The 113,718-nt window shown below is 62.4% G+C and carries 106 protein-coding genes, 1 tRNA gene and 3 riboswitches (2 of these 110 only partly in view); of the genes, 45 read left to right on the plus strand and 62 right to left on the minus strand.

The genetic code is table 11. The features are described from left to right. The 5 genes from pxpB to P9250_RS17750 all read left to right on the plus strand — a co-directional run. Positions 1 to 575: the 3' portion of a 5-oxoprolinase subunit PxpB gene (gene pxpB / locus P9250_RS17730; protein WP_250466008.1), read on the plus strand. The gene continues 79 nt to the left of window position 1, outside the view; only the last 575 of its 654 coding nucleotides appear in the window; the start codon falls outside the window, past its left edge; its stop codon occupies positions 573 to 575. Then, entirely contained in the window at positions 572 to 1,618 is a 1,047-nt protein-coding gene (locus P9250_RS17735) for a biotin-dependent carboxyltransferase family protein (protein ID WP_244826511.1), read from the plus strand. The genes pxpB and P9250_RS17735 overlap by 4 nt, the downstream gene beginning before the upstream one ends. Positions 1,619 to 1,640: 22 nt before the next feature. Then, complete coding sequence (gene pxpA / locus P9250_RS17740) at positions 1,641 to 2,387, plus strand: 5-oxoprolinase subunit PxpA (RefSeq protein ID WP_250509625.1); 747 nt, start codon at positions 1,641 to 1,643, stop codon at positions 2,385 to 2,387. Between the two features lie 106 nt (positions 2,388 to 2,493). Beyond that, the gene (locus P9250_RS17745; protein ID WP_250509626.1) at positions 2,494 to 3,213 is read left to right on the plus strand and encodes a DUF969 domain-containing protein; all 720 of its coding nucleotides are present in this window, start codon (positions 2,494 to 2,496) and stop codon (positions 3,211 to 3,213) included. After that, entirely contained in the window at positions 3,210 to 4,166 is a 957-nt protein-coding gene (locus P9250_RS17750) for a DUF979 domain-containing protein (protein WP_250466013.1), read from the plus strand. Before P9250_RS17745 ends, P9250_RS17750 begins: the two co-directional genes overlap by 4 nt. Before the next feature lie 13 nt (positions 4,167 to 4,179). Here the strand turns inward: P9250_RS17750 and P9250_RS17755 are convergent, their stop codons facing one another. The 12 genes from P9250_RS17755 to P9250_RS17810 form a co-directional block, all read right to left on the minus strand. Next, positions 4,180 to 5,286, minus strand: coding sequence for a TraB/GumN family protein (locus P9250_RS17755; RefSeq protein WP_244826514.1), 1,107 nt, complete (start codon positions 5,284 to 5,286; stop codon positions 4,180 to 4,182). Positions 5,287 to 5,410: 124 nt separating this feature from the next. Continuing rightward, a complete protein-coding gene (locus P9250_RS17760; protein ID WP_244826515.1) occupies positions 5,411 to 6,415 on the minus strand; it encodes a peptide ABC transporter ATP-binding protein in 1,005 nt (334 codons plus the stop codon). Continuing rightward, a complete protein-coding gene (locus P9250_RS17765; protein ID WP_310394380.1) occupies positions 6,412 to 7,404 on the minus strand; it encodes an ABC transporter ATP-binding protein in 993 nt (330 codons plus the stop codon). The genes P9250_RS17760 and P9250_RS17765 overlap by 4 nt, the downstream gene beginning before the upstream one ends. A gap of 1 nt (position 7,405) precedes the next feature. Next, positions 7,406 to 8,326, minus strand: coding sequence for an ABC transporter permease subunit (locus P9250_RS17770; RefSeq protein WP_244826517.1), 921 nt, complete (start codon positions 8,324 to 8,326; stop codon positions 7,406 to 7,408). A gap of 173 nt (positions 8,327 to 8,499) precedes the next feature. Then, the gene (locus P9250_RS17775) at positions 8,500 to 9,510 is read right to left on the minus strand and encodes an ABC transporter permease subunit (RefSeq protein WP_244826518.1); all 1,011 of its coding nucleotides are present in this window, start codon (positions 9,508 to 9,510) and stop codon (positions 8,500 to 8,502) included. Positions 9,511 to 9,659: 149 nt separating this feature from the next. Continuing rightward, positions 9,660 to 11,291, minus strand: a complete 1,632-nt coding sequence (locus P9250_RS17780) for an ABC transporter substrate-binding protein (protein ID WP_244826519.1) — start codon at positions 11,289 to 11,291, stop codon at positions 9,660 to 9,662. A gap of 366 nt (positions 11,292 to 11,657) precedes the next feature. Continuing rightward, positions 11,658 to 12,497, minus strand: a complete 840-nt coding sequence (gene metF / locus P9250_RS17785) for a methylenetetrahydrofolate reductase [NAD(P)H] (protein WP_244826520.1) — start codon at positions 12,495 to 12,497, stop codon at positions 11,658 to 11,660. Between the two features lie 41 nt (positions 12,498 to 12,538). Further along, a complete protein-coding gene (locus P9250_RS17790; RefSeq protein WP_244826521.1) occupies positions 12,539 to 12,892 on the minus strand; it encodes a phage holin family protein in 354 nt (117 codons plus the stop codon). Positions 12,893 to 12,988: 96 nt separating this feature from the next. Further along, positions 12,989 to 14,410 (minus strand): adenosylhomocysteinase, encoded by a 1,422-nt coding sequence (gene ahcY / locus P9250_RS17795; RefSeq protein WP_250466021.1) that lies wholly within the window; start codon positions 14,408 to 14,410, stop codon positions 12,989 to 12,991. A 32-nt stretch (positions 14,411 to 14,442) separates the two neighbouring features. Next, positions 14,443 to 14,559: riboswitch (S-adenosyl-L-homocysteine riboswitch) on the minus strand. 111 nt (positions 14,560 to 14,670) lie between these two features. Further along, positions 14,671 to 15,429, minus strand: coding sequence for a glycosyltransferase family A protein (locus P9250_RS17800; protein ID WP_310394384.1), 759 nt, complete (start codon positions 15,427 to 15,429; stop codon positions 14,671 to 14,673). A gap of 97 nt (positions 15,430 to 15,526) precedes the next feature. Next, positions 15,527 to 16,249 carry an LrgB family protein gene (locus P9250_RS17805; RefSeq protein WP_250466023.1) on the minus strand — a complete coding sequence of 241 codons (723 nt, stop codon included), beginning with the start codon at positions 16,247 to 16,249 and terminating at the stop codon, positions 15,527 to 15,529. Positions 16,250 to 16,252: 3 nt separating this feature from the next. Continuing rightward, positions 16,253 to 16,711: a CidA/LrgA family protein gene (locus tag P9250_RS17810; RefSeq protein WP_250509630.1), complete on the minus strand. Its 459-nt coding sequence runs from the start codon at positions 16,709 to 16,711 to the stop codon at positions 16,253 to 16,255. A 112-nt stretch (positions 16,712 to 16,823) separates the two neighbouring features. On the opposite strand from P9250_RS17810, the gene P9250_RS17815 reads away from it, so the two are divergent. Next, positions 16,824 to 17,765 carry a LysR substrate-binding domain-containing protein gene (locus P9250_RS17815; RefSeq protein WP_310394388.1) on the plus strand — a complete coding sequence of 314 codons (942 nt, stop codon included), beginning with the start codon at positions 16,824 to 16,826 and terminating at the stop codon, positions 17,763 to 17,765. Positions 17,766 to 17,883: 118 nt separating this feature from the next. Here P9250_RS17815 and P9250_RS17820 read toward each other — a convergent pair whose 3' ends face one another. Beyond that, positions 17,884 to 19,599 (minus strand): OmpA family protein, encoded by a 1,716-nt coding sequence (locus P9250_RS17820; protein WP_310394390.1) that lies wholly within the window; start codon positions 19,597 to 19,599, stop codon positions 17,884 to 17,886. A gap of 314 nt (positions 19,600 to 19,913) precedes the next feature. On the opposite strand from P9250_RS17820, the gene P9250_RS17825 reads away from it, so the two are divergent. Continuing rightward, entirely contained in the window at positions 19,914 to 21,602 is a 1,689-nt protein-coding gene (locus P9250_RS17825) for an isovaleryl-CoA dehydrogenase (RefSeq protein WP_310394392.1), read from the plus strand. Here P9250_RS17825 and P9250_RS17830 read toward each other — a convergent pair. The 5 genes from P9250_RS17830 to fliE all read right to left on the minus strand — a co-directional run bounded on the left by P9250_RS17830 (position 21,599) and on the right by fliE (position 24,678). Beyond that, complete coding sequence (locus P9250_RS17830) at positions 21,599 to 21,898, minus strand: EscU/YscU/HrcU family type III secretion system export apparatus switch protein (RefSeq protein WP_244826529.1); 300 nt, start codon at positions 21,896 to 21,898, stop codon at positions 21,599 to 21,601. The genes P9250_RS17825 and P9250_RS17830 overlap by 4 nt on opposite strands. Then, positions 21,895 to 23,217, minus strand: a complete 1,323-nt coding sequence (locus tag P9250_RS17835; RefSeq protein ID WP_310394394.1) for a flagellar hook-length control protein FliK — start codon at positions 23,215 to 23,217, stop codon at positions 21,895 to 21,897. The genes P9250_RS17830 and P9250_RS17835 overlap by 4 nt, the downstream gene beginning before the upstream one ends. Positions 23,218 to 23,292: 75 nt before the next feature. Next, the gene (locus P9250_RS17840; RefSeq protein ID WP_244826531.1) at positions 23,293 to 23,622 is read right to left on the minus strand and encodes a flagellar protein FliT; all 330 of its coding nucleotides are present in this window, start codon (positions 23,620 to 23,622) and stop codon (positions 23,293 to 23,295) included. Positions 23,623 to 23,651: 29 nt separating this feature from the next. After that, positions 23,652 to 24,071 (minus strand): flagellar export chaperone FliS, encoded by a 420-nt coding sequence (fliS, locus tag P9250_RS17845; RefSeq protein ID WP_244826532.1) that lies wholly within the window; start codon positions 24,069 to 24,071, stop codon positions 23,652 to 23,654. Between the two features lie 241 nt (positions 24,072 to 24,312). After that, positions 24,313 to 24,678 carry a flagellar hook-basal body complex protein FliE gene (gene fliE, locus P9250_RS17850; protein WP_244826533.1) on the minus strand — a complete coding sequence of 122 codons (366 nt, stop codon included), beginning with the start codon at positions 24,676 to 24,678 and terminating at the stop codon, positions 24,313 to 24,315. Between the two features lie 297 nt (positions 24,679 to 24,975). Between fliE and fliF the strand changes: the two genes are divergently transcribed. The 13 genes from fliF (at position 24,976) to fliR (ending at position 36,585) form a co-directional block, all read left to right on the plus strand. After that, positions 24,976 to 26,769 carry a flagellar basal-body MS-ring/collar protein FliF gene (gene fliF, locus P9250_RS17855; RefSeq protein WP_244826534.1) on the plus strand — a complete coding sequence of 598 codons (1,794 nt, stop codon included), beginning with the start codon at positions 24,976 to 24,978 and terminating at the stop codon, positions 26,767 to 26,769. After that, positions 26,759 to 27,754 (plus strand): flagellar motor switch protein FliG, encoded by a 996-nt coding sequence (gene fliG, locus P9250_RS17860; RefSeq protein ID WP_244826535.1) that lies wholly within the window; start codon positions 26,759 to 26,761, stop codon positions 27,752 to 27,754. Before fliF ends, fliG begins: the two co-directional genes overlap by 11 nt. Beyond that, positions 27,747 to 28,418, plus strand: coding sequence for a flagellar assembly protein FliH (gene fliH / locus P9250_RS17865; protein WP_250466034.1), 672 nt, complete (start codon positions 27,747 to 27,749; stop codon positions 28,416 to 28,418). The genes fliG and fliH overlap by 8 nt, the downstream gene beginning before the upstream one ends. Positions 28,419 to 28,426: 8 nt before the next feature. After that, positions 28,427 to 29,941 carry a flagellar protein export ATPase FliI gene (gene fliI / locus P9250_RS17870; RefSeq protein WP_250466294.1) on the plus strand — a complete coding sequence of 505 codons (1,515 nt, stop codon included), beginning with the start codon at positions 28,427 to 28,429 and terminating at the stop codon, positions 29,939 to 29,941. Positions 29,942 to 30,012: 71 nt separating this feature from the next. Continuing rightward, the gene (fliJ, locus tag P9250_RS17875; RefSeq protein WP_244826537.1) at positions 30,013 to 30,462 is read left to right on the plus strand and encodes a flagellar export protein FliJ; all 450 of its coding nucleotides are present in this window, start codon (positions 30,013 to 30,015) and stop codon (positions 30,460 to 30,462) included. A gap of 31 nt (positions 30,463 to 30,493) precedes the next feature. Continuing rightward, positions 30,494 to 31,936 carry a flagellar hook-length control protein FliK gene (locus tag P9250_RS17880; protein WP_310394398.1) on the plus strand — a complete coding sequence of 481 codons (1,443 nt, stop codon included), beginning with the start codon at positions 30,494 to 30,496 and terminating at the stop codon, positions 31,934 to 31,936. Between the two features lie 297 nt (positions 31,937 to 32,233). Further along, entirely contained in the window at positions 32,234 to 32,725 is a 492-nt protein-coding gene (gene fliL / locus P9250_RS17885; protein WP_244826542.1) for a flagellar basal body-associated protein FliL, read from the plus strand. Positions 32,726 to 32,761: 36 nt separating this feature from the next. Then, positions 32,762 to 33,760, plus strand: coding sequence for a flagellar motor switch protein FliM (fliM, locus tag P9250_RS17890; protein ID WP_244826543.1), 999 nt, complete (start codon positions 32,762 to 32,764; stop codon positions 33,758 to 33,760). A 46-nt stretch (positions 33,761 to 33,806) separates the two neighbouring features. After that, complete coding sequence (gene fliN, locus P9250_RS17895; RefSeq protein ID WP_244828135.1) at positions 33,807 to 34,199, plus strand: flagellar motor switch protein FliN; 393 nt, start codon at positions 33,807 to 33,809, stop codon at positions 34,197 to 34,199. Further along, positions 34,196 to 34,711, plus strand: a complete 516-nt coding sequence (fliO, locus tag P9250_RS17900; protein WP_244826544.1) for a flagellar biosynthetic protein FliO — start codon at positions 34,196 to 34,198, stop codon at positions 34,709 to 34,711. Before fliN ends, fliO begins: the two co-directional genes overlap by 4 nt. Then, on the plus strand, positions 34,711 to 35,481 hold the full coding sequence (gene fliP / locus P9250_RS17905) for a flagellar type III secretion system pore protein FliP (RefSeq protein ID WP_244826545.1): 771 nt from the start codon (positions 34,711 to 34,713) through the stop codon (positions 35,479 to 35,481). The genes fliO and fliP overlap by 1 nt, the downstream gene beginning before the upstream one ends. A gap of 28 nt (positions 35,482 to 35,509) precedes the next feature. Next, positions 35,510 to 35,779, plus strand: coding sequence for a flagellar biosynthesis protein FliQ (gene fliQ, locus P9250_RS17910; RefSeq protein ID WP_310394400.1), 270 nt, complete (start codon positions 35,510 to 35,512; stop codon positions 35,777 to 35,779). Positions 35,780 to 35,787: 8 nt separating this feature from the next. After that, positions 35,788 to 36,585 (plus strand): flagellar biosynthetic protein FliR, encoded by a 798-nt coding sequence (gene fliR / locus P9250_RS17915; RefSeq protein ID WP_250526378.1) that lies wholly within the window; start codon positions 35,788 to 35,790, stop codon positions 36,583 to 36,585. 23 nt (positions 36,586 to 36,608) lie between these two features. Here fliR and P9250_RS17920 read toward each other — a convergent pair whose 3' ends face one another. From P9250_RS17920 to flgB, 13 genes are all read right to left on the minus strand, one after another. After that, positions 36,609 to 37,031, minus strand: coding sequence for a hypothetical protein (locus tag P9250_RS17920; RefSeq protein WP_250466040.1), 423 nt, complete (start codon positions 37,029 to 37,031; stop codon positions 36,609 to 36,611). A 247-nt stretch (positions 37,032 to 37,278) separates the two neighbouring features. After that, the gene (flgL, locus tag P9250_RS17925; protein ID WP_244826549.1) at positions 37,279 to 38,514 is read right to left on the minus strand and encodes a flagellar hook-associated protein FlgL; all 1,236 of its coding nucleotides are present in this window, start codon (positions 38,512 to 38,514) and stop codon (positions 37,279 to 37,281) included. Between the two features lie 11 nt (positions 38,515 to 38,525). Next, positions 38,526 to 40,451: a flagellar hook-associated protein FlgK gene (flgK, locus tag P9250_RS17930; protein ID WP_244826550.1), complete on the minus strand. Its 1,926-nt coding sequence runs from the start codon at positions 40,449 to 40,451 to the stop codon at positions 38,526 to 38,528. 352 nt (positions 40,452 to 40,803) lie between these two features. Next, positions 40,804 to 41,592: a flagellar brake protein gene (locus P9250_RS17935; protein WP_370652046.1), complete on the minus strand. Its 789-nt coding sequence runs from the start codon at positions 41,590 to 41,592 to the stop codon at positions 40,804 to 40,806. A gap of 272 nt (positions 41,593 to 41,864) precedes the next feature. After that, complete coding sequence (gene flgJ, locus P9250_RS17940; RefSeq protein WP_244826552.1) at positions 41,865 to 42,905, minus strand: flagellar assembly peptidoglycan hydrolase FlgJ; 1,041 nt, start codon at positions 42,903 to 42,905, stop codon at positions 41,865 to 41,867. 13 nt (positions 42,906 to 42,918) lie between these two features. After that, positions 42,919 to 44,046, minus strand: coding sequence for a flagellar basal body P-ring protein FlgI (locus tag P9250_RS17945; protein WP_244826553.1), 1,128 nt, complete (start codon positions 44,044 to 44,046; stop codon positions 42,919 to 42,921). A 6-nt stretch (positions 44,047 to 44,052) separates the two neighbouring features. Further along, the gene (locus P9250_RS17950) at positions 44,053 to 44,748 is read right to left on the minus strand and encodes a flagellar basal body L-ring protein FlgH (protein WP_244826554.1); all 696 of its coding nucleotides are present in this window, start codon (positions 44,746 to 44,748) and stop codon (positions 44,053 to 44,055) included. A 27-nt stretch (positions 44,749 to 44,775) separates the two neighbouring features. Then, positions 44,776 to 45,564: a flagellar basal-body rod protein FlgG gene (gene flgG / locus P9250_RS17955; protein ID WP_244826555.1), complete on the minus strand. Its 789-nt coding sequence runs from the start codon at positions 45,562 to 45,564 to the stop codon at positions 44,776 to 44,778. Positions 45,565 to 45,597: 33 nt separating this feature from the next. Then, a complete protein-coding gene (gene flgF, locus P9250_RS17960) occupies positions 45,598 to 46,350 on the minus strand; it encodes a flagellar basal-body rod protein FlgF (RefSeq protein WP_244826556.1) in 753 nt (250 codons plus the stop codon). A gap of 34 nt (positions 46,351 to 46,384) precedes the next feature. Continuing rightward, a complete protein-coding gene (gene flgE / locus P9250_RS17965; protein ID WP_244826557.1) occupies positions 46,385 to 47,602 on the minus strand; it encodes a flagellar hook protein FlgE in 1,218 nt (405 codons plus the stop codon). Between the two features lie 27 nt (positions 47,603 to 47,629). After that, the gene (locus P9250_RS17970) at positions 47,630 to 48,361 is read right to left on the minus strand and encodes a flagellar hook assembly protein FlgD (RefSeq protein WP_250466045.1); all 732 of its coding nucleotides are present in this window, start codon (positions 48,359 to 48,361) and stop codon (positions 47,630 to 47,632) included. Positions 48,362 to 48,372: 11 nt separating this feature from the next. Continuing rightward, a complete protein-coding gene (gene flgC, locus P9250_RS17975) occupies positions 48,373 to 48,798 on the minus strand; it encodes a flagellar basal body rod protein FlgC (RefSeq protein ID WP_244826559.1) in 426 nt (141 codons plus the stop codon). Between the two features lie 14 nt (positions 48,799 to 48,812). Next, positions 48,813 to 49,316 (minus strand): flagellar basal body rod protein FlgB, encoded by a 504-nt coding sequence (flgB, locus tag P9250_RS17980; RefSeq protein ID WP_244826560.1) that lies wholly within the window; start codon positions 49,314 to 49,316, stop codon positions 48,813 to 48,815. Positions 49,317 to 49,777: 461 nt separating this feature from the next. Between flgB and flgA the strand changes: the two genes are divergently transcribed. The 5 genes from flgA to flhA all read left to right on the plus strand — a co-directional run bounded on the left by flgA (position 49,778) and on the right by flhA (position 56,418). Beyond that, positions 49,778 to 51,265: a flagellar basal body P-ring formation chaperone FlgA gene (gene flgA, locus P9250_RS17985; RefSeq protein WP_310394409.1), complete on the plus strand. Its 1,488-nt coding sequence runs from the start codon at positions 49,778 to 49,780 to the stop codon at positions 51,263 to 51,265. Between the two features lie 303 nt (positions 51,266 to 51,568). Next, positions 51,569 to 51,892 (plus strand): flagellar biosynthesis anti-sigma factor FlgM, encoded by a 324-nt coding sequence (flgM, locus tag P9250_RS17990; protein WP_244826562.1) that lies wholly within the window; start codon positions 51,569 to 51,571, stop codon positions 51,890 to 51,892. A 109-nt stretch (positions 51,893 to 52,001) separates the two neighbouring features. Continuing rightward, positions 52,002 to 52,436: a flagella synthesis protein FlgN gene (locus tag P9250_RS17995; RefSeq protein WP_250466048.1), complete on the plus strand. Its 435-nt coding sequence runs from the start codon at positions 52,002 to 52,004 to the stop codon at positions 52,434 to 52,436. A 680-nt stretch (positions 52,437 to 53,116) separates the two neighbouring features. Continuing rightward, positions 53,117 to 54,325: a flagellar biosynthesis protein FlhB gene (flhB, locus tag P9250_RS18000; RefSeq protein WP_244826564.1), complete on the plus strand. Its 1,209-nt coding sequence runs from the start codon at positions 53,117 to 53,119 to the stop codon at positions 54,323 to 54,325. After that, a complete protein-coding gene (gene flhA, locus P9250_RS18005) occupies positions 54,322 to 56,418 on the plus strand; it encodes a flagellar biosynthesis protein FlhA (protein WP_244826565.1) in 2,097 nt (698 codons plus the stop codon). The genes flhB and flhA overlap by 4 nt, the downstream gene beginning before the upstream one ends. Before the next feature lie 22 nt (positions 56,419 to 56,440). Here flhA and P9250_RS18010 read toward each other — a convergent pair whose 3' ends face one another. Then, positions 56,441 to 56,698, minus strand: a complete 258-nt coding sequence (locus P9250_RS18010; RefSeq protein WP_250526384.1) for a hypothetical protein — start codon at positions 56,696 to 56,698, stop codon at positions 56,441 to 56,443. On the opposite strand from P9250_RS18010, the gene P9250_RS18015 reads away from it, so the two are divergent. Next, positions 56,684 to 57,157, plus strand: a complete 474-nt coding sequence (locus tag P9250_RS18015) for a hypothetical protein (protein ID WP_310394411.1) — start codon at positions 56,684 to 56,686, stop codon at positions 57,155 to 57,157. The two genes, P9250_RS18010 and P9250_RS18015, sit on opposite strands and share 15 nt — an antisense overlap. Positions 57,158 to 57,411: 254 nt before the next feature. After that, complete coding sequence (locus P9250_RS18020; protein ID WP_310394413.1) at positions 57,412 to 57,705, plus strand: hypothetical protein; 294 nt, start codon at positions 57,412 to 57,414, stop codon at positions 57,703 to 57,705. Between the two features lie 131 nt (positions 57,706 to 57,836). On the opposite strand, the gene P9250_RS18025 is transcribed toward P9250_RS18020, so the two are convergent. The 7 genes from P9250_RS18025 to P9250_RS18055 all read right to left on the minus strand — a co-directional run bounded on the left by P9250_RS18025 (position 57,837) and on the right by P9250_RS18055 (position 66,421). Beyond that, entirely contained in the window at positions 57,837 to 59,225 is a 1,389-nt protein-coding gene (locus P9250_RS18025; protein WP_310394415.1) for an L-serine ammonia-lyase, read from the minus strand. Positions 59,226 to 59,258: 33 nt separating this feature from the next. Then, the gene (locus P9250_RS18030) at positions 59,259 to 60,305 is read right to left on the minus strand and encodes an alginate lyase family protein (RefSeq protein ID WP_310396783.1); all 1,047 of its coding nucleotides are present in this window, start codon (positions 60,303 to 60,305) and stop codon (positions 59,259 to 59,261) included. A 172-nt stretch (positions 60,306 to 60,477) separates the two neighbouring features. Then, entirely contained in the window at positions 60,478 to 63,408 is a 2,931-nt protein-coding gene (gcvP, locus tag P9250_RS18035) for an aminomethyl-transferring glycine dehydrogenase (protein WP_310394416.1), read from the minus strand. Positions 63,409 to 63,465: 57 nt separating this feature from the next. Beyond that, complete coding sequence (gcvH, locus tag P9250_RS18040; RefSeq protein ID WP_244826571.1) at positions 63,466 to 63,846, minus strand: glycine cleavage system protein GcvH; 381 nt, start codon at positions 63,844 to 63,846, stop codon at positions 63,466 to 63,468. Between the two features lie 75 nt (positions 63,847 to 63,921). Then, positions 63,922 to 65,043 (minus strand): glycine cleavage system aminomethyltransferase GcvT, encoded by a 1,122-nt coding sequence (gene gcvT, locus P9250_RS18045; protein WP_309844854.1) that lies wholly within the window; start codon positions 65,041 to 65,043, stop codon positions 63,922 to 63,924. A 125-nt stretch (positions 65,044 to 65,168) separates the two neighbouring features. Continuing rightward, a riboswitch (glycine riboswitch) is annotated at positions 65,169 to 65,287 on the minus strand. A gap of 22 nt (positions 65,288 to 65,309) precedes the next feature. Further along, a riboswitch (glycine riboswitch) is annotated at positions 65,310 to 65,423 on the minus strand. A 105-nt stretch (positions 65,424 to 65,528) separates the two neighbouring features. Continuing rightward, positions 65,529 to 65,921 (minus strand): hypothetical protein, encoded by a 393-nt coding sequence (locus P9250_RS18050; RefSeq protein ID WP_310394419.1) that lies wholly within the window; start codon positions 65,919 to 65,921, stop codon positions 65,529 to 65,531. Further along, positions 65,918 to 66,421: a hypothetical protein gene (locus tag P9250_RS18055; protein ID WP_310394421.1), complete on the minus strand. Its 504-nt coding sequence runs from the start codon at positions 66,419 to 66,421 to the stop codon at positions 65,918 to 65,920. The genes P9250_RS18050 and P9250_RS18055 overlap by 4 nt, the downstream gene beginning before the upstream one ends. 56 nt (positions 66,422 to 66,477) lie before the next feature. On the opposite strand from P9250_RS18055, the gene P9250_RS18060 reads away from it, so the two are divergent. Next, positions 66,478 to 66,684, plus strand: a complete 207-nt coding sequence (locus P9250_RS18060; protein ID WP_310394423.1) for a hypothetical protein — start codon at positions 66,478 to 66,480, stop codon at positions 66,682 to 66,684. 187 nt (positions 66,685 to 66,871) lie between these two features. Here P9250_RS18060 and P9250_RS18065 read toward each other — a convergent pair whose 3' ends face one another. Then, positions 66,872 to 67,915: an oxidoreductase gene (locus P9250_RS18065; RefSeq protein ID WP_310394424.1), complete on the minus strand. Its 1,044-nt coding sequence runs from the start codon at positions 67,913 to 67,915 to the stop codon at positions 66,872 to 66,874. Positions 67,916 to 68,226: 311 nt separating this feature from the next. On the opposite strand from P9250_RS18065, the gene P9250_RS18070 reads away from it, so the two are divergent. Next, entirely contained in the window at positions 68,227 to 70,314 is a 2,088-nt protein-coding gene (locus P9250_RS18070) for a UvrD-helicase domain-containing protein (RefSeq protein WP_244826576.1), read from the plus strand. 196 nt (positions 70,315 to 70,510) lie between these two features. Here the strand turns inward: P9250_RS18070 and P9250_RS18075 are convergent, their stop codons facing one another. Beyond that, a complete protein-coding gene (locus P9250_RS18075; protein ID WP_244826577.1) occupies positions 70,511 to 71,410 on the minus strand; it encodes a cytochrome c5 family protein in 900 nt (299 codons plus the stop codon). Positions 71,411 to 71,714: 304 nt separating this feature from the next. Here P9250_RS18075 and P9250_RS18080 point away from each other — a divergent pair. Then, positions 71,715 to 71,790, plus strand: a tRNA-Arg gene (locus tag P9250_RS18080). A gap of 21 nt (positions 71,791 to 71,811) precedes the next feature. Here P9250_RS18080 and P9250_RS18085 read toward each other — a convergent pair. Then, positions 71,812 to 74,049 carry a glycosyltransferase gene (locus tag P9250_RS18085; protein ID WP_310394426.1) on the minus strand — a complete coding sequence of 746 codons (2,238 nt, stop codon included), beginning with the start codon at positions 74,047 to 74,049 and terminating at the stop codon, positions 71,812 to 71,814. 293 nt (positions 74,050 to 74,342) lie between these two features. Between P9250_RS18085 and P9250_RS18090 the strand changes: the two genes are divergently transcribed. The 9 genes from P9250_RS18090 to P9250_RS18130 all read left to right on the plus strand — a co-directional run bounded on the left by P9250_RS18090 (position 74,343) and on the right by P9250_RS18130 (position 81,873). After that, the gene (locus P9250_RS18090; RefSeq protein ID WP_244826579.1) at positions 74,343 to 75,515 is read left to right on the plus strand and encodes a DegT/DnrJ/EryC1/StrS aminotransferase family protein; all 1,173 of its coding nucleotides are present in this window, start codon (positions 74,343 to 74,345) and stop codon (positions 75,513 to 75,515) included. Positions 75,516 to 75,683: 168 nt separating this feature from the next. Further along, positions 75,684 to 77,234 carry an amino acid adenylation domain-containing protein gene (locus P9250_RS18095; RefSeq protein WP_310394428.1) on the plus strand — a complete coding sequence of 517 codons (1,551 nt, stop codon included), beginning with the start codon at positions 75,684 to 75,686 and terminating at the stop codon, positions 77,232 to 77,234. A gap of 65 nt (positions 77,235 to 77,299) precedes the next feature. Further along, the gene (locus tag P9250_RS18100) at positions 77,300 to 77,536 is read left to right on the plus strand and encodes an acyl carrier protein (RefSeq protein WP_244826581.1); all 237 of its coding nucleotides are present in this window, start codon (positions 77,300 to 77,302) and stop codon (positions 77,534 to 77,536) included. After that, entirely contained in the window at positions 77,533 to 78,600 is a 1,068-nt protein-coding gene (locus P9250_RS18105) for a ketoacyl-ACP synthase III (protein WP_310394431.1), read from the plus strand. The genes P9250_RS18100 and P9250_RS18105 overlap by 4 nt, the downstream gene beginning before the upstream one ends. Positions 78,601 to 78,613: 13 nt before the next feature. Further along, on the plus strand, positions 78,614 to 78,835 hold the full coding sequence (locus P9250_RS18110; protein WP_250466152.1) for an acyl carrier protein: 222 nt from the start codon (positions 78,614 to 78,616) through the stop codon (positions 78,833 to 78,835). Between the two features lie 6 nt (positions 78,836 to 78,841). After that, a complete protein-coding gene (locus tag P9250_RS18115; RefSeq protein WP_244826584.1) occupies positions 78,842 to 79,594 on the plus strand; it encodes an SDR family NAD(P)-dependent oxidoreductase in 753 nt (250 codons plus the stop codon). 11 nt (positions 79,595 to 79,605) lie between these two features. Further along, positions 79,606 to 80,355, plus strand: coding sequence for an SDR family oxidoreductase (locus P9250_RS18120; protein ID WP_310394433.1), 750 nt, complete (start codon positions 79,606 to 79,608; stop codon positions 80,353 to 80,355). Then, entirely contained in the window at positions 80,352 to 81,032 is a 681-nt protein-coding gene (locus P9250_RS18125; protein WP_310394435.1) for an acetyltransferase, read from the plus strand. The genes P9250_RS18120 and P9250_RS18125 overlap by 4 nt, the downstream gene beginning before the upstream one ends. Position 81,033: 1 nt before the next feature. Then, positions 81,034 to 81,873: an arylamine N-acetyltransferase gene (locus P9250_RS18130; RefSeq protein ID WP_310394436.1), complete on the plus strand. Its 840-nt coding sequence runs from the start codon at positions 81,034 to 81,036 to the stop codon at positions 81,871 to 81,873. Between the two features lie 24 nt (positions 81,874 to 81,897). On the opposite strand, the gene P9250_RS18135 is transcribed toward P9250_RS18130, so the two are convergent. Continuing rightward, complete coding sequence (locus P9250_RS18135) at positions 81,898 to 82,881, minus strand: aromatic ring-hydroxylating dioxygenase subunit alpha (RefSeq protein WP_250492827.1); 984 nt, start codon at positions 82,879 to 82,881, stop codon at positions 81,898 to 81,900. A 203-nt stretch (positions 82,882 to 83,084) separates the two neighbouring features. Between P9250_RS18135 and P9250_RS18140 the strand changes: the two genes are divergently transcribed. Next, the gene (locus P9250_RS18140) at positions 83,085 to 84,179 is read left to right on the plus strand and encodes a diguanylate cyclase (protein WP_250466160.1); all 1,095 of its coding nucleotides are present in this window, start codon (positions 83,085 to 83,087) and stop codon (positions 84,177 to 84,179) included. A gap of 94 nt (positions 84,180 to 84,273) precedes the next feature. On the opposite strand, the gene P9250_RS18145 is transcribed toward P9250_RS18140, so the two are convergent. Genes P9250_RS18145 through flhF form a run of 3 tightly spaced genes read right to left on the minus strand, consistent with a single transcriptional unit; the run spans position 84,274 to position 87,721 of the window. Next, on the minus strand, positions 84,274 to 85,005 hold the full coding sequence (locus tag P9250_RS18145; protein ID WP_244826590.1) for an RNA polymerase sigma factor FliA: 732 nt from the start codon (positions 85,003 to 85,005) through the stop codon (positions 84,274 to 84,276). Positions 85,006 to 85,023: 18 nt separating this feature from the next. After that, positions 85,024 to 85,944 carry a MinD/ParA family protein gene (locus P9250_RS18150; protein ID WP_244828138.1) on the minus strand — a complete coding sequence of 307 codons (921 nt, stop codon included), beginning with the start codon at positions 85,942 to 85,944 and terminating at the stop codon, positions 85,024 to 85,026. Further along, positions 85,937 to 87,721 carry a flagellar biosynthesis protein FlhF gene (gene flhF / locus P9250_RS18155; protein WP_310394439.1) on the minus strand — a complete coding sequence of 595 codons (1,785 nt, stop codon included), beginning with the start codon at positions 87,719 to 87,721 and terminating at the stop codon, positions 85,937 to 85,939. Before flhF ends, P9250_RS18150 begins: the two co-directional genes overlap by 8 nt. A 404-nt stretch (positions 87,722 to 88,125) precedes the next feature. Here flhF and P9250_RS18160 point away from each other — a divergent pair, with 404 nt between their 5' ends. The 4 genes from P9250_RS18160 (at position 88,126) to P9250_RS18175 (ending at position 91,819) form a co-directional block, all read left to right on the plus strand. Beyond that, positions 88,126 to 89,808 carry a thiamine pyrophosphate-binding protein gene (locus tag P9250_RS18160; protein WP_310394441.1) on the plus strand — a complete coding sequence of 561 codons (1,683 nt, stop codon included), beginning with the start codon at positions 88,126 to 88,128 and terminating at the stop codon, positions 89,806 to 89,808. 78 nt (positions 89,809 to 89,886) lie between these two features. Beyond that, on the plus strand, positions 89,887 to 90,150 hold the full coding sequence (locus P9250_RS18165; RefSeq protein ID WP_250466166.1) for a PepSY domain-containing protein: 264 nt from the start codon (positions 89,887 to 89,889) through the stop codon (positions 90,148 to 90,150). 12 nt (positions 90,151 to 90,162) lie between these two features. Then, positions 90,163 to 90,723, plus strand: a complete 561-nt coding sequence (locus tag P9250_RS18170; protein ID WP_250466168.1) for a cytochrome b/b6 domain-containing protein — start codon at positions 90,163 to 90,165, stop codon at positions 90,721 to 90,723. Between the two features lie 196 nt (positions 90,724 to 90,919). Further along, on the plus strand, positions 90,920 to 91,819 hold the full coding sequence (locus P9250_RS18175) for an NYN domain-containing protein (protein ID WP_250466170.1): 900 nt from the start codon (positions 90,920 to 90,922) through the stop codon (positions 91,817 to 91,819). A 71-nt stretch (positions 91,820 to 91,890) separates the two neighbouring features. Here P9250_RS18175 and P9250_RS18180 read toward each other — a convergent pair whose 3' ends face one another. The 4 genes from P9250_RS18180 to hemE all read right to left on the minus strand — a co-directional run bounded on the left by P9250_RS18180 (position 91,891) and on the right by hemE (position 101,310). After that, on the minus strand, positions 91,891 to 93,039 hold the full coding sequence (locus P9250_RS18180; protein WP_244826596.1) for a branched-chain amino acid ABC transporter substrate-binding protein: 1,149 nt from the start codon (positions 93,037 to 93,039) through the stop codon (positions 91,891 to 91,893). Positions 93,040 to 93,131: 92 nt separating this feature from the next. Beyond that, positions 93,132 to 97,061 (minus strand): trifunctional transcriptional regulator/proline dehydrogenase/L-glutamate gamma-semialdehyde dehydrogenase, encoded by a 3,930-nt coding sequence (gene putA / locus P9250_RS18185; RefSeq protein ID WP_244826597.1) that lies wholly within the window; start codon positions 97,059 to 97,061, stop codon positions 93,132 to 93,134. A 465-nt stretch (positions 97,062 to 97,526) separates the two neighbouring features. After that, positions 97,527 to 99,764, minus strand: coding sequence for a primosomal protein N' (locus P9250_RS18190; RefSeq protein WP_310394445.1), 2,238 nt, complete (start codon positions 99,762 to 99,764; stop codon positions 97,527 to 97,529). 448 nt (positions 99,765 to 100,212) lie between these two features. Then, positions 100,213 to 101,310, minus strand: coding sequence for a uroporphyrinogen decarboxylase (gene hemE, locus P9250_RS18195; RefSeq protein WP_310394448.1), 1,098 nt, complete (start codon positions 101,308 to 101,310; stop codon positions 100,213 to 100,215). Positions 101,311 to 101,451: 141 nt separating this feature from the next. Between hemE and P9250_RS18200 the strand changes: the two genes are divergently transcribed. Continuing rightward, complete coding sequence (locus P9250_RS18200; RefSeq protein ID WP_244826600.1) at positions 101,452 to 102,291, plus strand: transporter substrate-binding domain-containing protein; 840 nt, start codon at positions 101,452 to 101,454, stop codon at positions 102,289 to 102,291. Between the two features lie 4 nt (positions 102,292 to 102,295). Here P9250_RS18200 and P9250_RS18205 read toward each other — a convergent pair whose 3' ends face one another. The 12 genes from P9250_RS18205 to P9250_RS18260 all read right to left on the minus strand — a co-directional run. Further along, positions 102,296 to 103,243, minus strand: coding sequence for an alpha/beta hydrolase (locus tag P9250_RS18205; protein ID WP_310394451.1), 948 nt, complete (start codon positions 103,241 to 103,243; stop codon positions 102,296 to 102,298). A 601-nt stretch (positions 103,244 to 103,844) separates the two neighbouring features. Continuing rightward, the gene (locus P9250_RS18210) at positions 103,845 to 105,575 is read right to left on the minus strand and encodes an AMP-binding protein (protein ID WP_310394453.1); all 1,731 of its coding nucleotides are present in this window, start codon (positions 105,573 to 105,575) and stop codon (positions 103,845 to 103,847) included. Between the two features lie 218 nt (positions 105,576 to 105,793). Next, on the minus strand, positions 105,794 to 106,219 hold the full coding sequence (locus tag P9250_RS18215) for a F0F1 ATP synthase subunit epsilon (RefSeq protein WP_244826603.1): 426 nt from the start codon (positions 106,217 to 106,219) through the stop codon (positions 105,794 to 105,796). A 70-nt stretch (positions 106,220 to 106,289) separates the two neighbouring features. After that, on the minus strand, positions 106,290 to 107,684 hold the full coding sequence (gene atpD / locus P9250_RS18220; protein WP_244826604.1) for a F0F1 ATP synthase subunit beta: 1,395 nt from the start codon (positions 107,682 to 107,684) through the stop codon (positions 106,290 to 106,292). A 44-nt stretch (positions 107,685 to 107,728) separates the two neighbouring features. Beyond that, complete coding sequence (gene atpG / locus P9250_RS18225; protein WP_244826605.1) at positions 107,729 to 108,625, minus strand: F0F1 ATP synthase subunit gamma; 897 nt, start codon at positions 108,623 to 108,625, stop codon at positions 107,729 to 107,731. A 70-nt stretch (positions 108,626 to 108,695) separates the two neighbouring features. Then, a complete protein-coding gene (gene atpA / locus P9250_RS18230; protein ID WP_244826606.1) occupies positions 108,696 to 110,237 on the minus strand; it encodes a F0F1 ATP synthase subunit alpha in 1,542 nt (513 codons plus the stop codon). A 57-nt stretch (positions 110,238 to 110,294) separates the two neighbouring features. After that, on the minus strand, positions 110,295 to 110,837 hold the full coding sequence (locus P9250_RS18235) for a F0F1 ATP synthase subunit delta (RefSeq protein ID WP_310394456.1): 543 nt from the start codon (positions 110,835 to 110,837) through the stop codon (positions 110,295 to 110,297). Positions 110,838 to 110,839: 2 nt separating this feature from the next. Further along, entirely contained in the window at positions 110,840 to 111,310 is a 471-nt protein-coding gene (locus P9250_RS18240; protein WP_244826608.1) for a F0F1 ATP synthase subunit B, read from the minus strand. A gap of 136 nt (positions 111,311 to 111,446) precedes the next feature. Then, on the minus strand, positions 111,447 to 111,716 hold the full coding sequence (atpE, locus tag P9250_RS18245) for a F0F1 ATP synthase subunit C (RefSeq protein ID WP_244826609.1): 270 nt from the start codon (positions 111,714 to 111,716) through the stop codon (positions 111,447 to 111,449). A 90-nt stretch (positions 111,717 to 111,806) separates the two neighbouring features. Continuing rightward, positions 111,807 to 112,658, minus strand: coding sequence for a F0F1 ATP synthase subunit A (atpB, locus tag P9250_RS18250; protein WP_244826610.1), 852 nt, complete (start codon positions 112,656 to 112,658; stop codon positions 111,807 to 111,809). Between the two features lie 167 nt (positions 112,659 to 112,825). Further along, positions 112,826 to 113,305, minus strand: coding sequence for an ATP synthase subunit I (locus P9250_RS18255; RefSeq protein WP_250509722.1), 480 nt, complete (start codon positions 113,303 to 113,305; stop codon positions 112,826 to 112,828). Between the two features lie 303 nt (positions 113,306 to 113,608). Continuing rightward, positions 113,609 to 113,718, minus strand: the final stretch of a protein-coding gene (locus P9250_RS18260; RefSeq protein ID WP_244826611.1) for an SLC13 family permease. It continues 1,027 nt past the right edge of the window; the window shows 110 of its 1,137 coding nt (coding positions 1,028–1,137); its start codon lies beyond the right edge, outside the window; its stop codon occupies positions 113,609 to 113,611.

Consider the following 113,718-nt stretch of genomic DNA (forward strand, 5'->3'; position numbering starts at 1 on the left):
AGCGCCGCATCTGGGCGCTCGCCGACATCGCGCGGCTCATGCCGCACGTCGTCGAAGTCGTGCCGGGCATGAACAACCTGACCATCGTCTTCGACCCGCTCGAAGCCGATTACGAAGCCCTCGCGGCGCAACTCGAAGAAGGTTGGGAAGCGGCCACGCCATCGGATACGGGCGGCGCGGAGATCGAGATTCCGGTGCGCTACGGCGGCGCGGACGGCCCCGATCTGAGTTCGCTCGCCAAGCACGTCGGCCTTTCCGTCGATGAAGTCGTGAAGCGTCACACCGAAGCCGAATACGTCGTCTTCTTTCTCGGTTTTCAGCCGGGCTTCGCCTACATGGGCGGCCTCGATCCCGCGCTGCACACGCCGCGCCGCGCGGAACCGCGCCTCGAAGTGCCGGCGGGTTCGGTCGGCATCGGCGGGGCGCAGACGGGTATCTATCCCGCTGTATCGCCCGGTGGATGGAATCTGCTCGGCCGCACCGACCTCAAGCTTTTCGATCCGGCCCGCAACCCGCCGACGCTCATGCAGCCCGGCGACCGCGTGCGCTTCACGGCGCTGGAGGTGCGCGCATGATCGAAGTAAAACGCGCGGGCGTGCTCTCGTCCGTGCAGGATCTCGGGCGCCACGGTTATCGGCATCTCGGCGTGAGTTCGGGCGGCGCGCTCGATGCGCTGTCGCTGGAAATCGGCAATCGTATCGTCGGCAACAAAGCGGATGCGGCGGGCATCGAAGTCACGTTCGGGCCGACCGTGCTGCGCTTCTCGCGCGCGACGCGCGTCGCGATTACCGGCACGGACTTCGGCGCGACGCTCGACGACGAGCCGGTTTATTCGTGGTGGAGTCTGCCCGTGCGCGCGGGCCAGGAGCTGACGCTGCGCGCGGCCAAGCGCGGCATGCGCGGCTACGTGTGCATTGCGGGCGGTATCGACGTCTTGCCGATGCTCGGCTCGCGCAGCACCGACCTCGGCGCATGCTTCGGCGGCCTGGGCGGACGCGCGCTTGCCGACGGCGACCGTTTGCCTGTCGGCGTGCCGCAACCGCACAAGGGCATCGCGTTTTCGCCGGAAGAACCGGCCTTCGGCGTGAAGGCGCCCGCGTGGTGCAAGTTCGTGCTCGTCGATGAACCCGTGCGGCGCGGCCGACATGCGCCGGGCGTCGACTGGGCCGTGCCGATTCGCGTGCTGCGCGGTCCGGAATACGCGAGCTTCACGGAGAAGGCGCAGCGCGACTTCTGGAACGAGGAATGGACCATCACGCCAAACAGCAACCGCATGGGCTTTCGCCTCGCGGGCACGGAGCTCGAACGCGGCGAGAAAATCGAACTGCTGTCGCACGCGGTCCTGCCCGGCACGATTCAAGTGCCGCCGAACGGCCAGCCCATCGTCCTGATGGGCGACGCGCAATCCACGGGCGGCTATCCGAAGATCGGCGCGGTCATCAAGGCGGATTTGTGGAAGCTCGCGCAAGTGCGGTTGAACGGCGGCGTGCGCTTCATCGAAACGTCGCTGGAAGAAGCACGCCATGCGCTCGCCGAAGAGCGGCGCTATGTCAGTCAGGTGGGCACGGCCATCGCGATGCACGAGGAACGCTGCGCGCGTCTGGCTAAATCAACGTAACGACTTTGAACGATACGACATCATGGAAATCGATCTGAACGCCGATCTCGGCGAAGGCTGCGGCACCGACGAAGCGCTGCTCGAACTCGTCAGCTCCGCGAACATCGCGTGCGGCTGGCATGCGGGCGGCGCAACCGCGATGCGCGAGTGCGTGCGCTGGGCGGTGCAAAAAGGCGTGGCGATCGGCGCGCATCCGAGCTTCAACGATCCCGAGAACTTCGGCCGCAAGGAAATGGACTTGCCGCCCGAGGAAATCTACGCGGGCGTGCTGTATCAACTGGGCGCGCTGTCGGCCATTGCGCGGGCGGAAGGCGGACGTATCGCGCATGTGAAGCCGCACGGCGCGCTCTACAACCAGGCCGCGAAAAGCCCCGGGATAGCGGATGCCATCTGCTCCGCCGTGCATGACTTCGATCCGTCGCTGCTGATCTTCGGTCTCGCCAACAGCGGTCTCGTCGATGCGGCGCGGCGCGCGGGCTTGGTCGCCATCGAGGAAGTCTTCGCGGATCGCGGCTATCGCGCGGATGGCTCGCTCGTGCCGCGCAAGGAACCGGGCGCGCTGCTCGAGGATGAAACCGAAGTGCTCGACCGCACGCTCGCGATGGTGCGCGAGCAACGCGTGCAGGCCGTGTCCGGCGAATGGGTGCCGCTCAAGGCGCAGACCATCTGCCTGCATGGCGATGGCGCGCACGCACTCGAATTCGCGCGACGCATTCGCGGCGCGCTCGCCGATGCGGGCGTCGATGTCCGCGCCGCCCGCGCCGAATAAGCGATTTTCCGATGCATCGAACGCCCCGCCTGCCGGGGCGTTTTAACAAGCGCTATCTACGCGTCCGCTTCGAGGCGCGATGTCTAACCCCTGGTCTGGAGATCTCATGGCAACCGCAGTCAACTTATGGCCGCTCATCGGCGTGGCCGTCATCATCGTGGGCTTCGTGCTGCGCTTCAATCCGATGCTGATCGTCGCCGCAGCGGCGATCGTCACCGGCTTCGCGGCGCACTTTCCCGTGGAGCGCATTCTAACCACCATCGGCACCGGCTTTCTGAAGACGCGCAATATTCCGCTCATCATCTTGCTGCCGCTCGCGGTGATCGGCCTGCTCGAACGGCATGGCTTGCGCGAACGCGCGCAGACGTGGATATCGAGCATTCGCGCGGCGACGGTCGGGCGACTGTTGATCGTCTATCTGCTCGTGCGCGAACTGACGGCGGCGGTCGGCCTCACGGGTCTCGGCGGCCATCCGCAAATGGTGCGACCGCTCCTCGCGCCGATGGCCGAAGGCGCCGCCGAAACGCGTTACGGCAAGCTCTCCGACGCGGTGCGCCACAAGCTGCGCGCATATTCGGCGGCAACCGACAACGTCGGCCTCTTCTTCGGCGAGGACATCTTCGTGGCGTTCGGCGCCATCGTGCTGATGGTCACGTTCCTCAAGGAAGCGGGCATCGTCGTGGAACCCATGCATGTTGCCGTGTGGGGCATTCCGACCGCGATCTGCGCGTTCCTCATCCACGGCTTTCGGCTGTGGCTGCTCGACCGGCGCCTGACGCGCGAACTCGGCGCGCTCACGCGCAATCTCGCGGGAGAGAAAGCATGACGCTCACCATCAACTATCTCTTCTATCTCGTCGGCATCGTGCTGGTGGTGGTCGCCGGCATGATCCTCACCGACAAGTCGCATCCGCGCCGCCTGACGACGGGCGTGTTCTGGCTCGTGTATGCGCTCGTGTTCCTGATCGGCGACTGGCTGCCGCCCGCGGTCGTCGGCGTGCTCGTGATAGCGATGGCGCTCATCGCCGGACTCGGCGGCGTGACCGGCGCGAAGCCGAAAATGCTGTCGGAGCAAACGCGCCGGCAGAGCGCCGCGCGGCTCGGCAACAAGCTCTTCGTGCCCGCGCTGACCATTCCGGTCGTCACCGTGATCCTGACGCTCGGCGCGAGCCATCTCGTCTTCGGCGGGCAACCGTTGATCGAGTTGAAGAACGTGACGCTGATCGGCTTCGGCATAGGCTGCGTGATCGCGCTGGCGGTGGCGTGCGTCATGACGCGCGATACCGTCGGCCAGTCGATGCGCGAGGCGCGCCGTCTCATCGACGCGCTTTCGTGGGCCGCCGTGCTGCCGCAAATGCTCGGCATGCTCGGACTCGTGTTCTCGGACGCAGGCGTCGGCAAGGCGGTCGCGCATGTGACGACGGCCTACATCAACCTCGACTATCGGCTCGTCGCGGTGACGGTCTATGTCGTCGGCATGGCGCTTTTCACGATGGTGATGGGCAACGGCTTCGCCGCGTTTCCAGTGATGACGGGCGGTGTCGGTGTACCGATTCTCGTCGGCGTGTTCCACGGCAATCCGGCGACGATGGCCGCCATCGGCATGTTCTCGGGCTACTGCGGAACGCTGATGACGCCGATGGCCGCGAACTTCAACATGGTTCCGGCGGCGTTGCTGGAGTTGCCCGACAAGAACGCGGTGATCAAGGTGCAGGTGCCGACAGCGTTGTCGCTTCTGATCGTGAACATCTTCTTGCTGAACTGGCTGATGTTCATCTGAATCGGCAAAGCGTTCAGCCAGCCACCACGACGAAGCCGCGCTTTCTCAGCAGTTCGAGCACGCCGCGCGACCCGCCGAGATGCAGCGCCCCGATAGCCACGAACACCGGCTTGTCGGGCGCTGCCAGTTGCACCATCCGCGCGACGAAGCGGCGATTGCGCTCATATACCACGCGGTTATCCACCTGATCCGCGAGCGGCTTCGAGCGCGCAAGCTTGTTGCCCTTGGCGTCGTCCCAAGCTTTGAGCGCGTCCGCGTCGCCGATTCGCCAGAGCCGGTGCAGCTCTTTCACGTCGGCGATGTTTTCGGTTGGCGTCTGCACGAGATCCTGTGCGAGCATCTCGCGCTGTTGCGCGGAAGTCAGACGCGTGAACGTCGATATCTGTTCGTTCAAGGTTTCGAGCCCGACGATTTTTCCTCGCACATGCAGATAGACATTCTGCAACTGCGCCTCGGTGCCGTACTCGCTCTGAAAACCGGCCTTGAGCGTGTCGTATGTTTCGATCAGCATCGACGCGAGCCACGGACGCGTGTGCCGCAATTCCTTCAGCGCATCGGGATTGTTGCGCATGCGCGCTTGCACCGCCTGCCACATCGAATCCGGCAAATAATCGATCAAACATTCGCTGCGGCACATGCCGAAGCGATTCACGTCCTCTTGCGAAACGAGCAGTTCGTCGGGAGAGATTTCGAGCGCGAGTGTGGGCGATGCATAAAGCGCAGCCAGTATCGACTGGCGAAACGGCTGTTCGGCCGGATAGTCGGTCGCGAAACCGACATGCAGCGTACCGAGCAAATAGATGGTGGTCGTGCCTTTGGTCGCAACGTAGAACGGCATGCGCGCCGGCGCCGCGCGCACGGGGCCGCTTGCCGTCGTGCCATCGGATCGATCCACGGCCGGCGCGGGTGCCGATGCGCCCGGTGCCGCCGCTACGTCCGCGCCGCCTGCGGGCTGAGGGGTGCCACCTGCCGGCGTACGCGATCCGACGACCGCAAAACCGGATGGCGTAACGACCGCGCCTGCCATGAACAGTACGAACGACAGCACAATGGCTGTCGCTCTGGCGGACGCCACGCGCGCGGCGCGCGGCTGGTCATATGAATACGGCACGAGCGACATCTTAAAACATTCACGCGACCCGCTGGACACGCGCTGTCGCTTCGAGACGATCGACTTGGAGCTTGACCGCGCGCCGCCTTCTTTGAACGAAGCTGGCGCGCGTCAAACCGCGCGTCGATGCGATTCAAACCTCCACGTCACCTACCTCCTCGGCGCGATGACACGAGACTTGCCGCCCGTCGACGACGCGCAGCGCCGGTTCCTCGGTTCTGCAACGATCGATCGCGTACGGGCAGCGCTGATGAAACGTGCAGCCCGATGGCGGATTGAGCGGCGAAGGCATTTCGCCCTGCAGCTTGATCTTGATGCGGCGATCTTCCTCGAACAACGCGGGCGTTGCCGACATCAAGGCGCGCGTGTACGGATGACGCGGTCGCGCGAAGATGGTTTTCTTGTCGCCGAGTTCGGCCACGCCGCCGAAGTACATCACCATCACGTCATCGGCAATATGCTCGACCACCGACAGGTTGTGCGAGATGAACACGTAGCTCGTGCCGAACTGCGCTTGCAGGTCCATGAACAGATTGAGAATCTGCGCCTGGATCGAGACATCGAGCGCGGAAACGGGTTCATCGGCGACGACGATTTGCGGGTCGAGAATCATCGCGCGCGCAATCGCCACGCGTTGCCGTTGACCGCCCGAAAACATGTGCGGGTAGCGCGTCGCGTGTTCCGGTCTCAGGCCGACGGTGCGCATCATCTGCGCAATGCGTTGAGCGCGTTCGGTTGCGTTGAGCTTCGTGTTGATGGCGAGCGGCTCGCCGAGCGTCTGCTCGACGGTCTTACGCGGATTGAGCGAGGCAAACGGGTTCTGGAACACCATCTGCACGCGCTGCCGCAACGCGGCGATCTTGTCCTTGCTCGCGCCCGCCACGTCCTCGCCATCGATCAGAAGACGGCCCGATGTCGGCGTCTCGATCATCGTCAACTGACGCGCGAGCGTGGACTTGCCGCAGCCCGATTCGCCGACGACAGCAAGCGTGCGCCCGCGCTGCAACTCGAACGACACGCCGTTCAGCGCCTTCACCGTGCCCTGTTCGAACATGCTGCGCTTGACGCTGTAATGCCGCGTGAGCTGATCGGCGGCGAGCACGATGTCCTTGTTGATTTCCTTCGGTACGGCGTTCATCGCGCGCCTCCTTCCACCACCATTTCGACATTCAACGGCTTGATGCAACGCGCGCGCACGGCCGCGTCGTTGGGGTCGAGCTGGAACAGATTCGGCCGCCCCTTCCAGCAGTCCTCGACGGCATATTTGCAGCGCGGCGCAAAGAGGCATCCACTGGGTCTGTCGTCTCGGCCCGGCACCATGCCCGGCAACGCCGCCAGACGATCCGCGCCGCGGCTATGTTCCGGAATCGCGGCGAGCAACGCTTCCGTGTACGGATGATGCGGCTCGCTGAAAATGGCAGGGACGTGATTCGTTTCGATGATCTCGCCCGCATACATCACCGCGACGCGCTGCGCCACTTCCGACACCACCGCGAGATCGTGCGAAATCAGCACGAGCGCCATGCCGCGTTCCTTTTGCAAGCGCACGAGCAGTTCCATGATCTGCGCCTGAATGGTCACGTCGAGCGCGGTCGTGGGCTCGTCGGCGATCAGGAGTTTGGGATTGCAGGCGACCGCCATTGCGATCATCACGCGCTGATTCATGCCGCCCGACATCTGATGCGGAAACGCGTCGATGCGGCTTTTCGCATCTGGAATGCCGACCTGATCCAGCAGTTCGAGCGCGCGTTTGTTGAGTGCGTCGCCGCGCAAGCCTTCGTGCAGTTTCAGCGATTCCTTGATCTGATAGCCGACCGTGTAGCTCGGGTTCAGGCTCGTCAGCGCGTCCTGAAACACCATCGCGATGTCCTTGCCGATGATCTTGCGACGCTCGCGCGCCGAGGCCTTCAGCAAATCGCGCCCATCGAAGGTGACCTGATCGGCCGAGACCTTGCCGGGTGCATCGATCAGGCCCATGAGCGCCATCATCGTGACGCTTTTGCCCGAGCCGGATTCGCCGACCACGCCGACCACTTCGCCCGGCTTGACCGACAGGTCGATGCGATCGACCGCCTGTGTGCCGCCGAACGTCACTTGCAGATTACGGATAGTGAGTAGATCGTTCATGTCATCCCATCCGTTTCAGTTTCGGGTCGAGGGCGTCGCGCAGACCGTCGCCGAGCAGATTGATGACGAGCACCGAGATCAGGATGGAGAGACCGGGCATCGTGACGATCCACCATGCGCTTTCGATGTAATCGCGCGCCGAAGCCAGCATGGCGCCCCACTCGGCCGCGGGCGGTTGCACGCCCAAGCCGAGGAAGCCGAGCGCGGCGGCGTCCAGAATGGCCGATGAAAATCCGAGCGTCGCCTGCACGATGAGCGGCGCGGCGCAGTTTGGCAGCACTTGCGAGAACATCAGCCGCACAACGCCCGCACCCGCGACGCGCGATGCCGTCACGTATTCCTTTTGCAATTCGCCAAGCGCCGATGCGCGCGTCAGACGCACATAACCCGGCAGCGCGACGATGGCGATGGCAAGCATGGTGTTGACGAGCCCCGGCCCGATGATCGCGACCACGGCGACCGCGAGCAAGAGCGAAGGCAGCGCGAGGAGCACATCCATGATGCGCATGATCGGCGTATCGAGCCAGCCGAAGAACGCGGCCATGAGCCCCAGCACGACGCCCGGAATGAGCGCGAGCACGACCGATACGAAGCCGATCCAGAACGACAGCCGCGCGCCGTACATGAGACGCGAGAGAATGTCGCGGCCGGCTTCATCGGTGCCGAGCAGGAACATGCGGTTGCCGCCTTCGAGCCACGCGGGCGGAATCTTCACGTATTCGCGATATTGCTCGATGGGGCTGTGCGGCGCGATCACGGGCGCGGTGAGCGCCACCAGAATCAGCACGAGCACGATGAAGCCCGCGACCACTGCGCCGCGATTGCGCGAGAAGTTCGCCCAGAACTCGCGGCCCGCGACCATGCGGCCGCTGGGTGGCGGTGTTACTGCCTGGGGGGGTAGGTTGTTTTGAATGTCGGCCATATCATGCCTCTCGCCGAGCCGCCTCAAGAGAGGCATGCGCCCCCGTGGGGGGCAGCGAACGAATGTGAGCGTGGGGGTGGAACATGTCTATGCCTCTCGCCGAGCCGCCTCAAGAGAGGCATGCGCCCCCTCGGGGGGCAGCGAACGAATGTGAGCGTGGGGGTGGTACATGTTCACCTTGTATGGCGAATGCGCGGATTCAACACGCCGTACAGCAGATCGACGATCAGATTCACGAAGATCACGAGCGACGCGATCATCAGAATGCCGCCCTGCACGACGGGATAATCGCGACGCGAAATGGCATCGATCAGCCACTTGCCGACGCCCGGCCACGAGAACAACGTCTCCGTCAACACCGCACCCGCGAGCAACGTGCCAACCTGCAAGCCGATCACGGTCACCACGGGAATCAGCGCATTGCGCAACGCATGCACGATCACCACGCGCAACGGCGAAAGCCCCTTCGCGCGCGCCGTGCGAATGTAGTCTTCGCGCAGCACTTCGAGCATCGACGAACGCGTCATGCGCGCAATCACCGCGAGCGGAATCGTGCCGAGCACGATGGTCGGCAATATCAGATGGCTCACCGCGGACTTGAACGCGCCTTCATCGGTGGAGAAGATCGAGTCGATCAGCATGAAGCCCGTGACGTGCGGAATGTCGTATTCCACCGCGATCCGCCCCGACACGGGCGTCCAGCCGAGCCTTGCCGAGAAGAACATGATGAGGATCAAGCCCCACCAGAAGATCGGCATCGAATAGCCCGTGAGCGCGGTGCCCATCACGCCATGATCGACCACCGTGCCGCGCTTGAGCGCCGCCGCCACGCCCGCCGGCAGACCGACGATGAGCGCGAAGATCATCGCGCAGATGGACAGTTCGACGGTCGCCGGAAAGCGCGCCATGAATTCGCTCATCACACTCGTATTGGTGATGATCGACATGCCGAGATCGCCCTTGAGCGCATGGCCGACATAGTGGAGATACTGAAGCGGTAAAGGCTCGTCGAGACCTAAGCGCTTCATGGCTTCGGCGTGCATCGCCGGGTCCACGCCGCGTTCGCCCATCATTACTTCGATGGGGTCGCCCGGGATCAGGTGGATGAGCGCGAACGCGAGAATCGTAATGCCGATGAACGTCGGTATCACCATTCCTATGCGTCGCAAAACGAATCGGAACATGATCGCCCTTTGGTTCGTACTTGGGGATTTGGAAGAGTGACCGGCGGCGCGGATCGTTTTCGACCCGCGCCGCCGGTCCTGTTCGACTAATTATGGTTTAGTGCAAAAAGCGTTCCGCTTGCAAGCTGCGTTTTGCGGATGCTCTCGCTTTACTGCATGCCCACGCCGTCGAAACGCACATAGCCGAGCGGTTCGATCTTCAGGCCCGTCACCTTCTTGCTGGCCGGCTGATACACCGTCGAATGCGCGATCGGCGAGAACGGCAGCTGTTGCGCGAAGATCTGCTGCGCGTCCATGTAAGCCTTCGTGCGCGCCGCCACGTCGCTCGTCGAACGGCCCTTCACGACCAGATCGTCGAACGGCTTATAGCACCACTTCGAGAAGTTGCTGCCCTTCACCGCGTCGCAACCGAGCAGCGTGCCGAGCCAGTTGTCGGGGTCGCCGTTGTCGCCGGTCCAGCCGATCAAGAGCGCCTGATGCTCGCCCGCGTGCGCGCGCTTGAGATACTCGCCCCATTCGTACGACACGATCTTTGCCTTCACGCCGATCTTCGCCCAGTCGGCCTGGATCATCTCGGCCATCAGACGTGCGTTCGGGTTGTACGCGCGTTGCACAGGCATGGCCCAAAGGTCGATATCCATGCCGTTCGGAAAGCCGGCCTTCGCGAGCAGATCCTTGGCCTTGGCCGTATCGTACGGACTCGTCTTGAGGTTCTTGTCGTAGGACCATTGAGTCGGCGCCATCGGAGCGGTGGCCGCCTGGCCCGCGCCCTGATACACGGAATCGATGATCGCCTTCTTGTTGATCGCCATGTCGAGCGCGCGGCGCACGTCGGTGTTGTCCAGCCCCTTCTTGGTCACGTTATAGGCCACGTAACCTTCGTTGAAACCGGCCTGCGACGGCGTATCCAGATTCGATGCGGACTTGAGCGACTCGATGTCGCCCGGACGCGGATAGCTCATCACCTGGCATTCGTTGCTTTTCAGCTTCTGCACGCGCACAGCGGCATCGGGCGTGATCGAAAAGATCAGCTTCGACACCTGCACCGCGTTCGGCTTCCAGTAATCCGGATTGCCGTCGAAGCGAATGGTCGCATCCTTTGTATAGCTACGGAAGATGAACGGTCCCGTGCCAACCGGATACTGATTGATGTCGGCGGCCTTGCCGTCCTTCACCAGCTTGTCCGTGTATTCGGCCGAGAGAATGGACGCGTATTCCATCGCCATGTTCTGGATGAACGGCGCGTTCACTTCCTTGAGCGTGAACTTCACGGTGTAGGGATCGACCTTCTCCACCTTCGCGATGAGCTTGTCGAGGCCCATGTCCGTGAAGTACGGGAACGCAACCGGGTACGCCTTGCGGAACGGCTGGTTCGGGTCGAGCATGCGGTTGAACGTGACGAGGACGTCATCCGCGTTGAATTCGCGCGTCGGCTTGAAGTACGACGTCGTCTGGAACTTCACGCCGTGACGCAAATGGAAGGTGTAGGTCAAACCGTCCGCCGACACGTCCCACTTTTCGGCGAGACCCGGCTCGACCTTCGTGCCGCCGCGCTCGAATTCGACGAGGCGGTTATAGACCGTGAACGTGTTCGCGGTGAAGTCGGTGCCAGTGGTGTATTGCGCGGGATCGAAACCGGCGGGACTGCCTTCCGAGCAGTACACCAGCGTCTTGTTGGGGATGGCGGCATTCGCGACGTTCGCCGCGAATAGCGTTGCCGTGGCGACGGCGCCCATGAGCGCCGACACGCGGGCGACTCGCAACAGGCCATTCTTCTTCATGTTTCCTCCAGGTCGATGCCAGCTTTCAACTGACGTAGCGCGATATTACTTGATCGCATCGGCGGTGCTGCCAGCCGTGCGAATCTGCCGGATGAAACGGCGCAAGCAAATTCGGGCGCTACCCTAGCATGAACAAATATTACGTGTGTGGTCGTTTTCCCCACTGGATTTACAGCTGCCGGTTGGTTCGATGCGGTTAGGTTATCGCCTATGTCTAAGCGTGATAGCTCGGATGGCGAAATATCCGCGCAAGGTGCCGGCAGCGTGCGCAAAGTGCGCCGTCGGGTACTAAAACGCCCGAAAAAAGTGCTAAACGAGGAGGAAAGTAAGGACCGCGCGGACGAACGCCGCGCGGGTAAAACAAACTCAGACGCTCTTGACGCCGAGCCGCTCGCAAACCGTCTTCGACGCCCACGCGCCGTTGAGCGTGTAGAAATGCAAGCCGGGCGCGCCGCCGTCGATCAGACGCTGGCACAGACCCGTCACCACATCGACGCCGAATTCGCGGATCGACTCGCGGTCGTCGCCGTAACTTTCGAGCCGGCGCGCGATCCACTTCGGCACTTCCGCGCCGCACATCTCGGAAAAGCGCATCAACTGCGTGAAGTTGGTGATCGGCATGATGCCCGGCACGATAGGCACATCGACGCCGAGCTTTTTCGCTTCATCGACGAATTCGAAGTAGGCGTCCGCGTTGAAGAAGTACTGCGTGATCGCGGAGTTCGCGCCCGCCTTTACCTTGCGCGCGAAGTTTTCGAGATCGGCGCGCGGCGAACGCGATTGCGGATGAAACTCCGGATACGCCGCCACTTCAATGTTGAACCAGTCGCCGTGCTCCTGGCGAATGAACGCCACGAGTTCGGACGCATAGCGCAACTCGCCGACTTCACCCATGCCCGAAGGCAAGTCGCCGCGCAACGCGACGATATGGCGAATGCCGTGCTCCCGATACTGCGAAAGAATCGCGCGCAGGCTGTCTTTCGACGAGCCGATGCAAGACAGATGCGGCGCCGCTTCGAAGCCTTCCGCGGCCATTTCGAGCACGGTGTCGAGCGTGCCTTGCTGCGTGGAGCCGCCCGCGCCGAACGTCACGGAGACGAACTTCGGCGCGAGCGTTTTCAGTTGCGCGCGCGAGGCGCGCAGTTTGTCCACACCTTCCTGCGTCTTCGGCGGGAAAAACTCGAATGAAAGTTCGATCGGTTTCATGGTGGTGTGTGTACGCGCGGCGAGGCGTGGTGTGCGCGGCGTCAGCCGAAGTTGCGCTGTCCGAAGATGAGCGCCGACAGAAGCCACGACACGATGCTATATAGAATCGAGCCGAAGAACGCGGACCAGAAACCCGTCACCTCGAAGCCTTTCAAGAGCGACGAGCACAGCCAGAAACACAGCGCATTCACCACGAGGATGAAGAGGCCGAGCGTCAGGATGGTCACGGGCAACGTGAGAATGATGAGCACCGGGCGCAGCACTGCGTTGATGAGCCCGAGCACCACGGCCACGATGAGCGCCGTGCCGAAACTGCGGATGTGGATCGACGGCACGAGATAGGTGATGATCAGAAGCGCGAGCGCGTTGATCAGCCATGTCAGCAGCACGGTCATCGAGTGTTCTCCGGTTGATGCAATGTGTCTTTGTACCGCGCACGAACCTCCCGATCCGTGCGCGGCCACGCCGCCGCGTGCCTTGTCAGTAGCGGATTAATAGCGGTAGTGGTTCGGCTTGAACGGACCGTTCTTGTCGACGCCGATATAACCGGCCTGCTCCGTCGAAAGCACCGTCAGTTCCGCGCCGATACGTCCCAGATGCAGACGCGCGACCTTCTCGTCGAGATGCTTCGGCAGCACATACACCTTGTTCTCGTACTTGTCGCCTTGCGTGAACAGTTCGATCTGCGCGAGCGTCTGGTTCGTGAACGAGTTCGACATCACGAAAGACGGATGGCCGGTTGCGCAGCCGAGATTCACGAGACGTCCTTCAGCCAGCAGAATGATGCGCTTGCCGTCCGGGAAGATGATGTGATCGACTTGCGGCTTGATGTTGTCCCACGTGTATTGGCGCGTGGAAGCGACATCGATTTCGGAGTCGAAGTGACCGATGTTGCAGACGATGGCGTTGTTGCGCATCGCCTTCATGTGGTCGTGGTTGATGACGTGGTAGTTGCCCGTTGCCGTCACGAAGATATCGGCCTTGTCGGCGGCATATTCCATCGTCACGACGCGGTAGCCTTCCATTGCCGCTTGCAGCGCGCAGATCGGGTCGATCTCCGTGACCCAGACGGTGGCGCCCAGACCGCGCAGCGACTGCGCGCAGCCCTTGCCCACGTCGCCGTAGCCCGCCACGACCGCGATCTTGCCGGCGATCATCACGTCGGTGGCGCGCTTGATGCCATCCACGAGCGATTCGCGGCAGCCGTACAGATTGTCGAACTTCGACTTCGTGACCGAATCGTTCACGTTGATGGCCGGGAACGGCAGACGCCCTTCCTTCTCCATCTGATACAGACGATGCACGCCTGTGGTCGTCTCTTCCGTCACGCCCTGGATGTGCGCGAGGCGCGTGGAGTACCACGTCGGGTCGGCATCGAGGTGCGAAGCGATCGACTTGTACAGCGCGACTTCTTCTTCATTCGTCGGCTTGCCGATGACCGAGCGGTCTTTTTCGGCCTTCGAACCGAGGATGAGCAAGAGCGTGGCGTCGCCGCCGTCGTCCAGAATCATGTTGGCGAATTCGCCGTTCGGCCATTCGAAGATGCGGTGCGAGAACTCCCAGTATTCGTCGAGCGATTCGCCCTTGAACGCGAACACCGGCGTGCCGCCCGCGGCGATGGCGGCGGCAGCGTGATCCTGCGTGGAGAAGATGTTGCACGATGCCCAGCGCACGTCGGCGCCGAGTGCGGTCAGCGTTTCGATCAGCACGCCGGTCTGGATGGTCATGTGCAGCGAGCCTGCGACGCGCGCGCCTTTCAGCGGCTGTTGCGCCTTGTATTCCTCGCGCGTCTGGATGAGACCGGGCATCTCCGTTTCGGCGATGTCGAGTTCCTTGCGGCCCCATGCGGCGAGCGACATGTCGGCAACAACGTAATCCTGGGAATTCTTGGAATCGAGAACTGCGGCGTTCATCACGCCCTCCTTTCTAAAAAAGACTAGAAATTTTGACGTGAGCGCCGTTCGATGCGGTGGCTCAGCGGGCTTGTTTATGTGCCTTCGAACCGTCCGATTGAAGCCTCCGAGCCTGGCGGGTGAAACCCGTCGCAACGCTCCTCGGGGGCGAGCGAAGATTGTAGCAAAAGTCGGCGGAATGCGAATGCGGGATTAAGCGCAGTCTGATTGATGGGGGTGACTGAGCGTAGGGAGGCGTTCAGGCTCGATCGACTATTGACTCAGCAATTGCCGGACATCGCCGTGCGGGCGCGTGCGACGAATTGTTGAATGGCCTCGGTGGTCGCCCAATGCTCGTCGAACGGCGTTTCGGCGCCTCCTGCGCGGCTGAAATACAACGCCACGTGGCTCCCCGGATGATAGTGGACGCGAACGCCTTTCCTGGCTTCCAGGCGATAACAACCGTAAATGTCGATGATTGCATTTGAAAGCGCCGAATCCTCGCCGCCATAACGCCGGAAGACTTCATCTGTAGGGAAGCCGCCGAGCGCGAGGAAGGTTGCACGCTGAATCACGAGCGTGCTCGTTATCGTGTCGCTCATGATGTTGGCGTGACGGCCGAAGTCAGGAATGGCGCGCAGTTCGGCTGGAACGTCGCTGAAGTCGGCGCTGAAACGAACTGCGGGTTGCCGAGGCGTGTTGTGCAGATAGAGTGCGGCGGTCGCTAGCGCGCCTGGAAGGTATTCGTCGTCGGCGTCGAGGAAAGCCAGAATGGAGTGCGCCGCGACATTCGCACCATGGTTGCGCGCCCGAGCGGGGCCACCGTTTTCCGGCATCTGAACTAGCTCGACGCGTCGGTCTTTCAGAGAGTAATACTTCGCAATCGCCGCTGTTGTGTCCTGCGAGCCATCGTCCACGACGATGATCTGCGCTGCTTCGGTTTGCAAAAGACAACTATCGAGCGCGCGTGCCAGCGTTTTTGCCGAGTTGAAACAAGGAATGATGACTGAGACGCCGGAGCGCTGAGAGACTAGTGACATTTGGCTCTAACCGAAAAGTTGAGCCCGGATTGTCGCAAGAGATGCTCCGAGAATCGCTAGCGAAAACTCCTAAACAGCGGCGCGTGCGCGTAATTGCCTATATCGGCAACATGCTCAAAACCGGCGCGAGCAGCACCATCACCACGCCCGCGATCATCATCGTCAAGCTGGCGACGACGCCCTCTTCGTTCCCGAGTTCGCGCGCCTTCGCGGTGCCGACGCCATGCGCCGCCGCGCCGAACAACGCTCCGCGCGCAAGCCGCGTGCGCAGCGGCACCAGCGCCAGCACGATCTCGCCGAAGAGCATGCCGCACACGCCCGTCGCGATGACGAAAAGCGCGGTCAGATCGCGCGGCGCGTGAATCTTGTCGGATACCGCGAGCGCAAATGGCGTCGATATCGAACGCGTCGCGAGACTGCGCTGCAGTTCCGGCGACAGATGCAGCAACTTCGCAAGCGCAATCGACCCGCCGACCGCCACCAGAATGCCAACCGTCACTCCGACGCTCAACGAAATCCAGTGCCGCTTCAGGAGCGACCGGTATTCGTAGATCGGCACCGCGAACGCGACGGTGGCTGGCCCGAGCAGCCACATGAGCCAGCGCGTATCGGCGAAATAGACGGGGTATGGAATGCGCGCCGTCACGACGATCGCCGCAAGCACCGCCGGGACAGCCAGAAGCGGCGTCAGCCACGGACTTTTGAAGCGCGCATAAAGACGCTTCGACACGAAGTACAGGACGACGGTCATCACGAAGCATCCGGCAGCGATCAGGCGTGCAGCGTCGTCTTGGAGCAGCGAAGCGTAGAAGTGGCTCATGGCTCAGGCGCGCGCCGCTTGCCGCGCGTTGAGCGCCCGGCGCAGCGCGAGGTGACGCTCCAGGCGCGCCGCCCGATCCACGGCGAACGCCACCGCCACCATCACCATGAGCGTTCCCGCGACGACAACCAGCGCCAAACGCCAGCCTTCTTCCATGAAAAGCCCGCCGTATTGGACCGCCGCCACGGCCGCCGGGATGAAGAACAGCAGCATGTCCGACAGCAGCCAGTCGGCGCCCGCCTTGACCCAGCGCGGCGCCACGCCGCCGCAGAACAGGAGCGCCAACAACGCGACTAGTCCGACGACGCCACCTGGCACCGGCAGCGCCAGCTTGCGCGCGGCCAGGTCCGCGACGAACCAAATCGCCGCGAGCGCCGCCGATTGAATCGCGATGCGCGTCACGCGGGCAAGCGCCATGCGGGCGTTGGCGAAGGCGGATGGGGCGGAAAGAACGGTGGACATGGCGGGCTCGGGGCGAATGACTAGGGTTAACCTGTAGACGGAGTATAAGTGCACCATTTACATAAAAAAAATGACTTAGCATTATCCAAATCATTCCAATCTGGAATCTCACATGGAATTGCGCGCGTTGAGGTATTTCATTGAGGTGGTCAAGCAAAAGAGCTTCACTGCTGCCGCCGAGCATATGTTCGTCACTCAGCCGACCATCAGCAAAATGGTCAAGTCACTAGAAGACGAGGTCGGCTCGCCGCTTTTATTGCGGGAAGGCCGTCAGATGGTCCTGACCGATGCCGGACAAATCGTCTATCAGCGTGGCGTCGATGTGCTCGCGGCCCATGCGCGGCTCGAAGCGGAACTGAACGATCTGGGCACGTTCGGGCGCGGCACGCTGACGATCGGCATTCCGCCGATGGGCGGCGCGCTCTTCACGCCCGTCATTGCTGCTTTCAGGGAGCGGTATCCGAAGATCGAGCTGAAGCTGTTCGAGCAAGGCTCGAAGGCGATCGAGGCTGCGTTGATCGAAGGCGAACTCGAACTCGGCGGCGTGCTGCAGCCAGTCGATGCCGAAACGTTCGACGTGCTGCCCGTCAGCCGGCAACTCTTGTGGCTCGTGGCGCAAAAAGGTTCGCGCTGGGACGGTCTGAACGAGGTAGCGCTCGCCGATCTGGCAGCCGAACCCTTTGTGTTCTACGGCGAAAGTCTCGCGCTCAACGACGTCGTGCTGAGCGCGTGCCGCGCGGCGGGGTTCGCGCCGACGATCGTCGGTCGCAGCGGGCATTGGGATTTCATGGCGGCGTTGGTACAGGCTGGCATCGGCATCGCGCTGTTGCCCGCGCCTTATTGTGGCCGCCTGGATGCCGAGGCGTTCACCTGCCGGCCGGTCGTCGCGCCCGAGATTCGCTGGGACATGGCCGTCGGCTGGCGGCGCAACGGATATCTGTCGCATGCGGCGCGAGCGTGGATCGAAGTCGCGCGCGAAATACTGCCCGCGAATGTCGATCAGGATTTCATGGCCGATGGCTTTCCGCGGCTGAAGCGTGGCGAGGCGCTGTAATGCGTTGAACGGGAGTTTCCTTGCCTGATGCGCCTAGTGCGCAGTAAAAAAGCGCCGAACCGCTTCAAAGCGGTCCGGCGCTTTTTCGACGCATCGCGCCCGAGATGGCGCGTGACGCTTAGTCGGCTTGCTTGAACTCGATACGTCGATTAGCCATGCGGCCAGCGGCGGTCGAGTTGTCGGCGACCGGATTGGCGTCGCCAAAGCCTTGAGCTGTCAGCGAATCAGAAGGAATGCCGTGCTGAACCAGGTACGAACGCACCGCTTCCGCACGCTTCTTCGACAACTGAAGATTCAGCGCCGCGCCGCCCGTGTTGTCCGAATAGCCTGCGATCTGAAGCTGAATTGGCTTTGCTTGCGTGTCGCAGGCCTTCAGCGCCTTTGCCGAGGCAGCGAGCGCCGCCATGGCAACCGGCGGCGGCGTGTTCGAACCCGTGCCGAAGTTGACCGGCTTCAGGTTCAGCGTCTTGACGATAGCCGGAGCCGAGCAGGCATCCGCGTCTTGATTGGCTTGCGCTTCCGATGCCGGAGCCGCAACCGGAGCCGATTGCGTGCCGACCGTCCAGCCGGCGCCGAACAGCGCCTTCAGCTTGTCGACCCAGCCGAGCTTCGGCTCGCTTGCGCCGCCGCTCAGGGTGATCGTGTCGCCGGTAATCTGCAGATCGGCGCCCGGCAGCGTCATCAACGGCAGCAGGCCTTCGAGCTTGTCGAGCCACGCGGCGGGCTTCGTGTCGGGATCGACGGTCACGTTCGCGTGGAACTTGTCCGCGCCGAGCTTAGCCGACAGCATGTCGATCAGGCGTTGACGTTCCTGCTCGCTATTCACCGTGGCTTTCAGCGTGGGAATGCCGGAGGCGTCGACCGTCATGGACAGGCTTGCGTCCTTGCCCGGCAAAATGGTCGGCAACGATGCCTGATCGGGCGCCACAGCCGTGGCTTGCGATGCCTGATCGTCACTGGCGCTAGCGCTAGCGCTGGCGCTGGCGCTGGCTGCAGATGCGGCGTCGGATGCCGCCGAGGCGTCCGTGCGCGTTTCGGCCGTCACGTCTTTCGACTTGTTTTCGGTCGAACAGCCGCGCGCAACGAGCGCGGCCAGCAACGCGAGGGCAGCGGCGTTGGCGACCCACAGCCATTTGCGGCGCGGACCCTTGTCGTTTGTTTGCGCGGTTTCCACGGCCGGTTCTTGTTCGCCATGAATGGGGAACGACGCTGCTTCTTGGGTAGCCGGATGACCGAGATGCGAGGACACCGCCTTCAGCCGCGAGGCCACGCCCGCGAGGAACGCGCCGACCGAGCCGAGCCCCAGCGCATTCGCGAACGAATCCGTCATGTTGGCCCGCACGACCGGCAATTGATGCCCGAGCAGCGTGGGCAACTGGCCGATATGGCCGTTGTGCTGCGTGAAATAGCGCTTGAGGATACCGAGAATGGTCGCGCCCACGACGCCCGACAACGTGCGCGATGCGCTCGCCGCCACGCCCGTGTATTCGGAAATACGCTCGGCGAGCGCATTGAGATTGTCGTGCGAGGCAATGACGCCATCCACCGTCGAATGGGTGGCGAGGAGCGTTTGCATGCCTTCGTCGTTGAGAACGAAGTGCGGCAGTTCCTCGGCGATATGCGTGTTCACGCCCGGCGACATGACGGAGGCAAACAGACTGCGTGCGCCATCCAGCGACGCCGCCTTGTTCATCATCGAGCCGATGAGTGCTGGCGCGCATAGTCCGACGACGCGCCTCGCGGACTCCTGCGTGCAGCCAACGCGTGCAGCCAGGTGTTGCAATACGCTCTCGGTCAAGGCGCCTTGAACGAGTTGATTGAGGTTGATGCTCATTGAGAAGACTTCCAGAAGAGGCCTGTAAACCTCAGGCCATAAGGGTCTCGGCGATTATAGGTTCGGCCTCCTGTCCGTCAGCCGTGGTAGCCAAACAATCGGATTTCTCTCATCCGGTTGGTCTTTAAGAGTTCGCATCAGAAAAATATAGGAATGGTTTAAGACCAAACGCGAGCGCCCGGCCAGATTGAAGCGAGCGGCAGCGCTACACGCTAGTCGGGCGTGCGGCCTATCATCGTTAAATAGAGATAGAGGATCATTTTTGACCACGCGTGTTGCGATTAGCCGACGCAAGCTCGCACGGGAGACACACGATGAACCACGCACCCTTGTTCGAGACACACGAAGTCACGAATCAGTCGCCGCCGCTTGTCGACTACGACGCCTTCGCCGCGGACCGCGCGCTCGTTGCCGCGCTCGAGCGCGAAGGCGCGCACTGGCATGCCGAGGCGCTCCACCGCGACGGCCGCGCGCTTACACAACCGGACGTGCTCGCGCTCGCCGATCTCGCCAACCGGCATACGCCGGAACTGAGCACGCACAGCGCGCGTGGCGAGCGTATCGACGCAATCGAGTTTCATCCGGCCTGGCATGAACTGCTGCGACGTCTGCGGCAAGAAGGTCTGCACGCGCTGCCGTTCGAACCTTCGGCGCGCGCCGGGTCGATGGCCGCGCGCGCCGCCGGTTACTTTCTGCACGGACAACTCGAATCCGGATCGCTGTGTCCGGTCACGATGACCTTCGCGAGCATCCCCGTTTTGCGCAATGAACCCGCGCTTTATGAACGGCTCGCCGCACCGCTCTTGTCGCGCGAGCACGATTCGCGCGACATCGCCCTCGAAGCCGGCAAGCGATCGATGTTGATCGGCATGGGCATGACCGAAAAGCAGGGCGGCTCCGACGTGCGCGGCAATCGCACGCGCGCGCATGCGCTCGGCACACCCGGGCGCGGCGGGGACTATCGGTTAATCGGACACAAGTGGTTTTTCTCGGCGCCGCAGTGCGACGCGCATCTTGTGCTCGCGCGCACGGCGGACGAAGGCGGACTCTCCTGCTTCTACGTGCCGCGCTTTGCGCCCGACGGCCGCAAGAACGCCGTGCACGTGCAGCGTCTGAAGGACAAGCTCGGCAATCGCTCGAACGCGAGCAGCGAAGTCGAGTTTCTCGATGCCTACGGCGTGATGATCGGCGATGAAGGACGCGGCGTGCCGACCATCATCGAAATGGCGAACTACACGCGGCTCGATTGTGTGATCGGCAGCGCGGCGTTGATGCGCGCGGCGCTGGTCGAAGCGATCCATCATGCGCGGCATCGCAGCGCGTTTGGCGCGCATCTCGCCGATCAGCCCTTGATGCGCAACGTGCTCGCCGACCTCGCGCTCGAATCGGAAGCCGCGACGGTGCTGTTCATGCGGCTGGCCGGGGCGTTCGAGCAGAGCGCATCGGCGGGAGCGGCGTTGCGCGAACGCGCGTGGCGGCGCATCGTCACGCCTGCGGCGAAGTTCTGGGTCTGCAAGCGCGCGCTCGAATTCACCGGCGAGGCGATGGAAGTGTGGGGCGGCAACGGTTACGTCGAAACCGGGCCGATGGCGAGGTTTTATCGCGAGGCGCCGGTCAATTCGATCTGGGAGGGTTCGGGTAACGTCATGTGTCTCGACGTGCTGCGTGCGTTCGAGCGCGAGCAGGACGCGGCGCACGCACTATTCGACGACTGGCGCGATACGGCAAGCGCGCATCCGGCGCTCGGTGCGGCTTTGCAGACACTCTTGACTAGTTTGACGAGCGATCCGGCGTCGCGCGAGGCATCGGCGCGGCGCATCGCGCAGCAATTGACCTTATGTGCACAAGGCGTATTGCTGGCGAGACATGCGCCGGACGAGGTGGCACAGGCGTTCATCGAAACCCGCCTGGGCGATGCGCGCGGCGAAACCGGCCGCGTGTATGGCACGTTGCCCGCGCGCTTCGATCATGCGGCGATCGTCAGGCGGGCTTTCGAGTTTTAGCGGCGTCCCGCTTCCCTCACCGGCTCCTCGTTCTCCAGCCGATAAACCCAGGCCAGCAGTTCCGCCACCGCCTGATAAAGCGCGGGGGGAATATGCGAATCGAGATCGACCTGCATCAAGAGCGACACCATTTCCGGCGAGTCATGGACATACACGCCCGCTTCCTTAGCGCGCTGCACGATCATTTCCGCGACCACGCCGTAGCCCTTCGCCACGACGCGCGGCGTCGTTTCGCGGCTGCCCGCATCGTAAGTGAGCGCGGTGGCCTGCTTGCGCGAATACAGTGGATTGCTCATGTCACTTCTCCACCCGGCGGCGCGCGGAATAAATGCTCGAGCGGCGAACGCACTGGTTTCGGCGCGTCCAGGTCGATGTCGCCCGTGGCGGCGCCCGAGCCATCCATCGAACGCACGCTGAACGACGCCAGCGCGATGCCCGCCGCTTCGAGCTGACGCTGGAACGCGGCGGCATCGGCGGAAAAACGCGATGCGCCCGTATCGCTCGCCCTCAGACGCGCGACCAGCTTGTCGCCGGTCAGCACGAGTTCGGCGTCCACCATGCCGAGCGCGGGCAACGACAACGTGACGCGCGTGCGCCACGCGCGTTCCTCGCTGGTATCCACGGCGGGACGCGGCTCTCGCGCCACTTCCCACTCGAAACGCGTCCCCGGCCACGCTTCGCCCTGCCAGCGGAATTGCTCGTTGGCGAGTATGTCGAGTTGCTGACGCACGACCGTGAGCGTCGCCGGATGAATACCCGCATCGAGCGATGCCTGCAGCGCCGATTCATGCTGGCTCGGCTGCGGCGCGGCGAGCGGCGAAGCGGGCGCGGACGGCGCGCTTTGCGAATTCGACAGCGCCAGCGCGGGCGCATCCCGTACCGATGCCGCGAGCGCCGCCGCTTGCTGCGGCGTTTGCGGCATCGCGACGTTATGCGTTTCGGCGTGCAGATCGGACAGATCGGTTTGTGTCGAGGCAAACGCCGGTGGGCGCGTGTCGTCGAAGGCGGTATCGCGCGCGATGCTTTCATCGCCCGGCAAATCGAGCGGCAAGGTCAGCGCGCGCGGATCGATGCGCGCCTGCGGTTCGCTCGCGAGCGACGCCGTGCTGCGCTGCCCGGCCATCCATTGCACGAGATGCGACTCGTAGAAGAGGCCGCTTTGCGCCACCGTTTTCGCAAGCTCCGATGCCAGCGCGGACGCCGGTAACGGCGGCAGATTCTGGCTCGCCGCACGCGCGGCCGCGACGGCGGCGGCATTGGAGGAGAAAGCGGTATCGAAAAGCCCCGTGGTCAGCGCGGCGAACGCGCTCGCGGGACGCGGCGGTGTCGGCCAGAGCGGGGCATCACCGAGAATCGCGGGCGCGGCGCCGCCCAGGCGGGAAATGACATCGAGCGTGCGGGCCACGCTCGACAGTTCGGTTTGCGCGGACGCCACCGGAGCGAGCGTCGGCGCGGATGCGCCCGCCGCGGTTCCGGCGGGCGTCGCGACGGACAAGGAAACGCCCGTCTGCGTGGTCGTCTGGCCGGTCGAACCGGCGTTGGCGCGCAGCGCGGACAGAAGGAGCTCGGTCCGGCTGGCGATAATCGTGGCGATCGCGGAATCGAGTCCTGACATGCCGGCATCCTGGAAAGACCGCGCGCGAGGGCCGGGCCAGACGCCGGAAGAGTTTTCCGTCGCAAGCCGCGCCGTCTAGCGCAGTCCGATCATCTTTTTAAGTACGCGCGCCGGGCTGTTGGTCGTGAAGAGCGCGGAAAGACGCGCGAGGCTCGGCGAACTGAGGTCGCGAATCGCGGCATCGTCGGCGAGGATCTTCTTCACGAGGTCCAGCTTGCGCGCACGGGCGGTGTCGTCGAGTTCCGAGCCGGTATCCACGTCCTTCAACCGTTCGATCAACTCGCGATACCTGCCCTGCATCGTCTTCAATTCGCTCCACTCGCCACTGCGCGCCGCAGCCAGCATCTGGCCGGACAGCGCAGCAATCGCCTCGTAGTGCGCGAAATATTCGTCTGTGGTATTCATTCTTGTCAGGCAGTCGCCGTGGCTGCCGCTCAGACGGCTGCCGCGGTCGTTCTCGCCACTTCCGGTCCAATGCCGACCCACGCCTCTTCGAGCGTAGCCAGCAGATTGTCCACTTCCACGAGCATCGACTCGTCCTGGTTCAGATTCGCTTCCAGGAGCCGGCGTGCCATGTACGAGTACAGCGCGTCCAGACGCAGCGCGACTTCGCCGCCCGCTTCCTTGTTGAGCGCCTGCTGCAACCCGGTCTCGATGATGTTGATCGCCTTGCTGATCGCCGTTCCGCGCGCGCCCACGTTCTTCTGCTGCAAGTGCATCCGCGCCTGTGCAATCGACTGCCGCGCGCCCTGATAGAGCATCACGATCAGCCGGTGCGGGCTCGCTCCCATCACCCCTGTCTGAACGCCGACGCGTGCATATGCGTTGGCTCCCGCCTGTCCTGGGGAATACATCCGTGGTTCTCCTTATGCGATACCGAATGACGCCCGCGGCACGTGGCGCGCGGTGCTCGGACGGCGGCGCAAAGGCCGCTTCGTCCGACCGGTAAGAATCGGTGCTGGCGATCGAACCATCGTTCGCCGTGCTGTTATCGAGGTTATCGGAGAATCGCGGCAAAGCTTTAGGGCGCAAGGCTCTGGGGCCGTATCGGCATGATGGGGACGGATTCGAAACGCACGCGCCAGCCACAGCGCGTTACACCGAAATTTGCATGATGTCGTTGTAGGCCGACACGAGCTTGTTGCGTACTTGCAAGCCGAACTGCATGCCGACGTTGGCCTTTTGCATATCGACCATCACGTCGTTGAGCGAAACGTTCGGCGCGCCGATTTCAAACGCGTGCGCTTCGGACAGCGCCTTCGTCTGGTTGTCGCTGATCTTGCTGATCGACGACTGCAGCGCGTCCGCGAACGTGCCCGCGCTCACCGCGCCCGACTGGCCGATTCCCGCGTCCTGTCCGGATACGGCGCCCGTGGCGACCGTGGGGCTGCCGGCGGCCTGCGTCGCCATCGACTGCATTGTGCTCAGCGCGGAGGTGAGCGGATTGATCGGGAAGTTCATGGTGTCTCCGATTGACAAGTAAAGAGCCGGTTCAGCGCCCAAGTGCGAAAGTCGCTCGTCGCCGGGTTCGGGGCGGCGTGCGAACGGTCGTCCGAACGCTTTTACCGAGTACGAGAAAGATTAGCAGCGCGGCATTTTCCAAAGCGCCGGAAGAACGGGGGAAACCCGGCTCTATTCGCCGAATCGACTTGCAATCTTCTGCGGATAATCCATCTCGTCAAAAGTCCTCCGGCGCCGCATCACGGGCAGTACGACCGGCCAGAGGGGAACGCAAAAGATTCGGAGCTTCGACGCTAAATGGATACGCCCAACAACTCACTGATCACGCCAGACGCCAGAATGGGCCTGGCAGGCGCGCAGCCTGGCGCCTCGGCGAGCGCCGCGAGCCCCAGCCTCACCGGCGGCGCTGGCGGCGCCGACTTCGGCGGCTTCGCTCAGCGCATGCCGATGCTCTCGCAATTCCGCTCGAACCCGCGCGTGCCGCTCATCATCGCCGTGGCGATCTTGGCGATGGTCGTGGCGGGGCTCGTCATGTGGACGCGCCAGCCCGACTACCGCGTGCTGTTCTCGAATCTCTCCGACCGCGACGGCGGTGCGATCGTCGCCGCGCTCCAGCAGGGCAACATTCCCTACAAGCTCTCCGACGGCGGCGGCGCGATCCTCGTTCCGGCCGAGTCGGTGCACGAAACGCGTCTGCGCCTCGCAAGCCAGGGTTTGCCGAAAAGCGGCTCGGTCGGCTTCGAACTGATGGACAACCAAAAGTTCGGCATTAGCCAGTTCGCGGAGCAGATCAACTACCAGCGCGCGCTCGAAGGCGAACTGGAACGCACCATCGGCGCAATTTCCTCGGTGAAGTCGGCACGCGTGCATCTGGCCATTCCGAAGCCGAGCGTGTTCGTGCGCGACAAGGAACTGCCGACCGCGTCCGTCATGGTCAACCTCTTTCCCGGGCGCGTGCTCGACGAAGGACAGGTTTCGGCGATCGCGCACATGGTGTCGTCGGGCGTGGCGGACATGCCGGTCAAGAACGTGAATATCGTCGATCAGGACGGCAACCTGCTCACGAACCAGAGCGCCGCGAACGGTCTCGACGCATCGCAACTGAAGTACGTGCAGCAGATCGAGCACAACACGCAAAAGCGCATCGACGCGATTCTTTCCCCGCTCTTCGGCGGCGGCAACGCGCATTCGCAAGTGAGCGCGGACATCGACTTCTCGAAGCTCGAACAGACCGCCGAAAGCTACGGCCCGAACGCCAACCCGCAGAACACGTCGATCCGCAGCCAGCAATCGAGCGAATCCAGCGAAACCTCGGGCAGCGGCCCGTCGGGCGTGCCGGGCGCGCTGTCGAACCAGCCGCCGCAGCCGGCATCCGCGCCGGTCACGGGCGGAGCATCGGACGCAACCGGCGCTGCCGCCGCGAAGTCCACGCCGCAGAACCTGCGCAAGGACACGACGACCAATTACGAAGTGGACCGCACCGTGCGCCACTACGAACAGGCGACAGGCGGCATCAAGCGTCTTTCGGTGGCGGTGGTCGTGAACTATCAGCGTCAGGTCGATGCGAAGGGCAACGTCACGATGACGCCGCTCGCCGCCGACAAGCTCGCGCAAGTCCAGCAACTCGTGAAGGACGCGATGGGCTACGACGAGAAGCGCGGCGACTCGGTCAACGTGGTGAACAGCGCGTTCAACTCCGACCAGAACGTGACGCCCGATGTGCCGTGGTGGCGCACGCCGGACATGATCATGCGCGGTATCCAGTTGGCGAAGTACGTGGGCATCGGCATCGTCGCACTGTTCCTGTACTTCAGCATGGTGAAGCCGGCAATGCGCCGCGCCTTCCCCGTGCCGGAACCGGCGGCGCCCTCGCTCAACGCGCCAGACGAACTCTCGCTGCTCGACGGCCCGACGCTCGAAGGCGGCGCCAAGAATGACGATGATGACAAGGATGCCGAGGTAAGTCTCCTCGGTCATGAAAGCAACAAGGCCAAGTTCGATCGCAATCTCGACTACGCGCGCATGGTGGCGCGTCAGGACGCGAGAATCGTGGCGACGGTCGTGAAGAACTGGGTGTCCGATGAACGCTGAAGGTCTCAATAAAGCCGCGCTCCTCCTGATGTCGATCGGCGAGGAAGAAGCCGCCGAAGTTTTCAAGTATCTCGCTCCGCGCGAGGTGCAGAAGATCGGCGCGACCATGGCGGCGCTCAAGAACGTGACGCGCGAGCAGCTCGACAACGTGCTGACCGAATTCGTCAGCGAAGCGGAGCAGCACACCGCGTTGTCGCTCGATTCGAGCGAGTACATCCGCTCGGTGCTCACGAAGGCGCTCGGCGAAACCAAGGCTGGCGCGCTCATCGACCGGATTCTGCAAGGCAGCGATACGAGCGGTATCGAAGGTCTGAAGTGGATGGACTCGGGCGCGGTCGCGGAACTCATCAAGAACGAGCATCCGCAGATCATCGCGACGATCCTCGTGCACCTGGACCGCGATCAGGCTTCGGAAATCGTCTCGCTGCTCAACGACCGTCTGCGTAACGACGTGCTGCTGCGTATCGCCACGCTCGACGGTATTCAGCCCGCCGCGCTGCGCGAACTCGACGATGTGCTGACCACGCTTCTCTCCGGCAGCGACAACCTGAAGCGCGCGCCGATGGGCGGTATCCGCACGGCGGCCGAGATTCTCAACTTCATGTCGAGCAACCATGAAGAGGGCGTGATCAACAACGTCAAGGAATACGACGTGGAACTCGCGCAGAAGATCATCGACCAGATGTTCGTGTTCGAGAACCTGCTCGACCTGGAAGACCGCGCGATCCAGTTGCTGCTGAAGGAAGTGGAATCCGAAACGCTGATCGTCTCGCTCAAGGGCGCGCAGCCCGCGTTGCGTCAGAAGTTCCTGTCGAACATGTCGCAACGCGCGGCCGAATTGCTTGCGGAAGACCTCGATTCGCGCGGTCCGGTGCGTGTGTCGGAAGTCGAGCAGCAGCAACGCAAGGTGCTTCAGGTGGTGCGTAATCTGGCCGAAAACGGCCAGATTCAATTAGGCGGCAAGGCAGAGGATGCATATGTCTAATCCGGCCCAGAACCCGAAGGCGCCGCTCTCCGCGTATCAGCGCTGGGAGATGGCTTCGTTCGATCCCGTCACCGTGGACCACAGCGCGGCGGATCAGGCAGCGCTCGAAGCGCATTTGCGCCGCGTCGAGGAAGACGCGCATGCGCAAGGTCTCGCCACGGGTCATGTGGCTGGACAGGCGATCGGGTATCAGGCCGGTTTCGAACAAGGTCACGCCAAGGGTTTCGAGGACGGCCGCAAGGAAGCGCTCGCCGAAGCGGCGCGTCTCGCGGAAATCGCCGATGCGTTCAGGATCGCGCTGCAAGCCGCCGATGCCGCCATTGCGGAAACGCTCGCCACGCTCGCGGTCGATATCGCGCAGCAAGTGGTGCGGCAGCATCTGGCGCACGATCCGACGGCGCTCGTCACCGTGGCGCGCGAAGTGATCGCGGCCGAGCCGGAACTCACGGGATCGCCGACGCTGATCGTGAATCCCGCCGATCTGCCTATCGTCGATGCGTACTTGCAGGAGGAACTCGGCGCGGCTGGCTGGATGGTGCGGCCCGACCCGCTCGTGGAACGCGGCGGCTGCCGCGCGCACGCGGCGAGCGGCGAAATCGATTCGACCAATGCGTCGCGCTGGGAGCGTGTCGCGGCGGCATTGGGGAGGAACAAGCCGTGGTAAATAGCGCAATGACGCATCGCATCACGCAGGACGGACTGAGCGAGCTGGAGCAGGAAATCGCACGCGCGTCGTTCGGGCCGGAGGCTGTCGTCGAGGAAGAATCGCCGGAGGAACTCGCTGCGCGGACCATCGCGGAACTCGCGAACATGGCGGGCAATCCGCATATCGACGCCTGGCGCGACAAGCTCGACGCCCTCAAGGCGCGTACCGCGATCGCCAAGCCGCTGCGTCCGTGCGGACGTCTCACGCGCGCCGCCGGCCTCGTGCTCGAAGCGGTCGGCCTGAAGATGGGCGTCGGTTCCGAATGCATGATCGAACTGCCGCCGGGCAGCGCCATTCCGACCGCCGAAGCCGAAGTCGTCGGCTTCGCGGGCGACAAACTCTTTTTGATGCCGACCACGGAAATGGCCGGCCTCTTGCCCGGCGCGCGCGTGTATCCGCTGGAAAGCGCGCCGATCAACGATCCGATGGCAGGCGCGAAACGTCTGCCGGTCGGCTGGGAGATGCTCGGCCGCGTGGTCGATGCATCCGGCCGTCCGCTCGACGGACTCGGCCCGCTCGGCGCAAAAGTCGATGCGCCGTTGTCATCGCCGGTCATCAACCCGCTGAATCGCGAGCCGATTCACAAAGTGCTGGACGTCGGCGTGCGCGCAATCAATTCGCTGCTGACGGTTGGACGCGGTCAGCGCATGGGCCTGTTCGCGGGCTCGGGCGTCGGTAAATCGGTGCTGCTCGGCACGATGGCGCGCTACACGAGCGCGGAAGTGATCGTGATCGGACTGATCGGCGAACGCGGCCGCGAAGTGAAGGAATTCATCGAACAGATTCTGGGCGAAGACGGTCTCGCGCGTTCAGTCGTCGTGGCCGCGCCGGCCGACGTTTCGCCGGTCCTGCGCATGCAGGGCGCGACTTACGCGACTTCGCTCGCCGAATATTTCCGCGATCAGGGCAAGCATGTGTTGCTGCTCATGGATTCGCTGACCCGTTACGCGATGGCGCAGCGCGAGATCGCACTTGCGATTGGCGAGCCGCCCGCGACCAAGGGTTACCCGCCGTCGGTGTTCGCCAAGCTGCCCGCGCTCGTCGAGCGTACCGGCAATGGCCCGGAAGGCGGCGGTTCGATCACCGCGTTCTACACCGTGCTCACCGAAGGCGACGACCAGCAAGATCCGATCGCCGATTCGGCCCGCGCCATTCTCGACGGCCATATCGTGCTGAACCGCTCGCTTGCCGAGGCGGGACATTATCCGGCTATCGATATCGAACAGTCGATCAGCCGCGCGATGACCGCGCTCATCGACGACAAGCATCTCGAACACGTGCGCCTTTTCAAGCAGATGCTTTCGCGTTATCAGCGCAATCGCGACCTGATCAACGTGGGCGCGTATTCCAGCGGCCGCGATGCCCTGCTCGACCGGGCCATCGCGCTTTATCCGCGAATGGAGTCGTTTTTACAGCAAGGCTTTCGCGAGCAGGCGAATTTCGAACCGAGTCTTGATTTATTGCATCAACTTTTCAACTAGTATTTGCAGCCGCACCTATATTTGTCATAAGTTATTAAAAAAACCGCGCGACCACAGAGACCAACTCGTCCATGTCAAAGAATCTGCCGATCAACACCCTGATCGAACTCGCTCAGGAAGAACTCGACGCCGCGACCAAGAAGCTGGGCAAGCTTCAGCAGGAGCGCAACGAAATCGAGGGGCAACTCAATTCGCTCGTGACGTATCGCGACGAATATCACGCGCGTTTCACGGCGTCGGCGCAGCAAGGCACGACGGCGCAGACGCTGCGTAACTTCCAGGCGTTCGTCGACACGCTGGACTCGGCGATCGCGCAACAGCGCACGTTGCTCGTGATGGCCGACCAGCGCATCGAGGCGGCGAAGCCGGAATGGCGTCTCAAGAAGCAGAAGGTCGGCAGCTACGAGGTGCTCGCGGCGCGCGGCGAGGCGTTGCTCGCCAAGAAGGCGGCGCGCGTGGAACAGCGCGAATCGGACGAGCACGCGGCCAAGGTGCTGCGCATGCGCGCCGAACGCGCCTGAATTTAACTACCGGACTTTTTCGAGGTAACGCATGTCCTCCGTTTCTTCCATCGGCGCGCAGTCGGGCGTTTCGTCATCTTCGGCTGCCAAAAAGCGTGCAGCGGACGCAGGCGCGTCGTTCGGCCTGACGCTGCAGAGCATGACCGACAAGGCCAATGCCGACGCACAGGCAGCCAAGGCGCTGGCGGCGTCGTCCTTGTCCTCGTCCACCGCGGCCAAGTCGAGCGTGCATGACGTGCCGAAGTCCGACGACACCGCGAGCGCCAGCAAGTCGGACGACGCGAGCGACGTGAAGAAGAGCGATAGCGCGAAAGACACGCAGGCGTCGTCGTCGGCCGACAAGAGCGGCAAGACGGATTCGACGAAGGAGGCTTCGAAGCCTTCGGGCAAGACCGAAACGGCGGATGCGTCCAAGCCTGCCGCCCCGGCAAAGCCCGCGAAAGCGACGGATGCCGCCGATGCGGCCGAGCGCGCGGACGCCGCCGAAGCTGCGAATACCACCGTGTCCGACGTGACCGATGCGGCCGCGACGGCCGCTGCATCGACGGATGACGACAAGACCGCGACCGGCGACACGCACAAGAGCGGCGACGCCAAGTCCGCGCAAGATGCGCTGCAGGCCGCGCTCGCCGCGATGAACAACGTGCCGGCGAATGCCGTGCCGATGAACGCGGCGGCATCGGTGCATGCGGGCGCGGGCGCGGCCACGGGCGCTGGAAAGAGTGACGAGGCGCCGGGCGGCATGGTCGGCGAAGGATCGAAGGGTAATCGCTCGGGCGGCCTGCTCAACGCGCTCGCCGGCGATGCCAGGGACAACGCGGCGCCGGCCACGACCGCGGCACTGGCAAGCGATGCGGCAGCGGTTCAGGCCGCGCTGACCCCGCAAGCCGATGCGGGCAGCGCGGCGTACAAAGCCATCTCGCAGCAAGCCGATGCAGCGGCGCGCGCGGTGGCGATGCAATCGGCATCGGCGGGGTCGGCGGTATCGAGTGCGCAAGGCGAGATGACGGCGGCGACCAGCGCGGCGATTGCGCCGCACGTCGGCGCTGGCGGCTGGGACGATGCGTTCAGCCAGAAAGTCGTGTTCCTCTCGAATTCGCAGCAACAGAGCGCGGAGTTGACGCTCAATCCGAAGGATCTCGGCCCGTTGCAGGTCACTCTGCAGGTTTCCGAGAATCATGCGCACGCGCTCTTCGTGTCGCAGCATGCGCAGGTGCGCGAAGCGGTCGAAGCCGCGATGCCGAAGCTGCGCGAGGCGATGGAAGCCAATGGTATCAGCCTAGGCTCCACCAGCGTTTCGGATGGATTCGCGCGCCAGTCGTCGCAACAGGACCGCGGCGAGGGCCGCTCGTCGTCGGGCAACGGACGCGGCGTGGGCGGTGTTGGCGGCGTCGGCGTTAGCGATTCGGGCGTGGCAAGCACGGTGACGATGCCGGTGCGGCGCACGGTCGGGTTGGTGGATACGTTTGCTTGATGACTTGACGGGACAAGCGGTGCGTTAGCCGTTTGGCGGCGGCGCGCCTTTCCTCGCCGCAAAAAGCAGCTTTAGGCCCTTCGAGGCGTAAAGCTGCTTTTTTGTTGGTGTCCACGCGGCGATCAGACCACCTCAAAGCACGAGAATCACCACCCGCGCCGCCCGATGCCCCGTAAAACCGCTGTCGCGCCGCGAATCTTTAACCCACGAGTTAGCCCCAAATCCCCCCTCTTTTCGCCCCATCGCTCAACGGCGTTATAGCCAACAATTCAACCTATCGAAAGAGGGCAAGAATTCATGGCTACCACCACTGCAAATCCGAAAGACATCGTTCCCGCGAAGAGCGGCAAGCTCAAGAAGACTCTGATCATCGCCATTGGCGCGGTCGTTCTGCTGGGTGCTGGCGCCGGCGGCGCTTACTTCATGCTCGGCAAGCAGCCTCACGGCCCCGCCAAGCCCGCACCGGTGCCGCCGCCCGTGTTCTTCCCGCTCGATTCGCTGACCGTCAACCTGCAAGCCGACGACGGCATCATGCACTACCTGCGCGTCGGTCTGTCGCTCAAGCTCGCGGACGAAAAGGCTCAGGTGCAGATCACCGAACGCATGCCTGAGATCCGCAGCCGCGTGCTGATGCTCATCTCCGGCAAGCACCCCGAAGAGATGGCGACCGTCGAAGGCAAGCGCAAGCTCGCCGACGAACTGCGCGAAGCCGTCGAGAAGGCCGCCAGCGCGCCGGATCATCCCGCCCACGTCGAAGAAGTGTTGTTCACCGAATTCGTCGTGCAGTAAGCCCGCGCACCAGATTCAAGGAAACGGAAAAGAGTCATGGGCCACGAAGAGTTCATGTCGCAGGAGGAGGTCGATGCCCTCCTCAAGGGCGTCACCGGCGAAGTCGATCAGGTCTCAGACGACAGCAAGCCCGCCGGCGTTCGTCCTTACAACATCGCGACGCAGGAACGCATTGTCCGCGGCCGGATGCCCGGCCTCGAAATCATCAACGACCGCTTCGCGCGCCTGTTGCGCGTGGGCATCTTCAACTTCATGCGGCGTTCGGCGGAAATCTCCGTCGGCCCGGTGAAGGTGCAGAAGTACAGCGAATTCACGCGCAATCTGCCGATCCCGACCAACCTCAACCTGGTCCATGTGAAGCCTCTGCGCGGCACGTCGCTGTTCGTGTTCGATCCGAACCTCGTGTTCTTCGTGGTCGACAACCTCTTCGGCGGCGACGGGCGTTTCCATACGCGCGTCGAAGGCCGCGAGTTCACGCAGACCGAGCAACGCATCATCCACAAGCTGCTCACGCTGGTATTCGAGCACTACTCCGCTTCGTGGAAGAGCGTGCGTCCGCTGCAGTTCGAATTCATGCGCTCGGAAATGCACACGCAGTTCGCGAACGTGGCGACGCCGAATGAAATCGTCATCGTGACGCAGTTCACCATCGAATTCGGTTCGACGGGCGGCACGCTGCATATCTGCATGCCCTACTCGATGATCGAGCCGATTCGCGATCAGCTCTCCTCGCCGATTCAGGGCGAAGCGCTCGAAGTGGATCGCCGCTGGGTGCGCGTGCTCTCGCAGCAAGTGCAATCGGCGGAAGTGGAACTGACGGTGGAACTCGCCGAGATCCGTTCGTCGTTCGAAAGGCTGCTCAACATGCGCAAGGGCGACGTGCTGCCGATCGACGTGCCCGAGCATGTCGTCGCCAAGGTGGACGGCGTGCCGGTGATGGAATGCGGCTACGGAATTTTCAATGGTCAATACGCGCTGCGCGTGCAGAAAATGGTCAGCGCGTCGGACAACATGAAGGAAGGTGGATATGAGTGATCTCTTGCAGGAAGGCACACTGCCCGGCTCAACCGGCGTGGGCGACATGAAGGCGGAAGAGTTGTCGATGGACGACTGGGCGAGCGCGCTCGCTGAGCAGAACGGCAACGAAACGCCTGCCGTGGCCAGCGCGGGCGTGTTCCAGCCCTTGTCGAAAGCCGCGGCGCCTTCGACGCGCAACGACATCGACATGATTCTCGACATCCCCGTGCAGATGACGGTGGAACTCGGCCGCACGAAGATCGCGATTCGCAACCTGCTGCAACTCGCGCAGGGTTCGGTCGTGGAACTCGACGGCATGGCGGGCGAGCCAATGGACGTGCTCGTGAACGGTTGTCTTATTGCGCAAGGCGAAGTGGTCGTCGTGAACGACAAGTTCGGTATTCGCCTGACCGACATCATCACGCCGTCCGAACGTATCCGGAAGTTGAATCGATGAAACGCTTTGCCGCCGTCCTGATTGCCTTCGTGCCTGCGCTGTCCCGCGCAGCCGATATGAACGCCGTGAACCACGCCGCGCAGATCGCTTCGAGCGTCGGCGCGGGAAGCGCCGTGCCGTCGCTCGGTTTCGGCGCGGTGTTGCAGACGCTGTTCGGTCTCGTCATCGTGATCGGCTTCGTGTTCGGTTGCGCGTGGCTCGCTCGCAAGTTCGGCTTGCAAGGCGGCAGGAAAGGCGGCCTCGTGAAAGTAGTGGGCGGCGCGTCGCTCGGCAACAAGGAGCGCGTGGCGGTCGTCGAAATAGGCGATACCTGGCTCGTGCTCGGCGCGGGGCCCGGCAACGTGCGCTTGCTGCATACCATGCCCGCCGGATCGGCGGAAGCGGACGTAAGCGGCGAACCAACGCCGTTGGCCGCGCAAACGTTGCAAGGCAGTTTTGGTCAGCGGTTTCGCGATGCCCTCGCCGGTGAAGCGAACAAGCGTCTTCAGAAGTTCGTGGGCGGGAGCAAGTAATGCAGGTCAGTCGTAACATCGTGCGCGGCGTGAAACTGGCGCTGCCGGTCGTGATCGCCTTGTTGCCGGTCGCGGCGCTCGCGCAAAGCACGGCGGGTCTTCCCGCCTTCAATACCAGCCCCGGCCCGAACGGCGGCACGACGTACTCGCTCAGCGTGCAGACGATGTTGCTGCTGACGATGCTCTCGTTCCTCCCGGCCATGGTCCTGATGATGACGAGCTTCACGCGCATCATCATCGTGCTGTCGCTCTTGCGCCAGGCGCTCGGCACGACGAGCACGCCGCCTAATCAAGTGCTCGTGGGCCTCGCGTTGTTTCTCTCGTTTTTCGTGATGTCGCCGGTGCTCGACAAAGCCTACACCGACGCATACAAGCCCTTCTCCGACGGCACCATCGCGATGGATCAGGCCATGCAGCGCGGCGTCGCGCCCTTCAAGCAGTTCATGCTGAAGCAGACGCGCGAAGCGGATCTCGCGCTCTTCGCCCGCATCTCGAAGGCCGCGCCGATGAACGGTCCGGAAGACGTGCCGCTGTCGCTGCTGGTGCCTTCGTTCGTGACGAGCGAACTGAAGACGGGGTTTCAGATCGGCTTCACCATCTTTATTCCGTTCCTCATCATCGACGTGGTGGTGGCGAGCGTCTTGATGTCGATGGGCATGATGATGGTCTCGCCCACGACGATAGCGCTGCCCTTCAAGCTCATGCTGTTCGTGCTCGTCGATGGCTGGCAGTTGCTGATCGGCTCGCTTGCGCAGAGCTTCGTTTCGTAACGTTATCGTTTCTATTGAGGTTGCTGGAATGACACCCGAATCGGTCATGGCCATCGCGCATCAGGCGATGTATGTCGCGTTGCTGCTGGCTGCCCCGCTCTTGCTGGTCGCGCTCGTCGTGGGTCTGGTGGTAAGTCTCTTTCAGGCGGCCACGCAGATCAACGAATCGACGCTCTCCTTCATTCCGAAGCTGATCGCCGTGGCGGTGACGCTCGTGATCGCGGGACCGTGGATGCTCACGACCATCCTCGATTACATGCGGCACGTGTTCACCATCACGCCTGCGATCACGGGCTGATTCGTTCGATGTTCTCGGTTACTTATGCGCAACTGAACGGCTGGCTCACGGCGTTTCTGTGGCCGTTCGTGCGCATCCTTGCCTTGATGGCCACCGCGCCGGTGCTGAACCATATGGCGTTGCCCACGCGCGTGAAGATCGCGCTGGCGGCCTTCATCACGCTGATCGTCGCGCCCACCTTGCCCGCCATGCCCGACGCCACGGTGTTCTCAGCGGCGGGCGTGTGGATCATCGTCAATCAGTTCCTGATTGGCGCGGCCATTGGCATGACGATGCAAATAGCCTTTGCCGCCGTCGATGCGGCTGGCGAGTTCATCGGACAGCAAATGGGCCTCGGTTTCGCGATGCTTTACGATCCGCGCGCGGGTGGCAATGCCGTGGTGGTATCGCGCTATCTCAACACGCTGGCGATGCTGGCGTTTCTCGTCTTCGACGGGCATCTGCAACTGATCGCCGCGCTGATCACGACCTTCCAGAGCGTGCCCGTCGATGTCAATGTCGTGGCGTCCGCTTCGCATGCGCAAGGTTGGCGGGTGATGGTGGGTTATGGCGCTTCGGTTTTTTCCACCGGGTTGTTGCTGTCGTTGCCGGTCGTGGCGGCGCTTCTTATCGCCAATCTCGCGCTCGGCATTCTGAATCGCGCGGCGCCGCAGATCGGCATCTTCCAGGTGGGTTTTCCGGTCACCATGCTCGTCGGCTTGTTGCTGCTTCAGTTGATGGTGCCTAATTTGATGCCGTTTTTTCAGCGGATCTTCGAGGCGGGGCTGGGACAGGTGGGAAGGATCGCGGGCTCGATGGGTTCTTGACGCGTCATTGCCCGCATCGTGGCTCACGGTGCGCGCATGCACGGCGCAACGTGCCCGACATACATGGGCCGTTCACCATACCGAACGACAGCGCCGTTGCGAATAAGGAACCAGCGGCGCTTGGCTCCCGTGTAACCGCCATAGCTGTTCTTCGCGTTGATGTCCGTGCACACGAGATAACCATAAACGGCACGGTGCTCCGTCATGTTCTCGATAGCCTGATCCTTCGTTGGCGTGGAGAAATCGCCATAGCGCGCCGACTCGGGGTCTTTCAGCGTCTTCGCCATGGCCGCCTTGATGATGTCCTGATAATTCGACGGATATTCACCGTAGTCAGCGTCCGGCTCCGGCAGCGTCGCGGCCCACTGTGCCCGCCCGGCGTCGAGTTGTGCCGTGTTCTTGCGGGCAGGCGGCGAATCCGAGCCGCTTCCACATGCGACAAACATGATTGGACATGTCATTGCACAGAGCACAACGAGCGCGCGATCAATCCTCATTTCCGTCACCCGTCTCACCAAGCAGTCGGTATCTCATGGCGCACGAATCCTCGACGTTGCACTTAAGTCCGGTGCGTCAATCATAGGCAATCGTTCCCGGCTTCTTCCACTGAAAAAACGAAAAAAAAGAGCATCGCCAAACCACACGATGCCCTTCTCGAAGTTCCCTTAAAAAACGAGAGACAAAGACCCCTTATTAGCTGAGGTAGTTGAACAACGACAACTTCTGGATCTGCGAAAACGCCTGCTGTGCCGCCGTCAACGAGTTCTGCGTGAGCTCATAAGAACTGATCGCCGAAACCAGATCGATGCTCGTCAGATTCGCAAGATCGCTGGCGGTCTGCGTCTGCGAAGTCGCCATCGACGTCTGCGTGGCCTTCACTTCCTGCTCACGGCCACCCACCACCGTCTGCGCAGACAACACGTTCGTGTAGGTGTTGTCGAGCTTGGTCGAAGCCGTCGACAACGCGTTGGTCAACGTCGCTTCCGAGGCTGGCGTGCCCGTCGGCTGCTTGAGCGCGCTGATCAAATTGTCGAGCGTCGCGAACACATCGTTGTTGCCCGATGCCGCCGGCTGCACCGTGAAGCTGTCGCCGTTCGCGGGCGCGCCGCTGACCGTCACCTTCTGACCGCCGAACGAAATCGCCGTGCCGGCCGTGTATGCGGTCGGTGTCGTCGACAGCGACGAGTCAGGCGGCGTCGCGGTCACGAGGTAGCTCGTCGAACCATCCGTCGACGATACCGAAAACGCGATCGAATACGTGCTCGCATTGTTCGCGTTGCCCGGATCGGTCGTGCTCACCTTGCTGATCGTGGCCGTGCCCGTATTGGTCGCCGATGCCGACGGTACCGCGTCGCTATCCGTGGGCGACACGCCCATGAAAATCGACGAGCCGGTGTCGCCCACGGGAATCGAGCGGCCCGAGCTGATCTGCACCGTGCGCTGGCCGGCATCGCCCGAATACGTCGTGCCTACGCCGGAAGCATTGTTCGAAAACGGCGCGGTGCCGCCCTTTAAACCCGAGAAAATGTAATTGCCTTCGCTGTCGGTCGTGTTCGCGACGCTCATCAACTGGTCGCGATAACCCTGCAGCGTATCCGCAATCGATTTGCGATCCGCGTTCGTGAGGGAGCCATCGCCCGCGCGCACGACTTGCGTCTGAATGCTTTGCAGCACGCCGCTCACGTCGCTCAAGGTCGAATCTTCCTGCTGCAACGACGAAAGCGCCGTGGTCTGATTCGCGCTGTATTGCGTGAGCGTGGCGGTCTTCATCGTGAGCTGCACGGCCTGCGCGGCACCGAGCGGGTCGTCGGAAGCGGTCAGAATGCGCTTGCCCGACGAGATCTGCTGATACATCGAGGCAAGCGAGCTCTGCTGGTCGCTCATCGAAGCGACGTTCATGTTGAAATACTGCGAACTGGATATACGCATCGCTAAATGCCTCAGTTAAAGATGCCAAGCAGCGTCTGAAACAGCGTCGAAGCCGTCTGAATCACTTTGCTGTTCGCCTGATAAAGCTGCTGATACTGCATGAGGTTCGCCGCTTCCTCGTTCAGGTTCACGCCCTGCACGGACTGTTGCGCCGATGTCGCCTGACTGAGCAGCGCCGTTTGCGACGAGCTCGTGCTCTTCAGCTGGTTCGTCTGGTTGCCGATCTGGTTCACGTAGTTCGCATAGGAATTCGTGAGCGTGTCGGTGCCGTTCATCGATTTGGTCGACACCAGGTTCGACATGGTGAGCGCGTTGCTGCCGTCGCTCGTGCCGCCCGTGTTCGGATTGATGTTGAACACGTCCGTATTGGCCGGCTTGCCGCTGATCGTCGCGCTGATGCCGTTCGACGTGACAGTGAGCCCCTTCGACGAATCGTAGGGAATGGTCGTGTTGGCCGGGTAATTCGTGGTGCCCACGGTCACCGCGACATTCGACGTGAAGCCGCCCGCCGTCGAGTTGTAAGTGAGCGCGATAGCCGAAGGCGTGCTGTAACCCGCCGCGACCGTCGCCGAGGAAATCGTGGCCGTACCGGTGTTCGCGGTCGCCGCCGATGTCACCGCGGGCGAAGCGGCCGCGATCGCGGAGCCGTTGGTCGTCGCGAGCTGGAAGTTGTCGAGCGAGGCGCGCGTCGGCTGAATGGAGAACGAGTCGCCCGCTTGCATCGTGCCCGAAGGCGTGATCTTCAGACCGTCGAACGCGTTGGGCGGCGTGAAGCTGCCGAGCGCCTTGCCGCTCTGGGTGTCGGTCACGTCGAAGCCGGTGCCGTTATAGGTGACCGTGAGATCGCTGGACGTGGGCTGCGTGGCATCGGAGAACTCGGCCGTGACCGTGCCGGTGCCCTTGTTGCGCGCGTCGGCGTAGACGGTGGGCGAACCCGCCGAGAAGAGCGCGCCGCCAGCCTGGCCGTTCAGATCGAGGCCGAGCGAGTTCTGTCCGTTCAGTTGCGCGGCAAAGCTCGTCGCAATCGCGCCGAGTTGCGCTTGCGCCGGATCGAGCGTTTGCGAGCGGAAGTCCATCAGGCCGCCAACCACGCCGCCCGACAACGCGCTGGTATCGAGGTATTGCGTCTGCGCGGCGGTCGGCGTCGTGCCGTCCTTGCTCTTGAACGCGACCGTCAATTCGCTCGGGTCAGTCGGCGATGTCACCGTCTGCAATGCCGAAGCCGTGCCGCCGACGACGAGCGGCTGTCCGTTACCGACGAAGATGTTGTAGTTGCCATCCGTTTGCACGACCTGCACGCCGACCATCGAGCTGAGACTCGCAACGGCCTGATCGCGCTGATCCATCAACTGATTGGGCTGCTGACCTTGCGCGCTGGCGACGTTGATTTGCTTGTTGAGATCAGCGATCTGTTGCGTGTAGCTGTTGATCGACGAGACCGCGCTCGTCAGTTGCGTGTTGACGCTCGAACGCAACTGGTCGTATTGCTCGCCTGCCGAATTGAGCTGATTCGCGAGCGTCTGCGCGTTGCTCATGAGCGACTGGCGCGACGACGTGCTGCTCGCCGAATTCGCCACCGACTGCATGCCCGAAAAATAGTTGCTGATGCCGGTTGCGATACCGGTGGTCGGGTCGCCAACGAGGTTGTTCAGCTGCGAGATCAACGAGTAATAGGTGTTGGCGGCGCTGCTCGACGCGGTCGTGTTGTTGACCTGCGTGGTCAAATACTGGCTGTATTGACGCGTGACGGTAGTCGTCTGCACGCCGCTGCCGAGATAGCCGGAACCCGTGTACTGTCCCGACGACTCCTGAAACGAAGCCTTTTCGAGCGTATAGCCGGGCGTCGCCGCATTGCTGATGTTCTGCCCGGTGACTGTCAGGCCCCATTGAGCCGCATTCAGTCCCGACAGGCCGATATTGAAGATGTTGTTGGACATGCGTTGATCCTTGTCTTGGCGGCGATGGCGTCATGCAACGCCGCCGGATAGCTGCCTTGTTTATCGGCGAAGCGCCGGGAAAGTTGAGCGTTTCGGCAAACGTTCGCGGACCGGTTCTTCAACGCGGATACCGTGGACGGTTTGCTCGACTTGGGCATTATCGAGCGCGTCGTGCAAGCGCAATTTGCCGATTTGAAGGGGGTTTTGGGGCTTATTCGGATTCGATTCCGGCGGGCGCTTTTAGCTGTATCGCGACGCGAGGGAATGGAAAAAACCGGGAAACCTTGCAGCAGGACGGGCGGCGCTCAGAGCAGCGCCGCCGCGAGGGATGAAACCGATGTGAACGGCCGCCTTACTTCGCCAGCGCGCGCCGCTTCATTTCCAGTTGCGTAATGAGCCGCTGCAGCGTGTTTTCCGCCGATCCCGGCATCGAAATGAATTTGAAGCCGAGCGTGAAGCGGCGATCGCCCTTGGCCGTCGTCGATTCCCTGTGCGACACCAGCTTGATATCCACGGTCACCTTGCCGGTGGTCGTGAAGTGCAATTCGGCATCCTGAATCACGATGCCCATCTCCAGGTCGGCCACGCGTTCGTCCGTGGTTCGCAACGCGACGCCGCCAAGCGAAAGATCATGCACTTCGAAGCGAAAGCGCTCGCCATCCGGCAGCGAACCGCTGCAAATGTAGGGGTCGAGCACTGGCGCTTCGACGCGGAAATATTCGCGACGCTGCATGTAGTAAAGCACCGGCGGAAACTCGGCCTCGAAAGCGGGACGTCCGTCGAACACGGTCTCACGCGCGGCGCCCGTGGTGAATTCGAGTCGCACGCCGTCCGGCGCCGAACTGAAAATCAGCTTGGGCGCAGCCAGCACGTGACGATTCTGTTCCGCCATGCCGCCCCAGTCGAACGTAAAGCGATGTCCCGTAACATCGACGTCCAGAAGGCGCGTAACAATCTGCCCGTCGCCATATTGCGCGGTCAAAAAGTCGCCGCGATGGGCAAGGTTGCGCAACGACACACCGATCTCCAGCGGATTGCGTCGTCCAAAGTCCACGATCGGCGCAATGTCGTCGTCGGCGAAGTCCTGCATGTGATTGATATTCATTGTGCTGGCCGTATTCATTGGTCGCGTACCGTCCATTTCCGCTACGCCACGTGTCGAACCGGCTCACCTTCGAACCGGCAGTTTCTTCTTAGGGATAGCGGCAAACTGCCAGCAAAGTTTAGACAGGCAGCCCCGAAAAATATGTGGCGCGCCGTCCCTACGAGGACTAAAACGTTTGCACATGCACGAAGCAGGCCAAAGAGCGCGCATGGCTCTAAATCAACGTGTTGAGCGCCGAGCGCAAAAAGGCAGGATCGTTCCGCCGTTGACGGAACGCCTGCCTTTGTGTCGAATTCGAAAACGCTTCGTCAGGCGATCTGACGCATGATCGAGATCAACTTTTTCGCGTACTGGGGATCGGTCGCGTAGCCTGCCTTTTGCATGCCGTGCGCGAAGCCCGCGACATCGCGCGATGCCTCCACGACCGGCGCGTAACGCGGATTGTTCTTGATGACGCTCGCGTAGTCGGTGAGCGCGGCTTCGTAGGAATCGTAGGCGCGAAAGCGCTCCACGACCTTCTTCGGCTGACCGTTGACGTATTCCGTCGTCACCGAATCCACTGTCTTGCCGGTCCAGCTCGACGTCGCCTTGATGCCGAAAATGTTGTGGCTCGTCGCGCCGTTCGCGTACTTGATCTCGCGCTTGCCCCAGCCCGATTCCAGCGCCGCCTGGCCGATGATGAAGCGCGCCGGAATGCCCGTTGCCGCGCTCGCGGCTTGCGCGGGCGTGGCCAGCCGTTCGACGAACGCGTTGACCTTGTCCGAACCGTTGCCGCGCACGCCCGGATCGAGCGCGTCGGCGCCCGTGTAACCATTGCCGCTGTTGAGCGATGCGCCGCTCTTGTTGGCCTGCGCCGCGGCGTAGGCCTTGGCCATTGCGTTCATTGCGGCGATGTTGCCCGCGTTCGCGTCGCTGCTGCCGCCGCCGCCCGACAGCGCGTTCATCGCGTTCATGCCGTTTGCCGCGCCGCCCGTGGCCGACGTGTCCTTGATGCCCGCCGTGCGCATGAGCTGCTTGTACATCGCGTCCGCCACGCCAATACCCTTCGACGACATCTGCTGCGACAACTGCTGGTCGAGCATCGCCGTGAACGACTTCGTATCGTTCGACTCGAACGGGCTGTCCGAGGGCGTCGCATCGCGCATGCTCTTGAGCATCATCGTCGTGAAGACCGCATCGAACTGCTTGGCTGCCGCCTTCAAACCCTGTTGCGGCGATGCGTTGGCCTGCGCGCGCAACGCGTCGAAGCCCTGCGTATCGAGCGCGAAGCGGTTGGTCAGGTTCGACAGTCCGCCCGTCTCGGTAGATGCCAATGCCGTGTTGGCGATACCGCTCGAAGTCGAGTTCATGTGCCGTCGTCCCTTAGATGATTTCGAGGTCGGCGCGCAGTGCGCCCGCCGCCTTCATCGACTGAAGGATCGAGATCAGATCGGCCGGTGTCGCGCCGAGTGCGTTCAAGCCCTTCACCACGTCCGCCAGATTCGCGCCCGCCGAAAGCATCTTGAGCGCGCCGCTATCCTGCTTCAACTGAATCGACGATTCCTTCGCGGCGACCGTCTGGCCGTTCGAGAACGCGTTCGGCTGGCTCACCGCCGTTTTCGTGTTGATGACGACCGACAGGTTGCCGTGAGCGACCGCGCAATTCTGCAGCGTGACCATCTGATTCATCACGATGGAGCCGGTGCGTGCATTCAGAATGACCTTGGCCGCGGCTTGCGCCGGACGCACGTCGATGTTTTGCAATTGCGCCATGAACGAGACCTGTTCGCTCGCTTCGGACGGCGCGCGCAACTGAATCGTGCGGCCGTCGAGCGCGAGCGCCGTGCCCGTGCCGAACTGGTTGTTCACGGCCGCGACGATGCGCTGGGTCGTGTCGAAATCCATCTCGCGCAGTTCCATCTGCATGGTGCCGCCTTGTTGCAGCACCGTGCTCTGCACCGCGCGTTCGACGAGCGCGCCGCCGGAAATGCGGCCCACCGCGAGTTGATTGACCTGCACCTTGCTGCCGTTCGCACTTGCGCCCGCGCCGCCGACGACGAGGTTGCCCTGCGCCATCGCGTAGACCTGACCGTCCGCGCCCTTCAACGGCGACATCAGCAAGGTGCCGCCGCGCAGGCTCTTGGCGTTGCCGAGCGAGGATACGGTCACGTCGATCGCTTCGCCGGGACGCGCGAACGGCGGCAACGTGGCCGTCACCATCACGGCGGCGACGTTCTTCAACTGCATGTTCGATGTGGTCGCTGAATTCACCGTGATGCCCAGGTTGCCGAGCATGTTGGTCAAGCTCTGCGTGGTGAACGGCGTCTGCATGGTCTGGTCGCCCGTGCCGTCGAGACCGACGACGAGGCCATAACCGATCAGCGGATTGTCACGCACGCCTTGAAACGAGACGAGGTCTTTCAGGCGCTCGGCGTGCGCATGCGGAACGGAGCCGATGGCGACGACAGCAGCCGCGAGCGAGAACGAGAGGAAGCGAAGGAGCGAATTCATGATCGGTCAGAACGGCGCGACGTTGAGGAAGAAGCGCTGGAGCCAGCCCATGTTTTGCGCTTCGTCGATATAACCCTTCGCCGAATATTCGATCTTCGCATCGGCGATCTGCGTGGAGTAGACCGTGTTGCTGCCCGAGATGGTCGTCGGATTGACGACGCCCGAGAAACGCACGTATTCGTTACCCTGGTTGATGAGCATCTGCTTTTCGCCGCTGACCATCAGGTTGCCGTTCGACATCACTTCGGTGACGGTGACGGTGAGCGTGCCGCTGAACGTGTTGGCCGCGCTTGCGCCGCCGCCCGCCGTGAACTTGTTGGCGCCCGTGGCCGACAGGTTCGTGTTGTTGAAGAGGCCGCCGAAGACGCCCGGCACGGTCGGCACGGCGAACGCGCCCGTGCCGGTGCGGTTGGTGTTCGCCGCCGACGACTTCGTCGCGTTGACGTTTTCCGAGATCACGATGGTCAGGATGTCGCCGACGTTGCGCGGACGCTGATCTTCGAACAGCGGCCGGCCTGCGTAGCCCGCGTTGTAGATCGCGCCGGGCGAACGCGTGCCGATGGGCGGCTGCGGCGGACGCGCGGTCATCGGCTGCTGGATGATCGGTTCCTTCGGCACGAGGCCGCAAGCGGCAAGCGCCGCGCCGAGCGCGAGAAGCGATGCAAGGCGTGACGCGCGAACGATAGTGTTGAGTGGCGACATCTTGATGATCCGTTTAATGCTTCTGCGTCAAACCTGCATCTGGGAAAGCGTCTGCAGCATCTGGTCGGACGTGGTCACGGCCTTGCTGTTGATCTCGTAGGCGCGCTGCGTCTGGATCATGTTGACCAGTTCCTGCACCACGTTCACGTTCGACGCTTCCACATAGCCTTGTTGCAGCGAGCCCGTGCCATTCAGGCCCGGTTGCGAAACGTTCGGCGCGCCCGAGCTGCCCGTTTCGGCGAAGAGGTTTTCGCCCTTCGCTTCGAGACCGGCCGGGTTGATGAACGACGCGAGCGTGATCTGGCCGACCGTCGTGCTGGCCGTGCTGCTCGGCTGCGTGACCGAGACCGTGCCGTCCGAGCCGATGGTGATCGCGGTCGCGTTTTGCGGAATCGTGATCGCCGGATTCAATTGATAGCCGCTCGACGTGACGAGCTGGCCTTGCGCGTTGGTCTGGAACGAACCGTCGCGGGTGTAGGCGGTCGTGCCGTCGGGCATCGTCACCTGGAAGAAGCCTTGACCGTTGATCGCGACGTCCTTCGAGTTGCCGGTCTGTTGCAGGTTGCCCTGCGTGTAAAGGCGTTCTGTCGCGACTTGCTGCACGCCGGTGCCGAGCTGGCTGCCCGACGCGAGTTCGGTTTGCTGCGTGGAGTTCGCGCCCGGCTGACGCACGGTCTGATAAAGCAGATCCTCGAACACCGCGCGTGAGCCCTTGAAGCCGTTGGTGCTCACGTTGGCGAGGTTGTTCGAGATCACGTCCATCTGCGACTGCTGGGCATTCATGCCAGTCGCGGCGATATAGAGGGAGCGGTTCATGTCGTTCGTTTCCTAATGTCTTGGCTGTGCGGCTTAGCTGAAGTTCAGCAGCTTGTTCGCCGATTGTTCGTTCTGGTCCGCGGATTCCATCAGCTTGGTCTGCATCTGGAACTGGCGTGCGTTGGAGATCATCGAGACCATCGCGGAGACTGGGTTCACGTTGCTGCCTTCGAGCGAGCCGCCTGCCACGACCACATTCGGGTCCGCTTCGGCGGGGTCGCCATCGGCGGTATGGAAGAGGCCGTCATCGCCGCGCGACAGCGTCGACGGATCGGGATTCACGAGCTTCAGCTGATCCACCGTCGCGATCGCCGTGGGCGGATCGCCCGGAATCAGCGCGGACACCGTGCCGTCCTTGCCGACCGTCACTTCCGCGCCCGGCGGAATGGACAGCGGGCCGCTCGTGCCGAGCACCGGCAAGTTGTTCGCCGTGACGAGCTGACCGTTCTGATCCACGTGCAGATTGCCGGCGCGCGTGTAGGCCTCGTTGCCGTCGGCCGTTTGCACGGAGAGCCAGCCGGGTCCCTGAATCGCGACATCGAGCGGATTGCCCGTTTGCGAGATCGGGCCTGCCGAGTAGTCCGCGTTCGGCGTGGACGAGAGCACGAAAGTGCGCGTCGTGCCATCGGCGGACTGGTTCTCGAACGACATCGGCACTTGACGGAACGCCGCGAGTTGAGCCTTGAAGCCCGTGGTCGATGCGTTCGCCAGGTTGTTCGCCACGACGCTCTGTTGTTCGAGCGCCTGGCTTGCGCCGGTCATCGCGGTGTAGATCAGACGGTCCATGAATCGCTTCCTTCCTTGACTGACTTGGCGACGCTTACAGGTTGATGACCGCTTGGTCGACGGCCTGCTGCGTCTTGATCGTCTGCGCGTTCGCCTGATAGTTGCGCTGCGCGGTGATCAGGCTCACGAGTTCGCTCGTCAGATCGACGTTCGAGTCTTCCACCGCGCCGCCTTGCAGCACGCCGTGGTTGGTCGAGCCCGGAACCGCGACCTGCGCCGCGCCCGAAGCCGCCGTCTGCGCGTAGACGTTGCCGCCCAGGTTCTGCAGACCGTTCTGGTTGTTGAAGTTGGCAATCGCGATCTGGCCGAGCGACTTGGTCTGGCCGTTCGAGTAGTTGCCCGTCAGCATGCCGTCCGTGCCAACCGTGAAGCCGGTCAGTTCGCCCGTGCTGTTGCCGTCCTGATGCAGATTCGCGAGACCGCTCGTCGCGCCGTATTGCGTCGTGCCGGTGAGATCGAGCGTGAGCGACTGCGTGGTCGTGCCGCTCGGGTCCGCGCCGTTGGGAATCGTGAAGGTGTATTTCGGGCTGCTCGTCAGGTTGCCCGACGTATCGAACGTGACCGCGCCGAGATCCGACTTTTGCGTGACCGGATCGCCGTAACCCGCGAACGCCTCCCACGAGCCCGTCGCGGACTTCGTGAAGTACACCGAGACCTTCTGCGTGCCGCCGAGCGAATCGTAGGCATCGACCGAGGTCGAGGCGTTGTACGTGTTGCCGTTGGTCGGATCGAACGCGGCCTTGTCCTTCACTGCGTCCTGCGAATTCAGGTTGAACGACGCGGTGATGGTCTTCGTCGCGGTCGGCGCGATATTGGCCGTCGGCACCGACAGCGGCACCGTGCTTGCGCTGTTGACCACACCGTTCGAATCCGCCGCGTAGCCCATCAGTTGCAAGCCGGCCGAGTTGACGATCTTGCCGGTGTTGTCGAGATGGAACACGCCGTTACGCGAGTACACGGTCGAACCGTTGTTCGACAACTGATAGAAGCCGTTGCCGTTGATGGCGACGTCGAGCGCCTGGTTGGTCGTCGTGATCGTGCCTTGCGAGAACTGCTGCTGCACTTCGGACAGGCGCGTGCCGATACCGATCTGGTTGCTGACGGCGGTGGCCATCGAGCTTGCGTACATATCGGCGAATTGCGCCTGGCCTTGCTTGAAGCCGACCGTGTTCGCGTTCGCGATGTTGTTGCCGATCACGTCGAGGTCGCTCGATGCAGCGCCCAGACCGCTCAGTGCTTGTTGATAGCTCATGTGTTTCTCTCTGGAATGTCTGTTTGTTTAAAGAATCGAGGCGACGCTCGACAGTGCGACCGTGGAGCCGTTCGCGAGCTTGAGACCCGGTGCGCCGCCCGTCATCTGCACGACGCTCTGGACTTGCGAGGCCGCGAGCGTGGTCGCCGTTGCCTGCTGGCCGTTGATCGTGCCTTGCGCGGTGATCGTGTAAGTGCCGTCGGCGAGCGTGTTGCCCTTCGAGTCGACCGGCTTCCAGCCCGAGACCGGCACGACGCCTGCGCTCTGCGCGCCGAGGTCGAGCGTGTTGACGATCTGGCCGGACGAGTTCTTGACGACGACCTGAAGGTCGCTCACGTCGTTGGCGAGCTGCACGCCGAAAGTCGACGACGCGCCGCTCGATACCGACACGTTGCTGCCCGAGGCGAGCACGGTCGAACCGATGAGCATCGCCGCTTGCGTCGACTGGCCGGCGGAAAGCTGCGTGGCGAGCGAGGACAGCGACGTGTTCAACTGACCGATGCCCGACACCGTGTTGATCTGCGCGAGCTGCGAAGTCATTTGCGAGCTGTCGGCGGGGTTGGTCGGGTCCTGGTTCTTCAACTGCGTCACGAGCAGCGTGAGAAAGGTGTTCTGCAGGTCCGATGCGGACGTGCCCGAAGTCGAACTGGAGCTCGAGCTGGACGACGTCGAGGAAGCCGACGACGCGCCGTTCATGGTGTCGAGGAGCGTCTGCGACACCGTGGTGCCGTTGCTGCCGATGGTTGTGCTGGTTGTCACGTTATGTTCCTTCAGGTTCCGATGGTGAGGGTCTTGAGCATCAATTGCTTCGCGGTATTGAGCGTTTCGACGTTCGCCTGATAGGAACGCGACGCGGACATCATGTTGACCATTTCCTGCACCGGATCGACGTTCGGCAGCGTCACGTAGCCGTCCGCGTTCGCCGCCGGGTTGCTCGGGTCGTAACTGGTTTTCATCGGGCTCGGGTCGTCGATCACGCCGGTGACCTGCACGCCGCCGACTTGCTGGCCGGAGCCGCTCTTCGCGCCGCCGAGCGGATCGACCGCGAACACGACCTGCTTCGCCTTGTACGCCTGGCCGTCGGGGCCGGTGGTGCTGTCCGCGTTGGCCAGATTCGACGCGGTGACGTTCAGGCGTTGCGCCTGAGCCGACATCGCCGAACCGGCCACGCTGAAAATGTTCATCAAAGAAGGCATGGTTTTCTGGCTCCTTAACTGTTCGACGTGATCGCCGAAAGCATCGACTTGATCTGCGAACTCAACACCGTCATGCCGGCTTCGAAGTGCAGCGCGTTGTCCGCGAATTGCACGCGCTCGGCGTCGAGATCGACCGTATTGCCGTCGAGCGACGGCTGGTTCGGCACGCGATAGGCGAGGCGGCCGTAGTCGTCGCTCGAACCGCCGGATGCGGTGAGCGTCGAAGTGCCCGACATGTGGCCGCGCGCCGTGACCGCCATTGCCGCGCCAGCGCTCACGCTGACCGGCTGCGCCATTGCCAGCGTGCCGGTGCTGCTCGTGCCCGCGCTGCTCGCCGTGCCAGTGGCGCCGCCTTTCTTCAGCGCGCCGGCAAGGGCGGACGAGAAATCGACGTCGCGCGCTTTGTAGCCCGGCGTGTCCGCGTTGGCGATATTCGACGAAAGCAGTTCCTGCCGATACGCGCGGACATCGAGCGCTTCGCGGCCGAACGCGAATTCCTTGTCGAGTTTGTCTAGCATCACCGTCCTCTACAGATGTTTGGTTCGGGTCCGGCATCGCCAAGACCTTTTTGCATGACACGAATATTAGGAGCGGCGCGCAACAACTAATCCGACGAATAACCGGGAAACGGGGCCTCTATTCGACGCTTGATCGCCGCGCGGTCTATCTAGAATCTGGTTCGTGGTCGAAAGGAATGGTTTGGGAGTCGAAGCGGCTGTGATGTTCGTGGGACTTCGGGTGGATGGGCTCGGCCACCGTGGCATTGCGGCGGGTTTGTCCAGCGATGTGCAGTTGCCGTCTTGTCCGCGCCCCGGCCTGGGCAGGACGAGTCAGTCGAATGGGAGTGCCGCCGTGGAAATCGCGGCGTGTCGTTAGCGGTTTGCAGTCGCCGTCCTGTCCGCGCCCCCGCAAAGGGCAGGACGGCTCAATCGAATCAGAACGCCGTCGCGGCATTCGCGGCGCGCGAGGGAGAGAAGTAATGAGCAGGTCCGCCAGTCATTCGTCGAAGGCTCTTGCCCGCGTCGCCGCGATGGAGCGCCGCGTGCAAAAGGCGTCGTCGCTTGCGCGACGCTCGGCGGCTGGCGTGGCCCTCCTGTTCGTCGGGGCCGCTGGTTTTGGCTTTACGGCGAACGCTTACGCGCAGCAGGACGATGGTCCCATCGTCATTCCAGGCAATGCGGAGACGAATCCGGCAGCCGCGGCGGAAATGGCGAAGGGTCTCAAGACCGCGAAAGCCGCGCCCGCGACCGCGCCCGCACCGGTGGCGGCCGTTTCTCCGGCAGCAATTTCATCCGCGATGATGTCGCGCCCGAGCGGCTACGGCGATGCCAGCAAAGCCGCCGATGCCGCCATGCGCCACGCCGCGCTCGCGCTCGAAGCACGCGCCGAAGCCGCCGACGACGCCATGGACGACGCAAGCGGCATGATCGTCATTCCCGGTCCGGGCGAAGCGAAGGCGCAAACGGGCGTTGGAACGGCGCGCGCGGCGGCCCCTGCTAATCAGAATGCAGTAAGCGGCGCGATGAGCGCGCCCGTTTCCAAGGTTGCCGATGCTCTGGGCGCCGCTCAAACCGCAGCTCAATCCGTTACCGCCGCGAACGCGAATCTGCGCAGAGTCGCCTCCGTTACGCCATCGCGCGATGTGATTCCCGTGGTCGTCACCCGCGACGACGCCATTCCCGCCCGCAACGGCGCCGTGCGTCCGATCGCGGCAGGCACGACGGCGCCCGTTTCCAGCGCGGCATCGCCGATGAAGCGCGTCAGTTTCAATCCGTCCGCCGCGGCGGGAGCCGCCGCAGCGCCCGCCGCGACGACGCTGCCACAGGCGAACGCCACCGGCGCCACCGTCCAGGACGGCGAGAGCATTCGCGCGGCTGCCGTGGCTTTTCTTCAGCAACAAACCGCCGGACTGCCGGGCAAGGTCGAGATCACCGTGACGCCTGCGTTCCCGCGAGGTCTCGCGCCGTGTTCGTCGATCGATCCGTTCATGCCGACCGGCGCACGGCTCTGGGGCCGTATGACAGTAGGCGTGCGCTGCGTCGGCGAGCGCCCGTGGACGCTCTATCTGCAAGCGCGCGTGGCGATCAACGCGACTTACTACACGGCGGCGCGCGCGATCGCTCCCGGCGAAATGCTCGGTCAGGGCGATGTGGTCGCCCACGAAGGCGATATCACCGCGATGCCGCAGGCCACGGTCACCGATCCCGCGCAAGCCGTGGGCGCAATCGCGCTGTCGCGCGTGCCGGCGGGGTTGCCGCTGCGCACCGACATGCTGCGCGCCGCCAGCTCGGTTGCGGTCGGCCAGACGGTGCACGTCGTCACGGATGGCTCCGGATTCTCGATTTCCGCCGAAGGCAGCGTGATGAACAACGCCGCGCCCGGCCAGCAAGTCCGCGTGAAGACGGCCAACGGACAGATCATTACCGGCATCGTGAAGGACAGTCAGACCGTCGAGATACGGATGTAAGACGGCTTGAGGCAGATATCTGCGAATCAGGTCGTGAAAGACAGTAAGACCGTCGAGATGCGTATCCGAAGGTGGCTCTTTTCGGCTCTGCCGCGTTCGGACGAATCAGTCTGAAAGAGCCGCTAGAGCCCTTATGTGGGCCAGACAACAGTTTGTTTCACTTTGTTGCAATTGCTCTGACGCCCGCCCCGTAAGGCTTTGCGGGCGACGAGCGAGTCGATGCCCCGTATGGGTCCCCCGGTTGGGTAAAGTTTCCAAACACCCCCGCCGATAAAGGACTCAACAAGTACGGGAATAGACATCGTGAAAATCGAATCGAACAGCAACATCGCACTGGCTGGAATTCAAGACGCTACGCAACGTGCATCGCAAAACGACGCCAAGAGCGCTTCTAGCGTGGCGCAAGCCGGCACGACCGCCGCGCAAAACTCGAAAGTGAGTCTGTCATCGCTGTCGTCGGGTCTGCGCGCGTCGAACAGCGCCGACGTCGATACGGCGAAAGTCGATTCGATCAAGGCTGCACTGCGCGACGGCAGCTACAAGATTGACGCCGGCAAGATCGCCGACGGCATGCTGAGTTCCGCGCGCGACATGCTGCAAACCAGAACCGCGCCCGCTGGCGCCTGAGTTCTCTCTCCGCCGCGCCCGCTTTCGCTTCGAAAGCAGACGCGCAACGGAACCGGAATTCGACGGCGGCAGGCGCATTGTGAAACCCGCGTTTTTTTAGCGAGCTGCAATGAGAGACGCCCTGCTGTCCACCGTTACCGAAGAAGTCGCCGCCGTTCTGGCGTTCGAAGCCCTCCTCGCCCACGAGGAAAAAGCGCTGATCGCCGCGCAGCCGCTCGAAGCGCTGCCTGGAATCATCGAGAACAAGACCGAGTTGACCGAGCGCATCGCCGCGCTCGAGAAAGATCGCGACGCGCATTTGCACGCGCTCGACCTGCCGGGCGGTTTCGCCGGCATGGAAGTCGCCGCTCAGGGCGATGCGCGCATCGCCGAGCAATGGGCGTTGTTGTGCGCCGCCGCTCGCCGTGCGCGTCAAGGCAACAACAACAACGGCGTGTTGATCCGCACGCGCATGGAATACAACCGCAAGGCGCTCGCCGCGTTGCAGGTTGCGCCGTCGAAGGCGGGCTTTTACGGGCCGGATGGGCGGTTGCCGGGAGCTTGAGGATTTGTTGGAGGGTTGCATTTGCCGGATGCGCTTTCGGGCCGGCGCGGCTTGCTCCGCTGGCATTCGGTAAACGACAGCCGTTCTTTTCAACGCTTTCCCGGGCTCCTTGTCTCGATCGGGGCGCACGTCGCTTGCGCTCCTGGCTGGCGGCCGAGGCTGGTTATCTGTCGGCGGGTTGGTTTTTCGACGCGGTCGCGCCTGATTCGATCGCCGGCTTGCTGACGCCTCTGGCTCTTGCGAAAGCCCGCTGATTTGCAGTCGTTCGAAGCTCCGCGCAGCCTCTAGCCGGGCGGGCGCGATGAACGATCCGCGCCTTTCTAACCGTCGGCACATGATTCCGCCGAGTGTGCCGATGGCCGCAGCGGCAAGCGTCGACGCTCCCTTTCACCGATTAGCCTCGCACTTTTTGTAGCGTCGGAGCTTGCTTTAGTCCGCTGGCGTCCGACTTTCGGCGAATGCCAACGCTTACATCCGATCGGCGCGGCACATCGCCGGATCAACGCTTCCGCCGCGCGGCGCGTCCGTTCCAACGCCTCTCATCACCCGAATAAACCCCCTTTCCCCGGCCTTATCCGCCGATGGTGGCTCGACGTCCTCCGCAATAATCGCTTTCATCAAGAAGCGGCTTCGCGCCGCGTGCATGGCGATTAACGCAGTCGAACCGGAGTCGAAGCGCGGTGGCAGAAGAAAGCGATCTCGAAAAAACCGAATCAGCCACTCCCAGGCGCCTTGAAAAGGCGCGGGAGGAAGGCCAGGTTGCGCGCTCGCGGGAACTCGCATCGTTCGCGCTCCTCGCGGCGGGATTTTTCGGGGTATGGGGTTTGTCGGGTCCGATCTACGGTCATCTGCAAGGCATTCTGCGCGGCGCGTTCACCTTCAATCACGAGAACGTGCTCGATACTCACCAGATGATGATCGGCGCCGCCAACGCCAGCAAGGAAGGCATGCTCGCCATGCTGCCGGTGCTCGCGCTCACCGCCGCCGCCGCGCTCGCCGCACCCATGGCGCTCGGCGGCTGGCTCATCACCACGAAGCCGCTTGCCCCGAACTTCGGCCGGCTCAATCCGATCAGCGGCCTCGGCAAGATGTTCTCGTCGAACGGTCCGATCCAGCTCGGCATGTCGATGCTGAAAACCGTGGTCGTCGGCGGCATGGCGGGCTCGGCCATGTGGAGCCGCAAGGCCGAAGTGCTCGGTCTTTTGACCAAGCCGCTCGACCTCGCGCTCGCCGACGCCATGCATCTGCTGTTCGTGTGCTGCGGCATGGCCATCGGCGGCCTCTTTCTCGTCGCCGCCGTCGATGTGCCGTATCAGCTTTATTCGCACGCAAAGAAGCTGCGCATGAGCAAGGAAGAAGTGAAGCGCGAACACAAGGAAAGCGAAGGCGACCCGCACGTGAAGGGCCGCATCCGTGCGCAACAACGCGCCGCCGCCCGGCGCCGCATGATGCAGGCAATTCCGACCGCCGATGTCATCGTCACCAACCCGACGCACTTCGCCGTCGCGCTCAAATACGCCGATGGCGAAATGCGCGCGCCGAAGGTCGTCGCCAAGGGTGTGGATCTGGTGGCCGCGCGTATCCGCGAATTGGGCCGCGAGCATAACGTGCCGCTGCTCGAAGCGCCGCCGCTTGCGCGTGCGCTCTATCACAACGTGGAAATCAACCGCGAGATTCCGGGCGCGCTGTACGGCGCTGTCGCGCAGGTGCTGGCGTGGGTTTATCAGCTGCGCCGGTATCGCGAAGACGGCGGCGCCAAGCCGGACGATCCGTCCGATCTCGAAGTACCGAAAGAACTCGACAAGGGCAGCGTCTCCGACGCCGATGCCGAACAAGAAGCCGCCGACGTACTCGGCGCCGATGACACCTCGAATGGAGCCGCAGCATGAACGCGCGCGCTGGATTTTTCGCCAAACGGCCCGACGCGCTCGGCACGCAGAATTTGCGCGCGCTCGCCGGTCCGATCCTGATCTGCATGATCCTCGGCATGATGATCTTGCCGTTGCCGGCGTTCCTGCTGGATTTGCTGTTCACCTTCAACATCGCGCTCTCGGTGATGGTGCTGCTCGTCAGCATGTACACACAGAAGCCGCTCGACTTCGCGGCCTTCCCCGCCGTGCTGCTGTTCTCGACGCTGCTGCGCCTGTCGCTGAACGTGGCGTCCACGCGGATCGTGCTGCTCGAAGGTCATACCGGCCCGGACGCTGCCGGTCAGGTGATCGAATCGTTCGGCCACTTTCTCGTTGGCGGCAATTTCGCCGTGGGTATCGTCGTCTTCGTGATTCTGATGATCATCAACTTCATGGTGATCACGAAGGGCGCGGGACGTATCGCGGAAGTCGGCGCGCGCTTCACACTCGACGCGATGCCCGGCAAGCAAATGGCCATCGACGCCGACCTGAACGCCGGCCTCATCAACGAAGAAACCGCGAAGAAGCGCCGCACGGCGGTGGCGCAAGAAGCCGAGTTCTACGGTTCGATGGACGGTGCGAGCAAGTTCGTGCGCGGCGACGCGATCGCGGGCTTGCTGATCATGGTGATCAACATCGTGGGCGGGCTGATCGTCGGCATGCTTCAGCACGACATGGACTTCGGCCACGCGGCGACGAACTACACGCTCCTGACCATCGGCGATGGCCTCGTCGCGCAGATTCCTTCGCTCATCATTTCGACGGCGGCGGGCGTGATCGTGTCGCGCGTCGCGACCGAGGAAGACATCGGTACGCAGTTGACCGGCCAGTTGTTCCAGAACCCGCGCGTGTTGATGATCACGGGCGTGATCATCGGCGTGATGGGGTTGATTCCGGGCATGCCGCACTTTGCGTTCATGCTGCTCGGTGGCGGCTTGATCTACGCCGCGCGTTCGATGAACAAGCGCGCCGAAGCGAAGAAGAAAGCCGGCAACGTTACGGACATCACGCCGGTCGCGGCCGCGCCGGTGGAGAATGCCGAAGCGAGCTGGGATGATGTCGCGCTGATCGATCCGCTCGGCCTCGAAGTGGGCTACCGGCTGATTCCGCTCGTCGATCGCAATACGGATGGAGAATTGCTCAAGCGTATCAAGGGCATTCGCAAGAAGTTCGCGCAGGAAATCGGGTTTTTGCCGCCTGTCATTCATATTCGCGACAACCTGGAATTGCGGCCGAATGGGTATCGCATTGCGCTGAAGGGCGTGGAAGTGGGCGTTGGCGAAGTGTTTCCGGGACAGTGGCTCGCGATCAATCCGGGGCAGGTGTCGGTGACTTTGCCGGGCCCGCAGACGCAGGACCCGGCGTTCGGCTTGCCGGCAGTGTGGATCGACACGAATATGCGCGAACAGGCGCAGGTTTATGGCTACACGGTCGTCGACGCCAGCACGGTGGTCGCGACGCATTTGAATCATCTCGTCGTGACGCACGCGGCGGAATTGCTTGGGCGTCAGGAAGTGCAGGCGTTGCTGGATCGTATTGGCAAGGACACGCCGTCGCTCACCGAGGATCTCGTGCCGAAGACCATTTCGCTCACGCTGTTGCAGAAGGTGCTGCAGAATTTGCTCGACGAAAGCGTGCCGATTCGCGACATGCGCACCATTCTCGACGCGGTGCAGGAGCACGCGCCGCGACTCGCCGATCCGTACGAGCTTACGGCCGCGGTGCGCCTTGCGCTCGGCCGCGCGATTTCGCAGCAGTGGTTTCCGGGCACCGACGACCTTCAGGTGATGGGCCTCGATCCGATGCTGGAGCGTGTGTTGTCGCAGGCGCTTTCGACGGGCGCGAACCCTGGACTGGAGCCGGGGCTTGCGCAGACGCTGATGAACTCGACGCAGAACGCGATGCTGCGTCAGCAGAACTTGGGCTTGCCGCCGGTGCTGCTCGTGCAGCATTCGCTACGCGCGATGCTTGCGCGGTTCCTGCGCCGAAGTCTGCCGCAGTTGAAGGTGCTTTCTTATGCGGAAGTACCGGATACGCGGAATGTGAAAGTGGTTAATTTGATTGGGGCTTGAGGTGCGGGCCTTGATTCGATAATCAATTAAGCGTGGCGCTGATCAGACTTCGAAGATTGCGCGCATCGAACACAACGGTTTTCCACGTGTAGTAATTCGCGCGTTCGAACTGAATCTTGCCGACCGCTTGTTGCGACTCCGCAATTGCCAAGACCGCGCCCGGCATCTTTTGGGCGCGGTACTGCAAATGAATGATCTCCCCTTCTAGAAGACGCTTCGCGCTCGTCGCGGCAATCACGATGGAAGGCGTGGGCGTATCGATGACATGGTCGGCGATCAAGCCACCGGATATCGGCAACTCAACGTCCGACACATGCGCGAGGCCCAAATCGCTTGCAATCTCGTCAATCGCGCATTTCAAGCGGACCGTGAACTCATTGCTTCCCTGGCGTTCGGCGCGAGACGTAGCTACGCCATAAAGCTGTTGCGCTGCCTCCGCGACGCGGAACACATAGGGCGCAAGAAGACGTTCGTCGATTGTCGTAGCTCGGATTACTTCGTCATCGCAGAGGCGCGCCGGACTGTCTTGAGCAAACGCTTCCGACCAGCGCTCGACGGCGCCCGACTCGACATCGCCACCCGCCATACTTGCGTGAAAGCAGGCTTCTCCGTTTTCATCGATAACAAAACCGTCGTCGCGAGAACGAATACGCACCACCACGCGATCGCCTGTTCCCGGATATTCGAGCGGCGTAATGACGCGATACACGCCGTTCGAGTCAGCGTGAACTTCGAATAGCGCGCAGATTGTTTGTTTAAGTGTGTCTGCTAGCACAATAAGTCGCCCTGGCCGTCTTGCTCGTTTGAGATCGTGATGCCCGTCGCCTTGCAGAACAACACGATCAAAGCGCCACGATCATTTTCCGCACGTGGATCGAAACGTTTCGACGACTTAAGGTTAAGCTCCGGCGCGCCCGGCAGCAAGCGGTTCCGATAATCGCTTGTCGTCCGACACGGCACCTTGCAGTGCAAACCCTTATGGCTTGGATGGTAGTGAAACTCGAGCAAGGGATAGAGATCGCCCTTCGGCAGCGAGCAAAGCAGATGCGCGTAGAACGCGCGGTCTTCGAGTTGTTCTCCGTCGCGCCAAACGAACAATACGAAGTGGTCGTCCGACACGCGAATGAGTTCGGTGGCGTGAACGCGCGGCCTCGCCATCCGATTAAATGGCTTCGGCCACTTGTTCTTGACCATTTGCTTGAACTTTGGCGAGCCGGTCAGCGTTTTGCGCACTTGCTTATGCGCAGCAAGATCCTGTGGAAGCAAGGCGGTCTCTCAAGTATTTGAACCGACCGCGTCGCACCGAAGGAGCAGTCGATAGATTCGTTTTAGTTCTATCGATGCTAACCGCCTTGCGTGATGGAAACTGCTTCGTCCACCGAATTTTTCAATCGCCCTGACAATTTCTGCTTGGAGCCTCAACACTCCACGATATTCACCGCCAACCCACCCCGCGAAGTCTCCTTATACTTCGTCTTCATATCCGCCCCTGTCTCGCGCATGGTTTTAATGACCGAATCCAGCGATACATAATGCGATCCATCGCCGCGCATCGCCATGCGCGCCGCGTTGACGGCCTTCACCGACCCCATCGCGTTACGTTCGATGCACGGAATCTGCACCATGCCGCCCACCGGGTCGCACGTGAGCCCAAGGTTGTGCTCCATGCCGATTTCCGCCGCGTTCTCCACCTGCGCGGGCGTGCCGCCCATCACCGCCGCAAGTCCCCCGGCGGCCATCGAGCAGGCAACGCCCACTTCGCCCTGACATCCCACTTCCGCGCCCGAAATCGACGCGTTCATCTTGTAGAGGATGCCAATGGCCGCCGCCGTCAGCAGAAAATCGATCACGCCCTGCGCATTCGATCCCGGCAAAAACCGATCGTAGTAATGCAGTACCGCCGGAATGATGCCCGCCGCGCCGTTGGTCGGCGCCGTCACCACGCGGCCGCCAACCGCGTTCTCTTCATTCACGGCGATGGCATAGAGGTTGATCCAGTCCATCATCGATAGCGGATCGCGCAGCGCCTGCTCGGGTTTGCCGGCGAGCGCGCGATACAACACCGGCGCACGCCGCTTCACCTGGAACGGACCCGGCAGATGCCCATCCGCATCCGGATTGCCGATGCCGCAGCCGCGCGCGACGCAATCCTGCATCACGTCCCAGATTCGTAACAAGCCCGCGCGAATCTCGTCCTCGCTACGCCACACCCGCTCGTTTTCCCACATCAGTTGCGCGATGGACTTGCCCGAATCGGCGCACATCTTCATCAACTCATCGCCCGTCTTGAAGGCGTAGGGCAAGTGTTCGATGGCCGTAAGCACCGCCGTGTTCGCCGCGCCCGCCGTCACCACGAAGCCGCCGCCCACCGACAGATACGTCGCCTCGCGCAACGGCTCGCCCCTCGCATCGAATGCGTGCAGCTTCATGCCGTTCGGATGCTCCGGCAACGCCTGCCGATAGAACGCAATGTTCTCCTTCAGCGTGAACGGAATCTTGTGCGTGCCGAGCAGCGCGAGCGTCCTGGACGTGCGTACGGTTTCAAGGCGCGGCGCGATGGTGCCCGCATCGACCGTGTCGGGGGCATCGCCCATCAAGCCGAGCATGACGCCGCGGTCCGTGCCGTGGCCTTTACCCGTCGCACCGAGCGATCCGTACAGCTCGCATTTCACCGATGCCACCGCGTCCAGCAGCCCATCGCGTTCGAGCCCTTGCGCGAACATCAGCGCGGCGCGCATCGGGCCCACGGTATGTGAGCTCGAAGGTCCGATGCCGATCTTGAAGAGGTCGAATACGCTGACTGCCATGAATGCTCCTTGCTTGAGCTGCTTGAGACGGGATCATCGCGCCGGCAACGGCAGACACACCGCGAGCCACGCAGGCGGCGTCGGCGCGAGCCGCAACGCCACCGGCGCATAACGGCCGTCGAGACGCGCCGCGAGATGAAAGAGTTCCGCCGAGTTTTTCGGGTCCCACTGACCCGAGAATCCCGGCAATCCGGCCTCGCGACGCTTGGCATCGAAAGGCACGGTCGAATGCACGAATTCGTCATGCGTGCGGGTGCCGAGCGCATACGGGGTAAGCCAGTTGAGCGCTTGCGCGAGCGTTGCGCCCGACTGCGCGCGCTCCGGCAGCCAGTTGCGGTTATGCCGTCGCGCGGCCAGCGCCGCCGTCACGAGCGGCTGAAGATCGTAGGTGACGTAGCGCAAGGCATCGCGTTCGGCGAAATCGACGGTCGACCCATCCGGCGCGATGTTGTCGCCGATATGCTCGACGAACAGCCGCTGCGCCGCGTTGATGAGCTTGCGGTCGTCGATGGTGAATGCGCCCATCGCCACCAGCTTCACGCGATGACTCTGCCAGTTGTTCCGATACGTGCCCGTGAGCGGGCGCTTCTGCTTGTCCATGTCGGCGACGTAGCCCGTCACCATCTTCGTGATGAACGCGTTCGCCGTGTTGCGCGTCTTCACCGGCAACGCGCTCGCGGTCAGATCGTAGGCGAGGATCAGCGACTCGAAGTTGGTCTCGTCGATCGGATTGAAACTCGGCTGATACGTTGTCGTCCACGCGAACAGAAAGCGGTCGACGAGACGCAGATAACGCTCGTCGCCGGTCGCGCGCCAGGCGAGCGCGGCATCGCGCATCAAGCCGAGATCCTTTTCGGCTTCGATGCTCTCGTCGCGTATGCCTTCGTGCGGCAGCGTGCCTTCGGTATGCAGTTTCGCGAGCGGCTTCGGCTGGTCGTTGACGTGCGATTGCACCATCTGCACGAGCGCCTTCACGCCGGGATCGGCATTGGTGCGCTCGCTCGTCTGCATGGCGGGCGCGGCGCAGAAATTCATCGCCGCATGCGCGGACGGCGCGGCGCAAGCCAACGCCCACAGCATGAATCGCGCGGCATGGAAGCGCTTCGTCTCGTTCACCTCTCGCACCCTTGTCGCCATATGAACTCCCTGTTTTGGCTTTTGGTCCGGGGTGAGATGTTAGCCCTTCTGACTCGCGCTGCAAAACCGCCCGACAATGCTTGACGTTTCCGGGCGGTTCCGCGGTTTTGATCGATTACTCGTCCGTGTACTCCGAGATCGGCACGCACGAGCACATCAGATTGCGGTCGCCATACGCGTTATCCGCGCGGCCAACCGGCGACCAATACTTGCGCGTCACGAGCGACTTCAGCGGATACGCCGCCGCTTCACGCGTGTACTTGTGGTCCCACGCATCCGACGTAACGACCGCCGCCGTGTGCGGCGCGTTCTTCAGCACGTTGTCTTCGCGATCCGCGCTGCCTTCTTCCACCGCGCGAATCTCGTTGCGAATGGCGATCATCGCGTCGATGAAGCGATCCAGCTCTTCCTTCGACTCCGATTCGGTCGGTTCCACCATCAGCGTGCCGGGCACCGGAAAGCTCATCGTCGGCGCGTGGAAGCCGTAGTCGATCAGACGCTTGGCCACGTCTTCCACCGAGATGCCGCTCGATTCCTTGATCGGCCGGACATCGAGAATGCATTCGTGCGCGACGAGCCCGCCCGGCCCGCTATACAGCACCGGATAATGCGGCGCGAGGCGCTTCGCGACGTAGTTAGCCGCGAGAATCGCGCTTGCCGTCGCGGCGGTGAGACCTTCCGCGCCCATCATCGCGATATACATCCACGAGATCGGCAAGATCGCGGCCGAGCCGTAAGGCGCCGACGATACCGCGCCGATGCCCGCGTCATCGCGCTTGTAACCGGTCGAAGCCTGATTCGGCAGAAACTTGGCCAGATGCGCGCCAACCGCTACCGGACCCACGCCCGGTCCGCCGCCGCCGTGCGGAATGCAGAACGTCTTGTGCAAGTTCAGATGCGAGACATCGCCGCCGAACTGGCCGGGCGCGGTGAGGCCGACCATCGCATTCATGTTCGCGCCATCGACATACACCTGGCCGCCGTGCGCGTGCACGATCTCGCAGATTTCGCGGACGTTGCGCTCGAACACGCCATGCGTCGACGGATACGTGATCATGATCGCCGCGAGATTCGCCGAATGCTTTTCGGCCTTCGCCTTCAGGTCTTCGATATCGACGTTGCCGTTCGTATCGCATGCAACGACGACGACCTGCATGCCCGCCATCTGCGCCGAAGCCGGATTCGTGCCGTGCGCGGACGCCGGAATCAGACACACGTTGCGATGCCCTTCGCCGCGCGACTCGTGATACGCGTGAATGATGAGCAAGCCGGCGTATTCGCCCTGCGAACCGGCGTTCGGCTGCAACGACACCGCCGCATAGCCGGTGCACGCGACGAGCATCTGTTCGAGCTGATCGATCATCGTGCGATAGCCGACCGTCTGTTCCGCCGGCGCGAATGGATGAATCTGCGCGAACTCGGGCCACGTCACCGGCAGCATTTCGGAGGTCGCGTTGAGCTTCATCGTGCAGGAGCCGAGCGGGATCATCGTGCGGTCGAGCGCGAGGTCCTTGTCCGCGAGACTGCGCAGATAGCGCAGCATTTCGTGCTCGGAATGATGGCGATTGAAAACCGGATGCGTGAGGTATTCGCTCGTGCGCTTGAGATCTGCGGGCAATGAATCGGCAAGCGATGCATCGAGCGCGTCGATATCGAACGTTTCGTTCTTGCCCGCGACTTCGGCGAACAGCGCGAAGAGCTTCGTGAGATCGTCGCGCGTCGTGGTTTCATCGAGCGACACACCGACGCGATTCGCGCTCACATGACGCAGATTCACATGCGCGGCGTAAGCGGCCTGATGCAGCGCGTTGGTGCTCGCGCCGCTTTCGATGGTCACGGTATCGAAGAACGTGTCGTTGGTCAGCGCGTAGCCGAGCTTTCGCACGCCCGCCGCGAACACCGACGCGACGCGATTCACGCGCAGCGCAATGGTCTTGAGACCCTGCGGGCCGTGATAGACCGCGTACATGCTCGCCATGATCGCGAGCAGCGCCTGCGCCGTGCAGACATTCGACGTCGCCTTTTCGCGGCGGATATGCTGTTCGCGCGTTTGCAGCGCGAGACGCAGCGCGGAATTGCCTTGCGCGTCGATAGTCACGCCGACGAGACGGCCCGGCATCTGACGCTTGAATTCGTCGCGCACGGCCATGTACGCCGCGTGCGGACCGCCGAAGCCGACCGGCACGCCGAAACGCTGCGTATTGCCGATAGCCACGTCCGCGCCCCATTCGCCCGGCGGCGTGATGAGCGTGAGCGCCAGCAAGTCGGCTGCGGCGATCACGTAACCGCCCGCCGCATGCACCGCTTCGGCGAGCGCGCGGTAGTCGCGAACGTCGCCATACGCGCCGGGATATTGCAGCAGCACGCCGAATGCGTTCGCGCTCGCGGCATCCGCGGCCGGTCCCACGTGCACGTCGATGCCCGCCGGCTTAGCGCGTGTCTTCACCACTTCGATGGTCTGCGGCAGCACGTCGTCGGCCACATAGAACAGGTTCGATTTCGGCTTGCCGACGCGTTGCAGAAGCGTCATGGCTTCGGCGGCGGCGGTGGCTTCGTCGAGCAGCGACGCGTTCGAGATGGCAAGGCCCGTGAGATCCATCACCATCTGCTGAAAGTTCAGAAGCGCTTCCAGACGCCCTTGCGAAATCTCGGGCTGATACGGCGTATAAGCCGTGTACCACGCCGGATTTTCCAGCACGTTGCGCAGGATCACGCCCGGCGTGTGCGTGCCGTAATAACCCTGGCCGATATACGTGCGAAACACGAGATTCTCGTTCGCCAGCTTGCGCAGCGACGCGAGCGCTTCCGCTTCGCTTTTCGGCTGCGTGAACGCGCCGAGCGGCAGCGTTTCCTGACGGCGGATCGATTCCGGAATCACCGCGTCGATGAACGCCGCGCGCGATGCGAACCCGAGCGCGTCGAGCATGGCGCGCTGGTCGGCATCGTCGGGACCGATGTGCCGTGCCGCGAATGCGTCATGGCATTCGAGCGCGGCGAGGGACAGGGAGGTGCGGTTCATCAGGTGATCCGGATGTTCGAGCTTCATGTGAATTCCTGCAAAGCGGCCGGTTGGAAACGCAACCGCTTTCGTCATTGAGATGAGTTATTCGCCGATCGACTTGCCGTAGCCTTCGGCGTCGAGCAGCTTGTCGAGACTGGCGTCGGCGGCCGGCTTGATCTTGAAGAGCCAGCTTTCGTACGGTGCGCCATTCACCGAATCCGGCGACGAAGTCAACGCGTCGTTCGCCGCGACGACTTCGCCCGACACCGGCGCGTAAATATCGGATGCCGCTTTCACGGATTCGATCACCGCGATGGCGTCGCCCGCCGCGACTGCCTTGCCCGCCGCGGGCAGTTCGACGAACACGATGTCGCCCAGCGCTTCCTGCGCGTGATCGGTAATGCCGATGGTCAGTGTGCCGTCGGATTCGGCGCGGACCCATTCATGCGATTCGGTATATTTCAGATCGGCCGGGATGCTCATTGGATGCTCCTTGCGTAATTCGTTCGTGGGGTTCGTGATCGGATGGCGCGCGCCACGTTCGTCCGCTGTCGGGCCTCAAAGGCTCACGAGCGTCTTGCCGTTGCGCACGAACGGAAGTTTTACCACGCGCGCGGCAACTTGCTTGTCGCGGATGAGCACTTGCACCGTATCGCCGATCGCCACTTGCGTCGGGACGCGAGCGAACGCAATCGACTCCTGCATCGACGGCGAAAACGTGCCGCTCGTGATCTCGCCTTCGCCGTGCGCCGTGACGACCTTCTGATGCGCGCGCAGCACGCCAGCCGCACGCCCGTTCTCCTTGATGAGCACGAGCCCGACGAAGTTCGACTGCGAGCCGTTCGCTTCGAGCGCGGCGCGGCCGACGAAATCGCGCGGGGTTTTCAGGTCGACAGTCCAGGCGAGGCCGGCATCGAGCGGCGACACGGTTTCATCCATGTCCTGGCCGTAGAGATTCATGCCGGCTTCGAGACGCAAGGTGTCGCGTGCGCCGAGGCCTGCGGGCTTCACGCCGGCTTCACGGAGCGCGTTCCACAGCGCTTCCACGTGTGTGGCGGAAACCACGATCTCGAAGCCGTCCTCGCCCGTGTAGCCAGTGCGCGCAAGCATCAGTTCGCCGAAGGGCGTGGTTGCGAACTTCGCCGCATTGAAGGGTTTGAGCGATTCGGTTTCGGCGCGCGTCTGCGGCAGCACTTGCCAGACCTTTTCGCGTGCATTCGGACCTTGCACCGCGATGATGCCGAAATCGCCGCGCGGGCGGATCGACAGATCGAAACCACCTTCCGCGTTCAGTTGCTGGAACCACGCGATGTCTTTATCCGCCGTGCTCGCGTTCACGACCACGCGGAAACTCGTTTCGGAGAAGTAGTAGACGATCAGATCGTCGATGACGCCGCCGTCGGTCTTGAGCAGGCACGAATACAGTGCGCGACCGGGCGTCGTCAGCTTGTCGACGTTATTGGCGATGGCGTGCAGAAAGAAGGGCCGAACGGCGTCGCCTTCGAAATCGACGACGCGCATGTGCGATACGTCGAACATGCCCGCGTCGGTTCGGACGGCGTGATGTTCGTCGATTTGCGAACCGTAGTTGACGGGCATGTCCCAGCCGCCGAAATCGACCATGCGCGCGTTGAGCGCGAGGTGGGCGGCATGCAAGGGCGTGTGTTGAAGAGCGGTCATCGGGGCCTCGGTTCGCGAAACAAAAAAGGCCACGCAGCGCGCAGATATCTGCCTTCGCCGCGGACTATGCCTTTGCTCGCTGACTTTCAGCAGCGCAAAGCGCATACCGGCTGGCGGTTGCGATGCGTGACCCCTCTGTCCTCGGTACCTGAGAGATTGCGCGGATCAAAAAAATCCGTCGCGCGCCCCTTCGGTGGGCTGCTGACATCGTTCGATGCCGCTGCCGCTCTCCAGAGTGCGAAAAAATTGCCCGAAAGGGCGATTTCTTCGACGCGGCCGGTCCTTTTGCCTGAGAGTTTGTGGGTGTGCCCCTTCGGCGGCGCGGCTCGCTTGTCGATTTTGGAATCGACAGAAGCCACGCGCTCTCCCGACGCGTGCGGCCGAATTTACGCGACCGAATTAGGCTTGTCAAACGGATTCGGACGGGGCTGAGTGTGCGGTGGAGCGGGTTGTGGCTGGCGACGATGCCTCGCCATGCGTCGGCCTCAGAACGTCGTTGACAGGGTCGAGTTGATTTGCCCCTGAAATGTATCGGTTTTCGGCAAGAACGCCAGACAGTTCGCGACGAGGTCGGTGGCGTCGTGCTGACTAAACGGCTTCGTGAGATGGTAATCCGCGTGCGTACGCACTTTTTTTAGGTCGATGAGCACGTAGGCCAGCGCGCGGCCTTTGTTCCCTACGGTCATGAGCCGATTTGTCAGCCGTTCATGTTGACCGGCAACCTCGCGCGTTGACGGCAAGCAGGCGTCCGCCACGGCAAGCGTTTTGTGATAAGCGGCGTAATAAGCTCGCGACGCGCCGGATCGCCATTCGCATTCGCTATTGCCTGCCGACAACTGCTGCGCCAGATGCAGAAGATCGGAAACCTCGATGCTCATTGCACCACCTCCATTAGCGCACTGCGGGAGGCAAGCGCACTAAGCGAACCAACAGGGCGACAGACGAAGGTAATCACCTCTGGGTACGCGTTATCGAAGGTCGTGGTCAATGCCCCGGCAATCGCAAAGTTGACGTTTCCACACTGGCTTGCAGTTTCGTCGACATAAAGCTCGTATCTCGTTGTGTCGTCGTAAATCATCAACCTGCTGCCGCGAATCATGCAGCCTTGCGAGCGGATTGCTTCGACCGCCGTTTCCAACAAAGCAAGCCGTTGCTCGGCATCGACGCCGCAACGAAGAAAGATCTGTGCCGTCGCTTCGATGTCGCGCGGTAGCTCCGCATCGCCTTCGGCAACGGTTGCATTGAGATCATGAGCAAGCATGATTGCCGCCGCCTCTTCGGCATGCAGCGCCGTGACGAATACACGAGCTGCCTTGATCCGGCTTGTCGGGTCGCTACGCTGCGTATCGGCGAGCAAGCGCGCGTAGTTCACCGCCATGCGCGGCTCTCCGAGACGCACATTAGCGACGCCACATTGGTCAGAATGGTGACGTCATGCCTCGCCAATGCCTGCGCGGCTTCGGAGCAACGAACGCATTCGTCGCGATCACCACGGAGGAACGCGGTGAATGCGAGTACGAGCCAACATATCTCAGGACGTTCGCGGCCCTTGCTCAAGAACGCAAGCGCTTCTCGCTCGATGCGCCTTACCTGGAATTCGTTGCTCTGCGCCGTGATCACCATATCGATCAGATCGCATAGCCACTCTGTTGCAACAGCTTTCGGGACATTCAAGGGAACGCACTCCGGATATTCGTTTGCGGTCGATTCGAAATACTACCGCCTCGATCGCGCCAGGCGTTTGTCTCTTTAATGTGAATTAAATGCCCCTGCTGGAAGGCACGGAATTATTGCCGCAATCGTTCGAGTGAGCGCAAAGGCCGCTTCGTCAATGTCGAACAAACTCCACCCGCCGCCCTTCCTTTTCACTCTGAATGGCCAGCTCGATGATCGCCATCACATCCACCGCATCCTGCGGCTTAACGGGGAACGGTTTGCCGTCCAACACGGCCCCCGCCAACGCCCGATAAAGCTCCACATACGCTCCGTCGCGGGTGGCGAAAGCCTGACGCAGATCGTGATCGCCATCGACTTCGCGCAGCAAGCCCGGCGGGTTCTTGCCGAATTCCGAATGCCCCGGCCGCATGCCGGAGCGCAGTTGATCTTCCTGCACATCGAGCCCGCTCTTCACATAGCTGCCGCGCGTGCCGTGAATCGTGAAACGCGGCGGATCGAGCGCCGCGAGCGCGCTTGCATGCAGAACGACTTCCTTATCCGCATAGCCGAGCACGAGATGCACGTAATCCGGCGCATGCGCGTGGTCGCGATGCGCCTTCACGAACGCCGTCACCGTCGCGGGCGCGCCGAACAACGTGAGCGCCTGATCGATCAGATGCGGCCCGAGATCGAACAGCAAGCCGCCGCCGCGCGATGCTTCCTCACGCCAGCGCTGCGGCACTTTCGGACGAAAGCGGTCGAAATGCGATTCGTAATGCGTGATGCGTCCAAGCCGCCCGCTTTCGATCAACGCGCGCACGGTCATGAAATCGCCATCCCAACGGCGATTGTGGAACGGCGCGAACAGAAGCCCGCGCGATGCGGCGAGATCGGCGAGCGTGCGGGCATCGCGCGAGGAAAGCGTCACGGGTTTGTCGACGACCACATGCTTGCCCGCCGACAACGCGCGATGCGCGAGGTCGAAGTGCGTGTCGTTGGGTGTGGCGATGACGATGCAATCGAGCGCGTCGATGGCGAGGAGCGCATCGAAATCGGCGACGATCCGTGCATCGGGATAATCGGCCTCGGCGCGCTCGGCCTGGCTCGTCGCGATGGCCGTCACCTCCGCGCGGCCGCAGTGTTCGATGACCGGCGCGTGAAACGTCGCGCCCGCCAGACCATAGCCCATCACGCCGACTTTCAGTTTTGAACTCATGCTTGGCGTCCTTTGAATCGGTAATCCGGCTGGATATTGTGGCATGTCAGTCGGACGCGGCGCGCTCGGTGCGTCGTTCACGGCGGCGTCACGATCATCCGCCAATTGACGGACTATGGTCCCGTTTAGCGACAAGACGCAATCGCGAGCGCCACCCATCGTCCGAACGAACGAGGGCCAAAACCCGTCGCGTTCTATCGTGTTAACATCGCGCTCTCGCGGATTTTTTGCGGTCGCACGCGCGTCGCTGCGATGCGCGCAGTCCATCAGGCACCGGCGCCGCCGCGAGCCTCAACTCAAAGTCCAAAACGATGTCCGCAGGTCTGAACGCCGCGCAAAGCGAAGCCGTGCGCTATCTCGACGGTCCCTGTCTCGTGCTCGCCGGTGCGGGCAGCGGCAAGACGCGCGTGATCACGCAGAAGATCGCGCATCTGATCGAAGGACGCGGCTTCGAGCCTAGGCACATTGCCGCCCTCACCTTCACCAACAAGGCCGCGCTCGAAATGCGCGAGCGCACCGCGAAGCTGCTCGAAGGCAAAACGCTCACGACGCCCGGCAAGGAAGGCCGCAAGGTGCCCGTGAATCAGTTGACCATCTGCACGTTTCACTCGCTCGGCGTGCAGATCATGCGTCAGGAAGCGGAACATGTCGGCCTTAAACCGCAGTTCTCCATCATGGATTCGGACGATTGCTTCGGCATGGTTCAGGAGCAGCTCGGCACGACCGACAAGGGCTTGATCCGCAAGGTGCAGTCGATCATCTCGCTGTGGAAGAACGCGATGGTCTCGCCCGATCAGGCGTCCGTGCTCGCGAATAACGAAGACGAGCATCAGGCGGCGATTGTTTATCGGAGCTACGCGGCGACCTTGCATGCGTATCAGGCGCTGGATTTCGACGATCTCATCCTGCGTCCCGCGCAACTGTTCGCCGAAAACGAGCAGGTTCGCGACAAGTGGCAGAACCGTCTGCGATATCTCTTGATCGACGAGTATCAGGACACCAACGCCTGTCAGTACGAGTTGTTGAAGCTGCTGGCTGGTCCGCGCGCCGCCTTCACCGCCGTGGGCGACGACGATCAGGCCATTTACGGCTGGCGTGGCGCCACGCTGGAAAACCTCGGACAGTTGAGCAAGGACTTCCCGAAACTGCATGTGGTGAAGCTGGAGCAGAACTATCGCTCGACGGTGCGGATTCTGACAGCGGCGAACAATGTGATCGCCAACAATCCCAAACTGTTCGAGAAGAAGCTCTGGTCCGAGCACGGCATGGGCGACAGCATCACCGTGACCGGTTGCAATGACGAAGAGCACGAAGCGGAGTCCGTCGTGTTCCGGCTGTCGGCGCACAAGTTCGAACGGCGCGCGGCGTTTCGCGACTACGCCATTCTGTATCGCGGCAACTTTCAGGCGCGCATCTTCGAACAGGTTTTGCGGCGTGAGCGCATTCCGTATGTGCTGTCGGGCGGGCAGTCGTTTTTCGACCGCGCCGAGATCAAGGACATCATCGCGTATTTGCGGCTGATCGCGAATCCCGACGACGATCCCGCGTTCATCCGCGCGATCACGACGCCGCGTCGCGGTGTCGGCAACACGACGCTCGAAGCGCTCGGCGCGTTCGCCGGCGCGGCGAAGGTGTCGCTCTTCGAGGCGGTATTCATGGGCGGGATCGAAGCGCGCTTGTCGGCGCGGCAAGTGGAACCGCTGCGCACGTTTTGCGAGTGGATTCGCAGGCTGTCGGACCGCGCCGCGCGCGATCCGGCGAGCACCGTGCTCGACGACATGATGGAAGCGATCCACTACGAAGCGTATCTCTACGATGCCTACGACGAACGGCAGGCGCAATCGAAGTGGCAGAACGTGCTCGAATTCTGCGAGTGGCTCAAGCGCAAGGGCACGAAGCCGGAGCCATCGGCCGAAGCGGAACAGACCGGGTTCGATACGGCCGACGGTCTTTCGGATGACGGCAAGAATCTGCTCGGCCTGATTCAAACCGTCGCGCTGATGTCCATGCTCGAAGGCCGCGATGAAGATCCGGACGCGGTGCGGCTATCGACGGTGCATGCTTCGAAGGGGCTCGAATATCCGCACGTGTTTCTGGTGGGCGTGGAGGAAGGCATCATGCCGCATCGCGGCAGTTCGGACGATGACGCGCCAGTGGATTCCGCGCGTATCGAGGAAGAACGGCGGCTCATGTATGTGGCGATCACGCGGGCGCAGCGCAGCCTGCATCTGAACTGGTGCAAGAAGCGCAAGCGCGCGCGGGAAACGGTGGTGTGCGAGCCATCGCGCTTCATCCCCGAGATGCTGCTCGACGATGCACCGCCGCCGACGGCCGAAGAAGCGCCGTTGTCGCCGAAGGATCGGATGGCGATGCTGAAGGCGATGTTGCAGAAGGGGTGACGACCGCCGCGCGCTTGGCAGTCTTGAAGCGCGTCGAGCGTATGCACGAGATTTTTCTGCTCTATAAAGCTGCAGACGCGGTCCCGGTGGCTACGGTCGAACGACAAGCCGGCTAACTCCCCGCTCGGCGAATATCGCGTTATAAAAGCAAAGCCCCGCGACGCTCACACGCACGCAGGGCTTTTACCGCCGCCATTCACTTCGAAGCATTCACCATGTAATCGACGGCGGCTTTCACGTCCGCATCGGATGCATTCGATCCGCCTTTCGCCGGCATCGCGCCCTTGCCGTGCAGCGCGTAGTTGTAGACGGTGTCCATCGGATCTTTCAAGCGCGGCGCCCATGCTTCCTTGTCGCCGAACTTCGGTGCGTTGAGCACGCCGGCCGCGTGGCACGCCTGACAAACCTGCTCATAGAGCGCCTTGCCGGCTTGCGATGCATCGGCGCTTTGCGCGCCCGCTGCCGGAGCAGCCGCCTGCGGCACCGATGCCAGCGCGGCGACTGCCGCCGCAGCCTGAGCGTTCTCCGTCGAACTCGCGCCAGCCGCCGCGCCGGATGCTCCGGCTGCGGGAGCCGCGGCGCCCGCCGTTGCGCCAGAAGCGGGTTGAGCCGGTTCGGGGAACTTGGCGCCGCCGTCGTTGGCCATGTAGACGACTGCGCGAGCGATTTCGAAGTCGCTATAGTCGTCGGGGCTCGTGCCGCCGCGCGCGGGCATGGCGCCCTTGCCGTTGAGCGCGTTATGCAGAAGCGTGTCGTAGCCTTCGCTGATGCGCGGGGCCCAGGCGCTGGCATCGCCGAACTTGGGCGCGCCTGCGGTTCCTGCCGCGTGACAAGCCGAGCACACGGCCTTGAAGACTTGTTCGCCGGTCTTGTAGACGCGTGGCGCGTTGGCATCGCGGATATCGACTTGAGCGGCCGGTGCGATACGTTCCTTGACCGAAGCTTCGAGGTCGGTGCCGGCGCCGGTGCGAGTCGAGTTATTCACATAGACCGCGAGCAGGATGATGATGGCGACCGGTATGCCAAACCCCGCGATCACCGCCGCGATGAGTTGGCCGGGTGTTTTTATTGGGGCTCCGTGGGGTGCTTCGCTCATGCTTGTCTCGTCTCCCGTTTTTTCTAGGTGAGTCGGTTCAGTGACAGCGTGTGGCTACCGCGATTGCCCTCCTTCTGTATGAGGGCACGGTCGATTATAGACGGAACGTTTAACGCAGGGCGTGGGCCGCCTGCTTTGGTTTCACGCGCGTTTACCCGAACCGGCGCGGGTTCCGAGCTTCCACGAAAGGCGCTCGCGCGGGCCGCGCGATGGACGGATTCATCGAAAACAGGTATTCTCTCGGATTCGCATGGGTCTTGCAGACGCTTCTCTAGCGTCCCCCGCAGCCAAGATCCTCGTCAACGCGCCCGTAGCTCAATGGATAGAGTACTGCCCTCCGAAGGCAGGGGTTGCTGGTTCGATCCCAGCCGGGCGCACCACGTAGTTCTCGGCAATGCCGTTCAGATCAACTCGACGCCCGCTTCCGTGACCACCTTCCAGTCGAATTCATCATGCCCGCAAATCTGCTCCATCGCGCTCGAGAATTCGCCCACCGTGGCTTGAAGATAACGCAGGTTGTCGCTCCACTCCGGCACCTCGCCCTCCTGCGTCGTCAGCACCACGGTCATATGATTCCTGAGCGGACCTCGCGCATGATGTCGCAAGCTGTCCTGCACCTTCCGCGCATCGCCTTCCGGGTCGAGAATCAACACGGCTGGAATCCGCTCCGGTCCACTTGCCGACGCTCCACCGAGCTTGAGCCCCAGGCCCCGCAAATACACTTCGTGATATTGCGCCAGTTGCGACTGCACTGAACCGCTCTTGTAGACGATGGCTTGCGCCGTACGTGCAAGGCTACGGCGCTGCGCCGGGTTGGTGATCAAATTCGCGATCGCAGTGACCCAGGCGTCGGCCGATACCGAATCCACACGCACGCCCGAACAGGCATCGCGCACCAGGTCGCTGTATGCGGGATGCTCGCTGCCGAGCGTCGCCACGCCTGCCGCCGCGTATTCGAGCCATTCCGTCCGCGCTTCGCCATTGTCGACTTCCGACGCGGCACGCGGCATGAGGCCGATATCGAGTTCGAGTTGCCGGAAGACCTTCGCGTGCTCCTCGTAGGTTTCGGCTACGCCAACCAGGGTGACATCCGGCTGTCCCATCCAGTCCGGCGGAGGCGGCGCGCCGACGAACACGAATTGCACGTCGCCAGCGAAGCGCGCGCGAAGCGCCATGAGCGCCGGTTCGATGACGGCGAAATTGCACGGCTTCGTCGCCGAACCCATGATGCCGATGCGTACCTTGTCCTCGTTCATTCGGACCGGACTGTAGAAGCGGTCGAAGTCCACGCCCGTCGGCAACACGTGAATGTTGCCATTCCACGGACGCATCGCCTCCGCTAGCGCCGGCGTCGTGACGATCAGCGCGTTCGCACGGCGCATGACGTACTCGACCTTCTCGCCCGCGCGCCGGCTCAAGAAGTGCAGCGGATGGGTCTCGGGAAGGTCGTGATACGGCTCGTTGGTCTCGTAGATCACCGGCTTGCCGAGCCCGAAGATCGCTTCGAGTTGCTCGGGCGTGGCGGCCATCGGAAAGCGCCGCTGCATCAAAACGATGTCGGCCGACGCAATCTTCTCCTCGGTGTTCTGGATCGGCCAAATCAGTTCCCAATGGTCGGCCAGGAGTTCGAACGGCTTCTTGACGCGCGATGTCGACCAGCGGTGCGCGACCGGCTCGGTCGTCAGTGCCGCGATCCGCCGTTTCGGGGTCTTCGGCACGTTCGACGAAGCAACCCGCAGTTCGGCCGGGCGCCGAAGCGCTTTTCGCGCCGCATCCTGAGTCTTCTCCAGAAACACGGGCAGGTCCGCCCGGAACACGTTGCCGAGCGCCACCAGGGTCGGATATATCGTGTCCACGGTCGCCAGGGCGCGCGCGTAGCCATTCTTCTCGTTCGCCATGGCCGCCCCGTTGACGCCGAAGGCGAACTGATCCGGCACGGCCTTCAATCCGCCCTCGGGCAGGTAGATGACAGGGCAGCCGCACGCCATGGCCTCGTTACAGACAGACGACTGCTCGTAGGAGTAAAGCACCCGGCCGCCTTGCAGCTTCTTCGCGAGTTCGGGAAGCGTCACGGGGTTCGCCATCGACAGTAGTTCGGTGCCGGGCGGGAAAAGCGAAAAGTCGATCTTGTCGAGCGGATGCCGGTAATGGAAGACGAACGTCCGGTCCTTCTTGACCGTGGGATCGGGCTTGAACAGCTCCGTATCGATGACGGGCAGGAACAGAAAATCGACGTCCTTCTTGTTCGCGCTACCGAGGAAGTTCTCCGAAAAATAGAAGACCAGATCGTCCTTGCCCTCGTTGAGCGGCTTTCCCGACAGGAACCCGATGTGGTTGAGGATATAGCGTACGCATACATCGGCATTCATCGGGTTGCCCGACACGATCTCCGGATAGACGACGATCGGCATGCGGCCCTCCAACCTGTGTCGGGCCTGCACCTCGAATGTGGCAAGCGGCGTGTCGAACCGTGGGTTGACGACATCGGTCGCGGAGATATAGGCGTCGTATCCCTCGCGATTGAGCAGGTGACAGAGCGTGTGCATCACGACAATCCCGGCCGATGACTCCCGGTAAGCCGGCGCATAGATGTAGTACGGATGCCCCTTGCGTGAAGCTCTGGTGCTGACGATGTTCATGTGGCACTACCCTGCGGTCTGGTTGCTGGCTTTCGGCCGGTTCGACGAATGGATGAGGAGGAGCGCCGGCACTTCGCGGTCGATCTTCCCGAGCGTGAAGTCTGCGGGCAGACGCGTCCCGTCGATCACGCGAACAGACCGGTTTTGGCACGTTATCTCGCCGCATTGCCTGCGCGGCCTTGACCAGATAATTCATCGGAATCGCCCTGACAGGCCGGCATAGGTGTTTTCGGCTGGCGCGTGGGACGCCGCCAGCCGCGCGGCGACAACATCACCCTCGGAACACGAAAGACATGACAGCCAGCCTGCCTCCCGAATCAGTTTCCGCGCTACCGCTGGAGCGAATGTTCGTCACGCAGCCGCATCTGCCGCCGCTCGCGGAATTTTTGCCCTACCTCGAGCAAATCTGGGAAAGCAAGGTCCTGACCAACGGCGGGCCGTTCCATCAGCGCTTCGAACAGGCGCTCGGCGAACACTTAGGCGTCCGGCATCTTTCGCTGTTCAGCAATGGCACGCTCGGGCTCGTCACGGCGCTGCAGGCGCTGCGCATCACGGGCGAAGTCATCACGACGCCGTACTCGTTCGTGGCGACCGCGCATTCGCTGTTGTGGAACGGCGTCAAACCCGTATTCGTCGATGTCGATCCTGTCACGCTGAATCTCGACCCCGCGAAGATCGAGGCGGCCATCACGCCTCAGACCACGGCGATCCTGCCGGTTCATTGCTACGGCAATCCGTGCGATGTCGATGCAATCCAGCGGATCGCGGACAACTACAACCTGAAGGTCATCTACGACGCCGCCCATGGCTTCGGCGTGCAGACCGAAGCGGGCAGCATCCTGGCGCACGGCGATCTGTCCGTTCTCAGCTTCCACGCGACAAAGGTGTTCAACACTTTCGAAGGCGGCGCAATCGTCTGTCCGGACGCAAAGACCAAGCTGCGTATAGACCAGCTCAAGAACTTCGGTTTCGTCGACGAAACGACGGTGGTGGCGAGCGGCATCAACGCGAAGATGAGCGAGATCAACGCGGCGTTCGGCCTGGTTCAACTCGAACACATAGAAGATGCGCTCGCGCGCCGGCGAGAGATAGACGCGCTGTACCGCGAAATGCTGCGCGATGTGCCGGGTATCCGTTGCCTGCCAAGAGGCTCGCAGACCGTTGCCAACTGCTCGTACTTTCCGATACTCGTCGAAGCCGATTTCTCGCTCACCCGCGATGCGCTCTACGAACATCTGCGCAGTCGGCAGATCTATGCGCGGCGCTATTTTTATCCGCTTATCTCCGATTTCCCGATGTACCGCGGACTTCCCTCGGCGAGCCGCGCGAATCTGCCGGTCGCGGCCAATGCGGCCAGCAAGGTACTGTGTCTGCCGATCTACCCGGCCTTGAGCGACGAGCATGTCGCCTTCGTCGTCGAGACGATCTTGAGCGCTGCAAACGGCCGCTCTCACGACCTGAAATGACCGCCAAATCACCGTCTGTTCGCGCGATGAGGTCGTGCAGCGACATGGCAGAATTTTTCCTGAGAGTCGGGCTGCAAGGCGCACGGCGCTAGATGTTTTCCGCATGACGACGACGCGCGTCAGCCCGACCGCTTTTATCGATGCTTTTTTCAGGACGCAGGCCGCACCATGATGATCAACGTGCTCGAATATTTCGAAGGAGGTGCGCTGGCACGCATGCCGGAAAAGACCGCCATCGTCGATGCCGACAAGCGCTATAACTTTCGCGAGCTCGAAGTTCATGCGAAGGCATTCGCCGCCGCCATTCGCGCGCGTACCGATGCGATCCGCCATCCGATTGCCGTGTTTCTGCCGAAGTGCGCCGAAACCATCTTCGCCGACTTGGGCATTGTCTACACGGGAAACTGCTACGCCAATCTCGACATCAAGCTGCCCGCCATCCGCCTCAAGGCAATTCTCGATAATCTGGACGCACCGCTCATCGTGACGAACGCCGCGCTGGCGTCTTCCTTGAACGCAGTCGGAATCGATGACAAGCGGATTCTCCTTATCGACGACGTGGGGCATACGGACCACGCTTCATCGAACGTCGAACTGGATTGGTGCCTCGACAATATCATCGACACGGACCCGCTCTGCATCATCCACACGTCGGGTTCCACGGGCGTGCCGAAAGGCGTTGCACTCAATCATCGCGCGACCATCGACTTCATGGACTGGGCATTCGAACGTCTGGCGCTCGATGGCAGCGAGACGATCGGCAGCCTGTCTCCTTTGTACTTCGATATTTACTCGCTCGAACTCTTCCTGTGTCTCGCGAAGGGCGCGACCATCTCGCTGATCCCGGAACAGATCGCGGCTTTCCCGGCTTCGCTTCTCCAGCACCTGATCGATCAGAACATCAGTTTCATTTTCTGGGTGCCCACGATCATGGTGAACATCGCGAATCAGGCGCTGCTCGAACGCTTGCCGCCCGTCGCGCTGAAGAAGATTCTTTTCGCGGGCGAAATATTCCCCACGCGGCCGCTGAACATATGGCGCAAGCACTTGCCGCAAGCCATGTTCGTGAATCTGTACGGGCCGATCGAGGCGACGGTGGATTGCACGTACTTCATCGTCGAGCGCGACTTCGGCGACGACGAGAAGCTGCCGATCGGCTTTCCCTGCCGCAATTCGGATGTGCTGATCCTGACCGACGAGGGGCGCGCCGCGCGCATCGGCGAGCATGGTGAGTTGTGCGTGCGTGGCAGTTCGCTCGCGCTCGGGTACTGGAACAATCCGCGGAAAACGGCGGATGCCTTCACGATGAATCCGCTGCAGCCGCATTATCCCGACCGCCTTTATCGCACGGGCGATACGGTTTATCGAAACGAGCGCGGCGAGATCATGTTCGTCGGCCGCCGCGACTATCAGATCAAGCATTTGGGTTATCGCATCGAGCTTGGCGAAATCGAGCACGCCGCGTTGCAGATCGAAGGCATTGCGCAGGCATGTGTGGTGTACGACTCGGCGAAGAAACAGATCGCGCTGTATTTCGAATCGGACGAGAACGTTTCCGCCGCCGCCATCCGCACGGCGCTCGGCGCGCGCTTGCCGAAGTACATGCTGCCGACCGCCTTCGTGCGTATCGACAGCATGCCGCGAAACCCCAACGGCAAGATAGACAGGCTCGCGCTCTCGCAAAAGCAAGCGGCGCCGCGCCCGGCCGTCGAGGCGTGAAACAGGCTGGATTCGCCGCGACAGAAGTCGCATTGGCGCCGGTATTCGAACACGGAGTGGAATTTATGTTGGCAGCAAAGTTGATGGACTTGCTCAAGAGCGTGCGCCCGGAAAGCGACTTCACGCGGTCCGAGGATTTTCTCGAAGACGGTTTGCTCGATTCGTTCGACATGCTGACCCTGGTCTCGACCATCGACGACGAATTCGACATTTCGATCGATGGTCTCGACATCGTGCCCGACCACTTTCGCAACGTGCAGGCCATTTCCCTGCTCATCGCGAGATATGGAGTGACGCAGTGAACCTGTTCTTCAAGGGCAAGCGCATCAGCAGTCTGCTGACCGTCGTGCCCGCTCGCGAGCAATCGTTCGTCGAGGACATGAAGCGCTTCGACTTTCCAGAGGCGCGCTCGCGCAAACTCATGCAGGTCATGGGCTACGACAAGCACCGTCTCGTCGATGCCGATACCTGCGTGTCGGACCTCGCCGTCTTCGGGCTGGAGCAGTTGTTCGCGAGAAAGGTGATCGCTCGTGACGAAATCGATGCCCTCGTGCTCGTCACGCAAACGCCCGACTACCTGATGCCGCCGACGAGCAGCATCGTGCAGGGAAGACTCGGCCTGAAGCAGGACATATTCTGCATGGACATCAACCAGGGATGCGCGGGCTTCGTCGTCGGTCTCATTCAGGCGTTCATGCTGCTCGAACAACCGAATATCCGGCGCGTCGCACTCGTCAACGCCGACGTGATGAGCCGCAGGACTTCGCCCAGGGACCGCAACAGCTATCCGCTGGTTGGCGACGCGGCGTCCATCGCCATTGTCGAATCGGCGGCGCCGGATCGCGTGGTCCATGCCAATCTGAAGATGGACGGCACGCGACACGCGGCCCTGATGATTCCCGCCGGCGGAATGCGCATGCCGTGTTCGCCGGCAACGGCCGAGTTGCGGGACGAAGGCGATCACAATTTTCGTGCGCTGGATCATTTGAAGATGGAAGGCTCGGAGGTCTTCACGTTCGTCCAGACGGAGGTTCCGCCGATGATCACGGCGCTGATGAATCAGGCGGAAACGACCATCGACGAGATCGACTGGTTTCTGTTCCATCAGCCCAACCGCTTCATGCTGCAAAAGCTCGCGGACAAGATAGGCATTCCGTACGACAAGCTGCCCATGAACGTGGTGGAAAAGTACGGCAACAGCAGCGGCGTGACGATTCCAATGGCAACCGTCGAAAACCTGCGTGAAGTCCTGACGCAGCACGAGGCGCTGGTATGTCTCGCCGGATTCGGCGTCGGTCTCACATGGGGATCGATGCTCATGCGTCTCGGACCGCTGGACGTATGTGAAATGGTGCAATATCCCTGACAGGAGTGTCCAAATGAAAGATGCTTTTTACACCAACCTCGCCGAGTTGCTCGAAGTCGATTCGGTCGACCCAGACCTGCCGCTCGACCATTACGACAACTGGGATTCCCTGACCGCGCTCGCATTGATTGCGTGGCTCGACAAGGAGCTTGGCGTCTCGATCAGCGCCAAGGGCATCAGCGAATTCGCTTGCGCCGCGGACTTGTTCGCCGCGCTCGAAAAACAGCACGCCTGAGCATTCATGTCGAATCCTCTGAACCTCGAAGGTCAACGAATCCTCGTCACGGGTGCGGCGTCGGGCATCGGTCTCGCGACCAGCCAGTTGTTCAGCGCGCTGGGCGCGGCCGTCGTCATGCTGGATCGTGACGATGCGCGGCTTCAGCAAGCAAGCGCCGGCCTCAACGCGAAGACGGTGACCTTCGATCTTCTCGATACCGAACGCCTGCCCGGCCTCTTCGCCGAGTTGGCGCAAGCCGGGGGACCGTTCTCCGGGCTCGTGCACGCGGCGGGAATCAGTTCCATTGCGCCTACCCGCTTGCTGACGCCCGCGCGCTATCGTGAAGTGTTCAGCGTGAATGCCGAAGCTGCGCTCGCGTTGCTGCGCGGCTTTCAGCACCGCAGCGTATGCCGCGCAAATGGCGGCTCGGTGGTGTTCATCTCGTCGGTCATGAGCATCGTCGGCTCCGCCGGTGCGTCGGCTTATGCCATGTCGAAAGCCGCGCTCACCGGCCTTGCAAAATCGGCGGCTCTGGAGTTTGCGCCGAGAAGTATCCGCGTCAATTGCATTGCTCCCGGATTCGTCAAGACCGCGATGTTCGACGAAAACTCCCGGCACTGGAGTGAAGAGCAGCGCAAGCAGATCGAATCCGCGCATCCGCTGGGTCTGGGCACGCCCGAAGACATCGCCAATGCGGCCGCCTTTCTCGTTGCCGACTCCGGTCGCTGGATCACCGGTTCGGTGCTGGTCTGCGACGGCGGCTACACCGCGTCCTGAGCGAGACAGTCATGAGCCACGAATTTCATAGCCTGATCACGGGCGCCTCATCGGGCATAGGCCGGGCAACGGCCATTCAGCTTTCCTCCACGCGGTCGCTCGTGTTGCACGGCAGGGACCGGGCGCGGCTGGAGGAGACGCGACAGCTTTGCGCTAACCCCGACGCCCACGCATTGTGGGTGCAGGATCTTCGCGAACTGGACGAGATCGAGTCCGGATTCGTCGATTTCGTATCGTCGCGCGGCATGCGTATCGAGAACTACGTCCACTGCGCCGGCGCGTGGATCATCGGCCCGCTTCGTTTGCTCGAGCGCGCGAGCGCGGTGGAAGTCATGAACGTGAACTTCATGTCGGCCATGGAAATTTCTCGCTTGCTCGTGCGACGCAAGGTGAACGACAAGGCGCTCCGCAACATCGTGTTCGTGTCGAGTACCGCGAGTCAGTTCGGCGCCAAGGGACTCGGGGTTTATTGCGCGAGCAAGGGCGCGCTCGATGCCTATATGCGCGCGCTCGCCGTCGAACTGGCGCCATCGATTCGCGTCAACTCCATCCTGCCCGGCGCGGTTCATACGCCCATGACGGATTCGATATTCGGCAACGAGCAAGTGCGCGAGCGCATGACGGAGTCGTATCCGCTAGGTCTCGGGCGTGAAAGCGACATAGCCGGCATGGCCGAATTCCTGTTGTCCGACAATGCACGCTGGATCACGGGCCAGCAACTCGTGGTCGATGGCGGCCGCTCGGTGAACATTTCCGCATGACACACACGCTCGCAGCCGTGACCGGCATCAGAAATCTCATCATCGTGGGCGCGGGCGCGTTGGGGCGGGAAGTGCTCGTCTGGTCGCAACAGGCCATCGCTGCGGGAACGCCATGGAAGGTCAAGGGGTTTCTCGACAGCCGCACCGACATGCTCGACGGCTTTGCGTGCGGCGCGCCCATCATCGGCTCGCCTGAAGCTTATCTGCCGCTCGACGACGACATTTTTCTCTGCGCAATAGGCGATCCGTCGCAGAAGCGCGCCTACGTCACCCTGCTCGAAGACAAGGGCGCGGAGTTCGGTATCCTCGTGCATCCGACGGCGCTCGTGGGCAGGGACGTGAAGCTCGGCGCGGGCTCAATCATCTGTCCGTTCACGCAGATGTCGTGCGATATCGACGTGGGCCGCCACGTGTTTATCGGCACTCACAGCAGCGTGGCGCATGACACGTCTATCGGCAGCTACACGCAGATTTGCGGTGCATGCCAACTGAACGGTCACGTCAACGTGGGAGAGGAAGTGTTTATCGCGAGCAGCGCGACGCTGCTGCCGAAGTGCAACGTCGGCGACCGCGCGTATGTCGGCGCAGGCAGCGTGGTCTTGCGACGCGTGAAGGCGCGTACCAAAGTGTTCGGCAATCCGGCGATGGTCATCGGCGAAATGGGCAACGAGCGTTGACATGGCACGCGTTAAAACGGCCGCGCGGCTTGAACACATCGACGGTTACCTGTCGCAGCTCGGCTTTCGCGCCAGCCCCGAGCCGACGCTCGCCACGTTGCGGACCTTGCAGGAACGCCACACCCGCCGCTTTCCGTTCGAAAACCTGTCGACGCTCTTGCGGGAGCCTACGTCCATCGACGTGGCATCGCTCGAACAAAAGATCGTGCTCGGCGGGCGAGGCGGTTACTGCTACGAGCTCAACCTGCTTTTTCTCGCATTGCTCAGGCAGTTGGGATTCGAAGCGCGCGGCCTGACGGGACGCGTCGTCATGGGCGGCCCGGAAACCGCGTGGGCGCCGCGAACGCATATGTCGATTCTCGTGACGTTTGGACCGGGCGACGACTACATCTCGGATGTGGGCTTCGGCCGCATGGTGCCGACGACTCCGCTGCGGCTCGATACGGATGCCGAGCAAACGACATCGCTCGAACGTTTCAGGCTGCTGCGTCGCGAGGCCGATTACGTGCTTCAGGCGCGGATAAACGGCGTCTGGCGCGCGCTATATGTATTCGACTTGCAACGTCAGGAACAGATCGACTTCGAGATAGGCAACTGGTTCATCTCGACGCATCCGGCGTCACCGCTTGCGTCGCAATTGGTCGTTGCGCGCACGGACGAGGGAAGACGCAAGAGTCTCGTCGACGGCAACTACGGCGTCCATCATCTCGATGCGGTCGCCGAGCGCCGTCAGATTTCCTGCACCGACGAACTGCTGGCCGTGCTGCAAGACGAGTTCGGCATCCGCCTGCCCGGCGGCGACTTGGCGAACGTGCTGGGTCGACTCATCAAGCGTGTTTGATGCGGTGGCTTACCGGCCATCGAATCACGCGCTCGTCGTCCCCCACCCAAACGCCATCCCCGCCAACCATCTCCGATACGCCACCGACATCCGGTCGCACTTCTGATGCAACTCCGCATCGAGCGCGAGCGGCAGCAGCTTCGGCCATTGCGACTCCACGATCGGCGTGTCCTGCAGCAGAATCTCCATGTTGAAGTCGTACAGCTCCTCGTCGCTGTGCGAAGTCTCGTCTTCGTGAATGGAAACAAGCCACGCGCGGGTCTCGGTCTGCGTCACGGGCGACGCCACCAGCATGATATGCAGTGCGCCCATTGCCCCCGACGCCATCTTCGTGAGCTTCGCAACCAGCGGCCGCTTCACGCGATAAACGTAATCCATCATCGCGCCGCCCTGCCCCGGCAAACCCGCCGGCTGCCAGAAACGGCACTGGCGCGCTTCGAGTCCGTCGGCGCTTTCCACGACTTCATAGTCCGGCACTTCGGTATGCGCATCCTCGCCGAGAATGCCCACGTGCACGAACGAAAAGTGCGCCATGTCCAGGAAGTTTTCGACGACACGCGGCGCGGATGACTTCACCGTCTGCGGCGCAAGGTTGATGCGCCGTCCGCCCGGAATCGCGGCTTCGGGAAAGAAATCGAGCGCGTGCGCGGGCTCGCCGAAGCACATCCACACGACGCCGTATTTCTCCTCGGCGACGAACGCGGTGGCGCACGCGCGTTTCGAAGGCCGAAGCGACGGATTCGACGGAATCAGCACGCACTGACCAAGCGTGTCGTAGCGCCAGCCGTGATAGGGACACACGAGCTGATCGTTCGTCACCGTGCCCAGCGACAGTTGCGCGCCGCGATGCGGACAGTAGTCACGCCAGACATGCGCCACGCCTTCGGCATCGCGCCATACGACGATGCGCTCATCCGCGACGATGAACGCTCGCGTCGAACCCGCCGGCACGTCATCGCCATTACAGACCGCCAGCCATTCGCCAGCGAGAGAAAAGTCGTCGCTCATAGCACTGAAGCATCCGCAGAAAACGCCGTTAATCATCTGTCCGAGATGCGTTCTTACACGATTCACAGCAGCTTGGCAAAACGTTGCAAAATACCAGTCGTCGGAGACGAACATCGCGACCGGGCCGCAATAAGACAAAAGCGCGACAGCAAAGACACGCGCAAAAGACCATAACAGCAAGAAATCACCACCAGGGGTTCAGTATGGAGCAGGCGCATCAACCGGCACGCCGGGCCTATGCCTTCGCATGGTCCGGCAACCGGAATCCCGAACGCGAGCAAGCCATGCTGCGTATCGGGATGGGAGCGGCAGTTCTGCTGGCTTATGCGGTGTATGCGTGGCGGCACCCTTCGGCCAACGCGTCGCTGATCACGCGGTTGATCGCGCTCTACGTGTCCTACGGTGCAATCACACTATTGCTCGTCAGCCGGATGATGGCGCTGTCCAACGTCCGGCTCGTCATCACCACTATCCTCGATCAGGCGTTGCTCGGCGCGATGTTCTTTCTCTGCGGCACGCTCGCCTTGCCGCTGCTGTGGGTGGTGTTCTGGTTTCTGATCGGCTCGGGATGCCGCTACGGCAAGCGCACGCTCGCCATTTCGTGCGCGATGGCGCTCGTCGCGATCGTCGCGCTGGCGTTGTGGCAACCGTGGTGGGTGGCAAACCGCGCCGCCGCGCTCGGGCTCGCGCTGAGCGTGCTGGGCGCGTCGGTGTATCTGAGTGTGCTGGTCGACAGGCTTGGCAGCGCGAATCGCGTGCTGGCGCGGCAGGCATCGACGGACCCGCTCACGGGCCTCTATAACCGTTACGCGCTCGAACAAACCGTGAATCGCGCGATGTCCGCGCCCGAAGCCGCCGACGCGAACACCAGCGCACTGCTACTGATCGACCTCGACGGCTTCAAGGGCGTGAACGATACCTACGGTCACGCGGTCGGCGACGTGCTGTTGCAGTCGTTCGCGCAATTGCTTGCACGGCGCATGCGCAAGACCGACACCATCGCGCGGCTGGGCGGCGACGAGTTCGTCGTGCTCGCGCGCAACATGCGCGATCGCAGCGCGGTGCTCACGCTCACCGATGGCATCCATTCGGCGCTCGCCGACCTCACGCTGGTGCAGGAGCGGCCAGTGAGCGTATCGGCGAGTATCGGCGCCTGCTTGCTGTCGAGCGCGGCAGAAGCGCATGACGCCGATATCACCGCCGTGCTGAGAGCCGCGGATCGCGCGATGTATCGCGCAAAGAGTCTCGGCGAAGGCAAGACGGTGTTCGCCGAGGCGCGCGACTTCGAGATGCATTGAGCCCATCCGCGCGCATTCGAGCGCCTTTGCAAAGGCAAGAGCAAAAAGCGCGCGGCCCCGGTTCGGGGCTTCGCGCGCCTCTACAACTCGGAACTCAAGCCTCGACGCTAGTCCACGACTGTTCCCGCAGCTTCGCACGCAAACGCGCCACGGCCTGGCTATGCAACTGGCACACGCGCGACTCGCTCACTTCCATCACCGCGCCGATTTCGCGCAGGTTGAGGCCCTTCTCGTAGTACAAGCTCATGAGCAGCTTCTCGCGCTCCGGCAACTTGTCGATGGCTTCGATCAGCGCGCCGCGCAGGCTGTCGTCCAGAAGCGCCGACAGCGGGTCCGAACGATCGACGCAGTAACGGTCGAGGAACGGCTCGTCGTCCGCCGAGCGGTCGAAGTCTTCGTAATAGATCAACTGGCTGCCATGCAAGTCCTGCAGCATCGACTGATACTCGTCGAGCGGCATCTTCATGTGCTCGGCGACTTCGGTCTCGCTGGCTGAACGGCCAAGGTTCTGTTCCACCTTGTGTACCGCCGACTCCACTTCGCGCGATGTCTTGCGCATGCTGCGTGGCAACCAGTCATTGGCGCGCAACTCGTCGAGCATGGCGCCGCGAATACGCTGACTTGCGTAGGTTTCGAACTGGGCGCCCTGATCTTCCTTGTAGCGGCTAGCCGCATCGAGGAGGCCAATCATGCCGGCCTGGATCAGATCGTCGAGATCGACGCTCGCCGGCATTTTGGCGACGAGCTGGAGTCCGAGGCGGCGAACGAGCGGCGCATATTTCGTAAGCACGTCGGACTGCGAGAGTTTGCCTTGGGCGTTATACATCCTGTTCACCTTTCAATATCACATCGACGCCGTGCTGCTCATTGCATGATCGGAAAACGCCGCCGCTCGGTGCGCCGCTTTCCGTCCGCTTTCACCAGACTCGCCAACCGGAATGTGCGCGTCGTACTGGCTCGCTTCGTCGCCGCGCGAAAACGGCGCGGGACGCATCGGCCAGTGCAGCAGCTCGGCTGCGATGTAGCGGTAGTCGCGCGCCGCGGCCGTAGCCGGAAACGCTTCCACCGCACACCGAGAGAGCTCCCTCGCCCGAGCGACGCGCGCATCCTCGGACACATACCCTGCCTGCACGAGCGACACGGCCAAATAACGGCTCGCGACACCCGAGAGGTTGTCGAACGCGACCGCTGCATCGGCTGCGTCCTGCACGTGATTCATCAGCACGCGGAACTGGCCGATCGCGTGGGCGTAGTGCAAGCGCTTCATGCACGCATACGCCTCGGTGATCGCCGACGCGGCTACCCGCGTCACTATCAGAAAGTCATGCGCCTGCGCCGCGAGCGACGAGAGCGCGCCATTACGATCGAGTTGCGCATCGATCAGCACGATATCCGCGGGGCCGTCGAGCAGCGCGCGTGCTTGCGCTGCGTCGTGGCTGATACGTTCATCGCGCGGTGCGGCGATCAGCGAAAAACCCATCGGCGTGCGCACCGCGACATCCTGCAGTTCGCGACGGCCGGACATCACCGCCGAGAGCGCGCCCGCGCCATCCACACCCGCCATGCGGCTGACCGAGCCCGCGTTATGCCGCTCGTCGATGACGAGCACATCCTTGCCATGCACGGACAACGCCGCGCCGAGGTTCACTACCGCCGACGTGCAACCGATGCCCGCCGGTCCGCCCACTACAGCCACCACGCGAGAACTGGCGCGCGTCAGCAGCCTTCTCAGGCCTTCAGCCTGATCGAGCACGAACTTATCCAAAATGGACTCCATGCAGTTCGGTCGTGGCGCGTGCGGACAGTGCGGACAGAAGCGCCGGCACATCGTCGTCTTGCGGCACGAAAGGCGAGCCATCGCGCGGAATGCAGAACGCGCTCTTGATGAGGAAACGCTTGGTTGCGACGTACAAGTTCTCCGGCACCTTCTGACCGGTCGATACGTAATGCACCGGCAGCTTGTAGCGGATGACCGTATCGAGCACGCTGCCGAGGTTGGTCGCCTCGTCGAGCTTGGTCAGAATGCAGCCCGCGAGCGGCGGCTGGTCCGGCGCACTCTTGTAGGCCTGCACGACTTCGTTGAGCGTGTCGCCGTGGCTCGTGGCGTTCAGCAGCAACAAGCGTTGCACCGGCTGACCCGTGCCGCACAGCATCGCGATCTGGTCGGAGACCGTGCGATCGCGCTGGCTCATGCCGATCGTGTCGATCAGCACGATATGTTTGTTGCGCAGTTCGGAGAGCGCGAGTTGCAGGTCGGCGCCGTCCTTTACCGCATGCACCGAGACGCCGAGAATCTTGCCGAAGATGCGCAGTTGTTCATGCGCGCCGATCCGGTAGCTGTCCGTCGTCAGGAGCGCGACCTTGCTGGCGCCGAAGCGCATCACACAGCGCGCCGCGAGCTTTGCCGTGGTCGTCGTCTTGCCGACGCCCGTCGGGCCCATCAGCGCGAACACGCCGCCGCGTTCCATCAACGCGTCTTCGCTCGGCATCACCGGCAGATTCGATTCCAGAACTTGCTGCACCCATTCGAGCGCGTTTTCCACGTTCTCCATCGACGGCATGTTGTCGATCACCATGCGCACGAGTTGCGCGGAGAAACCGGCGGCGAAGAGGCGCTTGGTCAAGGCCGAGTTGGTCGGGTTGCGGCGCTGGCGGTCGCCCCACAGCAAACCCGAGAAGTGCTCTTCCATCATCTCGCGCATCGACGAGAGTTCGTTCATCACCGTTTCGTTGACGACTTGCTCCATGCGCGTGCGGATGGCTTCGGTCACGACGGCTGCGGCATTGGCCGGCAAGCCTTCGAAATTGCCCGATGCGGCCGGCGCTTCGTCGGCGGGTTGCGGTGCTGCGTTGATCTTCTGTGCGGCGCGGCGTGCGGCGACTTGCGCGGCTTCACGCGCCCAGTCGGGCGTTTCGATCTTTGCGTGCGCTTGCGCGGCGGGTGCGGCAGGCGCGGCGGCAACCGGCTGCGCGGCGGCTTGTGCACGCGGCGCTTGCTGGCGCGGTGCGTCGGCTGCCTTGACCGATACCGGCACGCCCATGCCGCGTGCAATTGCGGCGGACGGCGTCAGCGGCCGGTTCGACGGCACCGAAGCCTGTTGCGCGATACGGCGCGCATGTTCGATCAACCACGGATTGGAATCGGCCATCGTGCGCGGTGCTTCCATGCGCTCTTCGTCGGCTTGCTCGTCGAAATCGTCGGCGTCGGCGGTGTTGCCGAAGACGGAGGAGAAAACATCGCCGCTGGCGTAGGGGTTCATCGGAGAGCTGGGAGCGGCGGCCTGCTGCTTCATCGCGGCGGCTGCGGCTTGTGCAAGCGCGGCGCGCGGCGTGTCGCTGGCGAACGGCGCGGCGGCTGCTTGTTCGCGTGCGGCCTTCGCGGGCGAGATCGAAGCGAGATCGCTATCCGCGACACCGACGATTTCCACCGATCCATCGTCGAGCGTGCGGTTGGACAACACCACGGCATCGGGTCCGAGCGCTTCACGGACCTGGCGCAGAGCGTCACGACTGTTCGCGCCGATGAATTTACGAATGTTCAAACTGGCCCCCGATGAGGATAGATGCAGCGATATTTGCGAGGCGAGCACCCTTTGGTTATTTCCGTGCCCGCTTTTCAGTGAAGCCATTATTGCGAAGATCACTTCGGGCCTATCGCTGGATAAAGGGTGTGAAAGAGGGGTATTTCGACTGATGGAAACAACCCGGCCGTGCGGATTGCGTCGCGCGTCATGCGGGAAAAAATGCCGGTCTGGCACGATCGACGCGACGGGACGAGAGATGTCGCTTGGCGGTTTGTCCGGCTGTGAGGCGCGCGGCGGCAGGCGCGTTGCGCGCCAAGGCGGCCGGACTGCATCAGCCAGAGTCCCATCCAGCGGCGTAAGCTACGGTCTGCGGCTCGAAACCCGGGCTCACCGATGCTCACTGACAAAGGAGACTTGTTCGCATGGCATCCGCTTCTCATGGCCAGACCACCGGCGCGCGTCTAATTGTCGATGCGCTCGTTCATCACGGTGTCGAACGCGTGTTCTGCGTGCCGGGCGAGAGCTTTCTCGCCGTCCTGGATTCGCTGCACGACGAAACCAGCCAGATACAGACGATCGTCTGCCGCCACGAAGCCGGCGCGGCGAACATGGCCGAGGCGGTCGGTAAGCTGACGGGGCGTCCGGGCGTGGCTATCGTCACGCGCGGGCCGGGCGCGACGCACGCGTCCATCGGCGTGCACACCGCTTTCCAGGACTCGACGCCGATGATCCTGCTGATCGGCCAATGCGCGCGGGATCACATGGATCGCGAGGCGTTTCAGGAAATCGACTATCGGCGCATGTTCGGGCAAATGGCGAAGTGGGTCGCGCAAATCGACGATCCGCGCCGCGTGCCGGAATATTTAAGCCACGCGTTCCATGTCGCGACGGCGGGACGTCCCGGCCCGGTCGTGCTGGCGTTACCCGAAGACATGCTGACCGAAGCGTGCGACGCGGCGCCGCCCGTGCCGCGCTATCAGCGCGTCGCGGCGGCGCCGTCGCAGGCGCAGATCGAGCGCGTGCGCGAACTGCTCGCCAATGCGAAGACGCCGTTCGTGATCGCGGGCGGCAGCGGCTGGACCGCCGAGGCGACGCAGGACTTCGCGCGCTTCATCGAGCGCTGGCAGTTGCCGGCGGGATGCGCGTTCCGCTATCAGGACACGCTGCATAACGAGCATCCGAATTACGCGGGCGATGTCGGGCTCGGCATCAATCCGGCGCTGGCCGCGAGCGTGCGCGAAGCGGACGTGCTCTTCGTTCTCGGCCCGCGCATGGGTGAATCGACGACGGGCGGCTACACGCTGCTCGACATCCCGAAGACGAAGCAGACGCTGATACACGTGCATCAGGGCGCGGAGGAACTGGGCCGCGTGTATAGCGCCGATCTGCCGATCGTCTCCGGCATGCCCGAGATTGCGTCGATGCTCGCCGCGCTCGAAGCGCCCGCGCAGATCGCGTGGTCGGGCAGCGCCGAGACGGCGCACGCCGCGTATCTCGAGTGGCGCAAGCCGCGCCCCATGCTCGGCGATGTCCAGCTCGGCGAGATCATGCGCACGCTTTCGGAGCGCCTGCCCGAAGACGCGATTCTCACCAACGGCGCGGGCAATTACGCGACCTGGCTGCATCGGCATTATTCGTATCGGCACTTCCGCTCGCAAGTTGCGCCGACGAGCGGTGCGATGGGTTACGGCGTGCCTGCGGCCATCGCGGCGAAGTCGCTGTATCCGCAGCGCACGGTGATCGCGTTCGCGGGCGATGGCTGCTTCATGATGTCGAGCCACGAACTCGCCACGGCGATGCAGTACCAGCTGCCGGTGATTTTCGTGGTCGTGAACAACGGGCAGTTCGGCACGATCCGCATGCATCAGGAGCGGCACTATCCGCATCGGGTCCATGGCACGGGGCTGACGAACCCCGACTTCGCGGCTTATGCGCGCGCGTTCGGGGCGCACGGCGAGCGGGTCGAATCGACGGAGCAGTTCATGCCGGCGTTCGAGCGCGCTGTGAGTTCCGGATTGCCCGCGGTGATCGAGATTCGGATTCCGGCGGATCAGAGCACGCCGGGCGCGACGCTCGAACAGATTCGGGAGCAGGGGAAGCGCTGAGGGCTAGCTTTCGATTGACTTGCGATGTCCTTCCGGTGGAAGTAGAGTGTTCGGACTTCAAACCACCGGGAGTCGACGATGTTCAAGGTACTGGCTTTGTCATTGGCAATGGGTTTTTCCGGCGCCGCGTTCGCGAAGGCGGACTGCACGGCGCATCCCAAGAGCGAGTGGATCAAGGAGTCGGACGCCAAGGCGCAACTCGAAGCGCAAGGCTACAAGATCCGCAAGTTCAAGATCGATGGCAACTGCTATGAAATCTACGGGCACGACAAGAATGGCAAGAAGGTCGAGATCTACTACGACACCAAGACGCTGGCTGTCGTGAAATCGGAAGTCGAATAAGCGCGCTTCGTCATGTCTGCCAAGGCCGGCCCTCGCGTGAAGGTCTGGGATCTTTGGGTCCGGCTCACACACTGGATTGTGGCGGGCGTCGTTTCATGGAATCTTTTTGGGCCAACAAACCCGACACATCGAGTGCTTGGCTATATCGCGGCGGGGTTGGTGCTGGCGCGTATCGTGTGGGGTTTCGTCGGTTCGCGGCATGCGCGCTTTGCCGCCTGGTGGCCGGGCGCCGCGCAGCTTCGTGCCTATCTCCGTTCGCTTGCAGCGGGCAAGCCCCTACATCATGTCTCGCATAATCCATTGGGCGCGTTGATGGCCGTTGCGTTGTGGTTCCTGGTACTGGCGCTCGCGGTATCCGGCTGGATCATGCGGCTCGATGCCTTCTGGGGCGAAGACTGGCCACAAGAGATCCACACATGGCTGTCTTATCTGATCGAAATATGCGTGTGCGTGCATGTCGTCGCGGCGGTGTCGATGAGCTTGTGGACACGAGAGAATTTAATCGGCGGGATGGTGACGGGACTCAAGCGCGTTAAACAGCACGATGAAAGCGATCGAGCAACTGATGCCTAAGCGCGTCAGATTCAGCTAATCGGCAAATGACTGATAGATCGCTTGAGATTTAGGCAGCAACAAAGCGGTGACGTCGGCGCACGAGCCGATTCTTTTAAGCATTAAACACTATCAGCAGCCTGCATTCGCTTTGGATAATTGAGTTAATCGCCCATTCGGCGAGCCACCTCAGTTTGAAGAAGGAGCGAACTAATCGATGTCTCACGCAGCGAAGCAACTGACGAAGATCGGCGTCTTCTACGATGGGAATTACTTTGATCTGGTGAGCAAGTACTACATGCACCAGCATCCGAAAAAAGCATGGCTTTCGATTCACGGTTTGCATGAATACATTCGCCACAGAGTAGCGCTTGTCGAGACAGTGGACGCGCGCGATTGTCAGGTGATCGACGCGCATTACTTCCGAGGCCGATTCTCAGCGCGCAAGAGCGCGGACAAAGGCCACGACATTCTGTTCAACGAGCGCGTACTCGACGACATCCTGATGCGGGAGAACGTCACGGCGCATTACTTCCCAATGAGCTTCGCTGGCAAGGAAAAGGGCATCGATGTCTGGCTGGCTCTTGAAGCGTTCGAGCTTTCCATTTACAAGCAGTTCAATGTGGTCGTCCTTATTGCAGGCGACAGTGATTACATACCGCTCGCGCGTAAGCTCAAGACGCTTGGTATTCGAGTGATGGTTGTTTGCTGGTCTTACTCATTCGAGACTACGACTGGAGAACAAAAGGGCGCAAATCCGAGCCAGATGTTGCTCAACGAGGTGAGTTATCCATTGATGATGTCCGAGGTCATCGACCGGATGGATGACGCGCGAGGAGACGAGCGGGCCGTTTTGAGCGGGTTGTTTCAGATCAGACGCGACAGGCCTCCGTCCTCTGGGGCAGCGGAGGATGTCTGGAAGATGGGCGTCATTGCAAGTCTGAAAGATCACTTCGGCTTCATCAAACCGGCGAGCGGTTCGAACACAAGCATCTACTTCCGATACGCCGTTCTGACGGATGCCGACCCGGATGGACTCGAAGAAGGCATGGAAGTGAGTTACCAGGCTAATGAAACGCCGAGAGGCTTGCAGGCTGTGAAAGTTCGTACTGGCTAAATTGCCGTTGGATCACAAATAAGAACGGCCCGGTCGCATACGACCGGGCCATCCAAAACAGCCACTAAACCTTACTTCCCACCCACGCTCTGCAGCGTCGTCCACTTCCCGCCAACGACCTTATACAGCGTGATACCGCCGTTTTTCAGATCGCCCTTCGAGTCGTACGCCAGATGCTTCGTGGTCACGCCTTGCATGTCGGTTTTGGCAAGCAGCGGCAGATACTTTGCCGGGTCCGTCGAGTTGGCCGCCTTCATTGCGTTGAACATGGCCATTGCGCCGTCGTAGGCGTACGGCGAGTACGTCTCTACGTCTTCGTTGAAGCGCTTCTTGTACTTCGCCGTGTAGTCCGCGCCGCCAGGCATTTGGTCCATCGGCAGGCCGGCGAGCGATGCCACCGTGCCATCGGCCGCGTCGCCCGCGATCTTAATGAACGTGTCGGTCTTGACCATCTCGCCCGCCATCAGCGGTGCACGAAAGCCAAGCGTCTTCATTTGCTTGGCCATCGGCGCGGCTTGCGAATCCGCGCCGCCGTAGTACACGAGGTCAGGATTCGACGACTTGATCTTGGTCAGAATCGCCTTGAAGTCGACAGCCTTGTCGTTCGTGAATTCGCGCACGACGATGTTGCCGCCCGACGCTTTCGCTGCCTTCTCGAACTGGTCGGCGAGACCCTGGCCGTAAGCCGTGCGGTCATCGACGATGGCGATCTTCTTCACTTTCAGCGTCTTCACCGCGAACTCGCCCGCGACCGAGCCTTGCTGCGTGTCGGACGTCATCATGCGGAAGGCCGTCTTGAAGCCTTGCGTGGTGTACTCCGGCGCGGTTGCCATCGCGATTTCGGGGATGCCGGCGTTCGCATAAATGCGCGATGCCGGAATGGTCGTGCCCGAGTTGAAGTGGCCGAGCATGCCCTTGATGCCGTCGTCGACGAGCTTCTGCGCGACGGTCGTGCCCGTGCGCGGGTCGGCCTGATCGTCCGCCGAATCGAGCACGATGCGAACCGGCTTGCCGCCGATCACCGGCTTCGTGGCGTTGAAGTCCTCGACCGCGAGCGTGATGCCGTTCTGGAAATCCTTGCCGTAGTGCGCCTGCGCACCGGTCATCGGCCCGGCGAAGCCGACCTTCACATCTTCTGCTGTTTGCGCGAACGCAGTCCCCGCGAGCGACAGGCCGGCGAGCGTCAGGGCGGCTGCCAGCTTGTTCATCGTGTGCTTCATAGCTTCTCCTAGTACCAGTGTGAATGGCAGCTCGTCGCCGGGATCGCCGTGCCTGCTGCCGTTTGTTTGAATCGAGCGCGAGAGGATACTTCTCAACCGATCGTCATCAAATTCGCATTGCCGCCCGCCGCCGCCGTGTTCACGCTCACCGAGCGTTCCGTCAGCAGACGTTCGAGCGCATAGTCTTCGCCGTCATGATCAGCATCGGCGAATGTTCCCGCCGCCACGCCCTGCACCGATACGATCGGTCCCGGGCGCTTCGCGACTTCCTTCACGAGCGACAACAGTTCGTCGCTGTCGCCTTCGAACAGCACGGCATCGAACTCCGCCGCCGCGTCTTTCCTGACCGCGGCATACGGCTTGAGCGATGCCGGCAGCGACGCCGCCAACTGCTCGCCCGCCGAACCGGCGAACAGCGCCTTGTTGCCCGTTGCCAGCACGGCGGCAAACTGCGCCCGCGCGCCGCTCGGGGTTGCCGCCACGCACAGCACCGTGCCGCGCGCGCCGAGCGTGTACGTGTTGCGCTCGCCGGTCGGACCGGACAGCACGGCCGTCGCGCCCGCGAGCACGTGCTGCAGATAACCGTCGCAACGCGCCGCGGTCTGCGGATCGCGTTCGCCGATGGACCAGTCGCGCAGCGCCGTGAGAGCGGCGGTCGGGGCATCGGCGGATGCCGCCTTGTCCACCACGAGCGCGCTTGCCAGCGACTTCGGCAATCCAGTGGGACGCTTGGCCAGCAAGCGCTGCAAGTACAACGCGCCGCCCGCCTTCGGACCCGTGCCCGACAAACCTTCCCCGCCGAACGGCTGCACGCCGACCACCGCGCCGATCACATTGCGGTTCACGTAGATGTTGCCCACGTGCGCGCGCGAGATCACATGCGCGATGGTTTCGTCGATCCGCGTATGGATGCCGAGCGTCAGTCCATAACCGGTCGACCGAATTTGGTCGAGGAGTTTATCAAGAGACGAACGGCGGTAACGCACCACATGAAGCACCGGGCCGAAGACCTCGCGCTTGAGTTCGTCGATGCCGTCGAGTTCGATCAGCGTCGGCGGCACGAATGTGCCTTGCGCGCAACCGTCCGGCAGCGGCAGTTGCACGACCTTGCGGCCCTTCTCGCGCATCTGCGCAACGTGCGCGTCGATGCCGCGCTTCGCGTCGGCATCGATCACGGGACCGACATCCGCCGACAGCCGGTCAGGATTGCCCACCGCGAGTTGCTTCATCGCGCCGGTCAGCATTTCGAGCGTGCGATCCGCGACATCGTCTTGCAGACAAAGAACGCGTAGCGCCGAGCAGCGTTGACCCGCCGAGTCGAACGACGACTGCATGACGTCCGCGACGACCTGTTCCGCAAGCGCCGAGGAATCGACGATCATCGCGTTCTGGCCGCCGGTTTCGGCGATGAGCGGAATCGGGCGGCCGTCCGGATCGAGCCGTTCGGACAGCGTCTTGTTGATGAGGCGCGCGACTTCGGTCGAGCCGGTGAACATCACGGCGCGCGTGCGCGGGTCGGCGACGAGCGCCGCGCCCACGGTTTCACCGTTGCCCGGCAACAGTTGCACGGCGCCCGGCGGCACGCCCGCTTCCCGCAGAATGCGCACGGCTTGCGCGGCGATCAGCGGCGTTTGCTCGGCTGGCTTCGCGAGCACCGGATTGCCAGCCGCGAGCGCCGCCGCGACCTGACCCATGAAAATCGCGAGCGGGAAGTTCCACGGGCTGATGCAGACCACCGGTCCGAGCGGACGATGCGTGTCGTTCGAAAATTCCTCGCGAATCTGCGCGGAGTAATAGCGCAGGAAGTCGATAGCCTCGCGAATCTCCGATACCGCGTTCGCCAGCGACTTGCCGGCTTCGCGCACGACGAGGCCCATCAGCGTGTGCATCTGCGCTTCGAGCAAGTCGGCAGCGCGCGTGAGGCAGTCGGCGCGGTCATCGACGGGCGTCGCTTGCCAGATCGGCGCGGCGGCCACGGCGTTGGCGATCGCGGCGCCAACTTGTTCCTTCGACGCTTCCACCACCGTGCCGACGAGATCGCGCAGATCGGCGGGATTGCGAATGTCGCGTGCGACGCCGTTGTGCGGATCGTCGCCTTCGAGCATCGGCTCGGCGCGCCACTGATGATTCGCGCTCGCGAGCAACGCCGACGACAGCGACGCCAGGCGATGCTCGTTCGACAAGTCCAGACCCATCGAATTGGGCCGCTCGTCGCCGTACAACTGACGCGGCAGCGGAATCTTCGCGTGCGGCGCGCCAAGCGGCACGATCTTCTGCGCTTCGTCGATCGGGTCTTCGACGAGATCCTTCACGGGGATGGATTCATCGGCAATACGGTTCACGAACGACGTGTTCGCGCCGTTTTCGAGCAGACGCCGCACGAGATACGCGAGCAGCGTTTCGTGCGTGCCGACCGGCGCATATACGCGGCATGGCCGGTTCAGCTTGTCGCGGCCCGTGACTTCTTCATAGAGCGGTTCACCCATGCCGTGCAGGCACTGAAACTCGTACTGGCCGGGATAGTAATTCTGTCCCGCGAGGTGATAGATAGCCGACAGCGTGAACGCGTTGTGCGTCGCGAACTGCGGATAGACGGCATCCGGCGCGCCCAGCAGTTTTTTCGCGCAAGCAAGATACGAGATGTCCGTATAAATCTTGCGCGTATAAACCGGATAGCCTTCGAGTCCGTCCACTTGCGCGCGCTTGATTTCGGTATCCCAATACGCGCCCTTCACGAGACGAATCATCAGCCGATGCCGGCTGCGACGCGCCAGGTCGATCAGGTAATCGATCACGAACGGGCAGCGTTTCTGATAACCCTGCACCACGAAGCCGATGCCGTTCCAGCCCGCGAGCGCCGGGTCGAAGCACAGCGCTTCGAGCAGATCGAGCGAGATTTCGAGGCGATCCGCTTCTTCCGCGTCGATGTTCAGGCCAATGTCGTAACGACGCGCGAGCAGCGCCAGCGCGCGCACGCGCGGCAGCAGTTCGCTCATGGTGCGTTCCTGCTGCGAACGCGAATAACGCGGATGCAGCGCCGAGAGCTTGATCGAGATGCCCGGGCCTTCGTAGATGCCGCGCCCGCCCGCCGCCTTGCCGATAGCGTGAATCGCCTGCTCGTAGGACGCGTAGTAACGCTGCGCGTCTTCCTCGGTGGTCGCGGCTTCGCCCAGCATGTCGTAGGAATAGCGGAAACCGCGCGCCTCGAACTTGCGGCTGTTCGCGAGCGCTTCGGAGATGGTCTCGCCGGTGACGAACTGCTCGCCCATGAGGCGCATCGCCATGTCCACACCCTTGCGGATCAGCGGCTCGCCGCCTTTGCCGATCATGCGCGTCAACGCCGACGACAAACCGGCCTCGCTATTCGTCGTGACGAGCTTGCCGGTGATCATCAAGCCCCACGTCGCCGCATTCACGAACAGCGACGGCGCCTGGCCCATGTGCGAACGCCAGTCGCCCTTGCTGATCTTGTCGCGGATGAGCGCGTCGCGGGTCGCGCGGTCGGGAATGCGCAGCAGCGCTTCGGCGAGACACATCAGCGCAACGCCTTCCTGACTCGACAGCGAGAACTCGTGGATCAACCCTTCCACGCCGCCGCCCGTGCTCTTCGCGCGCAAGGCTTCGACGAGTCTGGTCGCGAGCTTTTCGGTATCGGCGGAAACGCTGGCCGGCAAGCGCGCTTGTCCGATCAGGAACGGCACGCATTCGGGTTCCGGGCGACGATACGCCGCCGTGATCGCCGCGCGCAACACCGACTGCGGTTGCACGTTCTGCGCGAAATCGAGGAAAGGTTGCGGCGCGCTGTCGTCATCGCCCTCGACGGCTACGGTCTCGCCGGGTTCGCCCGAGCCGTTCGTGCCCGAGAGTTCCGGCGGAAGCTGACCATGCTCGATACGCTCCAGATAGGCAAAGATCGCCTGCTTGATGAGCCAGTGAGGAGTGCGCTCGAGCCGGGTCGCGGCATCTCTGAGCCGTGAACGCAGCAGATCGTCGACTTTGACGCCAAGGGTTGTGCTCGCCATGATTCCTTCGTTTGCCGGACGTGCTCACCCGGCCGTAGACCTAAAAGTTGGCGAATCGTACTCCGCTGAAATAAAAGGTGCAACCGACAATTTCGAGAGGGTTGCACCATGTTGGAACCCTTGTGGGACAAGGCTTTGCGCGATGCGACGCCGAACGGACATTGGCGGAAATCACCTAGTAGTTTCCCTAGGCTTTTTTATTTTGGGACATGCCCTAAGTAATTGCCCGAGTGCAGCCGATATAAACGCCATGCGCGCCGTCGGCGCCACATTCCGCGGAGGACCACCGCGGGGCTCTCGGAGAATAACGAGCATGAGCACTTGGATGGTGATAGCCAGCGTTTGGGTGATGTTCGCAGTGTGCGTCGTCTTGTTTGTGCGAGGCGCATCGCCGCATGTAGGCCGTTCGGACGATCTGCACGACGACCTCGAATCCGCATCTGGAAGCGCCACGCGCGCCGAGTATTAGACGTCCAGCGGATCCACTTCCACGTTCCAGCGCAGTACGCCCTTCAGCGCGCGCAACGCCGGTTGCCACGCGCGCAGGGCGGATTGAAGCGCAGCCCGCGAGCTGCTTTCGAGCAGCAATTGCGCGCGGTGCACGTTGAACACTTTCACGATGGTCAGCGGCACGGCATCGTAGACCGTCACGCGGTCCGCGCCCGGCAAGGGCGCGAAGGCGGCCGCCGCCTGCCCGAGAAACGCCAGCGCCGCTTCGAGCGTGCGGCCTTCCGCGCGCAGCATGGCCTGATAGACGAATGGCGGCAGACGCGCATCGCGACGTTCCACGAGCGTCGCGTTGGCGAATCCCACGTAATCCTGCCGCGATAACGCCTGATACAGCGCGTGACGCGGATATCGCGTCTGAATCATCACTTCGCCGGGAAGTCCGGCGCGACCCGCGCGGCCGCTCACCTGCGTCAGTTGCGCGAAAAGCCGTTCGCTTGCGCGAAAGTCGTGAGAAAAAAGCGCGGTGTCGGCGTTCAGGACACCCACGAGCGTCACACGGCGGAAGTCGTGGCCCTTCGCGATCATCTGTGTGCCGACGAGAATATCGACCTCGCCCGCATGGACATCCGAGAAAAGCGCCTGCGCGCTGCCCTTGCGCCGCGTGCTGTCCGCGTCGATGCGCAACACCCGTGCGCCGGGAACCACGCTCGCGAGTGTTTCCTCCACGCGTTGCGTGCCGCGTCCCATCGGCGCGATATCGATGTTGCCGCATTCCGGGCATGCCTTTGGAATGCGCGATTCCCAGCCGCAATGGTGACAGCGCAACGCGCGCTCGGGCTTGTGAAGCACGGCGTAGGCGCTGCATCGCGGACAGCCCGCGACCCAGCCGCAGGCGTCGCACGACAGAATCGGCGCATAGCCGCGCCGATTCAGGAACACGAGACTCTGCTCGCCGCGGTCCAGGCGCGCCTTCAGCGCTGCGATGAGCGGGCCCGACAAGCCTTCCACGGACGCGCGCCCGCGCTGCCTTTCCTCTTCGAGATCGATGAGCCGCACGCTTGGCAACGCCGCATCGGCGACGGCGCGGCGCTTGAGCGTCAGGCGCGTGTAGCGGCCCTGCTCCGCCTGCCACCAGGTTTCGAGCGATGGCGTCGCCGACCCGAGCACGACGGGGATACCAAGCTGCTTCGCCCGATAGATGGCCAGATCGCGCGCGGAATAACGCAACCCTTCTTGCTGCTTGTAAGCCGGGTCGTGCTCTTCATCGACGACGATCATCGCCAGTTTTGGCTGCGACGCGAGGATCGCGAGGCGCGTGCCAAGCACGATGCGCGCGCTTCCCGTGTGTGCCGCGAGCCAGTTGCGGGCGCGTTCGCCCTCGGCAAGACCGCTGTGCATCGTGACGATGGAACCGGGCGCAAGCATCGAAAAACGATTGCGGAACGCCGCCTCGAACTGCGGTGTCAGGTTGATTTCGGGCACGAGCACGAGCGCCTGCGCATCCGCTTGTCTGGCGAGCAGCGCGGCAAGCGCGTGCAGATAAACCTCGGTCTTGCCGCTGCCCGTCACGCCGTGCAGCAGAAATGGCGCGAAGCCTTGCGCGCTCGCGATGGCATCGACGGCTTCGCGTTGCTCGTCGGTCAGGCGCGGCGGCGCTTCGGTCGCCGCGAGCATCGGCGCGTGATCCGCCGGCGATGCGTCTTCAACGCTTTCGATCCAGCCGCGCGTCAGCCATTCGTCGAAAGTCGCGCTTGCTTTGGGATGTACGGCGCGCGCTTCGGACAAACCCAGCGTCTCGCTCGATCCCAGCGCTTCCGCCAGCCGCCGCAACGCGCTCGCCCGCGCGGGCAAGGCATCCGGAAGTTCGGCTCGTCCGGCTGCCAGCATCCGGTAACGCGGCTCGACCGCAAATAGGCGGTTCCAGCGCGATGCGTCGCGTAGAGCTTGCGGCAAAGCGGGCAGCGCAACTTCGCCGAGCCCGCGTTGATAGTATTCCGCCGCGAACGTCGCGAGCCCGATCCATTCGGCGGAAAGCGGCGCGCAGGCATCGCAGATGGCGCTTACGTGGCGCAGTTTGTCGGCGGGGACGTCGGTTGAGGTCGCGATTTCGCAGATGAGGCCAACGACATCGCGCCGCCCGAACGGCACCTGCACCAACGAGCCGACCACAGGCTCGACGTCGAGTTGATAGACGTAATCGAACAGCACGGACATCGGCTGATCGATAGCGACGCGCACATAGAGGCCGCTCATGCCACGCGACGCCTTTCGGCAAGCCACGGCGGGCTTTCCGACAATGACATCAGGCTTCGCGCGACGAACTTAAAGTAAAACATCAGAATCGCTGGTAAACCGAAGATTATTTTTAGATTTCCGATGCTTTCCACAGGCCTGTGGATAACTTTGTTGAGAAGTGCGTTACGGGCTGCCGCAAACCGTGTTGCCGATCACTTATGTGCGTCGGCCCACATTTCGGGCAGACCACAACAAACATTAATGCAAACAAGCACTTACGCAACAAATAGCGACATTTAATTGATCGCGGAAGGCGATATGTCTGATGGCGCGCCGCAACGTACAAAATGTGTATAACTGCTGTCTTGACATCTTTCGATTCCACCAAGGGCGGGCGTTTCAGACAAATCCGACGATTTCTGAAACGCTGCACCCGACGGTATCGCGCTGCACTGCAACATACCGCTTAGCGTACCAACGCGGCCGCGCGCATCGCCCGGCTGTGCGAATGGACTTCATCGACCAGTTCGGCAACGTGTTCGGGCGGCGTGAACTGCGAAATGCCGTGGCCAAGATTGAAGACGTGCCCCGGATGATTGCCGAAGCTTTCCAGCACGCCACGCGCTTCGGCGCGAATCGCCTCGGGCGGCGCAAACAGCACGCTCGGATCGATATTGCCCTGCAACGCCACGCGAGCGCCCACTTTCTCGCGCGCCGCGCCGAGGTTCACTGTCCAGTCCAGCCCGACAGCATCCACGCCGATTGACGCGATCTGCTCAAGCCACAACCCGCCGCCCTTCGTGAACGTAATAACCGGGACCCGCGCGCCGTCGTGCTCGCGCTTGAGGCCTGCAACGACCTTCGCGATGTAGTCGAGCGAGAAGCGCTGATACGCGCCGTCGGCGAGTGCGCCGCCCCAAGTATCGAAGATCATGACCGCCTGCGCGCCGGCTTCGATCTGGGCGTTGAGATACGCGACAACCGCCTGCGCGTTCACATCGAGAATGCGGTAAATGAGATCGGGCCGCGAATAAGCCATCGATTTCACGGTGCGATGATCGTCCGAGCCGCCGCCTTCCACCATGTAGCACGCAAGCGTCCACGGACTACCCGAGAAGCCGATGAGCGGTACCCGCTGACGGCCTTCCGCGTCGGTGAGCGCGCGGCGAATCTGGCTGACAGCGTCGGTGACATAGCGCAGCGTGGCGTCGATGTCCGGCACGGCCAAGCGCTTTACGTCGTCTTCGGTGCGCACCGTGCGTTCGAAACGCGGACCTTCGCCCTGCACGAAGTTCAGCCCGAGGCCCATTGCGTCGGGAATGGTGAGGATGTCGGAGAAGAGGATCGCCGCGTCGAGCGGATAACGTTCGAGCGGCTGAAGCGTCACTTCGGTGGCGTAATCGGGATTCTTCGCAAGACCGAGGAAACTGCCGGCGCGTGCGCGCGTGGCGTTGTACTCGGGCAGATAGCGCCCGGCCTGACGCATCAGCCAGATTGGCGTGTATTCGGTCGGCTGCCGCAAGAGCGCGCGCAGAAAGGTGTCGTTCAGAAGAGTGTGGGCCACGGCGCTCGATGCTGAATGCGAGGAATCGTCCATTCTACCGGACGATGCGCGCGTCATCGGCGGCTGAGAGTGATGTTCAGACTCACGCGCGCTCGTTATGATCGACGGCGGCAACCAACACGAATAGAACACGGAGAATCGATGAAACGCGCGTTTTTAACGTCCATTAGTGTCGCAATCGCCGTCTTTGCCGGGTCGATGTCCACCACCGCACTTGCTCAAACGGTGCAGGCGGGAAGTGTCGGCACCGTGCCCGCGCCTCCGCCGCCCGTCGCGCCGCCCACACGGCTCGACGACATCCTCGGGCGCCACACGCTGCGCGTCTGCACGACCGGCGACTACAAGCCGTACACGTTCCTGCGGACGGACGGACAGTTCGAAGGCATCGATATCGACCTGGCGGAAAGCCTCGCGAAGTCGCTTGGCGCCAAGGCGGAATACGTGAAGACTTCGTGGTCGAACCTGATGAACGATTTCATCGACAAGTGCGATATCGCGGTCGGCGGCGTATCGACGACACTCGACCGGCAGAAGCGCGCCTTCTTCACCGCGCCATATATGGAGGACGGCAAAACGCCAATTGTCCGCTGCGATGACGTGGACAACTACCAGACCGTCGAACAGATCGATCAGCCGAACGTGCGCACGATCGTGAATCCCGGCGGCACGAACGAGCGCTTTGCCAAGCAATTCTTCCCGCATTCGCAGTTGATCGAGTACCCGGACAACGTCACGATCTTCAAGCAGATTCTGGACGGCAAGGCAGATGTCATGGTCACGGATGCCTCGGAAACGCTGCTTCAGCAGAAGCTCAATCCAGGCCTATGCACCGTGCATCCGGACAAACCGTTCCAGTTCGGCGAAAAGGCGTATCTGTTGCCGCGCGGCGATGTCGTCTGGCAGCAGTATGTCGACCAGTGGTTGCACCTCGCGCGCGGTTCGGGCGAGTTTCAGGCTGTAGTGGACAAGTGGCTCAAATGAACGATCAGCGCGCGGCGCGCAACCACTCGCCCGCGCGCTCGCCGATTCGACGCAGCCAGGCAAGCGCGGCTTCGGATCGCGGATGCATGCGGGCGAAGCCGTGCGTCATTTCCGCAGCGTCGATCAATTCGACGCGGCCGCCGTTGGTTTCGAGGAAGCGCTTGAGTTCGTGGGCATCGTCGTAAAGCGGGTCGTAGGCTGCCGCGACGATCAACGCGGGCGCAGGCGTCCGCTCGAACGGCTCGGCGAGCGGAAAGGCGCGCACATCATGGGCGTCGGGCATCACGCCGGACAGGAACTGAGTCCAGTACCACTTCATCTCGTCGTTGGTGAGGCCGGGGCCGTTCGCGTTTGCAAGACAGCTCGCGCTCTCGAATTGCCGCCGCATCACCGGATACAGCAGAAGCTGGAGACTGACGAGACCGGCCACGCGCTCGTTCGCGCCGCGCGCCGCGACCACCGAGAGATGCGCACCCGCGCTATCGCCACCGACAGCCAGCCGGTCCGTCGCGAAGCCAAGCCGCGAACGATGTTCGGCGAGCCAAATCAGCGCGTCGAGGGCATCGTCGCAAGGCGCGGGAAATGGATGCTCCGGCGCCAGCCGATAATCGACGCTCGCGACTGCGCACTGCGAATCGCGCGCGAGGCGGGCGACCAGCGCATCATGCGTCTCGATATCGCCGACCACCCAGCCACCGCCGTGAAAGTAGACGATTAGCGGCAGCGGACCGTTCGCCGACTTCGGCTTATAGATGCGCGTGGCAAGCGTGCGCCCGGCAAGCGGAATTTCGATGTCCTCGACGAAAATGGTTTCGTCCGGGGCCGGGGCGTAGGCTTTCGCCACTTCGCTGAAGCGCTCGCGCACTGCCTTCGCGTCGGCATCGGGACCGAGCGGCGGAAAAGCTTCGGCGACGGTGGCGTAGTAGCGAAGCAGAGCGGCGTCAATGGTCATACGAGTCTCCAAGTGCGTCTTTTACGGGAAGTTTTGGCGGTTCAGGCCGAATGAGTATCGATTTCATACGTGCGCCCGTTCGATTTTCCCGGAAAATGCCGATTAACGCAGCGGCCCATATAACCGGAAAAACTCCGGGAGTTTTAGCGGATCGAATAAATCAGCTTAATAACTGACAATATCTGCACGGCTTTGTACGCATCCGCGACCGAAAATTTAACGAGAGCCTTATGGGACGGGGGTTACAACCTGAAACACTTTGTTACGGCGGGTCAGAATCAATTCGCCCACAATCTGTTCAAACGGTTTCAACACGGATGTGTCCGGGCGCGCGGTTGCAAATGCGGCGTTTTCCGGTGGTCGCCTTGGGCGAATCTCTGAAAGGGACATCAGTGTTGGGATCGTTCTTCGATTTGACGTTGAATCGAATCCCACCTTTGGTCTCCTCGCGCTAACCCCGTAGCGTGTGGTTTTTAGCGGGCTCCAGGCCCGCTTTTTTTTCGCCTGCACAAACGTTTGCGCTAGTTGCGAGTTTCGCCGCCGAACGTTTCGTGCCATGACAGGAAGGGAGCGCGTAATAGCGCTCCCTTCGTCGTTTCAATTACGCCGTTTTGGCTTCTGCAAGCTTCAGGTCGTCGATCATCTGCGCGCGCATCACAAACTTCTGGACCTTGCCTGTCACCGTCATCGGCAATTCGTCGACGAACCGGATGTAACGCGGAATCTTGTAGTGCGCGATTTGTCCTTGGCAAAAGTCGCGGATCTCGTCGGCGCTGGCGATCTCGCCCGGACGCAGCACGACCCAGGCGCACACCTCTTCGCCATACTTTTCATCCGGGACGCCGAACACCTGCACCGACTGCACCTTCGGATGGCGGAACAAGAATTCCTCGATCTCGCGCGGATAGACGTTTTCGCCTCCGCGAATCAGCATGTCCTTCAGGCGTCCGACGATGTTGCAGTACCCTTCGGCGTCGAGCGTCGCGAGGTCGCCGGTATGCATCCAGCCATCGACGATCGCCTCGCGCGTCTTTGCGTCGTCGCCCCAATAGCCTTTCATCACCGAATAGCCGCGCGTGCACAGTTCGCCCGTCTGGCCGACCGGCACGATTTCGCCGAGCGGGCCGATGATCTTCACCTCCAGATGCGGCTGAACGCGCCCGACAGTGGTCGTGCGTTTGTCGAGCGGGTCGGTGGTCGAGCTTTGAAACGAAACCGGACTTGTCTCCGTCATGCCGTAAGCGATGGTGATCTCGTCCAAATGCATGGTGGAGACCACACGCTTCATCGTTTCGATGGGGCACGGCGAGCCCGCCATGATGCCCGTGCGCAGCCGGCTCAAGTCGTAATTCGCGAACTCGGGATGATCGAGTTCGGCGATAAACATCGTCGGCACGCCGTGTAGCGCCGTGCAACGCTCCTCGTGCACGGCGGCGAGCGTCGCGGCGGGGTCGAATGCCTCGCCGGGGAAGACCATCGCGCAGCCGGTCGATACGCAAGCCAGCACCGCGAGCACCATGCCGAAGCAGTGGTAAAGCGGCACGGGAATGCACAGCGAGTCGTTCTCGGTGAGGCGCATGGCCATCGCGATATAGCGCGCGTTGTTCACCACGTTCCGATGCGTAAGCGTCGCGCCCTTCGGATTGCCCGTCGTGCCGCTCGTGAACTGCACGTTGATCGCTTCGTCGGCGGCGAGTTTGGCTTCGAGCGCATTGAGCTTCGCAGTATCGACGAGCGCGCGGCCTTCTTCCATCAACGCGTCGAAGTTGAGCATGCCGGGCGTCTTGCCTTCGCCCATTCGGATGATGGCGCGCAGGTCCGGCAGCTTCGCCGCATTTAGCGCGTTCGGTTGCGCATGGGCGAGCTCCGGCGCGAGCGTCTGCAACATCTCCAGATATTTCGACGATTTGAACTGCTCCGCCGCGACGATCGCCTTGCAGCCGACCTTGTTCAGTGCGTATTCCAGTTCGGCAAGCCGATAAGCCGGATTGATATTCACCAGCACCGCGCCGATGCGCGCCGTCGCAAATTGCGTCAGCAGCCATTCCGCGCGATTCGGCGACCAGATGCCGACGCGGTCGCCTGCTTCGATGCCAAGCGCAAGCAAGCCGCTCGCAAGCACGTCGATCTCGTCGGCGAACTCACGCCAGGTCCAGCGGATGTTCTGCTCACGAAACACGACAGCGGGACGCCCGGGAAAGCGGCGCGCGGTATCGAGAAGAAAGCGCGAAACGGTGGCGTCGCTCAAGGGCGTGTCGGTCGCGCCGCGGACGTAGGAAAGACCGTCACGCGGTTCGACTTGCGCGCTGGCCTGCGTCGGTTGAGTTGCCATCGAAGGGTCTCCGCTATCGACCGTGCAAGATATGCAGCCTCAAGGACGTAGGCTGTTTGGAAGGCTATTTTGCACGGTGGCAAGCGGCGCTGGCATCAAGTGTTACCCGCAATCGGGGTGCACAACGGTCATGCAGATTTGCCGGTAAGCAACCCGGACTCGCCATAAAAAAAGCAGCCCGGAGGCTGCTTTCTTCGAATCGCTACAAGCGTGCTGGCTTAGTGCTTCGAGCCAAGCTTGCGCAAACGCTGAATGGCGGCGAGCTGTGCCGTCGCGTACGCGAGTTCCGCTTGCGCGGTCGCGTATTCAAGGTTCGAGCCCGTGTTCTGCAACGCTTCTTCCGCGCGCTTCTTTGCTTGCTCGGCCTTCGCTTCGTCCAGATCGGCGCCGCGAATGGCGGTATCGGCAAGAACGGTCACGACGCCCGGCTGAATCTCGAGGATTCCGCCTGCGACGAAAACGAACTCTTCCGAACCGTCTTCCGCTTCGATGCGCACCGCGCCCGGACGAATGCGCGTGATGAGCGGCGTGTGGCCCGGCAAAATGCCGAGTTCACCTGCTTCGCCCGGCAGCGCGACGAACTTCGCCTGGCCCGAGAAGATCTGCTCTTCCGCGCTGACGACGTCTACTTTGATGGTTGCCATATCGACTCCTGAGCGTATTACGAAGGCGCGGAGTTTTGAGATCCGCGCCCGCTTCGTCTACACCCGACCGTTACTGAATCTTCTTGGCCTTTTCGAAGGCTTCGTCGATCGTGCCGACCATGTAGAACGCCTGCTCCGGCAGATGATCGCACTCACCTTCGACGATCATCTTGAAGCCGCGAATGGTTTCCTTCAGCGGCACGTACTTGCCCGGCGAGCCCGTGAACACTTCAGCAACGTGGAACGGCTGCGACAGGAAACGCTGGATCTTACGAGCGCGCGCCACGGCGAGCTTGTCTTCCGGCGCGAGTTCGTCCATGCCCAGAATCGCAATAATGTCGCGCAATTCCTTGTAACGCTGCAGCGTTTGCTGCACGCCGCGCGTGATCGAGTAGTGCTCTTCGCCGATCACGTTCGGGTCGATCTGACGCGAGGTCGAATCGAGCGGGTCCACTGCCGGATAGATACCCAGCGATGCAATGTCACGCGACAACACGACCGTTGCGTCCAAGTGGCCGAAAGTCGTAGCCGGCGACGGGTCGGTCAAGTCATCCGCAGGGACGTACACGGCCTGAACGGACGTGATCGAACCAGTCTTGGTCGACGTGATGCGCTCTTGCAGCTTGCCCATTTCTTCAGCCAGCGTCGGCTGATAGCCCACTGCCGACGGCATACGGCCGAGCAGTGCCGACACTTCCGTGCCCGCCAGCGTGAAACGGTAGATGTTGTCGACGAAGAACAGCACGTCGAGACCTTCGTCACGGAAGTGCTCGGCCATCGTGAGGCCGGTCAGCGCCACGCGCAGACGGTTGCCCGGCGGCTCGTTCATCTGGCCGTACACCAGCGCGACCTTGTCGAGAACGTTCGAGTCCTTCATTTCGTGATAGAAGTCGTTCCCTTCGCGGGTACGCTCACCCACACCGGCGAACACGGAATAACCGCCGTGTTCCTTCGCGATGTTGTTGATGAGTTCCATCATGTTCACGGTCTTGCCCACGCCAGCGCCGCCGAACAGGCCAACCTTGCCGCCCTTGGCAAACGGGCAGATCAGGTCGATAACCTTGATGCCCGTTTCGAGCAGTTCGGTCGAAGGCGACAGCTCGTCGAACTTCGGCGCGAGCTGGTGAATCGAACGCGTGGCGGTCGATTCGATAGGACCGGCTTCGTCGATCGGACGGCCGAGCACGTCCATGATGCGGCCAAGCGTCGGCTTGCCGACCGGCACGCTGATGGGGTTGCCCGTGTTCTTCACGATCGTGCCGCGGCGCAAGCCGTCGGATGCACCCAGACAGATGGTGCGGACCACGCCGTCGCCCAACTGCTGCTGGACTTCCAGCGTCAGCTCGGTGCCTTCCAGAATGAGCGCGTCGTAAATCTTCGGCATGTGCGAGCGCGGAAATTCCACGTCGATAACGGCGCCGATGCACTGTACGATCTTGCCTTCTACCAAAGCAGTAGTACTCATCGCATTTCCTTTAGATACTGTGTTCTTTCACGCGGTCATCAAGATCAGACCGCAGCGGCGCCGCCGACGATTTCCGACAATTCTTTCGTAATCGCGGCCTGGCGGCTCTTGTTGTAGACGAGCTGCAGTTCGTTGATCACGGTCTTCGCGTTATCCGACGCGGCCTTCATTGCGACCATGCGCGCCGATTGTTCCGACGCCATGTTTTCCGCCACCGCCTGATAAACCAGCGCCTCGACGTAGCGCACGAGCAATTCGTCCACCACGGTTTGAGCGTCCGGCTCGTAGATGTAGTCCCACGAGGTCTTCGGCGTGTCGTTCGCAATCGCGGCTTCGTCTGCCTTCTGCTGCAGATCTTCGGCCGTCAACGGCAGCAATTGCTCGATCACCGCTTCCTGCTTCATCGTATTGACGAAGCGCGTGTACCCCAGGTACACCGCGTTGATCTTGCCTTCCGAATACAAGTCGAGCTGCACCTTCACCGCGCCGATCAGCTTTTCCAGATGCGGCGTGTCGCCCAGATGCGTGACTTGCGACACGACCTTGGCGCGCAACCGGTTCAGGAAGCCGAGACCCTTGGCGCCGATAGCCGACGCTTCGATGGACACGCCGGTCTGCTCCAGCTCCTTGATGCGCTGCAACGACGCACGCAGCACGTTCGTGTTCATGCCGCCGCACAAACCCTTGTCGGTCGTGACGAGGATCAGGCCGGCCGTCTTCGCGCCTTCGTTCTTCACCATGAACGGGTGACGGTACTCAGGGTTCGCCGCGCTCATGTGCGCCGCGATTGCACGGACCTTGTCGGCATACGGACGGGCGGAACGCATGCGCTCCTGGGCGCGGCGCATCTTCGATGCGGCGACCATTTCCATCGCTTTCGTGATCTTGCGCGTGTTCTGCACGCTCTTGATCTTGCCGCGAATTTCCTTCATTCCAGCCATTGCTTACTCCTTGATCGAAGCCGCGCGGTGTTCATCGGTCGATGCACCGCGCGTTGCTCCTCAGTCCCGATCAATAAGCGCCCGACTTCTTGAAGTCCTTCAGCGCGGTATGCAGTGCGCCGTCGTCGTCCTTCGACAAGTCTTTATTGTCTTCGATGCGCTTAACCAGATCGGCATGGCTCGTCTTCAGGTATTCGCGCAGGCCCTTTTCGAACGGCAGCACTTGCGCAACTTCCAGATCGTCGAGGTAGCCGTTGTTAGCCGCGAACAGCGCCACAGCGAGTTCCCACACTTGAAGCGGCTGATACTGCGGCTGCTTCAGCAGTTCCGTCACGCGGCGACCGCGCTCCAACTGCTTGCGGGTGGCTTCGTCCAGGTCCGACGCGAACTGCGCGAACGCAGCCAGTTCACGATACTGCGCCAAGTCGGTACGAATACCGCCCGACAGCTTCTTGATGACCTTGGTCTGAGCCGCACCACCGACGCGCGACACCGAAACGCCCGCGTTGATGGCAGGACGGATACCGGCGTTGAACAAGTCGGTTTCCAGGAAGATCTGGCCGTCGGTAATCGAGATCACGTTCGTCGGAACAAACGCGGTCACGTCGCCGGCTTGCGTTTCAATGACGGGCAGTGCCGTCAGCGAACCGCTCTTGCCCTTCACTTCGCCGTTGGTGAACTTCTCGACGTAGTCTTCCGAAACACGAGCCGCACGCTCGAGCAGACGCGAGTGCAGATAGAACACGTCACCCGGATACGCTTCACGACCCGGCGGACGGCGCAGCAACAGCGAAATCTGGCGATACGCCCATGCTTGCTTGGTCAAATCGTCATATACGATCAGCGCGTCCTGGCCGCGATCACGGAAGTATTCGCCCATCGTGCAACCGGCGTACGGCGCGAGGTATTGCATCGCGGCCGATTCCGAAGCCGAAGCCGCCACGACGATGGTGTAAGCCATTGCGCCGGTTTCTTCGAGCTTGCGCACCACGTTCATGATCGACGAAGCCTTCTGGCCGATCGCGACATAGATACAGAAAAGGTCCTTGCCCTTCTGATTGATGATCGCGTCGACAGCCACCGCGGTCTTGCCGCACTGACGGTCGCCGATGATCAGCTCGCGCTGACCACGGCCGATAGGCACCATCGAGTCGATGGACTTCAGACCCGTTTGCACCGGCTGCGACACCGACTTACGCCAGATCACGCCCGGAGCAATCTTTTCGATTGCGTCGGTCATCTTCGCGTTGACCGGACCCTTGCCGTCGATGGGGTTACCCAGCGCGTCGACCACGCGGCCGATCAGTTCCGGACCGACCGGCACTTCGAGAATGCGGCCCGTCGTCTTGACGATGTCGCCTTCCGAGATGTGCTCGTACTGGCCGAGAATAACGGCGCCGACGGAGTCGCGTTCGAGGTTCAGCGCGAGGCCGAAGGTGTTGCCCGGAAACTCGAGCATTTCACCCTGCATCACGTCCGACAGGCCGTGAATACGCACGATACCGTCGGTCACGGAGATCACGGTGCCCTGGTTGCGAACATCCGCGCTCGCTTCAAGGCCCTGGATCCGGCTCTTGATCAGCTCGCTGATCTCAGAGGGATTGAGTTGCATTATTCGCTCCTGATAGTCAATTCTGTTGCGTGCCAGCGATTCGCTTCTAACGAAGCGTCAGGCGGTCAGAGCCGTCTGCATGCTGGCGAGGCGCGCGCGGACCGAGGTATCGAGCACTTCGTCGCCAACCGTCACGCGAACGCCGCCGATCAGCGACTGATCGACTTCGACGGTCGGTTTCAGCTTGCGTTCGAACTTGCGTTCGAGGCTTGCGACTAGGTCGTTCAATTGTTCGCCTTCGAAGGGGAACGCGCTTACGATCAGCGCGTCGGCCGCACCTTCGCGGGCGTTCTTCAGCTCGTCGAACTGCACGGCGATTTCAGGCAGCAGCGACAGACGATGATTGTCCACCAGCATGCTGACGAAATTCTTCGCCTGTACATTGCCTTGAGCCAAAGGCGACTTCACTGCGGACAGCAGCAGATCCGCTACTTGATCGCGGCTCACCTTCGGGCTCGAGGCGACCGACTGCACTTCGGGCAGACGCGCAACCTGGGCCAGTTCCTCGACGAAAGTGGACCAGCCCGCGAGATCGCCGCTCTCGGCTACGCGGAACAGCGCTTCTGCGTAAGGACGAGCGATGGTTGCAAGTTCGGCCATGATCAGAGCTCGGTTTTGAGTTGATTCAGCAGATCGGCGTGAGCCTTCTGATCGACTTCGCGCTTCAGAATTTGCTCGGCGCCCTTCACGGCCAGGGCCGCGACTTCGGCGCGCAGCGACTCGCGCGCCTTGACGACTTGCTGTTCGGCGTCCGCCTTGGCTTGCGCGACGATGCGCGCGGCTTCAGCCTGAGCGTTGGCCTTGATTTCTTCGGCGACGGCTGCGGCGCGCTTTTCGGCGTCAGCGATGCGTTGCTGACCGTCCGTGCGAGCCTGCGCGAGTTCCTGGTCGACGCGCTTGTGCGCGGCTTCGAGTTCCGCCTTGCCCTTGTCGGCGGCGGCGAGGCCGTCGGCAATCTTCTTTGAGCGCTCGTCGAGGGCATTGATCAACGGCGGCCACACGAACTTCATCGTGAACCACGCGAGGATCAGAAACACGACCATTTGCGCAAACAGGGTTGCGTTGAGATTCACGGTGTTTCCTTAAACGTTGCTTAGTCGGAGAGTGAAACGGTTAAAAGGCGCTCATCGGCCCGTTGTGCTCGATCAGCGCCTCACCCGTTCCGTCTTGCGTCTCATCGCAAGAAGAGACGCACACTTCCGAGGAACCTCAGCCTGCGAGCTTCGAGAGCAGCGGGTTCGCGAACGCAAACAGCATTGCCACACCAACGCCGATCAGGAACGCCGCGTCGATCAGACCAGCCAGCAGGAACATCTTGGTCTGGAGCGGGTTCATCAGTTCCGGCTGGCGGGCGCATGCTTCAATGTACTTGCCGCCCATCAGGCCGATACCGATACAGGCGCCGATTGCACCCAGGCCGATGATGATGCCGATACCGATGGCGGTCAGACCCTGGATGTTGGCGATGAAAGCGTTCATGTTCACTCCTTTGATTAAAGACTTTGGAACTGGATTTATAAAAATTGAAAATTAAAACCTAAGCGATTCTGGACCTGCCGCGAACACTCTTTAGTGAGAGTCGTGCGCCTGACCGATGTACACGAGCGTCAGCATCATGAAGATGAACGCTTGCAGCAGCACGATCAGAATGTGGAAGATCGCCCAGACCGTACCCGCGACCACATGGCCGATAAAGCCAAGTACAGAGGCGTCCGCGCCGAAGTGCCACATGCTGCCGAGCAGCGCGATCAGCAGGAACAGCAGCTCACCCGCGTACATGTTGCCGAAAAGCCGCATGCCGAGCGAAACCGTCTTGGCGACGAACTCGATGATGTTCAGCGCAAGATTCGGAATCCACAGAAGCGGATGCGCGCCAAACGGAGCGGACAGCAGCTCGTGCACGAAGCCGCCTGCGCCCTTGATCTTGAGGTTGTAGTAGATCATCAGCACGAACACGCCTAGCGCGATGCCGAGCGTGCCGTTCAGATCGGCCGTGGGCACGATGCGATGATGCGGCAGCACTTGTTCGAGGCCCAGCCAGCCAATCACGCGGCCTGGGAGATCCACGGGGATGAAGTCGAGCGAGTTCATCAGGGCGACCCAGACGAACACGGTCAGCGCGAGCGGAGCGATGAAGCGGCGGCTGCCGTGGATCATCGACTTCGACTGATCTTCGACCATTTCGACGAGCATCTCGATCGCGCACTGGAAACGGCCGGGAACACCGGACGTCGCACGGCGCGCCGCGATACCGAGAATGACGATGGTCAGGAGACCGCACACGATGGACCAGAACAGCGTGTCCAGATTCCAGACGTGGATGTCGAAAATCGACGTCTGTGTGTGCGTGGAAAGATTCTGCAAGTGGTGCGCAATGTACTCGGACGGGTCCAGAGCGTGCGTTCCTTCGCTAGCTGCCATATCGTTAAAGCCACCCAAATTGTCAAAAATCTTTCGTCGCCAGACGCTTATCCGAGCCACCGCTTCGCGTTGCGGCTCCGGGCGTCCGGCCCGAGCGCGGCGTTCATAACCGCGCTTTCATGTGTGATGCTACATACTTGACTTCGGGCTGGCGATTACCCTGGAGGTCAACGCAAAGCCATGGCCAGCCAGTAAGTCTTCAACGCGACGATGTACGTAACGAGCAAAGGCAACCACAGTGCGCTCTTGTACCAGAAGGCGACCGCTACGAACATAGCAATCGTCGCTCCCATTTTCATCGCTTCGCCGATCATCCAACTCATGATGGTCTCGGCTCCGCTCTTCGCCTTCAGGCGCGCCGCGAACAGTGCACTGGGCAGCCAGCAGATCGCGCCTCCGAGGAAGGCGGACAGCGCAGCATCGCCCGGCGGCTTGTAGAACAGCCACCACAACAGCGTCGCACCCAGGGACAAAACCATTTGCGCGGCCACTACCTTGAAAGGCGTGACCCGCGATGGACGACTCACATCAGGACCGAACAGCTTCTCTGCCTGGCCCCGCGTGAGCGGAACGATATTGTTATCTTGCGCCTCGGCGTCCCACGAGTCGTCAGACGAACTGCGGGGCTGATTTCCTGAAGCGTGAATGTCTCCGCGTTTGTTTTGAGCGCTGTCTTGCCCGCCCACCGGCGCTCGATTCTGCTCTCGCACCGTCTTCAAACCCCTTCAACACATCAACCGACAGTTCGGAAACCACCCTGCGCTTTCGCCGCGCTTTCTAGGTGGCCTAGCTGATAAATCCGGGGGATTGTAAGCGATTGTCCTCGGGGATTCAATAGTTTAGGTGCGTCAAAAGCCAAGCGGACAAAGCTTAAAAGATGGTCTCGAAAGCGAGACTTTTCTTGCGGTTACAAGCAGATTTTCAGACGACGTGAAATTGCGTCGCGAAACTCAGATGAGCGCCCATCCAACAAGCGCTGCAACAAACCAGAAAGGGATCGAAACGAGGTGAAACGGACCCCACATGCCCTTCTCGCCCGACAGACGCACGGCGATGAGAT

Source organism: Caballeronia sp. LP006 (assembly GCF_031450995.1).
In the GTDB taxonomy this organism is placed as follows: Bacteria; Pseudomonadota; Gammaproteobacteria; order Burkholderiales; family Burkholderiaceae; genus Caballeronia.

What these genes read in the sequence shown, in the direction of transcription:
- fliQ (WP_310394400.1), top strand. Translation starts at nt 35,510, where the DNA reads ATGACACCCGAATCGGTCATGGCCATCGCGCATCAGGCGATGTATGTC.
- P9250_RS18060 (WP_310394423.1), top strand. Translation starts at nt 66,478, where the DNA reads ATGCCTCGCCAATGCCTGCGCGGCTTCGGAGCAACGAACGCATTCGTC.
- fliP (WP_244826545.1), top strand. Translation starts at nt 34,711, where the DNA reads ATGCAGGTCAGTCGTAACATCGTGCGCGGCGTGAAACTGGCGCTGCCG.
- P9250_RS17815 (WP_310394388.1), top strand. Translation starts at nt 16,824, where the DNA reads ATGGAATTGCGCGCGTTGAGGTATTTCATTGAGGTGGTCAAGCAAAAG.
- P9250_RS18130 (WP_310394436.1), top strand. Translation starts at nt 81,034, where the DNA reads ATGGCACGCGTTAAAACGGCCGCGCGGCTTGAACACATCGACGGTTAC.
- fliE (WP_244826533.1), bottom strand. Translation starts at nt 24,678, where the DNA reads ATGAACTTCCCGATCAATCCGCTCACCTCCGCGCTGAGCACAATGCAG.
- gcvT (WP_309844854.1), bottom strand. Translation starts at nt 65,043, where the DNA reads ATGACCGCTCTTCAACACACGCCCTTGCATGCCGCCCACCTCGCGCTC.
- fliF (WP_244826534.1), top strand. Translation starts at nt 24,976, where the DNA reads ATGGATACGCCCAACAACTCACTGATCACGCCAGACGCCAGAATGGGC.
- fliO (WP_244826544.1), top strand. Translation starts at nt 34,196, where the DNA reads ATGAAACGCTTTGCCGCCGTCCTGATTGCCTTCGTGCCTGCGCTGTCC.
- fliH (WP_250466034.1), top strand. Translation starts at nt 27,747, where the DNA reads ATGTCTAATCCGGCCCAGAACCCGAAGGCGCCGCTCTCCGCGTATCAG.
- fliJ (WP_244826537.1), top strand. Translation starts at nt 30,013, where the DNA reads ATGTCAAAGAATCTGCCGATCAACACCCTGATCGAACTCGCTCAGGAA.
- P9250_RS18125 (WP_310394435.1), top strand. Translation starts at nt 80,352, where the DNA reads ATGACACACACGCTCGCAGCCGTGACCGGCATCAGAAATCTCATCATC.
- flgA (WP_310394409.1), top strand. Translation starts at nt 49,778, where the DNA reads ATGAGCAGGTCCGCCAGTCATTCGTCGAAGGCTCTTGCCCGCGTCGCC.
- P9250_RS17950 (WP_244826554.1), bottom strand. Translation starts at nt 44,748, where the DNA reads ATGTCGCCACTCAACACTATCGTTCGCGCGTCACGCCTTGCATCGCTT.
- atpA (WP_244826606.1), bottom strand. Translation starts at nt 110,237, where the DNA reads ATGCAACTCAATCCCTCTGAGATCAGCGAGCTGATCAAGAGCCGGATC.
- putA (WP_244826597.1), bottom strand. Translation starts at nt 97,061, where the DNA reads ATGGCGAGCACAACCCTTGGCGTCAAAGTCGACGATCTGCTGCGTTCA.
- P9250_RS18120 (WP_310394433.1), top strand. Translation starts at nt 79,606, where the DNA reads ATGAGCCACGAATTTCATAGCCTGATCACGGGCGCCTCATCGGGCATA.
- fliI (WP_250466294.1), top strand. Translation starts at nt 28,427, where the DNA reads ATGACGCATCGCATCACGCAGGACGGACTGAGCGAGCTGGAGCAGGAA.
- P9250_RS17800 (WP_310394384.1), bottom strand. Translation starts at nt 15,429, where the DNA reads ATGTCACTAGTCTCTCAGCGCTCCGGCGTCTCAGTCATCATTCCTTGT.
- P9250_RS18085 (WP_310394426.1), bottom strand. Translation starts at nt 74,049, where the DNA reads ATGAACATCGTCAGCACCAGAGCTTCACGCAAGGGGCATCCGTACTAC.
- flhA (WP_244826565.1), top strand. Translation starts at nt 54,322, where the DNA reads ATGAACGCGCGCGCTGGATTTTTCGCCAAACGGCCCGACGCGCTCGGC.
- pxpA (WP_250509625.1), top strand. Translation starts at nt 1,641, where the DNA reads ATGGAAATCGATCTGAACGCCGATCTCGGCGAAGGCTGCGGCACCGAC.
- P9250_RS18140 (WP_250466160.1), top strand. Translation starts at nt 83,085, where the DNA reads ATGGAGCAGGCGCATCAACCGGCACGCCGGGCCTATGCCTTCGCATGG.
- P9250_RS18050 (WP_310394419.1), bottom strand. Translation starts at nt 65,921, where the DNA reads ATGAGCATCGAGGTTTCCGATCTTCTGCATCTGGCGCAGCAGTTGTCG.
- P9250_RS17735 (WP_244826511.1), top strand. Translation starts at nt 572, where the DNA reads ATGATCGAAGTAAAACGCGCGGGCGTGCTCTCGTCCGTGCAGGATCTC.
- P9250_RS18090 (WP_244826579.1), top strand. Translation starts at nt 74,343, where the DNA reads ATGACAGCCAGCCTGCCTCCCGAATCAGTTTCCGCGCTACCGCTGGAG.
- flgE (WP_244826557.1), bottom strand. Translation starts at nt 47,602, where the DNA reads ATGAGCTATCAACAAGCACTGAGCGGTCTGGGCGCTGCATCGAGCGAC.
- P9250_RS18145 (WP_244826590.1), bottom strand. Translation starts at nt 85,005, where the DNA reads ATGTATAACGCCCAAGGCAAACTCTCGCAGTCCGACGTGCTTACGAAA.
- flgF (WP_244826556.1), bottom strand. Translation starts at nt 46,350, where the DNA reads ATGGACCGTCTGATCTACACCGCGATGACCGGCGCAAGCCAGGCGCTC.
- atpD (WP_244826604.1), bottom strand. Translation starts at nt 107,684, where the DNA reads ATGAGTACTACTGCTTTGGTAGAAGGCAAGATCGTACAGTGCATCGGC.
- fliN (WP_244828135.1), top strand. Translation starts at nt 33,807, where the DNA reads ATGAAGGCGGAAGAGTTGTCGATGGACGACTGGGCGAGCGCGCTCGCT.
- P9250_RS17945 (WP_244826553.1), bottom strand. Translation starts at nt 44,046, where the DNA reads ATGAATTCGCTCCTTCGCTTCCTCTCGTTCTCGCTCGCGGCTGCTGTC.
- P9250_RS18115 (WP_244826584.1), top strand. Translation starts at nt 78,842, where the DNA reads ATGTCGAATCCTCTGAACCTCGAAGGTCAACGAATCCTCGTCACGGGT.
- atpG (WP_244826605.1), bottom strand. Translation starts at nt 108,625, where the DNA reads ATGGCTGGAATGAAGGAAATTCGCGGCAAGATCAAGAGCGTGCAGAAC.
- P9250_RS18205 (WP_310394451.1), bottom strand. Translation starts at nt 103,243, where the DNA reads ATGACCATTGACGCCGCTCTGCTTCGCTACTACGCCACCGTCGCCGAA.
- P9250_RS17880 (WP_310394398.1), top strand. Translation starts at nt 30,494, where the DNA reads ATGTCCTCCGTTTCTTCCATCGGCGCGCAGTCGGGCGTTTCGTCATCT.
- P9250_RS18095 (WP_310394428.1), top strand. Translation starts at nt 75,684, where the DNA reads ATGATGATCAACGTGCTCGAATATTTCGAAGGAGGTGCGCTGGCACGC.
- P9250_RS17765 (WP_310394380.1), bottom strand. Translation starts at nt 7,404, where the DNA reads ATGAACGATCTACTCACTATCCGTAATCTGCAAGTGACGTTCGGCGGC.
- gcvP (WP_310394416.1), bottom strand. Translation starts at nt 63,408, where the DNA reads ATGAAGCTCGAACATCCGGATCACCTGATGAACCGCACCTCCCTGTCC.
- flgB (WP_244826560.1), bottom strand. Translation starts at nt 49,316, where the DNA reads ATGCTAGACAAACTCGACAAGGAATTCGCGTTCGGCCGCGAAGCGCTC.
- P9250_RS17755 (WP_244826514.1), bottom strand. Translation starts at nt 5,286, where the DNA reads ATGTCGCTCGTGCCGTATTCATATGACCAGCCGCGCGCCGCGCGCGTG.
- P9250_RS17820 (WP_310394390.1), bottom strand. Translation starts at nt 19,599, where the DNA reads ATGAGCATCAACCTCAATCAACTCGTTCAAGGCGCCTTGACCGAGAGC.
- P9250_RS17775 (WP_244826518.1), bottom strand. Translation starts at nt 9,510, where the DNA reads ATGTTCCGATTCGTTTTGCGACGCATAGGAATGGTGATACCGACGTTC.
- P9250_RS17830 (WP_244826529.1), bottom strand. Translation starts at nt 21,898, where the DNA reads ATGAGCAATCCACTGTATTCGCGCAAGCAGGCCACCGCGCTCACTTAC.
- P9250_RS17935 (WP_370652046.1), bottom strand. Translation starts at nt 41,592, where the DNA reads ATGGACGGTACGCGACCAATGAATACGGCCAGCACAATGAATATCAAT.
- P9250_RS18065 (WP_310394424.1), bottom strand. Translation starts at nt 67,915, where the DNA reads ATGAGTTCAAAACTGAAAGTCGGCGTGATGGGCTATGGTCTGGCGGGC.
- fliR (WP_250526378.1), top strand. Translation starts at nt 35,788, where the DNA reads ATGTTCTCGGTTACTTATGCGCAACTGAACGGCTGGCTCACGGCGTTT.
- P9250_RS18015 (WP_310394411.1), top strand. Translation starts at nt 56,684, where the DNA reads ATGGTCGGCGATCAAGCCACCGGATATCGGCAACTCAACGTCCGACAC.
- P9250_RS17750 (WP_250466013.1), top strand. Translation starts at nt 3,210, where the DNA reads ATGACGCTCACCATCAACTATCTCTTCTATCTCGTCGGCATCGTGCTG.
- P9250_RS17760 (WP_244826515.1), bottom strand. Translation starts at nt 6,415, where the DNA reads ATGAACGCCGTACCGAAGGAAATCAACAAGGACATCGTGCTCGCCGCC.
- P9250_RS17810 (WP_250509630.1), bottom strand. Translation starts at nt 16,711, where the DNA reads ATGTCCACCGTTCTTTCCGCCCCATCCGCCTTCGCCAACGCCCGCATG.
- ahcY (WP_250466021.1), bottom strand. Translation starts at nt 14,410, where the DNA reads ATGAACGCCGCAGTTCTCGATTCCAAGAATTCCCAGGATTACGTTGTT.
- gcvH (WP_244826571.1), bottom strand. Translation starts at nt 63,846, where the DNA reads ATGAGCATCCCGGCCGATCTGAAATATACCGAATCGCATGAATGGGTC.
- P9250_RS18135 (WP_250492827.1), bottom strand. Translation starts at nt 82,881, where the DNA reads ATGAGCGACGACTTTTCTCTCGCTGGCGAATGGCTGGCGGTCTGTAAT.
- P9250_RS18025 (WP_310394415.1), bottom strand. Translation starts at nt 59,225, where the DNA reads ATGGCAGTCAGCGTATTCGACCTCTTCAAGATCGGCATCGGACCTTCG.
- P9250_RS18190 (WP_310394445.1), bottom strand. Translation starts at nt 99,764, where the DNA reads ATGAGCGGCCTCTATGTGCGCGTCGCTATCGATCAGCCGATGTCCGTG.
- metF (WP_244826520.1), bottom strand. Translation starts at nt 12,497, where the DNA reads ATGAAACCGATCGAACTTTCATTCGAGTTTTTCCCGCCGAAGACGCAG.
- P9250_RS18215 (WP_244826603.1), bottom strand. Translation starts at nt 106,219, where the DNA reads ATGGCAACCATCAAAGTAGACGTCGTCAGCGCGGAAGAGCAGATCTTC.
- P9250_RS18100 (WP_244826581.1), top strand. Translation starts at nt 77,300, where the DNA reads ATGTTGGCAGCAAAGTTGATGGACTTGCTCAAGAGCGTGCGCCCGGAA.
- flgK (WP_244826550.1), bottom strand. Translation starts at nt 40,451, where the DNA reads ATGTCCAACAACATCTTCAATATCGGCCTGTCGGGACTGAATGCGGCT.
- P9250_RS18200 (WP_244826600.1), top strand. Translation starts at nt 101,452, where the DNA reads ATGAAACGCGCGTTTTTAACGTCCATTAGTGTCGCAATCGCCGTCTTT.
- P9250_RS18075 (WP_244826577.1), bottom strand. Translation starts at nt 71,410, where the DNA reads ATGAGCGAAGCACCCCACGGAGCCCCAATAAAAACACCCGGCCAACTC.
- P9250_RS17770 (WP_244826517.1), bottom strand. Translation starts at nt 8,326, where the DNA reads ATGGCCGACATTCAAAACAACCTACCCCCCCAGGCAGTAACACCGCCA.
- P9250_RS17995 (WP_250466048.1), top strand. Translation starts at nt 52,002, where the DNA reads ATGAGAGACGCCCTGCTGTCCACCGTTACCGAAGAAGTCGCCGCCGTT.
- P9250_RS18160 (WP_310394441.1), top strand. Translation starts at nt 88,126, where the DNA reads ATGGCATCCGCTTCTCATGGCCAGACCACCGGCGCGCGTCTAATTGTC.
- P9250_RS18180 (WP_244826596.1), bottom strand. Translation starts at nt 93,039, where the DNA reads ATGAAGCACACGATGAACAAGCTGGCAGCCGCCCTGACGCTCGCCGGC.
- P9250_RS17745 (WP_250509626.1), top strand. Translation starts at nt 2,494, where the DNA reads ATGGCAACCGCAGTCAACTTATGGCCGCTCATCGGCGTGGCCGTCATC.
- P9250_RS18170 (WP_250466168.1), top strand. Translation starts at nt 90,163, where the DNA reads ATGTCTGCCAAGGCCGGCCCTCGCGTGAAGGTCTGGGATCTTTGGGTC.
- P9250_RS18175 (WP_250466170.1), top strand. Translation starts at nt 90,920, where the DNA reads ATGTCTCACGCAGCGAAGCAACTGACGAAGATCGGCGTCTTCTACGAT.
- atpB (WP_244826610.1), bottom strand. Translation starts at nt 112,658, where the DNA reads ATGGCAGCTAGCGAAGGAACGCACGCTCTGGACCCGTCCGAGTACATT.
- P9250_RS18030 (WP_310396783.1), bottom strand. Translation starts at nt 60,305, where the DNA reads ATGCTGTGGGCGTTGGCTTGCGCCGCGCCGTCCGCGCATGCGGCGATG.
- fliS (WP_244826532.1), bottom strand. Translation starts at nt 24,071, where the DNA reads ATGTATTCCCCAGGACAGGCGGGAGCCAACGCATATGCACGCGTCGGC.
- flgG (WP_244826555.1), bottom strand. Translation starts at nt 45,564, where the DNA reads ATGAACCGCTCCCTCTATATCGCCGCGACTGGCATGAATGCCCAGCAG.
- P9250_RS18110 (WP_250466152.1), top strand. Translation starts at nt 78,614, where the DNA reads ATGAAAGATGCTTTTTACACCAACCTCGCCGAGTTGCTCGAAGTCGAT.
- P9250_RS17805 (WP_250466023.1), bottom strand. Translation starts at nt 16,249, where the DNA reads ATGAGCCACTTCTACGCTTCGCTGCTCCAAGACGACGCTGCACGCCTG.
- P9250_RS17825 (WP_310394392.1), top strand. Translation starts at nt 19,914, where the DNA reads ATGAACCACGCACCCTTGTTCGAGACACACGAAGTCACGAATCAGTCG.
- atpE (WP_244826609.1), bottom strand. Translation starts at nt 111,716, where the DNA reads ATGAACGCTTTCATCGCCAACATCCAGGGTCTGACCGCCATCGGTATC.
- P9250_RS18055 (WP_310394421.1), bottom strand. Translation starts at nt 66,421, where the DNA reads ATGGCGGTGAACTACGCGCGCTTGCTCGCCGATACGCAGCGTAGCGAC.
- P9250_RS17835 (WP_310394394.1), bottom strand. Translation starts at nt 23,217, where the DNA reads ATGTCAGGACTCGATTCCGCGATCGCCACGATTATCGCCAGCCGGACC.
- fliM (WP_244826543.1), top strand. Translation starts at nt 32,762, where the DNA reads ATGGGCCACGAAGAGTTCATGTCGCAGGAGGAGGTCGATGCCCTCCTC.
- P9250_RS18165 (WP_250466166.1), top strand. Translation starts at nt 89,887, where the DNA reads ATGTTCAAGGTACTGGCTTTGTCATTGGCAATGGGTTTTTCCGGCGCC.
- P9250_RS18070 (WP_244826576.1), top strand. Translation starts at nt 68,227, where the DNA reads ATGTCCGCAGGTCTGAACGCCGCGCAAAGCGAAGCCGTGCGCTATCTC.
- P9250_RS17840 (WP_244826531.1), bottom strand. Translation starts at nt 23,622, where the DNA reads ATGAATACCACAGACGAATATTTCGCGCACTACGAGGCGATTGCTGCG.
- P9250_RS17780 (WP_244826519.1), bottom strand. Translation starts at nt 11,291, where the DNA reads ATGAAGAAGAATGGCCTGTTGCGAGTCGCCCGCGTGTCGGCGCTCATG.
- fliG (WP_244826535.1), top strand. Translation starts at nt 26,759, where the DNA reads ATGAACGCTGAAGGTCTCAATAAAGCCGCGCTCCTCCTGATGTCGATC.
- P9250_RS17920 (WP_250466040.1), bottom strand. Translation starts at nt 37,031, where the DNA reads ATGTTTGTCGCATGTGGAAGCGGCTCGGATTCGCCGCCTGCCCGCAAG.
- P9250_RS18235 (WP_310394456.1), bottom strand. Translation starts at nt 110,837, where the DNA reads ATGGCCGAACTTGCAACCATCGCTCGTCCTTACGCAGAAGCGCTGTTC.
- fliL (WP_244826542.1), top strand. Translation starts at nt 32,234, where the DNA reads ATGGCTACCACCACTGCAAATCCGAAAGACATCGTTCCCGCGAAGAGC.
- flgC (WP_244826559.1), bottom strand. Translation starts at nt 48,798, where the DNA reads ATGCCTTCTTTGATGAACATTTTCAGCGTGGCCGGTTCGGCGATGTCG.
- flgJ (WP_244826552.1), bottom strand. Translation starts at nt 42,905, where the DNA reads ATGAACTCGACTTCGAGCGGTATCGCCAACACGGCATTGGCATCTACC.
- flgL (WP_244826549.1), bottom strand. Translation starts at nt 38,514, where the DNA reads ATGCGTATATCCAGTTCGCAGTATTTCAACATGAACGTCGCTTCGATG.
- P9250_RS17790 (WP_244826521.1), bottom strand. Translation starts at nt 12,892, where the DNA reads ATGACCGTGCTGCTGACATGGCTGATCAACGCGCTCGCGCTTCTGATC.
- P9250_RS18210 (WP_310394453.1), bottom strand. Translation starts at nt 105,575, where the DNA reads ATGGCAACTCAACCGACGCAGGCCAGCGCGCAAGTCGAACCGCGTGAC.